Genomic DNA, 112,948 nt, shown 5'->3' with positions numbered 1-112,948 from the left:
CGCACCCTCAACAACGCCTTCATCATCCTCGACGAGAGCCAGAACACCACCCGCGAGCAGATGAAGATGTTTTTGACCCGCATCGGCTTCGGCTCCACGGCAGTGATCACCGGCGACGTCACCCAGGTCGACCTGCCGCGCGGGCAGACCTCGGGGCTGATCCAGGTGCTCGAGGTGCTCAAGGGAACCCCGGGTATCGGCGTCACCCACTTCGCCGCCAAAGACGTGGTGCGCCATCCACTGGTGCAGCGCATCATCGAGGCCTATGACCACTTCGAGGCCAAAGAGGAGGCCTCCGAGCGCGCCCACCGCGAGGAGCGCGAGGCCCTGCGTCAGGAACGCCTGGAGCGCGTCCGCCAGGACAAGCAGCGCCATGACGCCCCGGGGCACGTCGACTCATGAACCTGCCGCTCATCGACCGTCAGGTGACCATTGTGGCCGACGGCCTGCCTTCCCAGGCCGAGCTCGAGGCGTGGGTGGCCGCGGTCTTGGGGCGCCAGGCCGACGAGCCTCGCCACGAGCTCACCATTCGTTTCGTCGACGCGGCCGAGAGCCAGGCCCTCAATCACCGCTATCGCCACCGCAATGCATCCACCAACGTGCTCTCCTTCCCTTTCGAGAGCCCGCCTGGGGTCAGCCTGCCACTACTGGGCGATCTGGTGATCTGCCACCCGGTGGTGGTCCGCGAGGCGGCGGAGCAGGACAAGTCGCGGCATGCTCACTACGCTCACATGGTGGTCCATGGCACCCTGCACCTGCTGGGGCATGATCATCTCGAGGACGACGAAGCCGAGGCCATGGAGACCCTCGAGCGTGAGATACTCGCGTCGCTGGGATTTGCCGATCCCTATGCGCCGTCGAATCGCGATTCCGACACCGAGGACGAGAGAGCTGACGCATGAGCGAAGACCGATCGAGCAGCCAGGGTAGCAAGTCCTGGCTCGACAAGCTGTTCAGTGCCCTGTCCAGCGACAACGACGAGCCCAGCTCCCGCGACGAACTGCTGGAGTTCCTGCGCCAGGCAGGCGCCCGCCTCAAGCTCGATCAGGACGCCATGATGATCATCGAGGGCGCCCTGAACATCAGCGACCAGCAGGTGCGCGAGATCCTCATCCCACGCTCCCAGATCACCGCCATCGCCCTCGACCAGCCCTTCGAGGAGTACCTGCCGGTGATACTCGAGACCGGCCATTCCCGCTATCCGGTGATCGGTGAGAACCTCGATGAGGTCAAGGGAATCCTGCTGGCCAAGGACCTGCTGCCGCTGCTGCAAGGCGGCCAGCAGAATGGCGTACCCTTTCAGCTCGACGAGGTGCTGCGACCGGCCATGTTCGTACCCGAATCCAAGCGTCTCAACAGCCTACTCAAGGAGTTCCAGGATACCCGCAACCATATGGCGGTGGTGGTAGACGAGTATGGCGGCACGGCGGGCATCGTCACCATCGAGGACATCCTCGAGGAGATCGTCGGCGAAATAGAGGATGAACACGACATCGACGAGGAGATCGATATCCGCGAACTGGCAAAGGATCGCTATGCGATCCGTGCCCTGACCACCATCGAGGATTTCAACGATCGCTTCGGTACCCGCTTTTCGGACGACGAGTTCGATACCCTGGGCGGCCTGGTGATGCAGCGTTTCGGCCACCTGCCAGGGCGCGGTGAACACACCGAGATCGGCGGCTGGCGCTTCACCGTTCTCAATGCCGACAACCGCCGCATTCGCCTGCTCGAGGCCGAGCCCTGCGAGCAAGACGCCGAGGAGTGACGCCACCACCTGATGACCACGGATGGACTGCATGGCTGACGCTCGACTGAAGATGGTAGCGGGCTGCCTGGCGGCGCTGGTCGCCGGCTGCCTCACTACCCTGAGTACTGCGCCCTTCTCGCTCTGGTGGCTGGGCCCGGTGGCTGCCGGCCTGGTCTACCTCGGCTTGCCGTCCCTGAGACCCGGCCAGGCGGCCCTACGCGGCGGGTGCTACGGGCTGGGTCTGTTTGGTTCCGGGGCCTCCTGGGTCTATGTCTCGATCCATGACTACGGCTACACCGGGGTGCCCCTGGCGCTGTTGCTAACGGGCTTGTTCGTTGCCGGCCTGGCGCTGTTCTTCGCCCTCACCTTCTGGCTCTACCGGTGGCTGTGTGGGCCGCGCCTGGCAGCGCTGAGCTTCGCGGGCGCTTGGGTGCTGGGGGAGTGGCTGCGCACCTGGCTATTCACCGGTTTCCCCTGGCTGCTGCTGGGCACTGCCCAGGTGGATGCGCCGCTCGCCCCCTGGGCGCCGGTGGGCGGGGTCTACCTGCTGACGCTGATCACCGCCCTCACCGGCAGCCTCGGCGTCGAGCTCCTTCGACGCCGCGCCTGGGCCGCCGCGCCGCTCGCCGCACTGTGGCTGGTGCCACTGGCCCTGCCTGCCCAGTGGACGACACCCGCCGGCGAGCCGGTGCGGGTTGCCCTGCTCCAGGGCAACCTCCCCCAGCTGATCAAGTGGACTCCCGAAGGGCAGCGTCGCGCCATCGACACCTACCTTGAGCTGACCCGCGAGCTCGATGATAACGTCGACCTGGTGATCTGGCCTGAGGCCGCCCTGCCCATGTTCGAGGACCAGGCCGCCCCCTACCTCGAGCGTGCCCGAGCCAGCCTTCCAGCGCATACCACCCTGCTCACCGGCATCCTGCAGCGTGACGACGGACGCTACTACAACAGCGTCATCGGCCGTGGCGACGTGGAAGGCGAGTATCGCAAGGCCCACCTGGTCCCGTTCGGCGAGTATCTGCCCCTGGAGAGCCTGCTGCGCGGCGCCATCGCCTTCTTCGACCTGCCGGCACCGACCATGGTCCCGGGCCCCGCCGACCAGGCGCCAATCCGCGTCGGAGGGCTAACCATCGGCAATGCCATCTGCTATGAGATCATCTATGCCGACCTGGTGGCAGCGCGGGCCCGCGACGCCGAGCTGCTGCTCACGCTCTCTAACGACACCTGGTTCGGCGCTTCCCTCGGCCCGCTGCAGCACTTGCAGATGGCCCGCCTGCGGGCGCTGGAGAACGGCCGCCCGGTGGTGCGCGCCACCAGCAACGGTGTCACCGCGCTGATCGACGCACGAGGCAAGGTCATCGCCAGGACAGCGCAGTTCGAGACCGCAGTCCTCGTCGGCGAGGTTACCCCCATGCAAGGCCTCACCCCCTTCACCCGCACCGGCAGTTGGCCAACCTGGCTGCTCGCCGCCCTAATGGTGCTGGCGGGACTCCAGCTGCGCCGGAAGCCGTAAGCTCGAAGCCAGGGCTTCCGCTGGAACATAAAAAACCCCCGCAGCCAGGCTACGAGGGGTTCTCTTCAAGCTTCTAGGCGCGGAGCGCCGCACTTTCAGCTTCAGGTTTCCGACGAAGTCGAGGCTTCTCCCAGCACCTCGGGAATGGTCATGCGCACATAGCGCCCCGGAGCCGGCTCGAGGATCTCCAGCTCACCATCACCGGGTTGGCGTGCCGGCACCAGCTTCTCGGTGTCCACATAGCCATTCTCGGTCATCCACGCCTGCCAGTGCGGCCACCAGGAGCCCTCATGCTGCTCGGCACCCTCGAGCCACTCCTCATGAGTCTCCGGGAGCGCATCATTGGTCCAGTAGCCGTACTTGTTTTTGCTGGGCGGATTGACAATCCCGGCGATATGGCCGGAGCCGCCCAGTACGAACTTGACCGGCCCCTTGGGCAACAAGGCGCCGTAATAGGTGCTGTTCCACTTGGCGATGTGATCCTCCTTGGTGGAGATGAAATAGCTCGGCGTGGATATCTTGCGCAGATCGATCTTGACCCCGTCGAGCTCGATGCCACCCGGCTGGACCAGGCGGTTCTCCATGTACATGTGCCGCAAGTACCAGGCATGCGTACCCGCCGGCAGGTTGGTGCCATCGGTATTCCAATAGAGCAGGTCGAAGGGTGCTGGTGCATCGCCTTTCAGGTAGTTGTTAATGTAGAAGGACCAGAAAAGGTCGTTTTCGCGCAGCAGGTTGAAGGAGTAAGCCATGACCCGACCGTCGAGATAGCCATCGCGCTCTAGCTGAGCCTCGATGCCCTCGAGCACCCGCTCGGAGAGGAAGACACCGATATCGCCTGGGTCGCGGAAATCCTGGAGGGTGGCCATGTAGGTGACCGACTTGACCTTGCGGCCACGCCGGGTGCTGGTCAGGTAAGCCACGGTCGAGGCGGCCAGAGTTCCGCCAATGCAATAACTCAATAGGTTGACCGACTTCTCGCCGGTGGCCTGCTCGATGGCCTCCATAGCGGCGATGGGCCCCATCTGCATGTAATCGGCCCAGGTCAGGTCACGCTGCTCGGGGCCAGGGTTGCGCCAGGAGATCAGAAAGACGGTGTGTCCCTGCTCCACCAGCCAGCGCACCAGGGAGTTATCCTGACGAAGGTCAAGGATGTAGTACTTGTTGATCCAGGGCGGCACCACCAGCAGCGGGGTCTTGTAGACCTGCTCGGTACTGGGCGTGTACTGGATCAGCTGGATCAGCTCATTCTGATAGATCACCGCTCCCGGGGTGACGGCGATGTTTTCACCGATCGCGAAGGCGCTGCGATCGGTCATGGTGACATTGAGTCCCTCGGCGGAGTTGGCCAGATCCTTGCGCAGCCGGGCCAGGCCCTCGACCAAGTTCTGGCCGCGGGTCTCAATAGTCTTGCGCAGCACCTCGGGATTGGTGGCGACGAAATTGGTTGGCGCCATGGCGTTGACCAGCTGGCGCGCGTAGAAGCTGAGATTGCGCTTCTGGTCTTCCGAGAGGCCATCCAGGCGCTCGATCAGCTCTTCCACCATGCGCGAGAACAGCAGGTACTGCTGCATGATCGCCCGATAATAAGGATCGTCGCGCCAGGCATCGTCCTTGAAGCGGCGATCGCCCTTGTCTGGTGTGATCAGCGGCTCGACCTCTTCACCAGCGAGGCCACGCAGCGACTGCAACCACAGCTGGTATTGATCCTGTAGCAGCCGGGACTGGGCCTGCCATAGCAGGGGCGGATTCTGCATCAGCGACTGGGCACCGGCCTGGAAGCTCTGATGCATGTCTTCATAGACCGATTCCGCAGCATCGCTGGGTACCATGCGCTCCAGCAGATCCTGCATCAGGGCCTTGTACTCCTCGCCGATCACAACGAGCCGGCCATGCCACGCCTCGAGCTCGTTCGGTGTCGGTGCTTGCACCGCTGACTGCATTGACCTCTCCTGTTAATCATGAAGGCCTTCATCATGAAGGTCGGTATGCCTGACAGCCAGGCACCGGCCCTCGGCCATCTACGGCTAGCATCGCATCAACTTGCGCCAGGCAAGACATGGCCCACAAAGACACTATCGCCTCGCGCCCACAACGACACTATGGCCCACAACGACACTGCCCGGCACTCGTCATCGGGTACCGGACAGCACGCCACCAGAGTAATGCGATATCAACGCTTGCGTGACGTCGACTGGCTGTTGGCCTTAGCGGGCTCATCGGAGTTCTCGCCGGACTTCGTTGTCTCGCCCTTGGCGGCCTGACCGGCCTTTTCAGCCTGCTCGGCGAGCTGCTTGCCGGATTCGGCATAGAGCTTCTCGAGTTCAGCCTTGAACTCCAGGCTCATCTCGCTCATCGCCTTGGCGTCCTCGAGCATCTGCTTGGAGAGCTCATTCATCATCTCCGCCTGACGCGTACCGAAGTCGCGCATGCTCTCGGCATCACTGACTTCGCTGGCGTCCCGCATGCGCTCGGTGCCCATCTGGCTGTAGCGCTTCATGGACTCCATCTGGTAATGGGCCATCTTCTCCATGTTGCTCAGCATCAGCGAATTGAGCTTGCGCATCGGCTCGAAGAATTGACGAGTCTGCTCGTTGAATGTCTCGATCATCTTGTCCTGCATGAAGAATCCCCCTTGAGGAATGGAATCGAATGGTTTGCTGCATTGCACAAAGTCTAGTCCGTCGCTTCCGCTGTTGCAACGGCATGGACGTCGCCCACGATGAAGCCATCAACTCTCGCGTTTGCTGCGGGAGCGAGCGCTGGCCGTGGATTTGCGAGAACTGCTGCCCGCCGTGGACGTTCCCGCCGAGCTATCAGATGACGCTTGTGTATCCTCCGACTTCCCTGCCTGCGCCTTCTGATCCTTGCTCGCTGTTCCGCTAGCGCTTCCCGCGGAACTGGCGGCCTTGGTCAGCATGTCGAGCATCATCTGCTGGTAGTTGCCGAAGTTGGATAACCCTTGGGAGAGTCCCTGGGAAAGGTTCTGTGACAAGCCAGGCTGCTGCAGGAAGGGCTGCATCAGGCTCATCGGGTCGTAACCTTCCGTTCCCGACTCCATTTGCTTGTAGATACGGTTCAGCAGATCCTTCTGGAAGGCCTCCACGTCGGGCAGGCCCAGGGCTCGGCGAAACTCCTCGGGGGTCAGGTCGAACTCGACGTTGATCTTCATGGCGTCACTCTTGTTAGTGGTTCATGCAGTGTAGCAGCCATGCTGGAAGGCGCAGCTCAGCGAAGTTGTGGAGTCGCTACCTGGACCTCGGCATTCTGGCCACGATGTCGCAACCAGTGATCCATCAGCGTCAGCGCCATCATCGCCTCGGCGATGGGCGTGGCCCGGATGCCCACGCAGGGGTCGTGGCGCCCCTTGGTGATGACGTCGACGGCATGGCCATGGACATCGATACTGCGCCCCGGAATGGTAATGCTGGAGGTGGGCTTGAGGGCCAGATGAGCGATGATCGTCTGCCCGCTGGAGATGCCACCCAGAATGCCGCCGGCATGGTTGGAGAGAAAACCCTCGGGGGTCATCTCGTCGCGATGCTCGCTGCCGCGGCTGGCCACGGCGGCGAAGCCATCGCCGATCTCCACGCCCTTGACCGCATTGATGCTCATCAGGCCATGGGCCAGCTCGGCGTCCAGGCGGTCGAACACCGGCTCGCCGAGCCCCGGCGGCACACCCTCTGCCACCACGCTGATCCTGGCCCCCACCGAGTCCTGGTCGCGGCGCAGCTGGTCCATGTAGGCCTCGAGCTCGGGCACGCGCTGAGGGTCGGGACAGAAGAAGGGGTTGTCATCCACCGCCTGCCACTGCTTGAAATCGATGGTGATCGGGCCGAGCTGGCTCATGTAGCCGCGCACGACGATGCCATGGGCGGCCAGATACTTCTTGGCGATGGCGCCGGCCGCGACCCGCATCGCGGTCTCCCGGGCGCTGGAGCGCCCGCCGCCGCGATAGTCGCGGATGCCGTACTTATGGTGGTAGCTGTAGTCGGCGTGGGCCGGACGGAACTGGTCCTTGATCTTCGAGTAGTCCTTGGAGCGCTGGTCGGTATTGTCGATCAACAGGCCGATGGAGGTGCCGGTGGTCACTCCCTCGAAGACCCCGGAGAGGATGCGTACCCGGTCGGGTTCGCGCCGCTGGGTAGTGTGGCGCGAACTGCCAGGGCGGCGGCGATCCAGGTCATGCTGCAGGTCCTCTTCGCTGAGCGGCAGCCCCGGCGGGCAGCCATCGACGATGGCTCCCAGCGCAGGCCCATGGCTCTCGCCGAAGGTGGTGACGGTGAACAGCTTGCCGAAGGTGTTGCCAGACATGGGCGCGTCTCCTGGATGGGGAGCGGGGAATCAGGCGAAGGACGCCGCATGGGCGTCTAGCTCGTCAGCGGTCAGGGCGAAGACTCCCTGGCCGCCGCGCTCGAATTCGAGCCACAGGAAGGGCACCTCAGGGAAGGCCGCCTCCAGGTGGTGATCGGAGTTGCCGACCTCGACGATCAACACGCCTGCCGAGGTGAGATAGTCACGAGCCTCGCGCAGGATGCGCCGCACGATGTCCAGCCCGTCGGTCCCGGCGCCCAGCGCCAATGCCGGCTCATGGCGAAACTCGGCGGGCATAGTGGTCAGATCGCGGGTATCCACGTAGGGCGGATTGCAGACGATCAGGTCATAGCGCTGCCCGGCCAGCCCCGCGAAGAGGTCGGACTCCACCGCACGCACCCGCTCGCCCACCTCGTGGCGGGTGATGTTGAGGCGGGCCACGGCCAGGGCATCGGGGCTGATGTCGGCCAGGTCGACCTCGCAGCCGGGCAGGTGCAGCGCCGTGGCGATGCCGATGCAGCCTGAGCCGGTGCAGAGGTCGAGCACCCGCGCCGGCGGTTCGACGGGAAACCAGGCGGCGAAGCCATGCTCGATCAACTCGGCGATGGGTGAGCGGGGGATCAGCACCCGCTCGTCGACTCTAAAAGGGAAGCCGGCGAAGAAGGCCTCACCCAGCAGGTAGGGCAGCGGGCGGCGGGTCTCGATACGCATGCGAACCAGCGCCACGATGCGGGCGCGCTCCATGGGCAGCAGCCGCGCCTCGAGCACCGCCGGGTCGACGTTCCAGGGCAGGTGCAGGGCGCCCAGCGTCAGCGCCACGGCCTCGTCCCAGGCGGAATCGGTGCCGTGGCCATAGAAGAGACCCGTCAGATGAAACTCGCTGGCGGCCCAGCGCAGGCAGTCGCGCAGGGTGATCAGCCCCTCGGCGAGAGCCTGGTCACTCAGCACGAGCGTGGAGGAAGACACATCGGGGAGAGATTCAGCCACGGGGCATCCTGGAGTTGAAGGGTTCGGGTGGGGCGAGAGCCGATTGTAACCGGGCCCGCGGTTCACAGCCACGGCAAGGGCGGTATACTGACGCTTTGCGTTACAAGCCGAATACCGATGACCCGCAATCGCCATTACCCGGATGACGACGACATCAGCGCCTTTCGCCAGGCGCTGCGTGATGCCGGCGTGCGGCCCCTCGCCAGCAATCGCGCCGATCCCGGTCGGCGGCGCCGCGCCGATATCGCCGCAGCCGAGCGCCGGGCCGCGGCGATATCGGCCAGGGACGATACGGCGGCAGTCGGTCGTACCTCGGATGGCCGTGTGGAAGCGGTAAGGCCCTCGGAGTTTCTCGATTTCGCGCTGCCCGACCTTCCCCGGCGCATCCGTCAGCAGCTCAAGCGCGGACGCATCGGCTGGGAGGCGGGGCTCGACCTGCATGGCCATACCCTCGAGGAGGCCCGTGCGGAACTGGAGGCCTTCCTGCACGACGCTGAAAACTACCGCCGACGCTGCGTGCTGGTGGTGCATGGCAAAGCCTGGGGCACCACCCGCGACTACCCGGTGATCAAGAGCCATGTGAATGCCTGGCTAAGGGAATGGCCGAGCGTACTGGCCTTCTGCTCGGCCACGGCGATCGATGGCGGCACCGGGGCGGCCTATGTGTTGCTCAGGGGGCGCAGTGGCCAGCGCTGATGGTGCTCAAGACACTGCCTTATTCCTCTCGCTATCCCTCTTATCCCTGCCTCCCCCGGCGTCTTTAGTGGATGAAGACTCCACGCCGACAGACGAACTCCCTCAACCGGGATGAGTACGCCCTTCGAAGCGGTCCAGCGCTTCTACGGTCAGGTGTCGGCCAAGGCAGATCAGCGCCTCGGCACGGTGGAACTCGTAGGCACCGCAGACCGTCTTGGGCACCTCAATGAGCACATCCGGCGGGTAGCCTGCCACCTTGTACTTGGCCAAGGCCGCCTGGGTGATATCGAAAGAGGCCAGCACCATATCCAGGCGCCCCCACTCGCGTCGACCGCGCTCCAGGGCTTCGTCCACCACCTTGCGCCTGGCACCCGTGTCAGCGGCGGGATCGCTACTGCCCAGGCCATCGAAGAGCCGTCGAGTGGCCCCGCGAACACCGCCGATCCAGCTGGCGACACTGCTGCCAGCAGCCTCCCGGGATTGCTCTCGGGCCTGCTCCTGGGCGGCCTCATCCGGGGGCAGCAGCTCTTCCAGAGTGACCGGGAGAGGGCTATGCGCGGTGACATTCACCGCCAGCACGAAGTCCGCCTGGGCCGACACCGTGGGAGTGATCGGCAGCGGGTTGAGCAGTCCGCCGTCCACCAGCACCTGGTCACCGCGATGCACCGGCGTGATCACCCCGGGGATGGCGATGGAAGCACGGATCGCCTCAAGCAACGAGCCGCTCTGGAACCATACCTCACGCTGGCGGGTCAGGTCGGTCGCCAGCGTGGTCACGGCAATCGCCAGGTCCTCGATGCGAGTATCACCGATCAGGCTCTCGAGCTTGTCCATCACCTTGTTGGCTCTCATGGCGCCCATCGGGCTCCAGGTCACGTCGATCAGCTTGAGCACATCGACATAATCCAGTCGGCAGACCCAGTCCCGATAGGCAGCCAGCTGCCCGGCAGCGAAGACACCGCCTATCACGGCACCCATGGAGCACCCCGAGATCGCCACCACACGATAGCCGCGTGCCTCGAGTTCCTCGATCACCCCGATATGCGCATAGCCGCGGGCTCCCCCGCTGCCGAGCACCAGCGCCACCGTCTGGTCACGGGGAGTGTCGGCCTTGTGATGTTCGGTCATGGTCCAGGCTCCTTATCGGCGCCGCGCTCGGCGCTGTGCCAGGCGGCGATGACCTTAGCTACCTGCGTCACGGTCAAGGGTTCGAGATGCAGATGATGCCCTCCTGGCAACACGCGGCGGGTCAGCCTCGCCACTGCCGCCCGAGCCTGCTGTGCCCGAGCCCGCTCGCCCAGGATGCCGGTCTCTCCCTCTACCAGCAGCACCGGGCAGCACATCGCGCTCAGCGTGGCCGCCACCTGCTCGGGGGTGAACCGAACCAGCGACGGACGCAGCAGGCGGGCGTCGGTACGCAACTGCACATGGCTATCGGGTAGCGTTTCCAGGTTGCGGGCAACCAGCGGGCGTGCCGTCTCGACATCGATGGGCGTCGCTCCGCCGACGACCCGTGCCATCACGGCGGTCTCACTATCAGCATAGCGCGGCGCCGGCGAGAGCGGACGCCGGTCGGCGAGCAGTCCCTTGCGCAGCTGGGCAGGCGCGTCTACGGCCTCGGTGGTCAGCGCCCCCAGGCCATCGAGCAGTACCAGTGTCGCGACGCGCTCCGGCAGGGCAGCGGCCGCCAGGCAGGCTACCCCGGCCCCCATGGAATGGGCCAGCAGGGGCACTCGGGAAAGCTCTAGATGGTCGCAGGCATCGAGAAGGTCGTGGCAGTAGTCCCAGAGCGCATAGTCCCCGGGCCGATGGCGGGACAGGCCGTGGCCGGCGAAGTCGATGGCCACCACACGGATGCCCAGGGCGGCAACCAGCCGCGGCGCAAGACGGGAGAAGCTGGCGGCATTGTCCAGCCAGCCGTGCAGCGCCAGCCAGGTGGGGGCCTGGTCATCGCCCCAGGCCAGCGCCGCCAGGCGGCCGCCGGCCAGCCTCAGGGAACGCGGCTCGCTCATGCCCTTGGCATGGGTAGGGAACAGCGTGGGTCTCGGGGTCTCAGCGGGGGGCATGACAACGTCCTGTTGGGGGGTAACGAAGGCCCGTCTTGGCGCTAGCAGGCTAACGAGATTACCATATCTTGCCAAATGATCTCCGGCCATGACCCACTTCTGGAGCCCCAGCACGCCGATGTCCCCACGCCATACCCACCTGCGCAACCGAATCTTCTTCGCTACCGTACTGGCTGCCATTGTGGTCGGCCTGTGGCTGACGCGCTGATGGCGATGTACGAGCTCTTTCGCTCGACACTTGAGATCACCCTACCGGTCTTCGCCATGGTCTTCATCGGCCTGGGGCTCAAGCGGGCACGCTGGATCGACCCCGCCTTCGTCGCCACCGCATCGCAGCTGGTGTTCAAGGCGACCCTGCCGACGCTGATCTTCCTCAGTATCGTCCGCGCCGACCTGAGCGCCGCCCTCGATCCGAGCCTGCTCGGCTTTTTCGCCGTGGCCACCCTCGGCAGCGTGCTGTTCTGCTGGGGGTGGGCGAGCCTGCGGGTGCCCTATCGGGAGCGCGGCGTCTACATCCAGGGAGCCTTCCGCGGCAACTGCGGCATCGTCGGCCTGGCGCTTGCCGCGGGCATGTATGGCCACTTCGGCCTCTCCACCGGCAGCCTGCTGCTGGGCGTGGTGATTCTCACCTACAACGCCTTCTCGGTGATCGCCCTGGTCACCTACCAGGAGGGACAAAGGGCCGACTGGCGCAGCATGCTGCGCCATATCGCCACCAACCCGCTGATCCTGGCGGTCGTCGTCGCCGTGCCGGTGGCGACGACGGGCTGGCCGCTGCCCGGCTGGCTTGCGACCTCCGGCGACTACTTCGCCTCGCTGACCCTGCCGCTCGCGCTGATCTGCATCGGCGCCACGCTCTCGTTCAGCGAGATCCGCCACTCGGGCCGGCTGGCCCTCAGCGCCAGCCTGATGAAGATGGTCACCCTGCCGATGCTGGCCACGGGCGCTGCCTGGCTCGCCGGTTTCGAAGGTCCGGCGCTTGGGGTGATGTTTTTGTTCTTCGCCAGTCCCACTGCCGCCGCCGCCTTCGTGATGGCCAAGGCGATGGGCGCCAATGCCGGGCTCACCGCCAATATCATTGCCCTGACCACGCTGATGGCCAGCCTGACCATTACCCTCGGCGCCTTTGGCCTGCAGCTGGCCGGGCTGATCTAGCCCCGCTCGGCGGGAGTCGTGAAGCCCACCAGTCTCGCGCAGCCCGGCGCCCATACCTCGGCTTCGAACTCCGCCAGGCCGGCCGGCAGAAAGCCGGGGCCGCGATCGCCCCGCCCTTCCACCAGCAGCCCGGTCAGCGAGGCGACCAGCGGCATGTGACTGACGAGCATTAGAGGCCGGTCATGGGGCTCGACGAGCAGCCATTCGATCACCGCCTCGGCGGGATCATCAGGGGTCATGAGCCCCAGCGGCTCGACCACCAGCCCGAGGGGCTCGGCGATTCGCGCCGCCGTCTGCCGGGCCCGCACGTAGGGGCTGGTCAGCAGGCGCAAGCGCGCGAGGTCCAGATCCTGGCGGGCGGCGAGCCCGCGAGCCATGCGCCGGGCCTGCTCCTGTCCCGCAGTGGTCAACTCGCGCTCGTTGTCAGGCCGGCCCGGGGCGGCCTCCGCGTGGCGCATGATCAGCAGGCGTTCAGCCATGATGCTTACTCCCCTGGCGCCGATCCTGCTGCACGACCTTGCGTGGTAGCACGAACTCCACGTCGCTGCTCTGCTCGCCGAGCATCAGCAATCGCGCCATATCGCGAGCCGGCACGCCGTCGAAGAGTACCTGGTAGAGGCCCTCGGCCAGCGGCATGTAGACCCCTTCCTCATGCGCCTTGTTGCGCACCAAACGCACGGTATTGACGCCCTCGGCGACCTGGCCCAGGGCGTCGACGGCCTCGTCCAGGGTCTTGCCCTCGCCCAGCGCCTGGCCCACACGATAGTTGCGCGACAGCGCCGAGGAGCAGGTGACGATCAGGTCACCCACGCCAGCCAGCCCTAGGAAGGTCATGGGATTGGCCCCCTGATCCACCGCGAAGCGGCTCATCTCGGCCAGTGCTCGGGTCATCAGCATGCTGCGGGTGTTCTCGCCCATGCCCAGTGCCGCCGCCATGCCGGCGGCGATCGCATAGATGTTCTTCAGCGCCCCGCCCAGTTCCACCCCATAGCGATCATTGCTGGCGTAGACCCGGAAGTAATCGCAGCCCAGGGCCGTCTGCACGCAGGTACGGGTGTTTGGATCATCGCTGGCGATCACCGTGGCGGTGAGCTGCTTGTCGGCAATCTCCGCGGCGAGGTTGGGCCCCGAGATCACGCCGATGTGCGGAAAGCCGGTTTCCTCCTCGAGGATCTGGCTCATCAGCTTGAAGCCCTCCTCCTGGATGCCCTTGGTGGTGCTGACCAGTATCTGCGTGTCATGAAGGCAGGGCCGTGCCTGGCGCACCACCTCGCGGAAGGCCGTGGAGGGAATGGCCACCAGCACCAGATCGGCGTCCTTGAGAACCTCGGCCATGTCGCTTGAAGCCACCACCGCAGGATTGATGACGAAGTCCGGCAGGTAGCGGCTGTTACGGTGCTCTTGGGTGATCTGCGCCGCCAGGCCGGGGTCGCGCAACCATTGGCGCACCTCGGCGGCGTTATCGGCGGCGATGCTGGCCAGGGCAGTGCCGAAGCTGCCGCCACCGAGCACCGCCACACGCATGGGTTGATCTGACATGCTCGCCCCGCGACGTTGGATGGATGGATGGATGTGGGAAGTGTAACGAAAAAACGCCCCACGAAGGGGCGTATCGAGATAACAAGGCCGGGCCGGCGATGCGGCCCGGGTGCGCCGGATCAGTCGATCAGCGGCAGCAGCGAGTCGATGCTCGACCTAGCATCGCCATAGAACATCCGCGTGTTCTCCTTGAAGAACAGCGGGTTCTCGATGCCGGAGTAGCCGGTCCCCTGGCCACGCTTGCAGACGAAGACCTGCTTGGCCTCCCACACCTTGAGCACCGGCATGCCGGCGATCGGGCTGTTGGGATCCTCCTGAGCCGCCGGATTGACGATGTCGTTGGAGCCGATGACGATCACCACGTCAGTATCGGGGAAGTCGTCGTTGATCTCGTCCATCTCCAGCACGATGTCGTAGGGCACCTTGGCCTCGGCGAGCAGCACGTTCATGTGCCCCGGCAGGCGACCCGCCACCGGGTGAATGCCGAAACGCACATTCTTGCCGGCGGCGCGCAATTTGCGGGTCAACTCGCTGACTGCGTTCTGCGCCTGGGCGACCGCCATGCCGTAACCCGGCACGATAATCACGCTGTCGGCATCGTTGAGGGCGCTGGCCACGCCGCCGGCATCGATGGACACCTGCTCGCCCTCGATCTCCGCCGCCGGCCCCTGGCTGCCACCGAAGCCGCCGAGGATGACGTTGATGAAGTTGCGGTTCATCGCCTTGCACATGATGTACGACAGGATGGCACCGGAGGAGCCGACCAGCGCGCCGGTGACGATCAGCAGGTCGTTGGACAGCGTGAAACCGATGGCCGCCGCGGCCCAGCCGGAATAGCTGTTGAGCATCGATACCACCACCGGCATGTCGGCGCCACCGATGCCCATGATCAGGTGGTAGCCAATAAAGAAGGCCAGCGCCGCCAGTACCAGCAGCGTCCAGAAACCGGCGCCGTTCAGGTAAAGAATGGCCAGCAGCAGCGACAGCACCGCCGCACCGGCATTGAGCAGATGCCCGCCGGGCAGCTGCTTGGGCTTGCCGTCAACCTTGCCGGCCAGCTTGCCGAAGGCGATCACCGAACCGGTGAAGGTCACCGCACCGATGAAGATGCCGAGCACCACCTCCACCTGCAGGAAAGTCAGCTCGGCAGGCGTCTTCTCGGCCACCAGGGCGGCGAATGCCGAGAACTCCTGCATCGAGGCATCCGCAAGCCGCGCCGCCATCACACGACGCCGCTCGAGATCGGCGTTCCAGGCCACGAACACCGCCGCCAGGCCGACGAAGCTGTGCAACGCCGCGACCAGTTGGGGCATCTCGGTCATGTCGACCTTCTTGGCCACATAAGCGCCCACCGCTGCGCCGATGATCATCATCGGAACCATCCACCAGTAGCCGCCGATGCCCGGCCCGAAGGCGGTGAAGAACACCGCCACCGCCATGCCGACGATGCCGTACCAGACGGCGCGCTTGGCCTTCTCCTGGTTACTCAGCCCCCCCAGCGAGAGGATGAACAGAACACTTGCCGCGATCGCCGCGGCAGATACGAATTCTTGACCCAACATGTCGTCTCTCCGCCGCTCAGGATTTCTGGAACATGGCCAGCATCCGGCGTGTCACCAGGAAGCCACCCACGATATTGATGGAAGCGATCAGCACCGAGATCGCCGCGAGCACGCCGACCACGACGCTGCCAGAGCCGATCTGCAGCACCGACCCGAGAATGATGATGCCGGAGATCGCATTGGTCACCGCCATCAGCGGCGTATGCAGCGAATGGCTGACGCCCCAGATCACCTGGAAGCCGACGAAGCAGGCCAGCACGAAGACGATGAAGTGCTGCATGAAGGAGGCGGGAGCCACCTGGCCAAGCAACAACATCAACGCGCCACCCACGCCGAGCAGGGTCACCTGTCGCTTGGTCTGCGCCTTGAAGGCGGCATGCTCGGCGGCCTTCTTCTCCTCAGGCGTCGGCTCCTTCTCCTTGGGCTTGGGTTTGGAGGCGCCGATCGCCTTGACCTTGGGCGGCGGCGGCGGGAAGGTGATCTCGCCTTGGTGGGTCACCGTGGCGCCACGGATCACATCGTCCTCCATGTCGTGCTTGATCACGCCATCCTTCTCTGGCGTCAGGTCGGTCAACATGTGGCGGATGTTGGTGGCATACAGCAGCGAGCTCTGGGTGGCCATGCGTGAGGGGAAGTCGGTATAACCGATAACCGTCACGCCGTTGTCGGTGACCACCTTCTCATCGGGCTTGGTCAGGTCGCAGTTGCCGCCCTTCTCGGCCGCTAGGTCGACGATCACCGAGCCGGGCTTCATGGCCTCGACCATGTCCTCCAGCCACAGCTTGGGTGCCGGGTTGCCGGGGATCAGCGCCGTGGTGATGACGATGTCAACCTCCGGGGCCTGCTCGCAGAAGCACTCCAGCTGCTTCTCACGAAACTCGGGGCTGGATGGGGCCGCATAGCCGCCGGTCTCGGAACCGTCCTGGCTCTCGTCGAAGTCGAGGAACAGAAACTTGGCGCCCATCGACTCGATCTGCTCGGCCACTTCCGGGCGCACGTCGAAGGCGCGTACTACGGCCCCCAGGCTGGTGGCGGTGCCGATGGCGGACAGACCTGCCACCCCGGCGCCGATCACCAGCACCTTGGCAGGCGGCACCTTGCCTGCGGCGGTCACCTGGCCGGTGAAGAAGCGCCCGAAGTTGTTACCCGCCTCGATCACCGCCCGGTAGCCGGCGATATTGGCCATCGACGAGAGCGCATCCATCTTCTGCGCCCGCGAGATGCGCGGCACCATGTCCATGGCGATCACGGTGGCGCCCTGGGCTTTGCACAACTCGAGCAGCGATTCGTTCTGAGCCGGCCAGAAGAAGGCGATCAGGGTCTGACCCTCGCGCAAGCGGCGAGCCTCCTCCTCGGAGGGTTCGCGGACTTTGATGACCACCTCAGCCTGGTTCCAGAGGGCATCAGTCCCGTCGACGACGCTGACCCCCGCCTCACGGTAGGCCTCATCGTGGAAGCCCGCGGCCACCCCGGCCCCGGCCTCTATCAGGCATTCGTGGCCCAGCTTCTGGATCTGCTTTGCGCTCTCGGGGGTAAGCGCGACGCGCGCTTCTCCCCGGGCACTCTCCTTTGGTGCGCCTATCTTCACAATGGATCCCCCATGTGGCCAATGTTGGTCAGGATGACGTGTCAGAGTGTAGTTATTGCTGATTTACCAGTGTTACCTTTTGCAGGCCCCTGGCACAAGGCCTTGTCGCGGGTTTTTTGCTGCGTCGCAGCACGAAACACGCTCCTGATATCACCGAAAAGAATACTCACGCAGCATACCAACCTGCTGGCGGAATCATGCCCGTTACCGCCTGGCCGGTACAGCACTCGACATAAAGACGCCACCCGAAGGTGGCGTCGTGGGTACTGTGGCGTACGGTGTCAGCCGCTCAGCAGGGCGTTGAGACGCTTGACGTAAGCGGCAGGGTCGTCAAGGTGGCCACCCTCGGCGATGACCGCCTGATCGAGCAGGATCCGCGCTAGATCATCGAAGCCCTCACCCTCGGCCGCCTCGAGGCGAGCCACCAGCGGATGCTCGGGGTTGAGCTCGAGGATCGGCTTGACCTCCGGCAGCTTCTGGCCGGCCGCTTCCATGATCCGGCGCATCTGGAAGCCCATCTCGTGCTCGGGCAGCACCACGCAGGCCGGCGAGTCGGTCAGACGGTGGGTCACCTTGACGTCCTGAACCTCGGCGCCGAGGGCGGCCTTGACGCGCTTGACCAGCGCCTCCTTGGCCTTGGCGGTCTCCTCCTGCGCCTTCTTCTCTTCCTCGCCCTCGATCTCGCCGAGGTCGAGCTCGCCCTTGGCCACGTCGACGAAGGCCATGCCCTCGAACTCGGTGAGATGGCTCATCAGCCATTCGTCGATGCGGTCATGGAGCAACAGCACCTCGATGCCCTTCTTGCGGAAGATCTCCAGATGAGGGCTCGATTTGGCCGCATTGAAGCTGTCGGCGACGATGTAATAGATCTTCTCCTGTCCTTCCTTCATGCGGCTTACGTAGTCGGCGAGCGACTGATCCTGAATGCCGGTGTCGGTGTGGGTGGTGGAGAAGCGCAGCAGGCCGGCGATATTCTCGCGGTTGGCGTAATCTTCGGCGGGGCCTTCCTTGAGCACGCTGCCGAAGGTGTTCCAGAAGGTCTGGTAGGCCTCTTTGTCCTTGGCCAGCTTCTTGAGCATGTCCAGCACGCGCTTGGTCAGCGCGGACTTGATCTTCTCGACCTTGGGATCCTGTTGCAGCAGCTCGCGGGAGACGTTGAGCGAGAGGTCACGGGTATCCAGCACGCCCTTGATGAAGCGCAGGTAAAGGGGTAGGAACTGCTCGGCATCGTCCATGATGAACACGCGCTGCACGTAGAGCTTCACACCCCGGGCGCCGTCGCGCTCATAGAGATCGAACGGCGCGCGGCTCGGCACGTAGAGCAGGCTGGTATACTCCAGCTTGCCCTCGACCTTGTTGTGGCTCCAGGTCAGCGGGTCACTGAAGTCATGGGCCACATGCTTGTAGAAGGCCTTGTACTCGTCGTCGGAGATCTCACTCTTGGGGCGCACCCACAGCGCAGTGGCTTCGTTGACGGTCTCCCAGGTGGTGGTTTCGCTGCCCTCGATCTCGTTGCCGTCCGCGTCGCGTGCCTTCTCGACCTTGGGCATGCGCACCGGCACCTCGATGTGATCGGAGTACTTGCGCACCAGGCTCTTCAAGCGGAAGTCGTCGGCGAATTCACGGGCGTCCGCCTTGAGATGCAGCACGATCTCGGTGCCGTGCTTCTCGCGCTCGATATCGGCGACAGTGAACTCGCCTTCGCCCCTGGAGTGCCACTCGACACCCTCGGCTTTGTCGCTGCCCGCCTTGCGGGTGCGCACGATAATTTCGTCGGCGACGATGAAGCCGGAATAGAAGCCGACCCCGAACTGGCCGATCAGCCGGGCATCCTTCTGCTGTTCGCCGGAGAGCTGCTTGAGGAACTCGGCGGTGCCGCTGCGCGCGATGGTGCCCAGGTTCTCGATCACCTCCTCGCGGTTCATGCCAATGCCGTTGTCGCGCACGGTCACGGTGCCCGCCTCGGGGTCGTGGTCGATCTCGATGCGCAGCTCGCTATCGCCTTCATAGAGCGCGTCGTTATCCAGCGCCTGATAGCGCAGCTTGTCGCAGGCGTCGGCAGCGTTGGAAATCAGCTCACGCAGGAAGATCTCCCGGTTGGAGTAAAGGGAGTGGATCATCAGGTGCAGCAGCTGCTTGACCTCGGTCTGGAAGCCGAGGGTTTCTTCATGTGTGGCGGTGGTCATGTGGCTGAACCCTCTTTCGACATGACAGTGGTGGCAACGCCACCGGCGTTGGAACTGTCACCGATATGGGGTCCGAGAGCGGCTTTTCAAGCCGTTCAAGTCGCGTCCTCGCCGGTGGTGGGCCCGCTCTCGGTGGCGCGCTCCCGCCAGGCACGATAGCCCGCCAGGTGCCGATCGACCCGGGTCAATAGCCAACCGACGATCACCACATCATCCACCAGCCCCAGCAACACGAGCATGTCGGGAATCAGATCAAGCGGCGAGATCAGATACGCCAGCGCCGCCAACATCCACAAAAAGGCGCCCCAGGGCACCGGGCGGTAGCGTCGCCATATCACGTCACGGGTCATGGGCAGGAACAGCCGCAGGGCACGCCCGACCTGGCCCAGCAGGTGGGCGCGACGCCGCAGTCGCGCCATCAGGAAGCCGCCACCGAATCTGGCCATCTCGTTCTCCTTGCCGACAGGCGCAAATACCGCTACACGATAGGCTATCCTTCGTCTGACGGACAGTCGTTGACGAACAGTCGTTGACGGCCAGGCGCGGCGACACTACTCAACTGCCCCACCATCGGCGACCATGTCGGCTTGACGACAGCGAATCGCAAGAGGTTATCCCATGTCCCTGTCATTCGGCCGCTGCACGGCCATACTCGCCATTGCCCTGTGCTGCCTGCCCCTGGCCACCCAGGCCGACGACCGCGCCATGCGCGAGGCCCTGGCCGCCGCCCGCAACGCCCAGTGGGAGAGGATCGACCAGGGTGCTATCGAGGGGCATGTGCTTGCCGGCTACGTCGACTACCATCGACTGCGCCGGCGCCTGCCGGATGTGGCGCCCGAGCAGGTGCTGACCTTCATCGAGCGCCACGAGGACTCCCCGCTCAGCGACTGGATGCGCGGCCAGGCCATCGACGAGTATGGCCTTGCCGGTCGCCTGCAGAGACTGCTGGCGGTCGCCGACGGCGTGCCCGAGGGGACCGTCCGCCAGTGCTACTACTATACGGCGCTGCTCGACCGCGCGCCGCAGAAGGCCGCCCAGGGCGGGCGCGAGCTGTGGCTGGTCGGCCGCTCGCAACCGGATGCTTGCGATACCCTCTTCGACACCCTGCGCGCCCGCGGCGAGATCGGGCTGGCCGATATCTGGGAGCGCATGATGCTCGCCTGGCAGGCCGGCGAGACCGGGCTGATGAACTACCTGGGCCGACAGCTGAACAGTGACTGGCAATCCGCCAGGGCAAGCCTCGAGCGGCTGCGCAAGGATTATTCGGCCGTGACCCAGGTACCGGCCTGCATCGGCCCCGGCTGCCGGGGCAGTGGACCGCTGTTCGCCGCAGCCATGTACGGTTTCACCCGCGCCGATACCGAGGCGGCGATGGAGGCCTGGCGCAAGCTCTCCCCCCACCTCTCGCTGGCACCCCGCCACCGCGACACCATCGAGCGCGACCTGGCCTTCTACGCAATGGTGCGCGACATCGACCAGCACGGTGGATGGCGCGACGCGGTCGTGGCTCGGCTCGGCGATAGCGATCTGCTGGAGCTGCGCGTGCGCTCGGCCTTGGCCGAGCGGAACTGGCAGGACGTCATTGACTGGGTGCAGCGCATGCCTGACGCGACCCGCCGGGAAGCCCGCTGGCAGTACTGGCTGGGGCGCGCCCTGGAGCAACAAGGCGACACCGCCACCGCGGAACAGGCCTATACCGCGGCGGCCGGCGATCGCAGCTTCTTTGGCTTTGCCGCCGCCGACCGACTGGATCGCCCCTATGCCCTCAATATGCAGCGCCACAGCGTCGATGCGACCACCCGCCGGCGCGTCGCCGACTGGCCTGCGGTACGGCGCACCGAGGCACTGCGGCGGATTGGTGAACCCGGCCTGGCCAACAGCGAATGGTACCGCGCCGTGGCCCGCGCCACCCCCGAGCAGGCCCGGGCCTTGGCCGACTACGCCGCGCAGCGGGGCTGGCTCGCCGAGCTGGTGCAGACCACCATCGTCGGCCAGCTGTGGGACGCCCTGGCGTGGCGCTTCCCCGAGGCCTATCGCGATGACTTCCTACACTGGGGCAAGGTCGCCGGGGTCGACCCTTACCTGCTGATGGGCATCGCCCGGCGCGAGAGTGCCTACAACCCCGTGGCACTCTCCCCCGCGGGCGCCCGGGGGCTGATGCAGCTGATGCCGGCCACCGCGGCGCAGCTCGGCCAACGCTTGGGGATCGGCGACCCCGGCCCCTACGGCGTCCTTGAGCCCGCAGTGAACATCCGCCTGGGCAGCAGCTACCTGAGCGAGCTGATCGAGCGCTACAGCGGCAACCGTCTCGCCGCCGCGGCCGCTTACAATGCCGGTCCCGGCCGGGTCGACCGCTGGCTGCACGACGCGCCGGAAGCGTTCGACCTCTTCGTCGAGAGCATCCCCTTTCGCGAGACCCGCAATTACGTGCAGGCCGTGCTCGCCTATCGGGTGATCTTCGAGAGCCTGGCCAGGGGCGGCGAGACCCAGGGCGTCTCGATGCTGAGCCCGAGGGAGAAGACAGTGCGCTACGACCGCTCGTTGCTAGCCCGAAACTGAGCTGCAAGCTGCGGTGTTGCTGATGGCAATGGTTTGCTCTTATAGCGTCAAGTGCCTGGCTTGCGTGCCGGACGAAGTCCGGTTTAGCCGGGTTGGCGCGTCAGTGCCAGCCTGAGCAGACCGAAGACTTAGGCCGATTGCAGCAGGATCAGCGAGATCCCCAGCGCAGAGACCGCCGCATGAACGAAGAACCCGCAGCAGATGGCCAGGCTGGTCACCACGCCGTCGCGCCAGCCGCCCCGCGCGGTATTGCGGATCACCAGCAGGGTGTCGATTCCCGGGCTCATGCTCAGCAGGGTGATGGCCACCAGGAAAGGCCAGAAGGGTGTATCGACATCCACGGCACCACCTACCCGTCACGCCGGGCGTGACGCATGGAGATCTGGTCGTTGAGGGTCCAGAAGTCGTAGAGCACGCCGAGACCAAAGAGCCCGAAGGTCAGCAGGTAGAGAAGACCGGTCAGCCACTTGCCGAGATAGAAACGATGAACTCCAAATACCCCCAGGAAAGTGAGCGCAAGCCAGGCCAGGGAGTAGTTGATGGGGCCGGCCTGAAAGCGCAGATCCGCCTCGCGGTCCATGGAGGGGATCAACAAGAGGTCGATCAGCCAGCCGATACCCAGCAGGCCCAGGGTGAAGAACCAGATCGTGCCGGTAACCGGCTTGCCATAGTAGAAGCGGTGGGCACCGAGGAAGCCGAACAGCCACAGCAGATAGCCGATCAGCTTGCTGTGGGTATCCGTGGGAACGAGTCGAGTTGGGCTCATGAGGGAGATTTCCATGGGTGAAAAGGGCGGGATGTAGGCTGGACGCTCACAGGCTTTGCATCTACAGTGAGCTTGCGGGCGCAGCGCCAGTTTCCTTGCACGACCGTGTTGACGCAACCCTGGCGCTGTTGCACTATCCGTAGCGTTGGTCAGCAAGTGGAAACGTCGTCAGTTGTACTTCGATTTTGTCGATGCATCCGGTGCGCACTTCTTTCTTGCCTTGCCCACGCATGACGGGTCTGCGGCAAAGCGTATCAACCCCGGACCCAGCACCATTATTTAGCTAGTTAAGGAAATCGACGATGGCAACTGGCACTGTCAAGTGGTTCAACGACACCAAGGGCTATGGCTTCATCTCTCCGGACGACGGTGGTGATGACCTCTTTGCTCACTTCTCCGAAATTCAGGCTGAAGGTTTCAAGTCCCTGCAGGACGGCCAGAAGGTCACCTTCGAGGTGACCCAAGGCAAGAAAGGCCTTCAGGCCTCCAACATCCGGCCCGCCGACTGATCCTCGGTTGATCCGGAGGTGACCGGACGATCACGTTTGCCGGTCGCCACAAAAAAGGCCCACCATCATGATGGTGGGCCTTTTTTGTCACGGGCTTGGCCGCGCGCCAGGCTCCGCCGCCTCGAACTGCTCATTGATCTTGCGACTCGCCTCCTCGAAGCGCTTCTCGGTTTTTTTGATAATCGCCTGGACATCCGAACGGCTGTGCTCTCCGGGCAAGGCCTGCTGTTCGTCAAGCTCGCCACCCCCGGACGAGCCGGTCGGGGTCTCCGATTCGAGCGCCGGAGACGAGTCCATGGGCTCAAGCTCGACCGATGGCTCGTCGATAGCCGTTTCGAACTGCTCATCGATGCGGCGACTGGCTTCCTCGAAGCGCCGCTCCGTCTCCTTGATGATGGCGTCAACATCAGAGCGGGTCGTCTCACCGGGCAGAGCCGCGCTATCGTCAAGGGTGTCGGCCGGCGACTCACCCAGCGTCTCGGCCTGGACATCCAGTGCTCCTTCGCCCTCCACGTCCACCCCTGTTGCCGCATCCCCCTCGCTGGGGGCCGCGTTCGTCGAGTCAGGGGCGACGGGCTGTTGCCCCTGCGCGGACGACTCCACCGCACCCGACGTCTGCACCATCTCGGCGGCAGGCGGATCGGTAGCTTGCCCCCCCTGCTCGTCCTGGGCGGGAGCCGGCTCGTCGTCACCGTTGCCGCAACCGGCCAATCCCATGGCCATCACCATGGCCGCCACCAACGGCATCCAGGGTTTCATTGCCATTCTCTTGCTCCTGACGAAAAAGAAGCCATTGCACCAGAGGGATGCCCGTTCCTGCAAGGCGGCGTGCTCTCAGGTGGCGAACAACTGGCCGTTGATGTCGCCAAACGCTTTGAATTCGATGGCATTGCCGCTGGGGTCACGGAAGAACATGGTGGCCTGCTCGCCGGGTTCGCCGCGAAAGCGGATATAGGGCTCGATCTCGAAGCGCACGCCCGCCGCTCTGAGGCGGTCGACCAGTGTCTGCCAGTCGGGCATCTCAAGCACCACACCGAAGTGGGGCACCGGCACGCCATGGCCATCCACCGGGTTGCGGTGATCATCGATCCCCTTCTCCCCCAGCGCCGGGTTCAGGTGGCAGACGAACTGATGGCCATAGAGGTTGAAATCGACCCAGGTGTCGCTGGAGCGGCCTTCCGGGCAGCCCAGCAGTTCACCATAGAAGCGGCGCGCCTCGATCAGGTCATGGACCTGCACGGCCAGATGGAAGGGAGTGAGCATCGCGGAGTCCTCCGAAAAGGTAGTGTGATCCTTCATCATGCCGCCTCGGTCTCTGCCTGGCCAACCTCGGCGGCATTGCGTGCCTTCTCGATCACCGATCTTGCAGGCGTGGCTCATTCAGGCGCTGGACACTGCCTCATGAAGGCCGCGAAAAAAGTGCACACTCAGGCGGGGCCGCCAGTGCCAGCGCTCCGGGACTGACCGTTACCTGGAAACGGCGGCGCTGCAGGGGCTCTCCATCCAGGGTCAACGGAAGCGCCTGCTCTGCCTCGAAGGCAAGCCCATCGGTGCGAAAGGCATCGACGTAGCGGCTCCGGGAGGGACGCTCGGCGAGCTCGCGGCGCATGGCACGCAATTCCGCGAGGGAAGTGACGTTATGCAGCAGCAGCACGTCAAGCAGGCCATCGTTAAGCATGGCATCGGGCGCCAATACCTGGCCACCGCCCGACTGACGGCCGTTGCCGATGGCCAGCAGGAAGAGCTTGGCACGGCGTTCGCCACCCTCCCAGCGCAACACGCCGGGATAGAGCCGGTAGTCCCAGGCCTTCACTGCCGCGATCAGCGAATAGGCACCGCCACCAAGCAAGCGCTTGAGGGCCTCGGGGGTGGAGGAGGTGATCTCGGCACCAAAACCACAGGTGGCCATGTTAAGGAAGTAACGGTCGTCCAGGCGTGGCACGTCAATGCGCCGCAGCGGGAATTGCAGGGCCGAGCGTAGCGCGGCCTCAGCCTTCAGCGATAGACCCAGTGAGGTGGCCAGGTCGTTAGCGCTGCCCAGCGGCAGGATTCCCAGGCCGGGGCGCTGCTCGGGCGACAGCCGCATCAGGCCGTTGACCACCTCGTTAACCGTACCGTCGCCTCCGCCGGCGATCACCCGCTCGACGCCGTCGCGCCCGGCCTGCTGGGCCATGCACTCGGCATCGCCCCGCTCCCAGGTAACCCTAACGTCGATATCTTCCCCCGCCTCGCGGCAGGCAAAGACTGCCTGCCTGACCGCCGGCAGCTGCGCCGACTTGCCGTTGAGGATCAACCTGGCCATCTGCGCTCCTCTCGCGTCTCGTTGCGTGCCGATCATGACAGCGTCATCGTATGACGGCATATTATGCCCATGAATGCCCATCACCTTATGACTTCCTTACACTACCTGTCTTGCCATCGCAGGCAGAACAAGGAGCATGCATGATCGAACCGGCCTTTCTTCTTGCCGCCTTCGTGGGCGGCATCGCCGCCGTGGGGCTGCGCCTGCCGCCCATGGTCGGGTTTCTCGCCGGGGGCTTCGTGCTCAATGCGCTGGGCTACGACAAGACTCCGCTGCTCGAGCTCCTTGCCCACATCGGCGTCACGCTGCTGCTGTTCACCATCGGCCTGAAGCTCGACGTGCGCACCCTGCTGCGCCGTGATGTCTGGGGAGGCGCCTCCCTGCACATGCTGGTTTCGACGCTGCTGATGATGGTGGTGCTTTCAATGTTCAAGTGGCTGGGACTCGGCCTACTAGACGCCACCGGGTGGCCTACCCTGGGCCTGCTCGGCTTCGCCCTCTCCTTCTCTAGCACGGTATTTGTGGTCAAGGTGCTGGAAAAGCGCAGCGAGACTCAGACCGCTTACGGCCGCCTGGCCATTGGCGTGCTGATCATGCAGGACATCTTTGCAGTGATCTTCATCACCGCTTCCACCGGAACCCCGCCAAGCCCCTGGGCACTGGGACTGCTGTTGCTGATGCCCCTGGCGCCGGCGCTGCGGGTTCTGCTCGACTGGCTCGGCCATGGCGAGATGCAGATGCTGTTCGGCATGCTGCTGGCCCTGGTGCTGGGCTATGCGCTCTTTGAGTCGGTGGGCGTGAAGGGCGACCTGGGGGCGCTGGTCATCGGGCTGCTGCTGGCTCCCCACCCGGCGGCGCAGAGCCTGGCCCGCTCGATGTTCAGCCTCAAGGAGCTGCTGCTGGTGGGCTTCTTCCTGAGCATCGGGCTGACGGCCATGCCCAACACCGAGATGCTCGGCGTCGCCCTGCTGCTGGTGCTGATCCTGCCGCTGAAGAGCCTGGCCTATCAACTCGTCTTCATGCGCTTCAAGATGCGACACCGCACCTCGCTGCTGGCCACCCTCAGCCTGACCAACTATTCGGAATTCGGCCTGATCGTCGGCGCCATCGCAGTATCCAGCGGCTGGCTGCCGGAAGCGTGGCTGGTGGTGATTTCCCTGGCGGTGGCCATCAGCTTCGCGGCCTCGTCGATCCTCAACGGCTACAGCGAGCGACTCTATCGCTGGCTGGAGCCGCGCCTGCCGCCCGTCCCGGTGTCCGAGCTGGCCCCGAGCGACCGACCCATCGAGGTCGGCGATGCCGAGGCCGTGGTGCTGGGCATGGGCCGCATCGGGCGTAGCGTCTACCGTCGCCTGCAGAAGGAATACGGGCTGCGCGTGCTGGGCATCGACAGCAACCCTCATAGCGTCGAGACCCTCAGCAAACGTGGCTTCAATGTTCTCGAAGGTGATGCCGTCGACTCGGACTTCTGGGACAAGCTGTTGATGTCCCAGGGTGTCAGGATGGTAGTGCTGGCTATGCCCCACCATGCCGGCAACCTCTTTGCCCTCAAGCAACTTCGTTCCCGGCAGTTTCCAGGCAAGATCACCGCCGTGGTGGAGTACCCCGAGGAGATCGAACCGATCCGCGAGCTGGGCGCCAACGCGGTCTTCCACGTCTATGACGAGGCTGGCCGGGCATTGGCCGACAGCGCCGCCGAAGAGGCGGGCATCGTCTCCCGTGCCAACCAACTAGGGTGAGCGGCTTGCCCTTCAGGCCAGAGCCTTCTCGACAAGCTCGTAGACATTCGGCGAGAGCTTCTCGGCACGGATACGCTCGAGCTCACCCTTCATCAATGCCTGGCGATCCTCATCGAAGCGCGCCCAGTGCGTCAGTGGCGTAACCAGACGAGCGGCGATCTCCGGATTGAGGCGATTGAGCTCGATCACGGTATCGGCCAGCAGCCGATAGCCCGCCCCGTCGGCGCGATGGAAGTTCACCGGATTCTGGTTGGCGAAGGTACCGATCAGTGCCCGCACCTTGTTGGGATTTTTCAGCGAGAAGGCCGGGTGCGCCATCAGGAACCTGACACGGTCGAGCACATCCGGCTGCGGACGGGTCACCTGGATGGCGAACCACTGGTCCATGACCAGCGGGTCGTGGGCCCAGGTCTCGCCGAAGGTCTTGAGGGCGGGGTCGGCGATATCGCTGCGCGAGCTGTGTACCAGCAGGGTCAGCGCATGGCGCACATCGGTCATGTTGTGGTCCGCCTCGAACTGCTCGCGGGCGAGTTGCACGGCGTCCTCATCCTCGATGGCCATGAGATAGGCGAGCGCCACATTCTTGAGGCTGCGCCGGGCGATCTGCTCGGGTTCCGGCGCATAGGGGGCGTCGTCCTGGTTCTCGCGGTAGATGCGCAGAAAGTCGTCACGCAGCGCCAGGGCCAGGCCCTGCCTGACGAAGGTGCGTGCGGCATGGATGGCATCCACGTCGACCAGCGGCTGCTGCTCGGCAATGTAGGCCTCGGAGGGCAGGGTCAGCATCTGGGCCAGTATCGCCTTGTCGTCGGGCTGTGCCTCCAGCAGCACGCGAAAGGCCTCGACCACCCGCGGGTCCATGACCTTCTCGACGCCATTACGATGAGCCGCGATCAGATCGTCCAGGGCCAGCAAGGAGAGACGCTGCCCGGCATCCCAGCGGTTGAAGCCGTCGGTGTCGTGGGCCTGCAGGAAGGCCAGATCCTCGCGACTGTAGGGAAAGTGCAGCTTGACCGGGGCCGAGAAGCCGCGCAGCAGCGAGGGCACTGGCGCCTCGCTGACCTCGGTGAACAGGAACTCCTGCTCCTCCTCGCGCAGGTGGATCACTGTATCGGTGCCAAGCGTTTCACCCTCCAGGGTGAGCGGTAGGTCACGTCCAGACTTGGTGCCTACCAGGCCCAGGCGGACCGGGATATGCAGCGCCTGCTTTTCCGGCTGGCCCGGGGTCGCCGGGGTACGCTGGCGCAGGATAAGGCGGTACTCGGCGTTGGCATAGTCGTACTCGCCGTGGGCGTCGATCTGCGGGGTTCCGGCCTGGGAGTACCAACGCATGAACTGCTCGAAGTCCTGGCCGGAGGCCTCGGCCATGCAGCCCACGAAATCCTCGATGGTCACCGCCTGGCCGTCGAAGCGTTCGAAATAGAGATCGCTGCCACGGCGGAAAGCCTCCTTCCCCACCAGGTTCGAGAGCATGCGCACGATCTCCGCGCCCTTCTCGTAGATGGTTAAGGTGTAGAAGTTGCCAATCTCGATATAGTGGTCGGGGCGTACCGGGTGGGCGGTGGGACCGGCGTCCTCGGCGAACTGGGCCGTGCGGAAGAAGGCGACGTCCTCGATGCGCTTGACCGGTGCCGAGTTGATGTCAGCCGAGAAACACTGGTCGCGAAATACCGTGAAGCCCTCCTTGAGGGAGAGCTGGAACCAGTCGCGACAGGTAACCCGGTTGCCCGACCAGTTGTGGAAGTACTCGTGGGCGACGATCCCCTCGACGCGCTGGAAGGCGGCATCGGTGGCGGTGCGGGGATGAGTCAGTACCGCCGCCGAGTTGAAGATATTAAGCCCCTTGTTCTCCATGGCGCCCATGTTGAAATCGTTGACTGCCACGATCATAAACAGGTCCAGGTCGTACTCGCGGCCATAGGTCTGCTCGTCCCAGCGCATGGCGCGCTTCAGTGAGGCCATGGCGTGCTCGGTCTTGTCGAGGTTCTCCTCCTCGACCCAGATCTGCAGGGTCACGTCACGCCCGCTCATGGTAGTGAAGGCATCCTCGACCTTGCGCAGATCGCCGGCCACCAGGGCGAACAGGTAGCTGGGTTTGGGGTGCGGGTCCTCCCAAGTGACGAAGTGGCGTTCGCCGGGCAGCTCGCCACGCTCCACCGGATTGCCGTTGGAGAGCAGCACCGGCTCGCGCTCGGCGTCACCGATCACCGTGGTGGAGAAGCTCGCCATGACATCGGGGCGATCCGGGTAGAAGGTGATGCGGCGAAAACCCTCGGCCTCGCACTGGGTGCAGAACATGCCGCTCGAGCGATAGAGCCCCGACAGCGCCGTGTTGCCGTCGGGGGCGATCTCGACCTCGGTGTCGAGCAGGAAGGCCTTCGGTACCCGATGCACGACCAGCCCCGCCTCGCCGACCTGGTACTCGTCCGGCTCCAACGGCTGGCCATCGATGGCAATGCGCTTGAGAACCAGCCGCTCGCCGTCGAGCTCCAGCGGCGTACCGGCCTCGTGCTCCGGGTGGCGCTCGATATGCAGGCGCGCCTTGACCCGGGTGGCGTGGGGGTCGAGGTCGAACGTCAGCTCGGTGCGGGTCACTCGGTAGGCGGGCGGGCGGTAGTCACTCAGAAAGATCGGCTGCGGTTCGGACATCGAGGATGGCTCCTGTCGGTGATGGCTATCCATTGTACGGTGCCTCACGCCTGGAGCTCAAAGCCATGCGATAGCAGTCATGATCAGCGCAGGCCAAGCGGCTCGGGCGCAAGAGGATCCAAGCGCCCACCATCAAGGCGCCAACACGGCCATCAGTCGCGGAAGTTGTCGAACTGCAGCGGCAAGTCGGGGCCCTCCTCGCCGCGCAGCAGCGCCATCACAGCCTGGAGATCATCGCGCTTCTTGCCGGTGACCCGGACCTTCTCGCCCTGAATCTGCGCCTGCACCTTGAGCTTGCTCTCCTTGATGCGCTTGACGATGTCCTTGGCCTGCTTCTGGTCGAGCCCCTGCTTGAGGATCACCTCCTGGCGGGCGCGAACCCCCGAAAGCACCGGCTCCTGGACGTCCATACAGCGGGCATCGACGCCGCGGGCGATGAGCTTGTTGCGCAACACGTCGAGCATCTGTTTGAGCTGGAAGTCGACCTCGGCCTCCAAAGAGACGGTTTCGCCGTTGAGCGTGAAACTCGCGGTTACACCCTTGAAATCGAAGCGGGTCTGGATCTCCCGGTTAGCCTGATCCACGGCATTGCTGGCTTCGTGCTTGTCGAACTCGGAAACGATATCGAAGGAGGGCATGGACATCTCCTGATGGCGGGAAGATGGCTGGTCGAGGAAGACGAAAGCGGGATTCTATCAGCCCTCGCGGGATTGTGCGGCCAGCGGTTCGCTCAGCAGCGGCTTGGCCATCTGCCAGCCCGCGCAGCCATCCTCGTAGTAGTCGGCCAACCAACGCTCGGGACAGAAGCCCATCCGCTGGTAGAGTCCCAGTGCCGCCTGGTTATCGACCCGCACCTCGAGGCCGAGCACCTCGGCTTCACGCGCCAGCGCCTTATCCTCCAGGGCTTCCAGCAGGCGCCGGCCCAGCCCACCACCGCGTGCGTCAGGATGCACGCAGAAGGAATACAGCCTGGCACGACGGGTACCACGACGAAACAGCAGGGTGCCATAGCCCAACAAGTTCGACGGTCCATCGTCGTGTGAGCGCTGCTCGGCGAGCAGGGTCAGGGCATTGGCCCGGTTGAGCAGATGCCAAAGCTGGCGGCGACTGAAGCGATCGCCGCTGAAGGCCACCTGTTCCAGGCGATAGAGGGCATCCAGGTCATGGCTCAGGGCCTGGCGCAGAGTGACGGTCATCTCGTATCTCCAACATCGCAGAGACGATTGTGATCATGGCCAATATCGCTGTCATCAGCATCGTCCATGAAATCTTTTCACATGAACGCCATCTTGTCGGAGAGCCGGCTCAAGGGCATGCTGGCCACATTCCGGCGGCATCTCGCCGCCTTGCCTGGAAGCCCTGCCATGTGTCCGCTGCGCATCGTCGTCGATCGACTGGAAGACTGGCGGCCCTATTATCCCACCGAAGACCTGATCACCGCCGACGACTTTCTCGCCCAGGACCGGCTACAGCGCCTCAATGATGATCAGGATCGCACCACCCATGTGATCAACCTGTGCAGCGAACTCGACTACCTGGGCACGGGCTACTATGTCTCGCTGCTGGCCCAGGCCCGCGGGCAGCGGGTACTGCCCGCGGTCGAGACCCTCAACGCCCTGGGCCGCAAGGCGCTGGTCGACCTCCAGCTCGATGGCCTCGACCCGCTGCTCGGCGAGCTGGCACGCCAGGGGTCGCTGCCCGGCGACCAGCTGACCTTGCGAGTACTGTTCGGCGAATGTCGTGAGCCCGGCCTGGCGCGGCTGGCACGCCGGCTCTTCGAGCGCCTGCCCTGCCCCTTGCTGGAGGCCCGCCTGGTGCGTCGCCACGCCGTGTGGCGACTGTCGCGCCTCAAGCCGCTGAGGCTGCGCGAGCTGGCGCCCGAAGAGCAGGACCTGTTCGCCAGCGCCCTCAACCGCCACTCCCGCAAGGTGTGGCGCACCCCCAAGGCACGACGCCGCTACCGCTTCGACCTGGCGATCCTGGTCGATCCACAGGAGGCCCTGCCGCCCAGCAATCGCGCGGCGCTGAAGGCCTTCATTCGCGCAGGACGCCGCCTGGGCATCGATGTCTCGCTGGTCACCCGCAAGGATGCCGGCCGGCTTGCCGAGTTCGATGGCCTGTTCATCCGCGAGACCACCGCGCTGGACCACCACACCTATCGCATGGCCCGGCGGGCGGAACATGAAGGGCTGGTGGTGATCGATTCCCCCCGCGACATCCTGCGCTGTACCAACAAGGTCTATCTGCACGCCCTGTTGCGGGCACGGGGCGTGCCGGCACCACAGGGGGTTCTGCTCAAGCGCGGCGATCGCCGAGCGTTGGAAGACCGCCTCGCCGGCCTCGACTTCCCCCTGGTGCTCAAGATTCCCGACGGCGCCTTCTCGCGGGGCATCGTCAAGGTCGAATCGGTGGAGCAGCTCGAACGCGAGGCCAGCCGACTGTTCACGACCTCGGCACTTTTGCTGCTGCAGGAATGGCTGCCCACCGACTACGATTGGCGAATCGGCGTGCTCGATGGCCAGGTGCTGTTCGCCAGCCGCTACTACATGGCCCGCGGCCACTGGCAGATCTATGACCACTCTGGCACACGGGTGAAGAGTGGTGGCTTCACCACCCATGACCCAGCCGAGGTGCCCGCGGCGGTGATCAAGGCGGCGCTCAAGGCCACTCGGCTGATCGGTGACGGCTTCTACGGCGTGGATCTCAAGCAGGCCGGTGACCGGGTGGTGGTGATCGAGGTCAACGACAACCCCAACGTGGACGCCGGCATCGAGGATGCCGTGCTCGGTCGCGCGCTCTACGAGCGCATCATGGCGGTCTTCCTGGCCCGCATGGAGGCCCAGGTGCGCGAACGGGCATGAGCTGGGATAGCTGACGCCGGGCTGCTGGGGGCGTATGCTGTCGACTTACTGGACAAGCCTTGTACAACCTACGGAGCCCCGATGAGCGATCGCGACACCCGCCACCAGCAGGCCATGCAGAAACTCAAGTCCCGCGTCGACGAAAAGATCACCCAAGCCACCGAGCAGCGCGGGCTGCTGCTGGTCTTCACCGGCAACGGCAAGGGCAAGACTACCGCGGCCTGGGGCACGGTGACCCGTGCCCTGGGCTACGGCTATCGGGTCGGTGTGGTGCAGTTCATCAAGGGGCTCTGGGAGTGCGGCGAGCGCGAGCGGCTGGCAAAGGACTCCAACCTCGAGGTGGCTATCATGGCCACCGGCTTCACCTGGGACACTCAGGACCGCGAGGCCGACACCCGGGCCTGCCAAGCGGTGTGGGCCGATGCCCAGCGGATGCTTGGCGACCCGGGCGTCTATCTGGTGGTGCTCGACGAGATCACCTACATGCTCAAGTTCGGCTACCTGAACATTCAGGTCGTGAAGAAGGCTCTGGAAGAGCGCCCCGCCGAGCAGACAGTGATCATCACCGGGCGCAATGCCCATCGCGAGCTCATCGCCATGGCCGATACGGTCACCGAGATGCAGGAGGTGCGCCACGCCTTCAACAGCGGCCTGCAGGCCCGTCGCGGCATCGATTTCTGAGCGAGCCGCCGCATCGTCAGTCAGTCCGCGAAGGGATTGCGCAGCACGATGGTCTCGTTGCGATCCGGGCCGGTGGAGATGATGTCGATGGAGGTGCCCACCCGCTCTTCCAGAAAGCTGATATAGGAGCGCGCATTGGCCGGCAGGTCCTCGACACGACGCGCCCCAAGCGTCGACTCGCTCCAGCCCGGCAGATCCTGGTAGAGCGGCTCGATGGCTTCATAACCTTCGGAGTCCACGGGGGTGTCGAGCACCTCGCCATCCTTGCTGCGATAGCCCACGCAGACGCGGATGTTCTCCAGGCCATCGAGTACGTCGAGTTTGGTCAGGCACAGGCCCGAGACGGAGTTGATCTGCACGGCGTGACGCAGGGCCACGGCATCGAACCAGCCACAGCGGCGTGCGCGTCCGGTGGTGGCACCGAACTCGTGACCCTTCTTGGCCAGGTGACGGCCGTGGTCGTCGAATAGCTCGGTGGGAAAGGGGCCTGAGCCGACCCGCGTGGTATAGGCCTTGGTGATGCCCAGCACGTAGTCCAGATAGAGCGGCCCCACACCAGAACCGGTGGCGGTGCCGCCGGCAGTGGTGTTGGAGCTGGTCACGAAGGGGTAGGTGCCGTGGTCGATGTCTAGCAGCGAGCCCTGGGCCCCCTCGAAAAGAATGTTCTCGCCGGCGCGGCGCATCTCGTGGACCAGGCCCACGGTGTCGCAGACCATGGGGCGCAGCTCCTCGGCCATGGCCATCGCCTGATCGAGCACCTTCTGGAAGTCCACCGGCTCCACGCCATGGTACTGGGTCAGCACGAAGTTGTGATAACTAAGCACTTCGCCGAGCTTGGAGGCGAAGCGCTCACGGTGGAGCATGTCGCCGAGGCGCAGACCGCGACGCGCCACCTTGTCCTCATAGGCCGGGCCGATGCCGCGACCGGTGGTGCCGATCTTGGCTACGCCCCGGTCCTTTTCGCGGGCCTGGTCCAGGCTCACGTGGTAGGGCAGGATCAGCGGACAAGCCGGCGACAGGCGCAGGCGCTCGCGCACCGGTACGCCCTTGCCTTCCAGCTCGCGAATCTCCTCCATCAACGCCTCGGGCGACAGCACCACACCGTTACCGATCACACAGATCTTGTCGTTGCGCAGGATACCCGAGGGAATCAGGTGCAGGACGGTCTTCTCGCCATCGATAACCAGGGTGTGGCCGGCATTGTGCCCGCCCTGGAAGCGCACCACGGCGGAAGCGGATTCGGTGAGCAGGTCGACCACCTTGCCCTTGCCTTCGTCACCCCACTGGGTGCCCAGTACGACTACGTTCTTACCCATTGTGCTCTCGTCTCTCGTTGCGGCACCGTGCCCGTGGAAAGGCCCAGGGCCAAGGTCATTGACCGCCGGCCCTCAGGCCCGGTCATGTAAGCTCTCGAGCAAGCGCGGCTCCCAGCGCCCGTCGATACGTTCCAGCCGGCGGTTGCAGCGATGCTCCGCCGGCCCGGTGCGCTGCCCGGGGAGCGCCTGGACAACCCGCTCTCCCTGCCGACGAAGCGCCTGAAGGGCTTCGGCAAGCCCCTCCCCTTCGGCCGGGGCCCAGATGCCATCCGGCCGAGGGTCCGCGCTGTCCAGGGTGGCCAGCAACTTGAGGTCCATGGAGAAGCCGGTGGCCGGCCGGGCGCGGCCAAAGGCGCGACCGGTGTCATCATAGCGTCCGCCCTTGGCCAACGCCTGACCATAGTGCGGCACATAGGCGGCGAACATCATGCCGGTGTGATACTGGTAGCCGCGCAGTTCGGCCAGGTCGAAGTAGGGGGCTATCTCGGGATGCTCGGCGAGCACCCCGTCGACCAGGTCACGTAGCTGATCGAGTGCCGCGCCCACCGCCTGGGGCGCCTCCTCGAAGGCCTCACGGGCGGCCTCCAGCACCTCCAGCCCGCCGTGTAGATCGCCCAGGGCACGGAACATCGCCGCCAGGCCTGGGTCACGCACGCTCTGCGCCACGCGTGCCGTCAACTCGCCCGGCGACTTAAGGGCCAGGGCCTCGAACAGCGCACGCTCCTGGTCGGCATCCAGCCCCGCTGCCTGCACCAGGCTACGGTAGATACCGATATGGCCCAACGCCAGATGGATCTCCATTGCCCCGGCGGTCTCGAGGCTGGCCAGCGCCAGGCGCAGGATCTCCAGGTCGGCTTCCAGGCCGGCGTGGCCGAACAGCTCCACGCCGACCTGTACCGGGCTGCGACCGCCCTGGTGCTGGTCGGCCTTGGCGCGCAGCACGTTGCTGCAGTAGCAGAGCCGCACCGGCCCCTGGCGACGCAGCGAGTGGGCATCCATACGCGCCACCTGGGGCGTGACATCGGCGCTCACGCCCATCAGGCGGCCGGTCATCTGGTCGGTGAGCTTAAAGGTTTGTAGATCGAGGTCGGTGCCGGTGCCGGTGAGCAGGGAGTCCAGAAATTCCACCGGCGGCGGCATCACCTGATCGTAACCCCAGCGGTGATAGAGGTCGAGCAACGCACGGCGCAGCTCCTCCATGCGGCTGGCCTGAGGGGGCAGCACCTCGTCCATGCCGTCGGGGAGCAGCCAGCGGTCAGCGATGGTCATGTCGTTCACCCTGCAAAACGATGGTTGGCCTGCGACGATGCCCGAGCCACGCCTGGCGTGCTGACGAACGGGAGCGCCGGGAGTGGAGAGGCCACAAAAAAACCGGGCCACGCCCGGTTGAAGGATTCTACCACGTTTGCCGGTCGGTTGAACCCCGGCCGGCGGGCGGCGCACCGCCCGCCGGGACAGTCACTGCTCCGTGCTCTGCGGACTCTTGAAGTACTGGAAGAACTCGCTGGAAGGGTCGAGGATCAGCATGTTGTCGTCTCCCACAAAGCTATCACGGTAGGCGTTGAGGCTGCGCCAGAAGCTGAAGAACTCCGCGTCCTTGCCATAGGCATCGGAGAAGATCGCCGCGGCTTCAGCATCGCCCTCACCTCTCAGGGTCTCGGAACGGGCCCGAGCCTGGGCCAGCAGTACCTGGCGACGGCGGTCGGCGTTGGCGCGAATGCGCTCGGCCTCCTCTTTCCCTTGGGCGCGCCACTCGCGTGCCTGACGTTCACGCTCGGAGCGCATGCGCTCATAGACCGCCGAAGAGACCTGCTCCGGCAGGTCGATACGCTTGACGCGAATGTCGCGGACCGCCACCCCTAGCTCGTCGCGCAACAGGGCGTCGAGTTGCTCGGTGGGCCCTGTCATCAGGTCATCGCGGCGCTCGGCGATGATCTGCTGCAGGTTTAGGCGACCGAACTCGTTACGCAGACTCTCGTCGACCCGTGGCTGGATCAGTCGCCGGGCCATCATCTCGTCACCGGCGGTGGCCTCGTAGTACTGGGTGGGGTTGATCACCTGCCATTGCACGTAGGAATCGACGATCACCGCCTTCTGCTCGCGCGTCAGGTAGCGGCTGGGATCGGTATCCAGGGTCAGCAACCGAGTGTCGAAGGTGCGCACCGTCTGGGTGATCGGGATCTTGAAATGCAATCCCGGCTGGATGTTCTCCTCGACGATCTCGCCGAAGCGCAGCTTCACCGCCCGTTCGGTTTCGTTGACCACATAGAGGCTATTGCTGGCCAGCCAGGCGAGAGCGGCCAGGCCACCGACGACGAGCAGGGAACGATTATTGATCATCATTAGCGGCCCTCCCTGCGGATACCACTGTTGCTGCTGTTACTATTGCTGCTCGACGACTGGCTTGAGCGCATGCGCTCAAGCACCCGCGGATCCAATTCATCCTGCTGGCCCTGCTGGCTGGCATCACTGCCGGCGCTGCCACCGCTGAAACGCTGGCCGAGCGGCAGGACCATCAGCGGGCTGTCGTCGGCGGCGTCGACCATCACCTTGGAGGTATTAGCGAACACTTCGCTAAGGGCATCCAGATAGAGGCGCTCGCGCATGATCGAGGGTGCCAACTCGTACTGGACGAGCAGCGCGTTGAAGCGGTTCGCCTGGCCTTTAGCCTCGGCGACCACCGATTCGCGATAGCCCTGGCCCTGCTCGACCAGGCGCTGTGCCTGGCCCTGCGCCTCGGGAATGATGGCGTTGGCGTAGGCGGTGGCCTGGTTGATGGTGCGCTGGCGGTCCTCGCGGGCACGGATGACATCATCGAAGGCGTCCTGGACTGCATCCGGCGGCGAGGTAGACTCGACGTTGATGGTCTGCAGCAGGATACCGGTGCCGTAGCTGTCCAGGTAGGACTGCAGGCGGCTGGCTACCGAGCTGCCGAGGATTTCGCGCCCGGAGGTCAAAATATCGATCATGTCGGTACCGCCGACCACGTGGCGCAGCGCGCTGTCCAGGGCGTTCTCGAGGCTGAGCTCGGGGTTGCGCACATTGAGCACGAAGTTGCGCGGGTCGGCGACCTGGTACTGGGCCGATATCTCGACCTCGACGATGTTCTCGTCCTGGGTCAGCATCGATTGGGTCTGGGTCAGCGAGCGCACCCGGGTGACGTTGACCATGCGCACATCGTCGATCAGCGGGGGGTTCCAGTGCAGCCCGGGGGTGACCACCTGCTGGAACTTGCCGAAGCGCAGTACCACCCCGCGCTCGGACTGGTCGACGAGGTAGAAGCCGCTCGCCGCCCAGATGGCCAGGGCCACCACGATCAGCAGGCCCGGCAGGGTGAAGGCATTGCGTGGCTTGCCACCGCCGCCCTTGCCGCCAGGACCACCGCGCTTGCCGCCGCGCCCCCCCAGCATGCTGTTGAGCTTGTTCTGAAACTTCTTCAAGGCCTCGTCGAGGTCGGGCGGCCCTTGATTGCCACCCCCCTTACCTCCGCCGCCACTGCCACCGCGGCCACCCCCACTCCAGGGGTCATGCTGGTTGCCACCACCAGGCTCATTCCAAGCCATACGTCGTCTCCACTATGCGTTGCATTCCGCGGCCAGCGTACCGGCAACGGGTATCGGTTGCGATCCTGCGGGTATCGCCCGGCGCGGCCCGGCGTCCCTGTCTTCGTAGCGTGGCAGCCAGCGTGTCGTGGCGGCTGGCCTTCCCGTCCAAGGGAGGGGCTTGTCGCATCACGCCTCCCACACCGGCGGCGCCTGCAGTGCCGCCGGCAGGTAATCGTCGGCGTGCTCGCCCAGTCGCGCCATCAGCTGCAGGAAGTCGCGCCGCGGCAGGCGCACCTCCAGCAGGGTGTGACCCGCGTCATCGAAGCGCTCCCCGCGCACCGCACCGAGGTCGTGCAGCCCGGCCCGCAGCCTGCCCTGTTCGGGGGCCAGGCAGAGCTCGAAGTCGATGATGTCATCGGCCAGGCACTCCGAGAGCGCCTGCTCCAGCAGTTCGAGCCCCTTGCCCTCGCGGGACGAGAGCCAGACCACCTCGGGGCGGCCCTCGCCGTCGCGTTCGATGCGTGGTGCGCTGTCGAGCAGGTCGATCTTGTTCATCACCTTGAGGGTCGGCACTTCGAGGGCGCCGATCTCGTCGAGCACCGCCTCGACCTGAGCGACATTGCGCTCGCGATCAGGGTCGGCGGCATCGATCACATGCACCAGCAGCGAGGCCTCGGCAGCCTCCTGCAGGGTGGCGCGGAAGGCCTCGACCAGCTTGTGGGGCAGGTGACGGATAAAGCCCACGGTATCGGCCAGCACCACCGGCCCTACGTCCTCGATCTCCAGGCGACGCAGCGTCGGGTCGAGGGTAGCGAAGAGCTGGTCGGCCGCATAGACCCGGGCGGACGTCAGGGCGTTGAATAGCGTGGACTTGCCGGCATTGGTGTAGCCCACCAGCGAGACGCTGGGGATCTCCGCCCGGGAGCGGGCCCGGCGGTTCTGGCTGCGCTGGCTGCGTACCTTGTCGAGCCGCTTGTGGATCGCCTTGATGCGCGCCCGCAGCAGGCGGCGGTCGGTTTCGAGCTGGGTCTCGCCCGGCCCGCGCAAGCCGATGCCGCCCTTCTGGCGCTCGAGGTGGGTCCAGCCGCGCACCAGGCGCGTCGACAGGTACTCAAGCTGGGCGAGCTCCACCTGCAGCTTGCCTTCGTGGGTGCGGGCACGCTGGGCGAAGATATCGAGGATCAGGCCGGTGCGGTCGATCACCCGGCACTTGAGCTCGCGCTCCAGGTTGCGTTCCTGGGAGGGGCTCAGGCCATGATTGAAGATCACCAGCTCGGCATGATGCACGTCCTTCGCCTCACGCAACTCCTCGAGCTTGCCCGACCCCACGAAGGTGCGAGAATCTGGGCGCTTGCGACTGCCGGTGATCAGGGTGGCCGGCTTTGCGCCGGCCGAGCGCACGAGTTCGAGGAACTCCCCCACATCCTCGCGCTCCTGCTCGTCCTGGAACTCCACATGGACAAGGATCGCCGTTTCGCCGGCGTCGGGGCGTTCAAAAAACAATCAATACCTCACGCATCAGGGTCCGGCTGCGCATCCGGGGCCGGCAGGCGCACGTTGCGCGACGGCACCACGGTGGAGATGGCGTGCTTGTAGACCATCTGGCTGACGGTGTTGCGCAGCAGGATGACGAATTGGTCGAAGGATTCGATCTGACCCTGCAGCTTGATGCCATTGACCAGGAAAATCGATACCGGAATGCGCTCCTTGCGCAGGATGTTCAGGTACGGGTCTTGAAGGGACTGCCCTTTGGACATGTTGCTCTCCCTGAAGTGTCTCTGGGGTTGATGTTGTGTCGGTCGTCGTTGCTGCCACGACAGGGGCAGCGCTGGATAACCCGAGGGGGACTGTTCACCCCGCCACCGAAAGGGCCATCTTACGCTAAGTGCTGAATTCGCGCACGAGTTTCAGTACCTCGCCCAAGGGGTCGGGGCCCAGGCTGTCGACCCAGTGCAAACCCGGCCAGCGGCGCATCCAGGTCAGCTGGCGCTTGGCCAGCTGACGGGTGGCGATGATCCCGCGCTGCTCGAGCTCGTCACGCCCGAACTCACCCTCCAGGCAGGCCCAGGCCTGACGATAGCCTACGCTTTTCATGGCGGGCAGCGAGGCCGCGAGATCGCCGCGGGCCTTCAGGGCCGCCACCTCATCGAGGAACCCGGCATCGAGCATCGCCGTGAAGCGCCGGGCGATGCGCGCATGGAGCAGACCACGATCCGCCGGCGCAAGGCCAATCGACAGTGTGCGAAAGGGAAAGGTTTCACGGCGCTGCTCGGCCCACAGCGCGCTCAGTGGGCGACCACTGACGCGCTGGACCTCCAGGGCCCGCATCAGCCGCTGGGGATCATTGGGATGGATGCGCGCCGCCGAGAGCGGATCGACGCGAGCCAGCTCCGAGTGCAGCGCCGCCAGGCCATGACGCGCCACTTTTTCCTCCAGTTCGGCGCGCACCGCCGGGGCCGCGGCGGGCAGATTGGCCACCCCCTCGAGCAGGCGCTTGAAGTACATCATGGTACCACCGACCAGCAGCGGCACCTGGCCTGCGTCGCTGATCGCATGCATCTCGCGAAGGGCATCCTCGCAGAAGTCAGCGGCGCAGTAGGGCTCGGCCGGGTCGCGGATATCGATCAGCCGGTGCGGCGCTCGCGCCAGCTCATCGGGCGAGGGCTTGGCGCTGCCGATGTCCATGCCGCGATAGACCATGGCGGAGTCGACGCTGATCAGCTCGCCGCCCAGCCGCTCATGGAGTTCAATAGCCAGGTCGGTCTTGCCGGCGGCGGTGGGCCCCATCAGCAGAATGGCGGGAGGGCGGTCGTCAGGCATTCAGGCTCCAGAAGAGATGAACCCGGCGACAGGTCTGCGAGGAGGCGCTGTGAATCCCTCCTTGGACGCTACCGTTTCCATCCCTGGAATCGGACCTCCTCTATGACCTGTCCCCGGTGTCTCCCATAAAACAGTCCGGTTCAGCACATCGAGTTCACTGACCACGCAGGAAAAGGCGGTCCAGCTCCTTCAAGCTCATCTCGGTCCAGGTAGGGCGACCGTGGTTGCACTGGCCGCTGCGCTCGGTGCGTTCCATGTCGCGCAGCAGGGCATTCATCTCCTCGAGCCCCAGCTGGCGATTGGCGCGCACGCTGCCGTGGCAGGCCATAGTCGACAGCAACTGATTGATGCGTGCCTCGAGCCGGTCGGAGCGCCCATAGCGCTCCAGATCGGCGAGCATGTCACGCACCAGCGGTTCCACGTCGGCCTCGGCGAGCAGTACCGGCACCTGTCGCACCAGCAGGGTCTCGGGGCCGGCCACGTCGAGCTCTACGCCCAGGCGCGCGAAGGAGTCATGCTCGGCCTCGGCGGTAGCCACCTCGGCGGGGCTCGCCGCCAGCGACACCGGCACCAGCAGCGGCTGGGCCTGTAATCCACCGTCATTCCCGGCGGCGCCATGCACCTGGGCCTTCATGCGCTCGTAGACGATGCGCTCGTGAGCGGCATGCATGTCCACCACCACCAGGCCGCGCTCGGTCTGCGACAGGATGTAGACCCCGTGCAGCTGGGCCACGGCATAGCCCAGCGGCGGCGCGCGGGTCGTGTCCTCCTCGGGCATCGCCGGGCGCGGAGCAGGCGCCGCCTGACCGGCGCGACACTCATCGAGGGCCACCTCCGTGGCGCCGCCACCGATGGCCGAGGCCGCCGGTTGAGGGGTCAGCAGGCTCTCCTCGTGATCGGGATGCAGTGCGCGGTAACCCTCCATAAAGGCCCGTACCCGGTCAGGCGTCACTCTATCGCGACCGCTATCACCAGGCCCATCGCCCGATGCCTCGTGGCCGGGCAGCGCCATGGGCTGCTGCTGCCAGGCCGGCGGCGCTTCACGCACATCGCCCGCCCCCTTTTCCTGCTCGGCTTCCTCGGCTTTCCAGGCCTCGTCACGTTCGCCGGGCCGGGCCTTGCCCAGTGCGCGGTGCAGGCTCGAAAACAAGAAGTCGTGGACCATGCGTCCGTCGCGAAAGCGCACCTCATGTTTGGTGGGATGGACGTTGACATCCACCGCCCGGGGGTCGACCTCGAGGTAGAGCACGAACACCGGATGGCGGCCGTGGAAAAGCACGTCGCGATAGGCTTGGCGGATGGCGTGCGCAACCAGGCGGTCGCGCACCACGCGGCCGTTGACGAAGAAGTACTGCTGGTCGGCCTGGGCACGGGAGTGGGTCGGCAGCCCGACCCAGCCCCACAGCCGCAAGTCGCCCACCTCCAGATCCAGGTACAGGGCGTTCTCCAGGAAGGCCTTGCCGAGCAGGGACTGGAGACGACGCTCCCGGGCCACCGGGTCATCGCCCGCCGGCAGCTGGTGGAGGGTCTTGTGGTTGTGGCGCAGCACCCAGCCGATGTCGAAGCGTGACAGCGCCTGGCGCCGGAAAGCCTCCTCGACGTGGCCGAACTCGGTCTTCTCGGTGCGCAGGAACTTGCGCCGCGCCGGGGTGTTGAAGAACAGATCGCGAACCGTCACCGAGGTGCCGCGCGGATGCGGCGCCGGGCTCACCCGCGGCTCCATGCGCCGCCCCTCGGCCACCACACGCCAGCCGCCGCTTGGCTCCTCGTCGGTATTGGAGGTCAACTCCAGGCGTGCCACCGAGCTGACCGAGGCCAGCGCCTCGCCACGAAAGCCCAGGCTTGCCACGCCCTCAAGCTCTTCCAGGGAGACGATCTTGCTGGTGGCGTGGCGCAACAGCGCCAACGGCAGGTCGGCCTCGCCGATGCCGCTGCCGTCGTCGCGCACGCGGATCAGTCGAGCCCCGCCCTTCTCCAGTTCGATCTCGATGCGCCGGCTGCCGGCATCGATGGCATTCTCCACCAGCTCCTTGACCACCGACGCGGGCCGCTCGACCACCTCGCCGGCCGAGATCTGGTTGGCCAGGCGGGGATCGAGGATTTGGATGTGTCGCCTCTCTGACATGTTACTCCGTATAAGCCGTAAGCCGTAAGCCGTAAGCCGTAAGCCGTAAGCCAAAATGCTGCCAGTAACCTAGTTCAAGCAAGGCACCTTCTTACCTTACAGCTTCACGCTTATCGCTTCCGAAGGGGCTTATGAGCGGGGGATGCGCAGCACCTGTCCGACCCGGATCACATCGCCGTTGAGCTCGTTGGCCTGCTTGAGCTGAGCCACCGGCACGCCGTGACGGGCCGCGATCTCGGAGAGGGTGTCGCCGGGCTGGATGCGATACTCGTTGCCTTCAGGGCGGCGATGACGGTCACGCTGCCAGGCCAGCAGGCTGGCCGGTGGCGGATTGCGCTGGAAGTGGCCGCGGATGCCGCCGAACAGCGCCTCGACCATCTTCTGCTGATAGCCGCCGTCGCGCAGCCGGCGCTCCTCGTCGGGATTGGAGATGAAGCCGGTCTCGACCAGCAGTGAGGGGATGTCCGGCGACTTGAGCACCATGAAGCCGGCCTGCTCAACCCGCGACTTGTGCAGCCGGTTGATGCGCCCCAGCTGGTCGAGCACCTGACCGCCGATGGTCAGGGAGTCATTGAGGGTCGCGGTCATCGTCAGGTCGAGCAGCACGCCGCGGAGCACCTCATCCTTGTCGTCCAGCGACAGGCTGCCATCGACCCCGCCGATCAGGTCAGCCTGGTTCTCGCTGGCGGCCAGCCACTGGGCGGTCTCCGAGGTGGCTCCCCGCTGGGACAGCGCATAGACGGAACTACCGTTGGGCCGCGGGCTGTTGAAGGCATCGGCATGGATCGACACGAAGAAGTCGGCCTTCTGCTCGCGGGCGATGCGGGTGCGCTGGCGCAGCCCCACGTAGTAATCGCCGTCGCGGATCATCACCGCCCGGAACCCCTCCGTGGCATTGACCCGCCGCGCCAGACGCTGGGCCATCTCCAGCACGACATCCTTCTCGCGAGTGCCCGAGGGACCGATCGCCCCCGGGTCCTCGCCGCCGTGGCCGGCATCGATGGCGATGATGATGTCACGCTTGGGATGCGGCTTGGCCTGCGCCAGGGCACGAGTGGCGGCGATGTCGGCCGGGCTGCGACCCTGTGCCACCGCCTCGCTGCGAGCCCGCTCGGCGGCGATCTCCTGCTCGCGGATCATCGCCTCGATGGGGTCGATGGGATCCTCCACGGCACTCTCGCCGGGGTACTCCAGGTCCACGACCAGCCGGTGGCCATACTGGTCGTTGGGCGCCAGGCTGAAGTGGCGGGGCTCGACCTTACGGGCGAGTTCCAGCACCACGCGCAGGCCATTGCCGTCGCGCACGCCGGTGCGCAGGGTACTGATGGCGCTCCCTTCCAGGTCCAGACGGTCGACGCTGGTGTTGAGCTGGCTATCGTCCAGGTCGATCACCAGGCGACGCGGATTGTCGAGGCTGAAAACATTGGCCCGCGCCGGCGAGGAGAGATCGAAGACCAGCCGCACGTGATCGGGAGCCGCCCACAGGCGCAGGTTATCGACGCTGGCGGCACCGGCCAGGCCACTGGCGAGCCACAGCGTCAAGCCTGCCAACCCGGTCAGCAGGCGCCCTCGCGGTATCAAGCGTGTCATCGCGCTACGCCACCCTCACGGTTGATGTTCCAGTCGGCCACTGCCGGCATCGCTGCCAGACGCTCGAGCACCGCCCGGCCATGGTCGCTTCTCGCCACGAGTGTCGCCTCGCGCCCGCTGCCGGCCAATCGCAGCAGCACCTCCAGGTCCGGCGCGGGCAGCCAGCCCTGGCCCCGCTCCGGCCATTCGATCATGCATAGCGCATCTTCGCCGAGCAGGTCGCGACCGCCGATGAACTCCAGCTCCTCGGGATCTCCCAGACGGTAGAGGTCGAAGTGATGCACCCGGACGCCATCCAGCTCATAGGGCTCCAGCAAGGTATAGGTGGGGCTCTTGACTGCCCCTCGGTGACCGTAGGCACGCAGGATGCCGCGGCTCAGCGTGGTCTTGCCGGCGCCCAGCTCGCCAGTCAGATGAACGTGCCCCTGCCCCGCCAGGGCGCGTCCCAGACATTCGCCGAAGGCGACCTGGCTTTGCTCGTCATCGAGTCGCAGTTGCATGGCCGATCGGCGTCACGGGATTGATCAACAGTTGCGCGTAGGATGCCAGATCGCCGGCCAGCAGGCCACGCTCGCCGCCATCCTCGGCGGCCATGTCGGCGGCCAGCGCATGCACCAGCACCGCCAGTCGAGCGCTCGTCTCCAGGGGCAGCCCCTGGGCCAGCAGGCCGCCGAGCATGCCCGAGAGCGCATCGCCCATGCCACCGCTGGCCATGCCCGGATTACCGTGGGGGCAGACGGCAAGCTGCTCGGGCCCGGCCACCAGCGTACCCGCTCCCTTGAGCACTACCACGCCACCGAAACGCCGCTGCAGCTCCCGAGCCGCCGCGGGACGGTCGGCCTCGACCTCGCCGGCGGACAGCCCCAGCAGGCGGGCGGCCTCCCCCGGATGGGGGGTGAGGATCCAGTCGTCTCGCCGGTGACCACTGAACCGCGACGCCAGCAGGTTGAGAGCGTCGGCGTCCACCACCAGCGGCGTGGCGCTCGCCAGGGCCGCCTGTAGCATGCCCTGCCCCCAGCTGCCCTGGCCGAGTCCCGGTCCTACCACCAGGATATCGGCCTTTTCGAGCAGCTCGCCCAGGTCACCGGCACCGCGCACGCCATGCACCATGACCTCGGGGCGTCGCACCAGGCTGGCGGTCACGTGCTCGGGGGCCGTGGCCAGGCTGATCCGGCCGGCCCCCAGTCGGGCGCAGGCCTCCGCGGCGATCAGCGCGGCCCCGCCAAATCCTGGAGCTCCCCCCAGCACCAGTGCATGGCCAAACTCGCCCTTGTGGGCACAGCGCTGGCGAGGCGGCAGCCAGGCCGAGATCATGCCGGCATCGAGCAGGCGGGCCGCCGGGACGATGTCGGTCTGCGCTTCGGCACTCACCGCGAGCGGGCGGAAATCCAGCTCGCCTACGTGGTCCCTTGCCGCGCCGGTATGCAACCCCAGCTTGTCGCCGATAAAGGTTACCGTTCGCGTGGCCTTAACGGCGACACCCAGCACCGCACCGGTGTCGGCATGCAAGCCAGAGGGGATGTCGATGGCCATTACCGGTAGGCCACTGGCATTGACCGCGGCAATGGCATCGCGAATCGTGCCGCGTACCTCACCGGAAAGCCCGGTGCCCAGCAGCGCATCGACGATCACCTCGCCCTCGAAGGGCATGCCCTCGCGCCAGGCTTGGCTACCCACGCCAGCGGCACTGGCCATCTCGGCGGCACGGGCCGCATCGCCGGTGAGCTCCTCGATGGGCTTGAGCAGGAGCCGCTGGACCGTATAGCCTTCGGCCGCTGCCAGTGCCGCCAGCACATGGCCATCGCCGCCATTGTTGCCCCCGCCGCAGAGTACCGTGATCCTATGCACACCAGGCCAGACATGGGTCAGGGAGTGCCAGGCCGCCGCGGCCGCCCTCTGCATCAGGGCAAAGCCGTCGATGCCCGAGGCGATAGTGCGCCGGTCGAGCTCGCCTACCTGATCGGCACGGTAGAGCGGCCGGCTAACAGGAGCCATGCTCGAAGTGTCGTCGGACTCGCGCGCTGGAATGGCCATCGGTGTCTCCCGTCTAACGGTTGCTTTACCATGAAGTGTAAGTTTTTCTCGCCTCGCGCCAAGCCCTAACGGCAAATTGTCCGCCAAGGCCACTATTATTAGTATTAGGTGATGATTTCTCGATCATGAGCATGCCGGCAACAACCTGCGATACCTCGCCCGACCTCCATGCGCTTGCCGAGCGGATCAGGGCCTGGGGGCGCGAGCTGGGTTTCCAGCAGTTGGGCATCACCGATACTGACCTCACGGAAGACGAGCACCACCTGCAGCGTTGGCTGGAGGCGGGACACCATGGCGAGATGGAGTTCATGGCCAAGCATGGCACCCGGCGCACGCGGCCGGCGGAACTGGTGCCCGGCACGCTGCGGGTGATCAGCGTGCGCCTTGACTACCTGCCTGCCGAGGTGGACACGGCGAAGGTTCTCGGCCAGCCGACAACCGCCTATGTCTCCCGCTATGCCACCGGCCGCGACTACCACAAACTGATGCGCAAGCGGCTGGCGACGCTGGCGAAATGGATCGAGGCCGAGGTGGGGCCAATCGGCTATCGCGCCTTCGTCGACTCGGCCCCGGTGATGGAACGCGCCCTGGCCCGCAAGGCGGGGCTTGGCTGGTTCGGCAAGAACGCCATGCTGCTCAACCCCAGGGCCGGCTCGCTGTTCTTCCTGGGCGAACTCTACACCGACCTGCCGCTGCCGGTGGACGAACCCTTCGCGGGCGACCACTGCGGCAGCTGCAGCGCCTGCCGCACCGCCTGCCCCACCGGCGCCATCGTCGAGGATCGGGTGGTGGATGCCCGGGCCTGCATCTCCTACCTGACCATCGAGCTCCACGGGGCCATTCCTGAACGCTACCGGGCGGCCATGGGCAACCGGGTATTCGGCTGTGACGACTGCCAGCTGGTCTGCCCCTTCACTCGCTTTACCCGCCTCTCCCGCGAGGCCGACTTCGCGCCGCGCCACGAGCTGGATCGCGCCAGCCTGCTTTCGCTGTTCGCCTGGGGCGAGGAGGAGTTTCTGGACAAGACCGCCGGCAGTCCGATACGGCGCATCGGCTACGCGCGCTGGCTGCGCAACCTCGCCGTGGGGCTCGGCAACGCTCCCTGGAGCGAGGCCGTGGAGGCCGCCCTGTGGGCGCGCCTGCCCTACCCCTCCGAGCTGGTGCGCGAGCACGTGCGCTGGGCGCTGGCCCGCCAGCGGGAGAAGCGCCAGCGGCTTATCGCCGCAGGCTAAAAGCTGGAAGCTGGAAGGCAGTTTGTTGTCTGCACGACATGAATCACGCCTCTTCTTCCAGCTTCCAGGCGCGAAGCGCCGCGCTTCAAGCTTCCGGCTTTACTCTTCCTCGTCTCGCTCGTCCTCCGTCAGGCGCAGGAAGGTGCGGCGATAGTGCGCCAACTCGGCGATGGACTCCTTGATGTCGTCCATGGCCAGATGCACGTTGCGCTTTTGGAAGCCGGCCAGGGCCCCCGGGTTCCAGCGCTTGGCGAGTTCCTTGAGAGTCGAAACGTCCAGGTTGCGATAGTGGAAGAACGCCAGCAGCTCGGGCATCTCCCGCTCCAGGAAGCGGCGATCCTGGTGGACGCTGTTGCCACACATGGGCGAGGTGCCAGGCTCGACGTGCTCCTTGAGAAAGGCCAGCGTAAGCCGCTCGGCCGTGGCGGTGTCGACCGGACTCTGCTTGACCCGTTTCACCAGGCCGGAGGCGCCATGGGTCCGGGTATTCCACTTGTCCATCGCCTCCAGCAGGGCATCGGGCTGATGCACTGCGATCACTGGGCCTTCGGCGACGACGTTGAGCTCGCCGTCGGTGACCAGGGTCGCCACCTCGATGATTCGCTCGCGGTTGGGGTCGAGCCCGGTCATCTCCAGGTCGATCCACACCAGGCGGTTTTGGCGCGGGTCCTGGGTGTCAGGGGTCTCGGAGGAAGCATGCTCTGCCATGTGACGTTCCTTGCAGGGCGCCCGCTGGCGACAGCAGGCATCTTGGGTGAGTACAATGAAGCCCATTGTAGCGAGCTTCAGGCCCCCATGAGCAAACGCAAGTTGAGCCGCCAACAGCGCTGGCGCATCGAGAAGGTCCAGGCCGAACGCACCCAGCGTGCCGAACGGCGCGACACCCGCGACGGCGAGAAGCTGACCGCCGGGGAGTACGGGCCCGAGCAGGGCGGCCGAGTGGTCGCCCACTTCGGTCGCACCCTGGACGTGCGTGCCGACCAGGGCGGTGACGCAGTGCGTTGCCACCTGCGCGCCAACCTCGAGGGGCTGGTGACCGGCGACCGGGTAATCTGGCGCGCCGCCCATGACGCCAACGACGGCGTGGTGGTGGCCCGAGTCGAGCGCGACAACGTCCTGGAGCGCCCTGACGCACGCGGCCAGCTCAAGCCGGTGGCCGCCAACATCGACCAGCTCCTGATCGTCTTCGCGGTGGAGCCGGCGCCCCATGCCAACCTGATCGACCGCTACCTGGTGGCCGCCGAGGCCACCGGCATCGCGCCGGTGCTGGTGCTCAACAAGACCGACCTGCTGCCGGAACACGGTGGTGAACTGCGCGACCTGCTGGGGCGTTACGAGGGCCTGGGCTACCCGGTGGTCACCACCACCACCGCTCGCGAGGGCGGCCTGGCGGCCCTGCACGCCCGGCTGGCCGGGCGCACCTCGGTCTTGGTGGGCCAGAGTGGCGTGGGCAAGTCCTCGCTGATCGAGCGCCTACTGCCGGACGAGGAACTGCGCATCGGCGCGCTGTCAAAGGACACGCGCAAGGGCACCCATACCACCACCACCGCCCGCCTCTATGTCCTGCCAGGGCTGGCCTCGGGCGAGGGCGAGCTGATCGACTCGCCGGGAATCCGCGAGTTCGGCCTGGGCCATCTGGATGAACAGCAGGTCACCGCGGGCTTCATCGAGTTCCGCGAGTGGCTCGGCCACTGCCGCTTCCGCGACTGTCGCCACCGCCACGAGCCGGGATGCGCCCTGCTCGCCGCCGTGGAGCGCGGCGACATTCACCCCCAACGCTTCACCAGCTACCAACGCATCCTCGAAAGCCTCGGCGACGCCTGACGCCTGCATCAAGGAACCTGACTATGAAGGAGAGCGCCATGAGTTCCGAAGACAACCTGCTACCGCTGATCGTCGAGCCAGACCAGCTCGCCGACCACCTGGATGAACCCTCGCTGCTGATCATCGACGTGCCGCTCCGGGCCGAGAGCTACGGCGAGGGGCATGTTCCCGGCGCCGTCTTCCTGGATCACCGCCTGCTGATGCGCGGCGAGGACTCATCAGGCAACAGCGTGCCCAATGACGTGCCCACCGAGGAGGCGTTGTCCCGACTGTTCTCGTCGCTCGGTCTGACCCGGGATACTCATGTGGTTGCCTACGACGATGAGGGTGGCGGCTGGGCCGGACGTCTGTTGTGGACCCTGGCGCTGATCGGCCACACCCGCTACTCCTATCTCAACGGCGGCATCCACGCCTGGCGGCAGGCCGGCCAGCCGGTTTCCACCGAGCCACGCTCGCCCAGCCCCAGCGACTACCAAGCACAGATCCTGCACCCCGAGGTCGCCATCGACCGCCTCGAGATACAGGAGCGCCTGGGCGAGAAGGATTTTGCGATCTGGGATGCCCGCTCGCGCGCTGAATACGAGGGCAGGAAGGGCGACAACGCCCGCCTGGGTCACATTCCCGGCGCGGTGAACATGGAGTGGACCGACGCCATGGACCGCGAGCGCGGACTGCGAATCCGCGACTATGCGGAGCTCATCACCGAGCTCGAGGCGCTGGGCCTGACCCCGGACATGGAGGTGGTGACCCACTGCCAGAGCCACCACCGCAGCGGCTTCACCTGGCTGGTGGGCAAGGCGCTGGGCTTCGAGAAGATGCGCGGCTATCCCGGCTCATGGAAGGAGTGGGGCAACCGCGACGATACGCCGGTAGAAAAGCCGTAAGCTGGAAGCTGGAAGCTATCCATTGAGGGGGCAGACCTCAGCGGCGGTGCTTGCTCCCGCAACGGGCATGACCATAGCCCCACGTCCCTCAGCCAGGCTCTGACTCCAGAAGGGGCCGCCTCGGTGCTGTCCATCCGATTCACCCCAGAGACCTCTTGCCTTGTCACTCGCCAAGCTCTTCGCCCTCATCCAGTATCCCCTTCCCCACCACCTGCTTTCGCGGCTGGTGGGTTATCTCGCCGACTGCCGGTCGCTTTGGCTGAAGAACACACTCATCCGCACCTTCATACGCGTCTTCGGCGTTGACATGAAAGAGGCGGCAGAGCCCGATCCCGGAGCCTACGCCACCTTCAACGACTTCTTCACCCGGGCGCTGACGAACGACGCCCGCCCCCTCGGCGAGGGCCTGCTGTGCCCCGCCGACGGCACCCTCTCGCAGTACGGCCAGATCGACCGCGACCACCTGCTGCAGGCCAAGGGGAGACGCTTCTCGATGATGGAGCTGCTCGGTGGAGACGAGAAGCAGGCGAGGCGCTACCGGGGCGGCAGCTACGCCAACATCTACCTCTCGCCAAGCGACTACCATCGCGTACACATGCCCCTCGCCGGCACCCTGACCGAGATGGTCTACGTGCCGGGGCGACTGTTCTCGGTGAATGCCGCCACCACCAACCACGTGCCCAACCTCTTCGCCCGCAATGAGCGGCTGGTGTGCCACTTCGACACCGACCAGGGCCCCATGGTGATGGTGCTGGTGGGGGCGATGATCGTCGCCGCCATCGAGACAGTCTGGGCCGGCCAGATCACGCCCCTGCCCCGCGGCGACGTGCAGCGCATGCGCTTCGACGCCCTGGTGCGCCTCGAGAAGGGCCAGGAGATGGGCCGTTTCAAGCTCGGCTCCACGGTGGTGATGGCGTTCAGCGAGCCGGTCACCTTCACCGACGAGATTGAGCCCGGCGCCAAGATGCACATGGGGCAGTCGCTGGGAGCGCTTAAATACTCATAGCGAGGGAGCGCCGGGGACAGGCCGAAGAGGAGGTCCTATGCCAGGGATGGCATCGGTAGCGCCCAGGGAAGGGTTCACAGCGCCTCCTCGTCGGTCCGGCGCCCCGGGGCCTGTCGACGGATCAGCCCCGAGCGGTGAAGGCCACACAACCGCCTGGAACAATTGCTAGCAGTGCGGCGTGGCGAAGGCCATGACCTCCGCCACGCTCGACTTGCCCAGCGCCAGCTGGATCAGCCGGTCGAGGCCCAGCGCCACGCCGCTGCCCTCGGGCATGCCGTGCTCGAGGGCAGCCAGCAGGCGCACGTCCACGTCCACCTCGGGCAGGCCCATCGCCCGGCGAGCGGTATTGTCCTGCTCGAAGCGCGCCGCCTGCTCGGCGGCGTCGGTGAGCTCATCATAGCCGTTGGCCAGCTCTAGTCCTTCCAGATAAAGCTCGAAGCGCGAGGCGACCCATTCACCGTCCTCCGGGTCGCGATGGTGACGGGCCAAGGCAGCCTGGCTGGCCGGATAGTCCACGACCACCTCGAGCCCGTCGCGCCCGAGGCGGGGCTCGATGGCGAGGCTCATCAGCAGGTCGAGGCAGTCGTCGCGGTCGCTGTCGGCCATGCCCAGCCCGCCCACCTCGCCGGCCAGGCGCCGCAACTCGGCAAGCGGGGCGCTGAAGGGGTCGATGGCCAGGTGCTCGCGGAACAGCTCGCGGTAGCGGCGCCGGCGCAGCGGGCGCGTCTCATCCCCCGGCTCTCGGCCCAGCACGCTGCTCACCAGCGCCGCGCTCTCCTCGATCAACGCCTCGAGCCCCAGCCCGGGGCGATACCACTCCAGCAGGGTGAACTCAAGATTGTGGCGCCGCCCTACCTCGCCGTCACGAAAGCTTCTGGCCAGCTGGAAGATCGGCCCTGAGCCCGCGGCCAGCAGCCGCTTCATGGCGAACTCCGGGGAGGTCTGCAGCCAGAGCCGCTCGCGCCCGGCCGGGGTAGTGGCCTCAGCGGAGAGCGAGGCTAGATGCACCTCGGTGCTGCCGCCGTGGCCGAGCACCGGGGTCTCCACCTCCAGCACGCCACGCGCGGCGAAGAAGGCGCGCACCCCGGCGAGCAGGCGCGCCCGCTCGCGCAGCGTCTCGAGGGTCGCCGTGGGGCGCCAGTCGTCTGTCATGTTCCGGCCTCCAGAACCGCCAAGGCCATGCCGAAGCGTGGCCTTGAGAGCTTCATCAACCCAGTTTTCGCCCTCTCCGAGCGATGCTCAGACGAGGCGAATCCCGAGTAAGGCGGCGGAGTTTAGCAGCGCTAAATGAGCAAGCCGTCTCGGGATTCAACGACGTATGAGCGAGCGCAGGAAGGGCCGCACCTCAGGCGCGGGAGACGTACTCGCCGCTGCGCGTATCCACCTTCAGCACCTCGCCCTCGTTGATGAACAGCGGCACCCGTACCACGGCGCCCGAGGAGAGGGTCGCCGGCTTGGTGCCCCCCTGGGCGGTGTCACCCTTGAGCCCCGGGTCGGTCTCGACCACTTCCAGCTCGATGAAGTTCGGCGGGGTAACATTGATGACATTGTCGTTCCACAGGGTCACGGTGTAGGGCACCTGCTCCTTGAGCCACTTTTCGGTGTCGCCCAGGGCCTTCTTGTCCACGGCGTACTGCTCGAAGGAGCCATCGGTCTTCATGAAATACCACATGTCGCCGTCGGTGTAGAGATACTCCATCTCGAGTTCGACCACATCGGCGGCTTCCAGGGAGTCCCCCGACTTGAAGGTGTGCTCCAGTACCCGGCCAGTCATCAGGTTGCGCAGCTTGACGCGGTTGAAGGCCTGCCCCTTGCCGGGCTTGACCAGCTCGTTCTCGACGATGCTGCACGGATCGCCGTCCAGCATCACCTTCAGACCGCCCTTGAATTCATTGGTAGAATAGTTGGCCATGATCTCTAACCCATATTCGAGCGCGCCACCGGCACTGCCGGGGCGCGCGCAAGCAGATGAAATTCGACGGGAACTCGCTCCCGTTCGCCTTGACTGGTGTGGCGCATGATAACCCGAAGCAACGCCCTTTTGCAGCGCCCCGACCCGGAGACCAAGCCCTTGCCCGTGCAGGCTCGCTGGCAGACGCAGCTGGCCCGGGCGATCCGCGATCCGCGCGAGCTGTGCCGCCGACTGGGGCTCGACGAGGCCTTCTGGCCCGGTGCCGAGCGTGGCCATGCGCTGTTCGAGGTACGCGTGCCCGAGACCTACCTGTCGCGCATCCGCCCCGGCGACCCGTCCGACCCCCTGCTGCGCCAGGTGTTGCCGCTGGGCGAGGAGGCCGTGTCGACGGCCGGCTATGTGGCCGACCCGCTGGCCGAGGCCGAGCATGCACCGGCGCCGGGGCTGATCCACAAGTACGCCGGCCGGGTGCTGCTGATCGCGAGCCCCGCCTGCGCGGTGAACTGCCGCTACTGTTTTCGCCGCCACTTCCCCTATGCGGAGAATGCCCCCTCGCGGGCTCAGTGGGACGAAAGCCTCGAGCACGTTCGCCGCGATGCCACGCTCCATGAGGCCATCCTGTCCGGTGGCGACCCGCTGGCCGCCAGCGACCGCCAGCTGGCCTGGCTGGTCGAGCGGCTCGAGGCGATCCCGCACCTCAAGCGGCTGCGCATCCACACGCGCCTGCCGGTGGTGATCCCCGAGCGCATCGACGAGGCCCTGCTCGGCTGGCTTACCGCCACCCGCCTGCAGAAGGTGGTGGTGCTGCACATCAACCATGCCCACGAGATCGACGCCGCAGTCATCGCGGCATGCCGCAAGCTGAGCGCCGCCGGCGTCACCCTGCTCAACCAGAGCGTGCTGCTGCGGGGGGTGAACGACTCGGTGACGGCCCTGGCCGCGCTCTCCGAGCGCCTGTTCGAGGCCGGCATTCTGCCCTACTACCTCCACGTGCTTGATCCGGTGGCCGGGGCGGCGCACTTCGACGTGGCCGACGCCGAGGCCCGCGAACTGGTCGCGGGCCTGCGGGAGGTATTACCGGGCTTTCTGATACCGCGGCTGGTGCGGGAGATCCCCGGCGAGGGGAGCAAGACACCCTTATAAGCTGTAAGCCGGAAGCTTCAAGCTAAAGTGTCGGCGGTGACATTGGGCGCCGGGGCACGGGTGGAGAAATGGCGGTTGAGGGCGCTTATTACCGCCTTCATGGAGGCACTAGTGATGCTCTCGTCGGTGCCGACTCCGAACACCGCCTCGTCGCCCACACGCACTTCCACATAGGCGATCGCCTCGGCGTCGGCCCCCTGGCCGCGGGAGTGCTCATGGTAATCGATGATCTCCACGTCATGCCCGGCCGCAGCCAACGCCTTGATGAAGGCGGCCAGCGGACCGTTGCCTTCCCCCTGGATGGTGCGATGGTCGCCATTTTCCTCGATGGTCGCCTCCAGGCTCACTCGGGGGCTGTCGGGTTCGGATGAGAGGCGGTGGCCGACCAGCTTGAAGGGCGAGTCCTTGGCCAGGTACTCGTCGACGAAGGCTTGGTAGATCATCTGCGAGGTAATCTCGTGTCCCAGTCGGTCGGCCACTTCCTGCACCACCTGGCTGAACTCTATGGAGAGCCGGCGCGGCAGCTCGATGCCGTGCTCCTGCTCGAGCAAGTAGGAGACACCACCCTTGCCGGACTGGCTGTTGACGCGGATCACCGCCTCGTAGCTGCGTCCGACATCCAGCGGGTCAATGGGCAGATAGGGGACCGCCCAGACGGCTTCGGGGTGATCACGGCGCTCGGCCATGCCCTTCTTGATAGCGTCCTGGTGGGAACCCGAGAAGGCCGTGAACACCAGGTCACCGACATAGGGATGCCGGGGATGCACCGGCAGCTGGTTGCAGTGCTCCACCTCACGCATGATCGGCGTGATGTTGGAAAAGTCGAGCCCTGGATGCACACCCTGGGTGTACATATTCATGGCCAGCGTCACGATGTCGACGTTGCCGGTGCGCTCGCCGTTGCCGAACAGGGTGCCTTCGACACGGTCGGCACCGGCCATCAGGGTCATCTCGGCGGCAGCCACGCCGGTACCACGATCGTTGTGGGGGTGAACGCTGACGATCAGCGCGTCGCGATCCTTGATGTGGCGGCAGAACCACTCGATCTGGTCGGCATAGTTGTTGGGGGTGGCGACCTCCACCGTGGCCGGCAGGTTGACGATCATCCGGTTGTCGGCCCTGGCGCCGAAGGCGGTCATCACCGCCTCGACGATCTCCTTGGCGAAGTCCATCTCGGTGGTGGTGAACAGCTCCGGCGAGTACTGGAAGGTCCAGTTCGTCTCGGGCGCCTCGGCCATGCGCTGGCGAATGCGGGTGGTGGCGTCCACGGCGATCTGGATGCACTCGGGCTTGTCGACCCCGAACACCACGCGGCGGAACATCGGATCGGTGGCGTTGTAGACGTGGACGATAGCGTTCGTCGCTCCCTTCAGCGCCTCGAAGGTGCGATCGATCAGAGGGTCGCGGGCCTGGGTGAGCACCTGGATGGTGACGTCATCCGGTATGCGACCTCCCTCAATCAGCGAACGCACGAAGTCATAGTCGGTCTGGGAGGCGGAAGGGAAGCCCACCTCGATCTGCTTGAAGCCGATCTTGACCAGCAGGTCGAAGAGGCGCTGCTTGCGCTCCTGGTCCATGGGGTCGATCAGCGACTGGTTGCCGTCGCGCAGGTCGACGCTGGCCCAGATGGGCGGCTGCTCGATGCGGCGATTGGGCCACTGGCGATCGGGCAGGTCGACGCCCACGAAGGGGCGGTACTTGGTAGCGGGGTTATCGAGCATCATGATGGCATTCTCCCTGGGACTGGCGATGCGGCAATCTTGCACAGGATTCAGACACGGCAACGCCCCGCAGGCCGGCGGCCAGTCGGGGCGTCACACGAGGTATCGAACACGCGCACACCGGCCACACGAACGGTGTGACGTTCGCGACGGCATGGCGTTCGAGAGGGGATCTACGGGTGGTGATTGACATGATACGACCTCGTTTCGACTGGGACCTTCTGGCGATGCAGCATGCATCGCCCGCACGCTCAGCAGCGGGCTAGTAGTCGTAGGTCGAGGTCGTATGCCGTCATGTTCATGACACTAGAGAATCAGCATTGGCAGGCCTTGTCAACTCCGGCGCTCGAGCAACGCCGCGACGACGCTGGTGACGATGCCGCGGTCTGGAACGGCGGGTGGACGCCCGGCCGCTCGAAGCGCTCGCTCAGGCCGCGAAGGTCGTGCTCACTGCCCCGGTTCCTCCAGGTCGCTCTGCCGGTAGCCGATCAGGTAGAGCACCGCATCGAGCCCCAGGGTGGAGATCGACTGGCGCGCCTGGGCCCGCACCAGCGGCTTGGCGCGAAAGGCGATGCCCAGCCCGGCGGCGGCGAGCATCTTGAGGTCGTTGGCGCCGTCGCCCACGGCGATGGTCTGCTCCATGGCCAGGCCTTCGCGGGCGGCGATCTCGCGCAGCAGCTCGGCCTTGCGCTCGGCGTCGAGGATCGGCTCGCGCACCTCGCCGGTGAGCTTGCCATTCTCGATGATCAGCTCGTTGGCATGCACCTCGTCGAAGCCGAGCCGCTCCTGCAGGTGACGAGCGAAGTAGGTGAAGCCGCCGGAGAGGATCGCCGTGCGATAGCCCAGTCGCTTGAGGTGGTACATCAGCCGCTCGAGGCCATCCATCAGCGGCAGTGACGCGGCGATCTCGGCGAGCACCGACTCGTCCAGCCCCTTGAGCCTGGCCATGCGCTCGCGGAAGCTCTGCCGGAAGTCGAGCTCGCCGCGCATGGACCGCTCGGTGACCGCCGCCACCTCGTCCCCCACGCCGTGGCGGCGCGCTAGCTCGTCGATCACCTCGGCCTGGATCAGGGTGGAATCCATGTCGAAGCAGACCAGGCGGCGGTGGCGGCGCCAGATGGAATCCTCCTGCAGGGCAATGTCCACGCCGTGCATGGCGCCCAGCGCCAGGGCCTTCTCGCGCAGGGCGTCGAGGTCGACCTCCTCGCCGCGTAGCCAGCACTCCACGCAGGCACCGTGCTCGGGCACGCCGCCATCCAGCGGCTCGCGACCGGAGAGGCGGTGGATCAGTTCCACGGTCAGGCCGTGCTCGGCGGTCAGCGCCCCCACCTCGGCGAGGATGCCAGCCGGCAGATGGGGGGCCAGCAGGGTCAGGATCAGCCGTGGCTGGCTCGCCTGCACGCTCCAGCGCTGGTAGTCCTCGGCGCTCACCTGGATCGCTTGGATATCCAGGCCCAGCGTCTCCCCTGTTGCCGCCAGGGCGCCTTCCAGGTCGCTCTCCTGGGCGAGCCCCACCAGGGCCTCCAGGGAGAGGATGCCAAAGGTCACGCTCTGGTTGATGTCCAGCAGCCGGGCGCCGCTGGTCGCCAGCGCCTTGCCCAGGCCGGCCAGCTGACCGGGGCGTGCCACCCCGGTAGCGCGGATCAGGATTCGTCGCGTCATGGTTGCCTCTGGAACTCAGTTGTTTCCGCGGCTTACCCGGCGACAGGCACTAGGAAAAGGCGCTGTGAACCCCTCCCTGGGCGTTACCGACGCCATTCCTGGCGTAGGACCGCCTCTTCGGCCTGTCCCTGGCGCCGCAATATCGCCTTATCAGGCGTTGGCGGGCAGTGTTTCCAACCGGTCGACCTTCTGCAGGCCGCGGGGCAGCTTGCTGCCGCGCCGGCCGCGCTCACCACGATAGTAGTCGAGATCGCCGGCCTTGAGGGTCAGGTGGCGCTTGCCGGCATGCACCACCAAGGCGGCGCCGGCAGGCAACACCACCAGGTCGCGCACGAACTCCTCGCGCCGTGCCGCCCGGTTGCCGGGAATCTCGATCATCTTGTTGCCCTTGCCCTTGGCCATCTCAGGCAGCTGTTCCAGCGGGAAGACCAGCAGCCGCCCCTCGTTGGAGACCACCGCCAGGCTGGCCCCCTCCTCGGTCGGTAGCGCCAGCGGCGGCAGCACGTTGCAGCCCTTGGGCACGCTCAAGATCGCCTTGCCCGACTTGTTCTTGCCGATCAGTGCCTCGAGGGGCGCGATGAAACCGTAGCCGCCATCGGAAGCCAACAGGAAGCGCCTGTCCGGCGGCGCCAGCATCAGGCCGGCCATGTGGGCCCCGGCCGTCACATTGACTCGCCCGGTAACCGGCTCGCCCTGGCCGCGGGCGCTGGGCAGGTTATGGGCCGACAGGGTGTAGGCCCGCCCGGTGTCGTCCAGCAGCACCAGCGGCTGGTTGGTCTTGCCTCGGGCGGCGAGGTGGAAGCGGTCACCAGCCTTGTAGGAGAGGCCAGCGGGGTCGATCTCGTGGCCGCGGGCCGCGCGGATCCAGCCCTTCTCGGAGAGCACGACGGTAACCGGGTCAGCGCCGACCAGCTCCACCTCGGAGAGCGCCCGGGCCTCCTCGCGCTCGACGATGGGCGAGCGGCGGGCATCGCCGTGCGCCTCGCCGGCCTCGCGCAGCTCCGCCTCGATCAGGTCGGTGAGCGCCGCCTCGCTGCCCAGCAGTTCCTGCAGGCGCTTGCGCTCGGCCTCGAGCTCGTCCTGTTCGCCGCGGATCTTCATCTCCTCGAGCCTGGCGAGGTGGCGCAGGCGCAGCTCGAGGATCGCCTCGGCCTGGCGGTCGGAGAGCCCGAAGGCCGCCATCAACGCGGGCTTGGGCTCGTCCTCCTCGCGGATGATGCGGATCACCTCGTCGATGTTGAGGTAGGCGACCAGCAGACCCTCGAGCAGGTGCAGGCGGTCCTCGACCTTGCCCAGGCGATGCTCCAGGCGCCGACGCACCGTGGCGCGGCGAAAGCGCAGCCACTCGCCGAGCAGATCGGGCAGCGCCATGACCCGCGGGCGGCCGTCCAGGCCGATCACGTTGATGTTGACGCGGATGTTCTTTTCGAGGTCGGTGGTGGCGAACAAGTGCGCCATCAGCGCCTCGATGTCGACACGATTGGAGCGCGGCTCGATCACCAGCCGCGTCGGCTCCTCGTGGGTCGACTCGTCGCGCAGGTCGGCGACCATCGGCAGCTTCTTGGCCTGCATCTGGGCGGCAATCTGCTCGAGCACCTTGGCTCCGCTCACCTGGTAGGGCAGCGCGGTGACCACTACCTTGTCCTCCTCGCGCACGTAGCAGCCACGCAACTTCACCGAGCCGCGCCCGCTCTCGTAGAGCTTTCGCAGCTCACTGCGCGGGGTGATGATCTCCGCCGCGGTGGGGAAGTCCGGCGCCGGCAGGTGCGCGAGCAAGTCCAGCGTGGTGGCCTCGGGGTGGCGCAGCAGGTGGCAGGTGGCCTCGACCACCTCGCCCACGTTGTGGGGCGGGATGTCGGTGGCCATGCCCACGGCGATGCCGGTGCCGCCATTGAGCAGCACATGGGGCAGGCGCGCCGGCAATACCACCGGCTCGTTCATGGTGCCGTCGAAGTTGGGGGTCCAGTCCACGGTGCCCTGGCCGAGCTCGGCGAGCAGCACCTCGGCGAACTTCGACAGCCGCGCCTCGGTGTAGCGCATGGCGGCGAAGGACTTGGGATCGTCGGGGCTGCCCCAGTTGCCCTGGCCGTCGACCAGCGGGTAGCGGTAGCTGAAGGGCTGAGCCATCAGCACCATCGCCTCGTAGCAGGCGCTGTCGCCGTGGGGGTGGAACTTGCCCAGCACGTCGCCGACGGTGCGCGCCGACTTCTTGTACTTGGCGTTGGCACCCAGCGCCAGCTCGCGCATGGCGTAGACGATGCGCCGCTGCACCGGCTTCATGCCATCGCCGATATGCGGCAGCGCCCGGTCGAGGATGACGTACATCGAGTAGTCAAGGTACGCCTTCTCGGTGTACTCGCGCAGCGAGAGGCGCTCGACGTCGCCCTCCGCCACCTGGATATCCATGGTCATTGGGGGTTATACCTCTATATCCGCCAGGTTGCCGTAGTCCTCCAGCCAGTTCTTGCGGTCGCCGGCGCGCTTCTTGGCCAGCAGCATGTCCATCATCTCCATGGTGCCGTCGTCGACCTCGCGGGTGAGCTGCACCAGGCGTCGGGTCTCCACCGCCATGGTGGTTTCGCGCAGCTGCAGCGGGCTCATCTCGCCCAGGCCCTTGAAGCGTTGCACGTTCACGGTGCCGCGCTTGCCTTCCAGCTTGCGCAGGATGGCCGCCTTCTCGCTCTCGTCCAGGGCATAATGCACCTCCTTGCCCAGGTCGATGCGGTAGAGCGGCGGCATGGCCACGAAGACGTGGCCGGCATCCACCAGCGCCGGGAAATGGCGCACGAACAGCGCGCACAGCAGGGTGGCGATATGCAGGCCGTCGGAGTCGGCATCGGCGAGGATGCAGATCTTGTGGTAGCGCAGCTTGGAGAGATCATCGCTGCCCGGGTCCATGCCCACGGCCACGGCGATGTCGTGGACCTCCTGGGAGTCATAGATGTCATGGGACTCCACCTCCCAGGTATTCAATATCTTGCCACGCAGCGGCAGGATCGCCTGGGTCTCGCGGTTGCGTGCCTGCTTGGCGCTGCCGCCGGCGCTGTCGCCCTCCACCAGGAACAGCTCGCTGCCGGCCGGGTCCTGGCCCGAGCAGTCGGCGAGCTTGCCGGGCAGCGCGGGGCCCGAGGTGACCTTCTTGCGCGCCACCTTCCTGGAGCTCTTCTGGCGACGCTGGGCGGCATTGATCACCAGCTCGGCCAGGGCCTCGGCCTGGTCGACGTGGTGGTTGAGCCACAGCGAGAAGGCGTCCTTGACCACCCCGGAGACGAAGCCCGCCACGGTGCGCGAGGAGAGCCGCTCCTTGGTCTGGCCGGCGAACTGCGGGTCGAGCATCTTCACCGAGAGCACGTAGGAGACCCGCTCCCAGAGATCCTCGGCGGTGAGCTTGACGCCCCGGGGCAACAGGCTGCGGTACTCGCAGAACTCGCGCAGGGCGTCGAGCAGGCCGGTGCGAAAGCCGTTGACGTGGGTGCCGCCCTGGGGGGTGGGAATCAGGTTGACGTAGCTCTCGAGCAGCGGCTCGCCGCCTTCGGGGAGCCACTGGATCGCCCAGTCCACGCCGTGCTCATCATCGGCGAAGTGGCCGATGAAGGGCGAGGCCGGCAGCACCTCATAGCCGTCGGTGGCCTGGGCCAGGTAGTCGCGCAGGCCATCCGCGTACTGCCAGACGCTCTGGTTGCCGTCGGGCTCGACCAGGCTGACCTTGAGGCCCGGGCAGAGCACCGCCTTGGCGCGCATCAGGTGCTTGAGTCGCGGCAGCGAGAGCCCGGGGCTATCGAAGTAACTCTCCTCGGGCCAGAAACGCACCACGGTGCCGCGGGCGCGCTTGGGGGCGCTGCCGATCACCTGCAGGGGGGAGGCCTTGTCGCCGTGCTCGAAGGCCATGCCGTGGCGGCTGCCGTCGCGCAGCACCTCGATCTCCAGGCGCTTGGAGAGGGCGTTGACCACCGACACCCCCACCCCGTGCAGACCGCCGGAGAAGCGGTAGCTCGACTGGGAGAACTTACCCCCGGCGTGCAGCCGGGTCATGATCAGCTCGACCCCGGAGACGCCGTGCTCGGGATGGATGTCGATGGGCATGCCGCGGCCATCGTCGGCGACCTCGACACCGCCATCCTCGAACAGCCGCACGCTGATCTCGCCGGCATGCCCGGCCAGTGCCTCGTCCACGCTGTTGTCGATGACCTCCTGGACCAGGTGGTTGGGCCGCGAGGTGTCGGTATACATGCCGGGGCGCTTGCGCACCGGCTCGAGACCGGAGAGAACCTCGATGGAGCTGGCACTGTATTGCGTCATGCATCACCCAAAGTGGTTGCGATCGTTCGTATCACCCGGGAGGCCGGCGCCCTCATGTCTCGGGGGCCGTGCTGCCCGACCAGCCTGGCGGCAGATGGAGGCCGCCGTGGGCGAAAATCGCCGGCAGGTAGTCGGCCACTACTGCCGCGAGACCATGATCGCCCTGCGGATGCAGGATGGTTCTGGCGCCACGATACAGCGCGAAGGCATCCCCCGGGTCCAGCGTCTCGTCGGCGGTGCCCAGCAACAGCAGGTAGCGCTCGGCGGTGACTCGCGCCGGCGTCAGCGCCTCGAGCTCCTCGCGATGCGCCGCCTCGATGGCGAAGCGCTCGCCGGTATAGGGATTGTCGAAACGCTCGCCGATCCACTTGGCCACCAGGTTCGCCGGCGCCACCGCCGGGTTGATCAGCCCCCCTGCGAGGTCGTGGCGCTCGGCGAGCAGGGTCGCCAGGAAGCCGCCCATGGAGCTGCCCACCACTAGCGGGCGCGGCCCCAGCCTGGCCAGCCACGACTCGGCCAGCACCAACGCCGCCGCCGGACGGTGGGGCAGCTGCGGCGTCGCGCAGGGCAGGCCGAGCCAGGCGCAGGCCTCACGCACCAGCGCCGCCTTGGGCGAGGCGCTGCCGCTGTTGAACCCATGCAGATAGAGGACTCCGCTGGCGGCCGGCGGGTGCCAGGCGGCACTCAGCATACCGCATCTCCTGTACATGCAGCCAGTATCATCACGAGCCGCGCTCCGCCGACCAGACGGCCTCGATCAGGCCGCGGGTAGAATCGTCCATGTCGGCGATATCCGCCTGGTGCTCGAGGATGCGCTGGGTCTCGCCGGCGATCTGCTTGCCTAGCTCCACGCCCCATTGGTCGAAGGGGTTGATGTCCCAGATGGTCGCCTGGACGAATACCTTGTGCTCGTAGAGGGCAATCAGCGACCCCAGGGTCGCCGGCGTCAACCGGTCGAGCAGCAGGGTGCTGGAGGGCTGGTTGCCGCGGTAATGCTTGTACACCGGACGCGGGCCGTCCTCCTTGATGGCCTTGTCGCCGAGCATCAGCACCCGCGACTGGGCGAAGCAGTTGGCCAGCGTCAGGCGGTGCTGGCCCATCAGGTGATCGCGGGTGGCGGGGTCTGCCACATCATCGTAGCGCACCTTGGGGGCAATGAAGTCGCACTCCACGGACTGGGTACCCTGATGCAGCAGCTGGTAGAAGGCATGCTGGGCATTGGGCCCCAGCTGGCCCCACAGCACCGGGCAGGTGGAGTAGCCGACCTCGCGACCGTCATGGGTCACCGACTTGCCGTTGGACTCCATCTCCAGCTGCTCGAGGTAGGCGGCGAAGTACTCCAGGCGGCCGTCGTAGGGCAGGATCGAGTGGGCCCGGATGTCGAGGAAATTGACGTTCCAGATCCCCGCCAGGGCCAGCAGCACCGGCAGGTTGTCGGAAAGCGGCGCCTCGCTGAAGTGGCGATCCATGGCATGGGCCCCGGCGAGCAGCGCGCGGAAGTGATCCATGCCCACCACCAGGGCGATGGGCAGGCCGATGGCGCCCCACAGCGAGTAGCGCCCGCCGACCCACTCCCAGAACGCCAGCTGGTGCTCATCGGCGATGCCCCACTCGTGCATCTTCTCGGGGCTCGCCGAGAGGCCGATGAAGTGCTGGCGCATCACCAGCTCGGCGTCGACGCCCTCCTCGCGGTTCTCGCCCATCAGCCGGGCCATCAACCAATCCCGCGCGGTGCGGGCGTTGGAGAGGGTGTCGATGGTGGTGAAGGACTTCGACGAGAGCACGAACAGCGTGGTCTCGGGATTGAGCCGGGAGAGATAGTCGGCCAGCTGGGAGCCGTCCATGGTCGAGGCGAAGTGTACGCCGATGGTATGCACGCCCTCCGGGCGATAGTCGGCCAGGGCATGGGTGACCATCAGCGGGCCCAGATCGGAGCCGCCGACGCCGAGGTTGACCACGTCGCGGATCGCCCGGCCGGTGGCGCCCCGCCACTGGCCGGCGTGGAAGCGCTCGACCATGGTCGCCATGCGCGCCAGCGTGGCATGCACCGCAGGCACCAGGTCCTCGCCCTCCACCACCAGGCTTTCCTCCGGCGGCAGCCGTAGTGCAGTGTGCAGGGCCGGGCGGTCCTCGCTGCGGTTGACCCGCTCCCCGGCCAGCAGCGCGCGGATCGCCTCGGGCACCTCGGCCTCCCGGGCCAGGGCGAGCAGCCGCTCGAGGGTCTCGTCGCGCCAGCGCTGCTTGGAGAGATCCAGCGTCAACCCCGCCGCGCGGCGGGTGAAGGCCGCGTGGCGCCCCGGGGCGTTGCTGAACAGCTCCCCCAGGTGCGTGGTGCGCATCTTGCGGGCGTGGGCGGCCAGGGCCTGCCAGGCATCCTGCTGGTCGATCATGGGGTGGGGCATGGCTTGCTCCTTGACCTCCTGTCGTGCAGCCGGCGCGAGCGGGACGTAGAATGACGCCCCTTTCTCACGACATCCGGTCAGTTCCATGAGTGACGCATCTTACCGTGACGCGATCTTTTCGACACCCCTGGACCGGGTGGCACGCTTCTCGTTCGACGAGAAGGTGGTCGCCTGCTTTCCCGACATGATCCGCCGCTCGGTACCTGGCTATGGCCAGATACTGGGCATGCTGGGGCTGATCGCCGCCCGCCACCTGCGCCACGGCGCTCACGTCTACGACCTGGGCTGCTCGCTGGGGGCTGCCGGCCTGGCCCTGGCCGGCACGCTACCGACGGAGGCCTTCCGCTACACCGGGGTGGATCTTTCCCCGGCCATGGTGGCCCGCGCCCGGGAGACCCTCGCCGCGGAGTGCCCCAACCACGCCATGACGGTGCTCGAGGGCGACATCCGCCATCTGGAGTATGCCCCCGCCGGCATGATCGTGCTCAACTTCACCCTGCAGTTCCTGGCCCCCGAGGACCGCGATGCGTTGATCGGGCGGCTCTACCAGGCGCTGGAACCCGGCGGCGTGCTGCTGCTCTCCGAGAAGATTCGTGCCGCCGACGAGCAGGAGAACGCCTGGCTGGTGGAGCGCTACCACGACTTCAAGCGCGCCAACGGCTACAGCGAGATGGAGATCAGCCAGAAGCGCACCGCACTTGAAAACGTGCTGGTGCCGGATACCCTGGCGGGGCACCACGCGCGCCTGGCCGGGGCCGGTTTTTCCCGCGCCCACGCCTGGTTCCAGTTTCTCAACTTCGCCTCGCTGATCGCCTTCAAGGACGCCAGCGCCGCGACGTCCCGGGAGGAGTAAGGTGCCGATCGCACCAGCACACCGCGCCCTCTACCAGGCCTTTCTCGACCAGGGGCTCGAGACCTGGCTAGCCCGCCTGCCCGACCAGCTCGCCCGCGGCCTGGACCGCCAGCGCTTCGGCGACCTGCCGGCCTGGGAGAAGGCGGTGGCCAAGCTGCCCCCCCTGCCCGACGAGAGGTGGGTGCGCCTGGACGCCGACACCGTCAGCGTCGAGGTCGACCTCACCGATGGCCAGCGACGCCAGTGCGAGAACCTGCTGGGCAAGCTCGCGCCCTGGCGCAAGGGCCCCTACCGGCTCGGCGGCACCTTCATCGACAGCGAATGGCGCTCGGACTGGAAGTGGCAGCGCCTCGCCCCGCACCTGGCGCCGCTGGCCGGGCGGCGCGTGCTGGATGTGGGCGGCGGTAACGGCTATCACGCCTGGCGCATGGCCGGTGCCGGGGCGGAATTCGTGCTGGTGATCGACCCCTCGCCGCGCTTCTTCTGGCAGTTCCGGGCGGTGCGCCACTTCGTCGGCGACGCCGACGGCGGGCGCACCCACTTCCTGCCGGTGGGCATCGAGGAGGTGCCCGGAGGGCTTGCCTTCTTCGACACGGTGTTCTCAATGGGCGTGCTCTATCACCGCCCCTCACCCCTGGAGCATATCCAACAGCTCAAGGAGGCCCTGCGCCCCGGCGGCGAGCTGGTGCTGGAGACCCTGGTGGTCGAGGGTGATGAAACCACGGTGCTGCTGCCGGGCGAGCGCTATGCCGCCATGCCCAACGTCTACTTCCTGCCCTCCTCCGCCGCGCTCTGCCGGTGGCTCGAACGCGGCGGGCTCACCAACGTGCGGGTGGTGGACGAAGCGGTGACCACCGTGGACGAGCAGCGCGCCACCGACTGGATGACCTTCCAGTCGCTGGCCGACTTCCTCGACCCCGACGACCCGAGCCGCACCCGCGAGGGCTACCCCGCCCCGCGCCGCGCGGTGGTCATCGCCAACCGGCCCAGATGAGACGAGCATCGACATCCAGGGTGCGACAGCCTGCATAAACGGCTCGAGTCGCCGGTACTGCGGCCCGACATTGCAGCAACGGATCAGGGCGACTCCCCGTGGGGCGCCATCGCGTCACGGCGAACGGCGTCCAGGCCATGGCGAGAAATGTAGCCCTGGGCGTGAGCATGCTCGGCCATCAGCACGCTGTCGGCGGCCAGCACCAGATCGCAGCGGGTGTGGCGTATCTGGTCGCATAGCACCTGGATGGCGCGCTGACGGTCCACCCGCCGGTCCACGCGACGGATATAGATGGCCTCGACACGATCGGGATGGGCCTTGACGATGCGGGTGTAGACCTCGGGATCATGCTGCCCGCTGTCGCCGATCAGGATGCAGGGCACGCCCTCGAACATCGCCAGCATGCGGTCGATCAGCTGCTGCTTGTGGTCCTCGGCGCGACGCGGCCAGGGATGCCGCAGGGAAATACCCCACTCGCGCAGGAACAGGATCGGCCCCACCGGAATGCGGTTGAGCTGGAAGAAGGTCTCCAGCATCTCGTAGATCGCCCAGGGCCCGCGTGATACATAGAGGATCGGGCGCTTGCCCCGGTCGTCGGCACCGCGATGCAAGGCCTGGTAGAGCGCCGCTACCCCGGGGAAGGCCTTGCGCTGATCCGGGCGCTCCATGAACAGCCGATAGAGCATCCGCAGCTTGTCGGCCACGCCGGTGTACATCACCGTATCGTCGATGTCGCTGATCACCAGCAGGTCGGTCTCGGCGGACGCGATGAAGACCTCCACGCTGGCACGCATCGGTCCCTCCTCGCCCGCCGTCACCCACAGTTCGGCGCGGTGCCAGGCGCTGTCACCCGGCAATGGCGAGACCAGCGGCAACTGGGCATCGAAATAGCCATCGCGGTCGGTGGCCACGCAGACGTGGTTGTCGCCCAGCCGGATATCGACACAGGCATCGGCCACGCCATGCCGGGCAATGCGCCGCACCACATCGACCAGGTCGCGCAGGAAGCCTTGCCGTGGCACTCGCTTGCTCAGCGGCGCCTGGCGAAACACGCGACCCGTGAGGAAGGCCTCTTGCGGTGAGCCATAGCCGCGGTAAGGAGTGACCGTCAGGCCGCCATGGCCATTGTCACGCTTCATCGGCCTGGCTGCGATCCCCACCAGTCGCTTCACGAACAGGGTGGCGCGTCGCAGCGCGGGCATCACTCCTGCCACCCTGGCCAGGGATCATATCGAGACGTGCCGTTCATGGTCGCAGGCTCCGTAGAATATCGCTGCCTCCCAGCCTAACCCCGAGCCAGCGCAGCCGCACCTGCTGTGCTCATTGACACGAGCCACCGCCACCAGCCGCGAGCGGGTCAGCAGCAGGGCGATTACCAGGACGATCATCGGGGGGCAGGCTCAGCTATTGGAACATCTCCAGCAGGGTGGCGTGCCAGATTGAAGGCGAAATGTCTCCCATCTTGTCCAGAACCCGACGCTTGTCGATGGAGCGAAGCTGATCAAGCAGTATTCGTACCGGCTTGCCCTGAAAGCTCAGGGTGGGTCGGCAGCCGAGTGGCTGCCCCTTGCTGGTGACCGGTGCCACGATGATTCTGGGGAGTGCAGCGTTCATATCGTCGGGTGAGAGGATCAGCGCGGGGCGGGTCTTGCGTATCTCTGTGCCCACCGTCGGATCGAGATTGACCCAATAGACCTCACCGCGGCGGATATCACGACCTACCACTGCCACTCATCCTCATCCTCATCCACCTCGACGTCGACCATATCCTCCCAGGCCGCCTCGTCGTAACTGGCGTCATAACCATCGAACCAGTGACTGCGTGGCTTCTTGACGGGCTCCACCACCAGCCGCTGCCCCTCCAGATGAATGTCAACCTCATCACGGATACCCAACTCAGCCAGCATAGCCGCCGGAATCAGCACGCCTTTCGAATTCCCGATCTTTCTGAGATGTGTCCGCATTTCACGCCTCCAGTAGCGCAGCAGGAGTAATAACTTAGTTATTACTCCCAGCCTGCCAGGATGTCAACGCCGCAGGATCACCAGCCAGCGCCCCAGATTAAGGATGCTGGAAAGCGACGCCGCCACATAGGTGAAGGCGCAGGCGGTGAGCACATGGCGGGTGCCGGCCATGTCATGGGCAGGGATGTACTCCTTGAGCAGCGGCAGAGCGCGCTGGAAGCTGGCGTCGAACTCCACCGGCAGGGTGACCAGGTGCACCAGGGCGGCGGTGCCGAAGCTGATCACCGCGGCGGCCACCACGATGGCCAGGCCGCCCGGCAGGCGGGTCAACACGAACAGGAAGGGGGCGGCCATCATCAGCAACACGCCGATCTTCTCGGCCTTCTGAGCCACCGCCACCAGCCGGGAACGCGCCAGCAGCGGCGCATAGCCCTGCTGGTGCTGGATGGCATGGCCCACCTCATGGGCCGCCACCGTCACCGCGGTGAGCGAGCGGCCCTCGTAGTGCTCCCGGGAGAGACGCACGCGTCGCGCCTCGGGGTCGTAGTGGTCGCCCTGGTCGGTCATCTCGACCCTGACCCCCTCGAGCCCGAGGCGCCGGATCAGGTGGTTCGCCAGTTCGCCGCCGGTCCCGGGATACTCTTCGCGACCCCGGGCGTGGCGCGCCAGCACCCACTTGGCCCAGAGGTTGGGCAGCAGCAAGAGGGCCAGCAGCAGGGCGATTGCCAGGACGATCATCGGGGGCGGGCTCCGGGGACAGTGTCGATTTGGACACAGCCTACCAGAGCAGGTTCTTTCGGGACCGAGTCAGATGGGGCTTACCCGGGGACAAGTGCTCAGCACAAGGGCGCCTGTCGGCGCCATTCGTCGAAGCGTCGAACCGGCAATAAATTGCGCTCCCACAAGGGGTACTTCGCCACCTTCACGCAAAAAGGCGATGTTCAGACATTATTGCAGCAGCTCGCGGATATCCTTCGCCTCCCAGTGGGGGAAGTACTTGCGCACCAGGGCGTTGAGCTCCAGCTCGAAGCCGGCCCAGTCCACCTCACCCGACGAGTGAGCGGCTGACTGCGCAACTCCGCGGATCATCCCCGCGCCCACCGTGACGTTGGTGAGCCGGTCGATGACGATGAAACTGCCGGTGCCAGGGCTCGTGCCGTAATCGTCGAGCGGCACCGCGACGGTCAGCTCGACCCGGCAGCGGGCGATGGCGTTGAGCTCCAGGCGCTCTGCCGGGTGGCGTTCCAGGCTGTTGACGTCCACCTGGTAGAGTATCTCGCCGACCTGCCCCGGGACGGAGCGCCCGGCCAGGCGGATGTCGACCTGGCGGCCAGGGAGGAGCGGCTCGTCATGCATCCAGACGATGTCGGCCTCGAAGGCATCGGCGATGGCCACCTCGGCGTCCGCGGCGACGATCCAGTCGCCCCGCGAGATATCGATCTCATCACCCAGGGTCACGGTGATTGCCTGTCCTGGCCAGGCGGCTTCCAGGTCGCCATCGAAGGTGACGATACGCTCGACCCTCGAGACCCGCCCGGAGGGCAGCACCTTGATCGCCTGGCCCGGCCGCAGGATGCCCGCCTCCAGGGTGCCGGCATAGCCGCGGAAGTCCCGATTCGGACGATTAACGTATTGCACCGGAAAGCGCAGGTCGGTGAGATTGCGATCGCGGCTGACCTCGATGCTCTCCAGCAGCTCCAGCAGCGCCGGGCCTGGTTGGCCACCGACGGAGTACCAGGGCATGCGCTCACTGCGATTGACCACGTTGTCGCCCTCGAGCGCGGAGAGCGGCACGAAGTGGATGTCCGGCGCGGACAACTGGCCGGCGAAGTCGCGATAGTCGGCGACGATCTCCTCGAAGCGCGCCTGGTCGAAGCCCACCAGGTCCATCTTGTTGACCGCCACTACCAGGTGCTGGATGCCCAGCAGGTCGGCGATGAAGCTGTGCCGCCGAGTCTGGGTCTGCACGCCGTAGCGGGCATCGATCAGGATGATCGCCAGGCTCGCCGTGGAGGCGCCGGTGGCCATGTTGCGGGTGTACTGCTCGTGGCCCGGGGTGTCGGCGATGATGAACTTACGCTTGTCGGTGGAGAAGAAGCGGTAGGCCACATCGATGGTGATGCCCTGCTCACGTTCGGACTGCAGGCCATCGACCAGCAGCGCCAGGTCCACCGCCTCGCCGGTGGTGCCACTCTTCTTCGAGGCCTGGGTGATCGCCGCGAGCTGGTCGTCGAAGATCATCTTGGAGTCGTGCAGCAGCCGGCCGATCAGCGTCGACTTGCCGTCGTCAACACTGCCGCAGGTGATGAAGCGCAGCAGATCCTTGTTCTCGTGCTCGTGCAGGTACTGCTCGATGTTGTCGGCAATCAGGGTCGATTGGTGTGACATCAGAAATAGCCCTCGCGCTTCTTCTTCTCCATGGAGCCGGCCTGGTCGTGGTCGATGGCGCGGCCGCTGCGCTCGCTGGTGCGGGTCAGCAGCATCTCCTGGATGATCTCGGGCAGGGTGGTGGCCTTCGACTCCACGGCGCCGGTCAGCGGGTAGCAGCCCAGGGTGCGGAAGCGTACCCACTTCATCTCGGGCACCTCGCCTGGCTTGAGGGGCATACGCTCGTCGTCGACCATGATCAGCATGCCGTCGCGCTCCACCACCGGCCGTGGCGCGGCGTAGTAGAGCGGCACAATGGGAATAGCCTCGAGATAGATGTACTGCCAGATGTCCAGCTCGGTCCAATTGGATAGCGGAAAGGCGCGAATCGACTCGCCCTTATTGACCCGGGTGTTGTAGAGGTTCCACAGCTCCGGGCGCTGGTTCTTGGGGTCCCAGCGGTGGTGCCGGTCACGGAAGGAGAAAACCCGCTCCTTGGCGCGGCTAGCCTCCTCGTCGCGACGCGCTCCGCCGAAGGCGGCATCGAAGCCGTACTTATCCAGCGCCTGCTTCAGGGCAGCGGTCTTCATCACGTCGGTATAGACGCTAGAGCCATGGTCGAAGGGATTGATGCCGGCGGCACGTCCCTCCTCATTGATGTGCTCGATCAGCTCCATACCGGAGTCCGCGGCCATGCGATCGCGGAACTCGATCATCTCGCGGAACTTCCATGTGGTGTTGACGTGCAACAGCGGAAAGGGCGGTGGGCCGGGATAGAAGGCCTTGCGCGCCAGGTGCAGCATCACCGAGGAGTCCTTGCCGATAGAGTACATCATCACCGGGTTGGCGAATTCCGCCACCACCTCGCGGATGATGTGGATCGACTCGGCCTCGAGCTGCTGAAGGTGGGTCTGGCGCTGGCGCGATGGGGCCAGGCCGGCGGCATCGACGGCGCTCTCGCGTGATGGTGCATGAAGACTGCTCATGGCCCGGCTACCTCGCATGACGTTGGGCGGGTGAGATCATGCGGGACAGGGTAACGCCGGGCTAATAATAACCCAAAAGAATTAATAACTATCTTTTTATAGCCGCTTCTCTTTTCATAGTCACTATGGCTATTTGCCCCTCACGCCTCGATGCGTTCCACCCAGGTCTTGAACGCACCATCGCGAAGCTCGATGAGGCGATAGCCCGGACACGAGGCCTCGTCGAGGGCGAAGCTCGAGGCGCCGGGCAGGAACTGATCGCTGGTGGCGGGGCAGCCATACGCCGGCACCTCGCCGTCGCCCAAGGCATGGGCGCCATGAAAGGCCTGGTGGACATGGCCGAACAACACCGCACGCACCTGGCGATGGGGGGCGACGACCCGCCAGAAGGCCTCGCCGTCGGCCAGGCCGATCGCGTCGAGCCAGGCCGAGCCGACGGGCAGCGGCGGATGATGCATCGCCAGCAGCGTCGGCCGCCTGTCGGCCGCGAGACGCTCGTCCAGGGCGCTCAGGGCCGCTTCGCCCAGCGCGCCGCCGAGCCGGCCGCTGACATGGGTATCCAGCAGCAGCGCCCGCCAGTGGCCCAAGTCCAGCTCCTTATGCAGCGCGCGACACTCGGCCATCAGTGTCGGCTGGTCGTGGTTGCCGGGGAGCCAGTACCAGGGCGCCTCGAGCCGTGACAGCGCCTGTTCCGCCAGCCGGTAGGAGGCCGCCGTCTCGTCATCGCTGACATCACCGGTAACCAGCACCAGCGCCGGTCGCTCGCGGTTCACCGCCGCGATCACGGCCTCCAGCTGGCGCAGTGGGGTGCCTGTCCGGGCGCGGGCCGCGGGGTCGGCCTGCAGGTGACAGTCGGTGAGCTGGACCAGTCGCATCAGTACCGCATCCTCCTCAGGGCAGCTGGGGCAGGTCGAGGGAGTGGCCATGATCCAGCCACTCGCCCAGGAAGCGATTGAGCTGCAGCTTCTCGTCGGGCTGGTGCATGCGCGAGTTGGGATAGCGGTAGCGGCCATCGAAGTGACGCTGGCGCTGGAAGTCGGTGACCTCGGCCATGCGCACGTCGTGGTAGAGGTGAACACGCATGCGTGGGGTGTCGATCACCGTATCGAGCACTCCGCGCTGGGAGACACGCACGATGCTGGTGTAGGGCGCACGCTCCTGCAGCTTGAGGCACAGAACCCCCAGCCGGCGGCCATGGTTGACCAGTTCGACCTCGCGGGTCTCGCCAACTTCCAGGTCGCCGAGCAGCCGGGTCAGCCGAATGAAGTTGGCGGTACACTCGCCCTGCAGGGTTTTCAGGTCGGTGATATAGGCGTTTCTCGGCACGCTACCTCCTTGCTCGCAACGATGCGCGTTCGCCGGCCAGCCAGTGGAAGGTGATCAAGCACATCGCATTGTCGAGTCGCCCCGCCTGCAGGAGTTCCCAGGCGCGGGTAAACGGCAGCACATGCACGCGGATGTCCTCGTGCTCCTCGTCAAGGCCATGCACCCCACCGAGGCCACGGCTGTCGACCAGCCCGCAGAACAGCGTAACCCGCTCGTCGCAGGCCCCCGGGCTCGGGTAGTAGGTGTGCAACTCGATCAGCTCGTCCACCTCGCAGCCGGCCTCCTCCATGGTCTCGCGGCGGGCCACCTCGTCGGCGCTCTCGCCACGCTCCACCAACCCGGCCACCACCTCGATCTTCCAGGGCGACCGGGGATCGTCGAGGGCACCGGGGCGGAACTGCTCGACCAGCACCACGCAGTCACGCTCGGGATCATAGAGCAGCACTCCCACGGCGTCGTGGCGACGATGGACCTCGCGCACCATCCTGTCACTCCAGCCGCCCTCGAAGAGACGGTGGCGCAGGTGCAGCTCCTCCAGGCGGAAGAAGCCCTGGTGGAGGCAGCGACGCTCGGCCAGCTCCACGTCGGCGGCCGTGAAAGGCACCGAGCGGGTCAGGTCCTCATCGTCTTCGGGCGGGCGGGTCTCGCTCATGCCGGTCTCCAAATTGCGCAAAGGCCCGAATGGCACTTACTTAAGCCTGAATCCGTGAGCCTCTCATAGGAAATCTCCTATTATCAATAGCTTACCTGCAAAATGGGAGGCATTTTGGGTGAAGCAAAAAATAGCCTATCTTGCTGATTATAAATGGTTTTTACGAAAGGGCTCACGGATCCAGGTTAAGGCCTAGGGATGATGTAAGTCTTTGATATTAATTAAAACGGACGATGGATTGTGGTATTGTGTAAGTCGCTAAACCACACACAAGCCACCGATCCAACGTCCGCTCTCATGACATATCCTACTGCCCCACTTCATCAGTGCCAACAGAGCCGTGTCGCGCATCATGCCAGCCGTCCGCACCATACCGAGCTGTGCGCTCAACTCCATGCGGCCTTCACCGCTTCCGATCTTGATGAGACGCTGCCGGCTTGTCGCCACCGGCTCTTTCCTCCTGTTGCCACCCTGGAGACGTTTATCGCGCAAGCTCTGGATGCCGACGCCTCCTGTCAATAAGCCGTCAATCGCCTCATGCTGAACCGGGAGCTTCACCAGCAGTCTTCGGGGAGTATCCGCACCGGCGCCTATTGTCGCGCTCGCCAGCGACTGCCGGGGACCATGGTGGCCGACCTGGCGCGCTATCTTGGCCGCACCCTGGCGGAGGAGGTGCCGCCTGCCTGGAACTGGCAGGGCCGGCCGATCAAGCTGATCGACGGTACCACGGTGTCGATGCCGGACACGCCCGAGAACCAGCAGCGCTTTCCTCAGCAAACCAGCCAGAAACCCGGTCTCGGGTTCCCGATCGCTCGGCTGGTCGCCATCATGGACTTGAGCAGCGGGGCGATTCTCAATGCGGCGATGGGGCCCGTGAAAGGCAAGGGCACGGGAGAACATGCCTTGCTGCGAGAGATGCTCGACACCTTTGAATCGGGCGACATCGTCATCGCCGATCGCTACTACCCTTCTTATGCGCTCATCGCCGACTTGAAGGCCCGCGGTGTCGATGTGGTAATGCGCCAACACTTCGCCCGCCAGACCGACTTTCAGATCGGGAAGCGGCTGGGTGGTAAGGACCACATTGCCACCTGGCAGAAACCCAAGAAACAGCACGAGTGGATGAGCCAGGAAGCCTTCGACACCTTGCCGGTGCGGGAGCTGGCCGCAGGGAACCTGATCATCGTCACGACCCTGTGCTCCTCCAAGCAGGCGCCACGCCAGCAGATCCAGGCGCTCTACAAGGCGCGCTGGCAGATAGAGCTGAGCTTTCGGGATATCAAGACAACCTTGGGCATGGAAGTGCTACGCTGCAAGACGCCCGCCATGGTGGAAAAGGAGGCCTGGGTGTATCTGCTGACCTACAACTTGATTCGCCAGGTGATGGTGCATTCCAGCGAGTGGACGGACTGCCTGCCCCAGCAGGTCAGTTTTAAACATAGCGTTCAGGTTTTCCGGCAGGTCACCGCACGTTCACCGCTGACGGAAGAAGAACGCCAGAGCCTCATGGGGCAAATAACAACGATCCGGGTGGGGCAGCGGCCAGATCGGCTGGGGCCGCGAGCCATCCAACGACGGCCACGACCCCACCGATTACTGAAAATGCACCGACATCAAGCGCGTGAAGAAATTCACCAACAAGGACACCCGAAAAAGCTTAAGCAAGTGCCATTCGGTTCTGAACCTCGCCTATCGGGAATGGGAGTGGCTGGACCGCCCCCTGGGCGACAAGATCCGCAAGAAGATGCCGAAGAACGAGCGGCATGTGTACCTGACCATCGAGCAGATGAGTCAACTGCTACAAGCCATCCCCGATCACTCGATTGTCGAGAAACGGGTGATCGCTCTGGCAGCGCTCACCGGGCTGCGCCAGGGCGAGCTGCTGGCTCTGGATCCGCAGAACGTCCACGGTGGTCGCATCCTGTTGAGACCAGACCAGACGACAGACGAAGAGCGGCAAGGCCCGAGTGGTGCCGGTACCGAAGGACGCTCGGGCATGGTTGGAGGATCTTCCGTTTGCTACGACCTACTCTCGCCTCCGAACGGTGTGGGAGCATGCCCGCCAGGTTGTAGGGCGGCCCGACCTGCGCTTCCACGACCTGCGCCACAGCTATGCCAGCACGCTGGCCCAGGCTGGCGAGAGCATGACCACGGTGCGCGACCTGCTGGGGTATTCCAGCCTGATCGTCACCAGCCGCTACTCGCACATGTTCGATGCGGGCCTGGACGATATTGGCTCACGTCTGCCGAGCTTGAGTTCGGCCTTCTGCGACCAAACTGCGACCAAACACTAAAAACAGGGAGGGACGAAACGCAAACAGCCGCCCGTAAGCGACTGTTTTATTGATGGTACCGGCGGTCGGACTCGAACCGACAAGGGCTTGCACCCGGCGGATTTTGAATCCGCTGCGTCTACCAATTCCGCCACGCCGGCAACGCGCATGCATTATACGTGGGCGCCGGAGCAGGTCAATCGACCAGCTGACTTCCCTGCCGCGAGACGGTATCCTGTCGCGCTTTGCGCGGCTCGCCTAGCCGCCCGATACGCCCTTAAGCCGGACCGAAACGCCCCATGCAGCGCGCCGACTTTCACTATGAGCTCCCCGAGGAGCTGATTGCCCGTTATCCCTCCGAGCAGCGCAGCGACTGCCGTCTGCTGTGCGTCGATGGCGCAAACGGCCAGCTTGCCCACCGCCGCTTCCCCGACCTGGTCGAGCTACTCGCCCCCGGGGACCTGCTGGTGTTCAACGACACACGGGTGACTCCCGCCCGCCTGCACGGTCACAAGGCCAGCGGCGGCAAGGTGGAGATGCTGCTGGAGCGCCCCCTGGACGCCCATCGTGGCCTCGCCCACCTGCGCTCTAGCAAGTCGCCCAGACCCGGCACCGAGCTGGTCTTCGAGGGGGGCATCCGTGTCGTGGTGGAGGGGCGCCGCGAGGCGCTGTTCGAGCTGCGCTTCCTGGGCGAGACGCCGCTGATCACCCTGCTGGAGCAGCACGGCCACATGCCGCTGCCGCCCTATATCACCCGCGAGGACGAGCTGGCCGACCGCGAGCGCTACCAGACCATCTATGCGCGGCGCGACGGGGCCGTGGCCGCCCCCACCGCCGGGCTGCACTTCGACGCGCCGCTGTTCGAGGCACTGGCTGCCAAGGGCGTGGAGAGCGCCTACGTCACTCTGCATGTGGGCGCCGGTACCTTCCAGTCGGTGCGCGCCGACGACATCCGCGAGCACCACATGCACAGCGAGTGGATCGAGGTGGACGAGACCGCCTGCGAGCAGGTGCGCGCAGCCCAGGCTCGAGGCAACCGGGTGGTGGCCGTGGGCACCACCAGCGTGCGCTGCCTGGAAAGCGCCACCGACGAGGACGGCCATATCGCCCCCTACAGCGGCGAAACCGATATCTTCATCTATCCGGGCTACGCGTGGCGCTGCGTGGATGCCCTAATTACCAACTTCCACCTGCCGGAGTCAACCCTACTGATGCTGGCGACCTCCTTTGCCGGGTTCGAGACGACCCTGGCGGCCTATCGAGCGGCGGTGGCCGAGCGCTACGCCTTCTTCAGCTATGGCGATGCCATGTTCCTGACGCGCAAGCCCTGACTCATTATCCCTGTCACCCGATTCCCCGCCCCTATGCGTAAAGAGAGTCCCTATGCGTAAAGAGAGTCCCCATGCGTAAAGAGAGCTTCATGACATTCGAGCGCCTGGCCAGCGATGGCCGGGCGCGCCGCGGCCGCTTGACCTTTCCGCGGGGAACGGTGGAAACCCCTGCCTTCATGCCGGTGGGCACCTACGGCACCGTCAAGGGCATGACGCCCGTATCGGTTACGGAGATCGGCGCCGAGATCATCCTCGGCAACACCTTCCACCTCTGGCTGCGCCCCGGCATCCAGGTCGTCGAGGCCCACGGCGACCTGCACGATTTCGCCCAGTGGGACAGGCCGATCCTCACCGATTCCGGCGGCTTCCAGGTGTTCTCGCTGGGCGCCATGCGCAAGATCACTGAGCAGGGCGTGCATTTCCGTTCGCCGGTGGATGGCGCCAAGGTATTCATGGGCCCCGAGGAGTCCATGGCGGTACAGCGTTCGCTGGGCTCCGACGTGGTGATGATCTTCGACGAATGCCCCCCCTACCCGGCCACCGAGGCGGAGGCCGAGCTCTCCATGCAGCGCTCGCTGCGCTGGGCAAGCCGCTCGCGTGACGCCCATGGCGACTCGCCCTCGGCGCTGTTCGGCATCATCCAGGGCGGCATGTACCCGCAGTTGCGCGAGGCGTCGCTGAAGGGCCTGCTCGAGATCGGCTTCGACGGCCTGGCCATCGGCGGTCTCTCGGTGGGCGAGCCCAAGGAGGAGATGATGCGGGTCCTCGAGTACCTGCCGAGCTGGATGCCCGACAACACCCCCCGCTACCTGATGGGCGTAGGCAAGCCCGAGGATCTGGTGGAGAGCGTGCGTCGCGGCATCGACATGTTCGACTGCGTGATGCCCACCCGCAATGGACGCAACGGCCACCTCTTCGCTGCCGAGGGCACGGTCAAGATCCGCAATGCCAGGCACCGCTTCGATACCCGGCCGCTTGAGGAAAGCTGCGACTGCTATACCTGCCGGCACTTCTCCCGCGCCTACCTTCACCACCTCGATCGCTGCGGTGAGATGCTCGGCTCGATGCTCAACACCATCCACAACCTGCGCCACTATCAGCGCCTGATGGCTGGTTTGCGCGGTGCCATCGAAGCGGGTACATTGGCGAACTTCGTGGAAGGCTTCTATGCGCAGCGCGGCCTGCCGGTTCCTCCCGCACCGAATTGACCCACGGCCGGCCCGACAGGCCGGCCGATGAATATCCCGCTTTCATTACCCAGGAGATCGTCATACATGCTGGACTTCTTCATTTCCCCGGCCATGGCCCAGGATGCCGGCGCTGCCGGTGGCGGCATCGCCCAGATCGTCATGCTGGTCGGCTTTGTCGCCATCTTCTACTTCCTGCTGTGGCGCCCCCAGGCTAAGCGTGCCAAGCAGCACAAGCAGCTGATCAGCAACCTCTCCAAGGGTGACGAGATCGTCATTGGCGGAGGCATGCTGGGCCGCATCACCAAGGTCAGCGACGACAGCGAGTTCTTGAGCATGGAGATTGCCGAAGGCACCGAGGTCAACGTGCAGAAGAGTGCCGTGGCCGCCGTGCTGCCCAAGGGCACGCTCAAGTCCATCTGACCCGGGCCGCTTCCCGCCCCGCCGCAACCTCCCGAGAGGCGCGGCGGGGGGCCGTCCTGCGGCCGGTGCGGCAGGAGCCGCGCGACCGGCTCCCGCCCTCACCGGTCGCCACGTCAGCCTCCAACGTCCGCAACCTGAGGGCAGGGCCCCATGCTCAACCGTTACCCCCTGTGGAAGTATCTGCTGATACTCGTCGTGCTCCTCGCCGGCCTAGTCTATTCCCTCCCCAATCTCTTCCCCCCGGACCCGGCGGTGCAGATCAGCAGCGACCGCGGCGATTTCACCATCGATGAGCGCCAGCTAGAGCGCATCCGTACCTCTCTGAGCGAGGCCGGCATCGACATCAAGGCCGTGGAGAGCCAACCCAACAGCGTACTGATTCGCCTCTCCGACACCGACGACCAGATCAGGGCTCGCGATCGCATCAGCGAGATGCTGGGCGGCGACTACGTGGTAGCGCTAAACTTGGCGGAGTCCACGCCGGCCTGGCTGCAGTCGCTCTCCGCCTCGCCCATGACCCTGGGGCTCGACCTACGTGGCGGCGTACATTTCCTGCTGGAAGTCGACATGGACGCCGCTCTGCAGCAGCGTCTCGAGGTCAACGCCAGCGCCATGCGCGAGTTGCTGCGCGACGAACGGATCCGCTACCGCGATACCCAGATCGAAGGGCACACCATCTCCTTGACCTTCGCCAATGCCGAAGACCGCGACCAGGCGCGCCGCCTGATCGCCCGCGAGTTCCCTGACTTCAACTACGCCAGCGAGGACGCTGCGCGTGGCGCTCGGCTAGTGATGACCATCACCGACCAGGCGGTGAACGAGCTACAGGACTACGCCATCAACCAGAACCTGACCACCCTGCGCAACCGGGTCAACGAGTTGGGCGTGGCCGAGCCGCTGGTACAGCGCCAGGGGCCGGATCGCATCGTGGTGGAACTGCCCGGCGTCCAGGACACCGCGGCCGCTAAGCGCATCGTCGGGGCCACCGCCAACCTCGAGTTTCGCCTCGAGGCACGTCCCGACACCCCGGAGAACGAGACCGAAACCTTCCCGTTTCGCAACAATCCTTCGCGTAGCGCCGAGCTGATGCGCGATGTGATCATCACCGGCGACAGCGTCGCGAATGCCAACCACAGCTTCGACCAGAACGGCCGCCCCCAGGTCAACATTAATCTGGATGGCACCGGCGGCACCCTGATGAACCGGGCCACCCGCACCAACATCGGCCGCAACATGGCGGTGCTCTACATCGAGCACAAGACACGCGAAGTCACACGGATGGTGGATGGCGAAGCCGTTATCGAGCGCGAACCCTACACGGAGCGCGGCATCATCAGCCTGGCGACCATCCAGAGCGCCCTGGGCAACAGCTTTCGCATTACCGGGCTCGACTCGCCCACCGAAGCGGCGGAGCTCGCCTTGCTGCTGCGTTCCGGCGCGCTGGCCGCGCCGATCTACTTCGCCCAAGAACGCACCATCGGGCCAAGCCTCGGCGCCGAGAACATCCAGCGCGGCATCATGTCGGTACAGGTCGGTCTGTTGCTGGTGGTGCTGTTCATGCTGCTGCGCTACAAGGTGTTCGGCATCTTCGCCAACGTCGCCCTGGCGCTCAATCTGACCCTGCTGGTGGCGGCCATGTCGCTGCTCGGCGCCACTCTAACGCTGCCCGGCATCGCCGGTATCGTGCTGACGCTGGGCATGGCGGTAGATGCCAACGTGCTGATCTTCGAGCGCATCCGCGAGGAACTGCGCACCGGGCTCTCGGTACAACAGGCCCTCCATGCGGGCTACGAGCGCGCCTTCACCTCGATCATCGATGCCAACATCACCACGCTGCTGGTGGCGCTGATCCTGTTCTCCATCGGTACCGGGCCGGTCAAGGGCTTCGCGGTGACGCTGTCACTGGGCATCCTGACCTCGTTGTTCACCGCTCTGATGGTGACCCGCGCCATGGTCAACCTGTGCTATGGCGGCAAGCCCATCAAGAAGCTCTGGATATAAGAGGTGCCTATGAAATCCCTGAAACAAAGACAGTTCGACTTCATGGGCCACCGCCGGGTCGCCTTCGCGATTTCAGCGGCGATGCTGCTAGTCTCTGTGGTCGCGCTGCTGCTGCTGGGGCTCAACCTGGGGCTGGACTTCACCGGCGGCACCCTGGTGGAGGTCCGTTTCGCCACCGCGCCTGTCCTCGCCTCGGTGCGACAGGCGCTAGAGACGGCCGGCTTCCAGGATGTCGCGGTGCAGACCTTTGGCGCCTCCAACGAGGTGCTGATCCGCCTGCAACAGGCCTTCGAGGCTGGGGTCGGTGATCAGGTGGTAGCCTTGCTGCAGCAGGCCGGCAACGATGTCTCCCTGGTGCGCGCTGAGTTCGTCGGCGCTCAGGTCGGCGGCCAGTTGCGCGACCAGAGCGGCATGGGCCTGCTGGTGGCGCTGGGTATCGTGATGCTATATGTCGCGGCACGCTTCCAGTACAAGTTTGCCATCGGCGCCCTACTGGCCCTGCTGCACGACGTGATCATCGTCGTCGGCCTCTTCTCGCTGTTCCAGTTCGCGTTCGACCTCACGGTGCTGGCCGCCCTGCTAGCGGTGATCGGCTACTCGCTGAATGACACCATCGTGGTCTACGACCGCATCCGCGAGACCATCCGCAAGTCACGCATCGACGACATGCCGACCATCTTCAACGAAGCGATCAATCAGACCCTGTCGCGCACCCTGGCGACCTCCGGCACCACTCTGCTGGTATTGCTGGCGCTATTCCTGCTCGGCGGCGACATGATCCACTACTTCGCCCTGGCGCTGATCCTGGGCGTGGTGGTCGGTACCTTCTCGTCGATCTACGTGGCCTCCGCCTTGCTGCTGCCGCTCAAGCTCGATCGCGAAGACCTGATCCCGCCGAAGAAGGAAGATCCCGAGGTCGAGGAGCTCCCCTGACAGCTGGAAGCTGGGAGGCAGCCTGATGCTTCTCCTCCCTCCAGAAACACAACACCCCCGCGGCCCTGGTCGCGGGGGTGTTGTTCTTCAGTTTAAAAGTGCGGCTTGAGCTGCTGCACCAGGGCCTTGTAGAGGCGCGGTCCGGCGGCCATCAGCTGGCCCTCGGGCACCACGCCGGGCTGGCCATCGGGAGTGCCCATCAAGGCGCCACTCTCCTTGAGCAGCAGCGAGCCGACGTGCAGGTCCTGCTCCTCCAGGCCCAGCACGAAGGCCGCATCCACTCGCCCCGCCGCCAGCTCGGCAATGTCGAGCAGGCCACTGCCCGAGGCGCGCTGCAGTTCGATCTGCGGGCCAAGTTGCTGCATCAGCGTCAGGTAGCTGGGCAGAAAGCGCGAGCGCAACCAGGTCTCGGGCAGGCTCATGGCGATACGGGTGCCGGCCACGGCGGTATTCTTCGTCACGCGCAGGCGCTTGCCGTTGAGCTGGGCACCACGGCCGCGGCTGACCAGGTATTCGTCATCGCTGAAGGGACAGATCATCACCGCATGCTCCGGGCGGCCCTTGACGAGACAGACCACCGACAGCGCAAAACCGGGCGAGGCGACGCAGAGGTTGGAGTAGCCGTGGAAAGGTTCAATACGCCAGAGGGTGTCGACCCCTTCGCCTTCGCCGGCACGGTGAGGCGTGAAGCGCCCCTGGACGCCATGCTGGGGATAGCCGCGGGCCAGCTGACGCACGATCAGCGTTTCAGCATTGCGGGCGGCATCCTCGAGCAGGCGGTCGAGGTTGTGCTCCTGGTGGGAGTTCTCGATGCGCTCACGGATGCGCAGGAACTGTTCGCCGGCGCTGCGCGCCGCACGCAGCGCGAATTGGACCATCGGATGCATGATCGGGCCTTGGGGAGTCAGGGGTGTTAAAGAACGGGTCGGCGCGCATCCTAGCAGAAGCGCGCGGGGCGTGCCATTCGACGCCCCGGAGCGACGTGATAGAATCGCCCGCCTCCCCCCGCATCCACAGGCCCTCCATGCTCGAGCGCATCCGCATCGTCCTGATTGGCACCAGCCACCCCGGCAACATCGGCGCCACCGCCCGCGCCATGCACAACATGGGCCTGTCCGATCTGGCCCTGGTGGCGCCGCGCTGCGCGCCGCTCACCGCCGAGACCGTCTCCCGCGCCTCAGGGGCCGACCACATCGTGCATAGCGCCCGCCGGGTGGAGAGACTGGAGCAGGCGGTGGGCGACGCCACCCTGGTCGTCGGGGCCAGCGCCCGCTCGCGCACTCTGCCCTGGCCGATGATCACGCCCCGCGCGCTCGGCGAGCGGCTGCCAGAAGAGCTGGCCAGCCCCGAGGCGCGCGTCGCCCTGGTCTTGGGCCGCGAGGACAGCGGACTGACCAACAGCGAACTGCAGCGCTGCCACGCCCATGTGCATATCCCCGCCAACCCCGACTTCAGCTCCCTAAACCTGGCCGCCGCGGTGCAGGTGCTGGCCTACGAATGCCGCCAGGCCTGGCTGGGCCAGCAGGAAACGGCGGCCCAGGTCGAGGCGCCACCGTCCCAGCCGCTGGCCAGCCATGAGGAACTTGAGCACTATTTCGCGCACCTGGAGCGCACCCTGGTCGCCATCGGTTTCCACGACCCAGCCACGCCGCGACAGCTGATGGCTCGACTGCGCCGCTTCACCCTACGCGCACGCCCCGAGCGGATGGAGCTCAATATCCTGCGCGGCATCCTCACCGCCACCGAGCAGCAGGTCGAGCACCATGAGTAATGGAGGCCTGTCGCTTGAAGCCGGACCATCGCGCCCTCACTATGAAGCCACCGCCCACCGCCCCGTCACCTAAGGACCGCTGCATGCTTGAACGTCTGCGCGAGGACATCAACAGCGTATTCGCCCGCGATCCGGCGGCACGCAACTTCCTGGAAGTGCTGACCAACTACCCCGGATTGCATGCGCTACTCGCCCATCGCCTGGGTAGCTGGCTATGGCGCCATAACCTCAAGTGGCTGGCGCGCACCCTGTCCACCTTCTCGCGCTGGCTGACCGGCATCGAGATCCATCCCGGCGCGCAAATCGGCCGGCGTTTTTTCATTGACCATGGCATGGGCGTGGTGATCGGCGAGACCGCCGAGGTCGGCGACGACGTCACCCTCTATCAAGGCGTGACACTGGGCGGCACCAGCTGGAACAAGGGCAAGCGCCATCCAACCCTGGAAGACGGCGTGATCGTCGGCGCCGGCGCCAAGATCCTCGGTCCGTTCACGGTCGGCGCTGGGGCCAAGATCGGCTCCAACGCCGTGATCACCAAGGCGGTGCCCGCCGGGGCCACGGTGGTCGGCATCCCCGGTAAGGTCGTGAAGCGTGCCGAGCCCGACCAGGCCGAGGAGCCGGAAGTGGACCCCGCGCGCCGCGAGGCGATGCGCCGCAAGTTCGGTTTCGACGCCTACGGTGTCAGCCAGGACATGCCCGATCCGGTGGCCCGCTCCATCCAGGCCATGCTCGACCATATGCACGCCGTGGACGAGCGCATCGAGCGCATGTGCATGACCCTGCGCAAGGTCGACGCCAGCTACCGCGACGGCCGCCTGCCGAAACTGCGCGATGAGGACTTCGCCAACATCCTCGCCGACGTCGATAGCTGTTGCCCCCCGCCCCCGGAAGAGCAGCACAGCGAGGACGCGGCACAGGGCCAGCGGGCGGTCGATGCCGCCCCACGACGGCGCAATGGTTGACCAGGATACTCGGTCTTTACCATAATGCCGGATCACGTTCATAGACCGCCGACCCATGGGTCGGTGCCGAGGTGAATTCGTCATGCGCCTGACCACCAAGGGACGCTACGCCGTCACCGCCATGCTCGACCTGGCCATGAATGCCGACACCGGCCCCATCTGCCTCGCCGACATTTCCAAACGCCAGGAGATTTCGCTCTCCTATCTGGAGCAGCTGTTCGCGCGGCTACGCCGTGCCCGCCTGGTGGACAGCGTGCGTGGCCCGGGCGGCGGCTACCTGCTGGCCCAAGCAGCGGAGGGCATCACCGTGGCTCAGGTCATCGAGGCGGTGAACGAGTCCGTGGACACCACCCGCTGCGGCGGACTCTCGGACTGCCAGCAAGGCGACACCTGCCTGACCCACCATTTGTGGTGCGAGCTCTCAGAGCACATCCACGGCTTCCTCAAGGAGGTCACCCTGGCCCAGCTGGCCGAGCGCGGGGAGATCCAGGCCATCGCCAGCCGCCAGCGCGGCCGCTGGAACGAGGGCATCCTGGCTTCCACCAGCTGAGCCGGCGGCTCCGATACCTGAGCCCACCATCCCGATTTGACGATCAGAACAGCGAACCCATGAGCGCACCCGTCTACCTCGATTACGCCGCCACCACCCCCGTCGACCCGCGGGTGGCGGAGGTCATGAGCCACCACCTGACCCTCGACGGCATCTTTGCCAACCCCGCCTCGCGCAGCCACATGCTCGGCTGGCAGGCAGAACAGGTCGTGGAGAGCGCCCGCCGCCAAGTCGCCGACCTGATCGCCGCAGACCCCCGTGAGATCGTCTGGACCAGCGGCGCCACCGAGGCCGACAACCTGGCGCTGACTGGCTTCATGCGCGCCAACCGGGCACGTGGGCGCCATCTGGTAACCTCCATCATCGAGCACAAGGCGGTGGTCGACACCGCCGCGGCACTCGAGGACGAGGGCTTCGAGGTGACCTGGCTGACGCCGGACCGCGACGGGCGGATCAGCCCGGCACAGCTGCGTGAGGCGATGCGCGAGGACACCGTGCTGGTGTCGCTGATGGCCGTGCATAACGAGCTTGGGGTCATCCACGACCTAGCGGCGCTGGCAGAGGTCACCCATGCCGGTGGAGCGGTCTTCCACGTGGATGCCGCCCAGGCGGTGGGGCGTATCCCGCTGGACGTCGGCCGGCTGGGCATCGACCTGATGTCGCTCTCCGGTCACAAGGTGTATGGCCCCAAGGGCATCGGCGCTCTCTACGTGCGGCGCAGCCCCGACATCCGCCTGCAGGCGCTGATCCACGGCGGCGGCCATGAGCGCGGCATGCGCTCGGGCACCCTGGCCACCCACCAGATCGCCGGCATGGGCCAGGCCTTCACCATCGCCGCTGCCGAGGGCGAAGCCGATCAGGCGCGCATCACCGCGCTGCGCGACCGCCTGCTCGAGGGCATTGCCGATATCCACGGCATTCACCGCAACACCGCGGTCGAGGTGGCGGTGCCCAACATCCTCAACCTGGCCTTCGCAGGCGTGGAGGGCGAATCGCTGCTGATGGCGCTGCGCGATATCGCGCTCTCCACCGGCTCGGCCTGCAACTCGGCAAGCGTCGAGCCCTCCTATGTGCTGAAGGGCATCGGCCTGTCACGCTCGCTGGCCCTGGCCTCGCTGCGCTTCAGCTTCGGCCGCTTCACCACCCAGGATGACATCAACCGCACACTGGATAGCCTGCGACACGCCCTCAACGGGCTGCCTCGCCGGGCGGTCTAATCCCACCACGTTAGGAGAGAGACCATGGCACACCTTTCGATCACCACTGCCGCCGCCGAGCAGATCCACCGGGTGCTCGACGAGCGGGGCCACGGGCTTGGCCTGCGCGTCTCAGTCAAGCCCAGCGGCTGTTCCGGCTACAGCTACGTGCTTAACTTCGCCGACGAGGCGGCCAACGACGACGTGACCTTCGAGGAGCACGGCGTCACGGTCTACGTCGCCCCCGAGGCCCTGGAGATGCTCGATGGCAGCGAGGTCGACTATGTCTCGGAAGGCCTCAACCGCTTCTTCCGCTTCAACAACCCCAACGTCAAGGACCAGTGCGGTTGCGGCGAGAGCTTCAGCGTCTGACGAATGAGCTTCAGCGTCTGAACGATTGTTCAACGCCAGCACGCAGCGTTATACTCCTCGCCCCGACGGCGCTCGCTGCAAGACCGCCGGCCATATCATCCGATCCGCCGCGCCGCCCTCTCCCCTGCGGAGCCAGAGGCGACGCGGCGCTATCCATCGCCACTGCATCCATCCATCACCACATCATTGACCAACCAAGCGGAGACACGCCCTCATGGCCAACCAGCGCACCCTGTCCATCATCAAGCCCGATGCCGTCGCCAAGAACGTGATCGGCGAGATCGAAAGCCGCTTCGAGAAGGAAGGCCTGAAGATCGTGGCGGCCAGGATGCTCCAGCTCTCCGAGGAGAAGGCCGGTGGCTTCTATGCCGAGCACAAGGAGCGCCCCTTCTTCAAGGATCTGGTTGGCTTCATGACTTCCGGCCCAGTGGTCGTGCAGGTGCTCGAGGGCGAGGACGCCATCGCCAAGAACCGTGACCTGATGGGCGCCACCAACCCCAAGGAAGCGGTGCCGGGCACCATCCGTGCCGATTTCGCCGAGAGCATCGATGCCAACGCGGTGCATGGCTCCGACTCCCCGGAGTCCGCCGAGCGTGAGATCGCTTATTTCTTCGAAGCGAACGAGATATTCCCGCGCTGACCGCCATGACCGCCACCACTGCTCCCCGTCTCACCAACCTGCTCGGCATGAAGCGCGAGGAGATGGAAGCCTTCTTCCTCTCCATCGGCGAGAAGAAGTTTCGCGCCGCCCAGGTGATGAAGTGGATCCACATCGAGGGCTGCGATGACTTCGCCGCCATGACCAACCTCTCCAAGGCGCTGCGCTCGCGCCTGGCCGAGGTTGCCGAAATCCGCGGCCCGGGCGTGGTCTACGAGGGCACCTCCAGCGACGGCACCCGCAAGTGGGTGCTCGAGGTGGAGGATGGCAGCTATGTCGAGACGGTGTTGATCCCCGCCGACAACGGCAGGCGTCGTACCCTGTGCGTCTCCTCCCAGGTCGGTTGCTCGCTGGATTGCAGCTTCTGCTCCACCGGCAAGCAGGGCTTTCAGCGCAATCTCACCGCCGCCGAGATCATCGGCCAGGTGTGGGTGGCCCAGCGCAGCGTGGGCCCGCGCCGCGACACCGCCCATCGCCCCGTCACCAACGTGGTGATGATGGGCATGGGCGAGCCGCTACTCAACTATGACAACGTCGTCCCAGCGATGAAGCTGATGCTCGACGATGACGGCTATGGCCTCTCCAAGCGTCGTGTCACGCTCTCCACCTCCGGTGTGGTGCCGATGATCGACCGGCTTGGCGACGAGCTCGACGTGAGCCTGGCCATCTCGCTGCATGCCGCCAACGATGCACTGCGCAACGAGCTGGTACCGCTCAACCGCAAGTACAACATCCGTAGCCTGCTCGATGCCTGCCACCGCTACCTGGCCAAGTGCCAGGACACGCGGATGGTGACCATCGAGTACACGGTGATCAAGGACATCAACGACCAGCAGGAGCATGCCGAGCAACTCGCCGTCCTGCTCGAGGAGCTGCCGTGCAAGATCAACCTGATCCCATTCAATCCCTTCCCGCACTCGGGTTACGAGAAGCCCTCGCGCAATCAGGTGGTGCGCTTCCAGCAGTGGCTCTATGAGCTGGGCTACACAGCACCAATCCGCACCACCCGTGGCGATGACATCGATGCCGCCTGCGGCCAACTGGTGGGCCGGGTCAAGGACCGCACCAAGCGCCACGAGCGCTATATCCAGTCCATCCAGATCGACGCCGACTGAGCCGGGGTTACCTTGACTTCAAGCGGGCTCGGCGCTTTGATGGACAGGCCTTTTTTACCGTCGGCCGCGTGGTGAAAGCCACCCGCGGCCAGCGGTTCCTTGTCCCCTTGGAGAGGATGCCATGACCCGTCGCCCACGCATGACCGGCATGAGGCTGATACCTGCCGCCACCATGCTGTTGGGCTCGCTGTGGCTGTCCGGTTGCGCCACCCAGACCAGCCTCTCCGGGGGAAGTGACAAGGAGGCCGCCGAGGCTTATACCCGACTCGGCATCGCCTATCTCGAGCGCGACAACCTATCGCGCGCCATGAATGCCCTGGGCCGCGCCCTGGAAATGAACCCGCGTGATGCCCAGGCGCTGCAGGCCATGGCCATGGTCCATCAGCGCCAGGGGGGGGCCAGGCTTGCCGACGCGACTTTCCGTCGTGCCATCGAGGCCGACCCCTCGCTCACCCGGGCACGCAACAACTATGCCGCGTTCCTGTATGATCAAGGCCGCCTAGAAGAGGCCTGCGAACAGCTCGAGCAGGCCTCCCGCGATACCCAGTACGACAGCCGAGCCCAGCTGTTCGCCAATCTCGGCCAGTGCCGGCTCGAGATGGGCAATGTCAAGGCCGCTCGCAAGAGCCTGGCCCGCGCTCAAGCTATCGATCCGCGGCGCCCGCGCAGTTACCTGCTGCTGGCCCAGCTCGAGTACACCCAAGGCAACCTGGTGCGCGCCGAACAGCAGCTCGAAACCTACATGCGCCTGGCCGGTCCACGAGCCGAGGCCCTGCGCCTGGCCCGCGACATTGCCCAACGCCGCGGTGATGCCGCCAGCGCCAGCTTCTATGCCGACCTGCTGGAGTGATGCCGTGCCAGGCCCTGACCACCGTTTACTGATGAAGGATGCTCAGCCATGAGCGACACTCACACCGATGATGCCGTCGAGAGCGTATCTCGCCAGGCGTCTCCTGGCGAGATGCTACGTCGCGAACGCGAGGCCCAGGGCCTCGACCGCGAAGAGGTTGCCGCCGCCCTCAACCTGCGCGTGGCGGTGATTGAGGGGCTGGAGGCCGACAGCTACGAAGAAGTGCCCGTGGCGGCCTATCGCCGTGGTTACCTGCGCAGCTACGCCCACCTGCTGGGCATCGACGAGCGCCCCGTGCTGGAATCCTACAAGGCGCGCTTCGCCAGCCAGGAGAGCGAACACCGCATCACCCCGGTGCAGATCACCCGCCCACCCTCGCGCCTGGGCGCCTGGCTGTTCCGCCTGGTCACCCTGCTGGTGATCGCCGGTCTGATCGGGCTGACGCTGATGTGGTGGCAGAGCCGCGGCGGCAGCCAGCCGCCCGCTCCCGGCGACACCGGGCCGGTGTCGGTGGATAGCCTGGATGGCAGCACCGCCGTCACCGAGGACACCCGCGGCGAGACCGACCTGCCGCCGCTGCCCGAGCCAGACAGCGACCTTGGCCTGGTCGAAAACACTTCGCCCAGCGATGCCCCTGCCGGGGCACCGGGTGCTGCCGAGCCGGCGATGTCGACCGACGCGGCGGCTTCGTCGGCAGAGGCGCCGGCACCCGACGATAGCGTCGCCGACAACAATGGCATCGCCAACAATGCCAACAATGGCGGAGCAGCCGGGGAGGCCGAGCCCGAAACGACAGCCGAGCCCGCAGCCGAGGCTACGGCTGCCGATAGGCGAGTGCTGGAGCTGACCTTCAACGAACAGTCCTGGACCGAGATCTTCGATGCCAGCAACCAGCGGGTCTTCGTCGGCCTTCAGGAGCCCGGCACCACGGCGCGTGTCGAGGGCGAACCGCCGTTCCGCCTGACCGTGGGCAATGCCACCGGCGTCGAGCTGGTGTGGGGCGGCAAGCCGGTAGACCTGCAAGCCCGCGCCGGGGCCAATAACGTCGCCCGCTTCACTCTGGGAGAATGAGTCCGTCGCCATGCACGCACAATCCCCCATCATTCGTCGCACGTCACGCCAGATCCATGTCGGCAACGTACCGGTCGGGGGCGATGCTCCCATCTCCGTGCAGAGTATGACCAATACCGACACCCTGGACGTAACCGCCACCGTGGCACAGATCCGCCAGCTCGAGGCCGCCGGCGCCGACATCGTGCGCGTTTCGGTGCCCGACATGGACGCCGCGGAGGCGTTCGGACGCATCAAGCGCGAGGTCGAGGTCGCGCTGGTGGCCGATATTCACTTCGACTACAAGATTGCCCTGCGCGTCGCCGAACTGGGCGTCGACTGCCTGCGCATCAATCCCGGCAACATCGGCAAGGAAGATCGCGTGCGCGCCGTGGTCTCAGCCGCCCGCGACAACGGCATCCCGATCCGCATCGGCGTCAACGCCGGCTCCCTGGAGAAGGACCTGCAAAAGAAGTACGGCGAGCCGACTCCCGCGGCCCTGGTCGAGTCGGCGATGCGCCACATCGATCACCTCGACCGCCTCGACTTCCCCGACTTCAAGGTCAGCGTCAAGGCCTCCGATGTGTTCATGGCCGTGGCTGCCTACCGCGACCTGGCCACGCGCATCGAGCAGCCATTGCACCTGGGCATCACCGAGGCCGGCGGGCTGCGCTCGGGGACCGTCAAGTCCTCCATCGGGTTGGGCATGCTGCTGATGGACGGCATCGGCGACACCATCCGCGTGTCCCTGGCCGCCGACCCGGTCGAGGAGATCAAGGTCGGCTACGACATGCTCAAGAGCCTGCGCCTGCGCAGCAAGGGCATCAATTTCATTGCCTGCCCGAGCTGCTCGCGCCAGAACTTCGACGTCATCGCCACCATGAACGCGCTCGAGGAGCGCCTGGAGGACGTCATGACGCCGCTGGATGTCTCGGTTATCGGCTGCGTGGTCAACGGCCCGGGCGAAGCAAAGGAGAGCGATATCGGCCTCACCGGCGGCAGCCCTGCCAACCTCGTCTACATCGACGGCAAACCGGCAAGCAAGCTGCGCAACGACCACCTGGTGGATGATCTGGAACGACTGATCCGCGGCAAGGTGCGCCAGAAGCAGCAGGCCGAACAGGATGTCATCGCCCGGGGCGCCTGACCCCGGGTGGCGTCCGGCGAATAGACCGGCGAGCAGACAAGGAGCCAGCATTGAGCACGTCCCAAGCGAGTCAGAAAGAGCCAAGCAAGAAGAAGATCCAGGCCATCCGCGGCATGAACGACCTGCTACCGAACCAGTCGGCGCTGTGGCAGTACGTTGAGGGCCAGGTCCAGGCATTGATGCGCCGCTATGGCTACGCCGAGATCCGCACGCCCATCATCGAGCAGACAGCGCTGTTCAAGCGCTCCATCGGCGAGGTCACCGATATCGTCGAAAAGGAGATGTATACCTTCGATGACCGCAACGGCGACAGCCTGACCCTGCGCCCGGAAGGCACGGCCAGCTGCGTGCGCGCCGCCATGGAGCACGGCCTGCTGCACAACCAGACCCAACGCCTCTGGTACCAGGGACCGATGTTTCGCCACGAGCGCCCCCAGAAGGGCCGTTACCGCCAGTTCCATCAGGTCGGCGTGGAGGCTTTCGGCCTCGCGGGGCCAGACATCGACGCCGAGACGATCCTGCTCTCGGCCCGCCTGTGGAAGGCGCTGGGCCTGTACCAGCACGTCTCCCTGGAGCTCAACTCGCTGGGCTCCGCCGAGGCCCGTGCCGCCTACCGCGACACCCTAGTGGCCTACTTCGAGGCCCACTACGAAACGCTCGACGAAGACTCCCGTCGGCGCCTGACCAGCAATCCGATGCGCATCCTCGACTCCAAGAATCCCGCCATGTCGGAGATACTCGACGCCGCGCCGCGGCTGATGGACCACCTGGATGACGCCTCCCGCACCCACTTCGAGCAGCTCTGCGCGCTGCTCGACGCTGCCGGCATCGACTACGTGATCAATCCGCGGCTGGTGCGCGGCCTGGACTACTACGGGCGTACCGTCTTCGAGTGGACCACCACGGCACTCGGCAGCCAGGGCACGGTGTGCGCCGGCGGCCGCTACGATGGCCTGGTGGAGCAGCTCGGCGGCAAGCCGACCCCGGCAGTGGGCTTCGCGCTGGGTCTCGAGCGGCTGGTGCTGCTGCTCGAGACCCTGGCGCTGGTGCCCGACAGCGCCCGTGACGAGCTGGACGTCTACCTGCTGCCCATGGACGAATCGGCCACCACCCCCGCCCTGCTGCTCGGCGAGCGCCTGCGCGAGGCACTGCCGGCGCTACGCGTGCAGTTGCACTGCGGCGGTGGCAGCTTCAAGAGCCGCATCAAGAAGGCCGATCGCAGCGGCGCCCGTCTGGCTCTGCTGCTCGGCGAGGACGAGCTCGCAGAGGGCAACGTGACCCTGAAGTTCCTGCGCGAGGCGCGCGAGCAGCAGCGCCTCCCCCAGGCCGGGCTCGTCGAGCACCTGACCCCCCTGCTGAAAGGCGAACCCTTCGCCTGACGGACACCTGCATCAGAGGAGACCGCCCGTGGCGGAGCTGAGAACCGAGGAAGAACAGCTTGAGGCCATCAAGCGCTGGTGGAAGCAGAACGGCACCTCGCTGATCGCCGGCGTAGTCATCGCCGCGGCCGGCGTGTTCGGCTGGAACACCTGGCAGGACTACCAGGCGAGCAAGGCCGAGGCCGCCTCCCTGCGCTACCAGCAGCTGCTCGACCTCGCCGGCCGGAATGGCCTGGATGAGCCGGCCCGACAGCGGGCCAACGAACTGGTCGGCGAGATCACCGACGAACACGCCAAGACCCTCTACGCCGATCTGGCACGCCTGCTCGACGCCCGCCTGGCCATCGACGCAGGCGACCGTGAGCGGGCGCGGGCCGCCCTCGAGACGGTGGTGGAGGAGAGCAAGCGTGGCTATCTCAAAGGGCTGGCGCGCCTGCGGCTGGCCCGCCTGCAGCTCGCTGCCGGCAATGCCGAGACGGCCCTGGCCACCCTGGAGGGCGTGCCCGAGAGCCTAGCGGTTCTGCGCGCCGACGTCCGCGGCGATGCCCAGCATGCCCTGGGGCACGTTGAGCTGGCGCGCGAGGCGTGGCACCACGCGTTGACGCTTGCCGAGCAACGTGACCAGCCATTGTACGGCGTCCAGCTCAAGCTGGACGATCTGGGCACCGAGGAGGCCATGCTATGAGACCCACCCTGCTGATTGCCGCCACTACTACCGCGCTGGCTCTGCTGGCCGGCTGCGCCAGCAAGCCCCAGCCCGAATACGCCCCGCGGGAACTGCAATCCCTGAATGCCACCACCGAGCTTAAGACTCTGTGGCGCGAGCGCATCGGCAAGGGGCTGGGCGAGGCCGGCTACCCCGTGGAACCGGCCCAGGATGGCGACACCCTATTCGCCGCCGACGGCCGCGGCCTGGTGGAAGCGCTGGATGCGGACAGCGGCGAAACCCGCTGGGCGGTCGAGCTCGACACGCCGGTCTCCAGCGGCCTGACCGCCGTTGCTGGCAGCCTCTACCTGGCTACCCGCAACGGCGAGGTGCTGTCCCTGGACCAGACCGATGGCGAGATCCAGTGGCGCACACAGGTTACCAGCGAGGTGCTGGCGGCGCCCCAGGCCAACCAGCAGCTGCTGGTCGTCCAGGCCGTGGATGGACGCATCACCGCCCTGGATCGCCAAAGCGGCGACGAGCGTTGGGTCTACAGCGGTCCGCGCCCCTCGCTGACCCTACGCGGCACCGGCACGCCCACGGTGATCGACCCGGTCACCTTCGCCGGTTTCGCCAACGGCCGGCTGGTGACGCTGGACAACCGCAGCGGCCAGCCGCTCTGGGAGCGCCGCATCGCCATTCCCCAGGGGCGCAGCGAGATCGACCGCCTGGTCGACCTGGCCGGCCAGCCGGTGCTTACCCAGGACGGCCGGCTCTTTGTGACCAGCTACAACGGCCGCCTGGCCGCCCTCGACGCGCCCTCCGGCGAAATACAGTGGGCCCGCGAGCTCTCCAGCTACCATACCCCGATCCTGGTGGGAAATGTCCTGTTCGTGGTCGACGAGGCCAGCCACGTCATCGCCGTGGATGCCGGGTCCGGCAACGAGCTCTGGCGCAACGAGACGCTGGAGGGCCGCTCGCTCACCGCGCCGGCCTACGCCACCGACCATCTGGTGGTGGGCGACGCCGAGGGCTATCTGCACCTGATCGACGCCCGTGAGGGTAATGTTGTCGGACGCACCCACGTCGACGGCTCGGGGATCGGCGTGCGCCCGCTCACCGACCGCCGGCGCATCTATGCGCTGGCTAACGATGGCACCCTGGAAGCCCTGGAGCTGCGTCCATGACGCCGGTGATCGCCCTGGTCGGCCGCCCCAACGTCGGCAAGTCGACGCTCTTCAATCGGCTAACCCGCTCACGGGACGCTCTGGTGGCCGACTTCCCCGGGCTGACCCGCGACCGCAAGTACGGCAACGGCATGCTCGGCGACAAGGCCTATACGGTGATCGATACCGGTGGCATCAGCGGTGACGAGGAGGGCATCGACGCCGCCATGGCCGAGCAGTCACTGGTGGCCATCGACGAGGCCGACATCGTGCTGTTCCTGGTCGACGCCCGCGCCGGCCTCAACGTCGCCGACGAGGCCATCGCCAACCACCTGCGGGTCAACCAGAAAAAGACCTGGCTTGTGGTCAACAAGGTCGATGGCCTGGAGGAGCACAGCGCCATGGCCGAATTCTGGCAGCTGGGGCTTGGCGACCCGCATCCCATCGCCGCGGCCCATGGGCGCAACGTCACCACCTTGATCGAAGCGGTGCTCGAGCCGTTTGCCGCACGCGACGAGAGCATCCCCGCGGACACCGGCACCAGGGGCATCCGTATCGGCGTGATCGGCCGCCCCAACGTGGGCAAGTCGACCCTGGTCAACCGCATGCTCGGCGAGCAGCGGGTGGTGGTCTTCGACGAAGCCGGCACCACCCGCGACGCCATCGAGATCCCCTTCGAGCGGCGCGGCAAACCCTATGTGCTGGTGGATACCGCCGGGGTCAGGCGGCGCAAGAATGTCAGCGAGATCGCCGAGAAGTTCTCGATCATCAAGACCCTGGAGGCGATCAAGGAGTGCCACGTGGCCATCGTGGTGCTCGACGCCCGCAGCGGCCTGGTGGAACAGGATCTGCACCTGCTCGACTATGTGCTGACCAGCGGCCGCGCCCTGGTGCTGGCGGTCAACAAGTGGGACGGCCTGGAACACGAGGCCAAGGAGAGCATGCGCGCCGAGATCAGGCGACGCCTGGGCTTTGCCGACTATGCGGACCTGCACTTTATCTCAGCGCTGCATGGCACCGGGGTGGGGGATCTCTATCCCTCGCTGGAGCGCGCCTTCGCCTCGGCCAATGCCCACTGGTCCACCCACCGCCTGACCAGCATTCTTCAGGATGCCGTGGAAGCCCACCAGCCACCGCTGGTACACGGACGACGCATCAAGCTGCGCATGGCCCACCAGGGCGGCAGCAACCCGCCGATCATCGTCGTCCATGGCAACCAGACCGACGCGCTGCCGGAGGCCTACAAGCGCTATCTGACCAATACCTTCCGCAAGGTGCTCAAGGTGCGCGGAACGCCCATGCGCTTCGAATTCCGCTCGGGCAAGAACCCCTACGACAACATGGCCGATGCCAGCGACAGGGAGAAGGCCAAGAAGCGGGAACTGGGACGCACCAAGGAGGCACGCAAGAGCCGCCGCTAGGCGACTGACTTGATCAACCCTTGGGGCTATCCCGACGACAGGCTTTTGCCTACTTCCCCTGTAGGCGGCGCTTGCCGACCCACTGGGTAGCGAACTGCCAGGCACCGCGGCCGCTGCGCCCACCGCGCAGGGTGGCGAAACGGATCGCCTCGGCCCGCGCCTCGGCGTTCCAGTCTTCGCGACGGCCCAGCTGGGTGACCCAGTGGCAGCAGGCCTCTAGGTAAACGTCCTGGCTGAAGGGGTGAAAGCCCAGCCACAGGCCGAAGCGATCGGAGAGCGAGATCTTCTCTTCCACGGCATCGCCGTGGTGAAGCTCATCGCCCACCAGCCGCGAGCCCTCGTTGTCGTTCATCGACTCGGGCAACAGATGGCGGCGGTTGGAGGTGGCGTAGAGCAGCACGTTGGGCGGCGGACCGGTCAGGGCGCCATCCAGCACGCTCTTCAGCGCCTTATAGGCATCATCATGGCCCTCGAAGGAGAGATCGTCGCAGTAGACCACGAAACGCTGCGGCTGGTGGCGCAACTGCTCTACCAGCATCGGCAGCGCTGCAAGATCGTGGCGGTCCACCTGCACCAGGCGCAGGCCCTCGGCGGACAGGCTGTTGAGCAAAGCACGAATCAGCGACGACTTGCCGCTGCCCCGCGAGCCCCACAGCAGGGCATGGTTGGCGGGATGGCCCTGCAGGAAGGCGCGGGTGTTGTCGACCAGCGCCAGCTTCTGGCGTTCGATGCCCAGCAGGTCATCGAGTGCCAGGGCGTCACGGGGCGGCACTGGCAGCAGCCGCCCCCCCAGGGCATGGCGCTGCCAGAGGGCGGCCACATCCCGCGACCAATCCACCTCCACCGAGGGTGGCGGCAGCCAGTGCTCGAGGTGATCCAGCAACGTGAGCAAACGACGCGATAGCTCGGCGTCCATGGGGTTTCCTCCCTGTGTGCAGGTTTGCCGGTTGACCTCACCGACGTTCGGGGTATCTTGTGGCGAACCTCGACGCCCCGTCCAGAGTCTCGCTGATCTGGCATCGATAGGAGCTCACCATGCGTTTGACCCGTTACCTTGCCGCTGGCGCCCTAAGCGTCAGCCTCGCCGCCTGCTCCACCTCGCCTACCGGGCGCCCGCAACTCATGTTGATGTCCGACGCCCAGCTCGACCAGATGGGTGCCCAGGCTTTCGCCCAGTACCAGCAGGAGCTGCCCACTGTGGGTGGCGCCCCGCTGCGCTACGTGCAGTGCGTGACCCAGGCCGTGGTTCGCGTCCTGCCCGAGCGGGAGCGCAACCAGAACTGGCAGGTCGAGGTGTTCGCCTCCGAGCAGGCCAACGCCTTCGCCCTGCCCGGCGGCTACGTGGGCATCAACACCGGCCTGCTCAGGGTGGCGCAGAACCAGGACCAGCTCGCCGCGGTGATCGGCCACGAGATCGCCCATGTGCTGGCCCGCCATGCCAACGAGCGCGCCTCCACCCAGACCGCCACCGAGTTCGGCCTGTCGGCGATCTCGTCGGCTGCCGGCATGCAGGGCCCTGCGGGCGATACCATGATGGCGGCGCTGGGCATGGGGGCCCAGTATGGCATCCTGTTGCCTTTCTCGCGCAGCCACGAAAGCGAGGCCGACATCCTGGGCCTGAACCTGATGGCCGACGCCGGCTTCGACCCGCGCGCCAGCATCGCGCTGTGGAACAACATGAGTGCCGCCGGCGGCGCCCAGCCCCCCGTCTGGATGTCCACCCACCCCAGCCACGGCCAGCGCATCGACGGCCTGGAAGCGGCCATGGACGAGGCCATGGCTCGCTATGAGCGGGCCCACCGCGCTGGACGCACCCCCCACTGCCCGCGCCCCTGAAGGAATGCTCGACGCCATGCTGAAGATCGGATTGCTGCTGCTGGTTGCCCCCATCCTAGTGCTGATGGGAGCCTACTTCATGGAACTGGGTGACGTGCGCGACTGCTTGCTCGTCCAGGAGGGGCACTGGGACTACCGGGCCGGCATCTGCCGCGACACCGTTCAGCCGTTCGTGCCCTGGAGCGAACGCCATCCCTGGATGGTCAACGGCGGCATGCTGACCTCGCTGGCCGGCGTGGCGCTATGCATGGTGGGGCTTTACGTCAAGAGACGCTGAGGGCTCTATGTGAAACGCCGCTAAGGGCTCTACGTCAAGAGATGCTGACAGCGACGCCAAAGTCACAGCGTCCGCCTGAGTGCCTCGCGTACCGGGCCGGTATCGGGGCGCCTGCCGCGCCACTGGAAGAACGATTCCGCCGCTTGCTCGACCAGCATGCCCAGCCCGTCGATGGTGGCCGCGCCGCGCTCGGCGGCCCAGCGCAGGAAGAGCGTGGGCTCGCTGGCGTACATCATGTCGTAGGCGATGCCGCCGTCGTTGAACAGCGCCTCGGGAAGCGGCGGCAGGTCACCGGCAAGGCTCGCGCTGGTGCCGTTGATTATCAGCTCATAGGGCCCTTCCACCGCCTCGAAGCCACCGCCGGCGATCGTACCCAGTTCGCAAAAGTCAGCGGCCAGCGCCTCGGCCTTGGCCGCGGTGCGATTGGCCACGAAGAGGCTCACCGGCTCCTCGGACAGTAGCGGTTCTAGCACGCCGCGCACCGCCCCCCCGGCGCCCAGCACCAGGATGCGGGCCCCGGTCAATTCCACGCCATGGCGCTTCAGATCGCGCACTAGACCGACCCCGTCAGTGGTATCGCCGTATGTCAGGGCGTTACCGCCGAGAATCAGGGTGTTCACCGCCCCGGCTCGACGCGCGCGTTCGCTGAGCGTGTCGCAGAGCTCGAAGGCCGCCTCCTTGAAGGGGACGGTGACGTTGGCCCCGCGGCCGCCCTCAGCCACGAAGCGCCGCCAGGCACCCGCAAAGTCATCCAGCGGCGCCTCGATGGCGGTGTACTCGATGTTATCGCCGGTCTGCGCGGCGAAGGCGGCGTGGATGGCCGGCGACTTCGAATGGCCAACCGGGTGGCCGAAGACGCAGTAGCGATCGGTCATGCTTCGTTCTCCTCGTGCGGCTCGCCGAGCCAGTCGCGGGGCCGCAGATAATCCCGGTAGAGGGCCTCCTCGAGGCTACCCGGCTCGGGGTGCCAGTCATACTCCCAGCGCGCCAGCGGCGGCAGCGACATCAGGATCGACTCGGTACGCCCGCCGCTCTGCAGTCCGAACAAGGTGCCGCGGTCCCAGACCAGGTTGAACTCCACGTAGCGCCCGCGGCGGTAGAGCTGGAAGTTGCGCTCGCGCTCACCGAAGGGTGTATCACGACGGCGGCGCACAATGGGCAGGTACGCCTCAAGAAAGGCGTCGCCCACCGCGCGCTGGAAGGCAAAGCACTCAGCGAAGCTGCCCGCGTTGAGGTCGTCGAAGAACAGCCCGCCGACGCCACGGGTCTCGTCGCGATGCTTGAGATAGAAGTAATCGTCGCACCAGGCCTTGTAGCGGGGATAGACCTCGTCGCCGAAAGGCGCACAGGCGTCGCGCGCCACCCGGTGCCAGTGCACTACATCCTCGAGCACGGGGTAGTAGGGCGTCAGGTCGAAGCCGCCACCGAACCACCACACCGGCGCCTCACCGGTCTTCTCGGCGATCAGGAAGCGCACGTTGCCATGGCTGGTGGGCACATGGGGGTTCTTCGGATGCAGCACCCAGGAGACGCCTAGCGCATGGAAGCTGCGTCCGGCGAGCTCCGGCCGCGCCTGGGTAGATGAGGGCGGTAGGCGGGCACCGAACACATGCGAGAAGTTGACGCCACCCTTCTCGAAGAGCTGGCCATCCTCGATCACCCGCGAGCGGCCACCGCCCCCCTCCGGCCGCTGCCAGGCATCCTCACGGAAGTCCTTGCCGTCCTCACCGGCCAGCGAGGCGCAGAGGCGCTCCTGGAGATCGAGCAGGTAGCACTTGACGTCATCGAGATGGGCGTGGGCCAACGGAGCCTCCTGAGCGGGATAGAGAATGGACTGGAAAAGGATGGATGAGAAAGGTGTTGGGTCACGAACGCAGCACCCGGCCACTGACCAGGTCACGGATGCTGCTGGGGCGTTCGAGGCCACCCAGCGGGCCGTCCAACACCGCGTCGAGCGCGTCGCCGAAGACGGCCCTGACCTCGCCGGCACTCATCGCCGGCGGCTCGCCGGCGCGGTTGGCTGAGGTCGAGACCAGCGGCCCGCCGAAGGCCTCGCACAGCGCCACGACCAATGGGTGGGCACTGACCCGCATCGCCACCCGGTCATGGTTGCCACGCACCAGGGCGCGGGAGCGGCCATTGTCGGGCACCAGCCAGGTGGTCGGCCCCGGCCAGCTCGCCACCAGCGGAGCCTGACGCTCGAGGGGCAGCCCCTCCAACCAGGGCGCGAACTGCGCGATACTGGCCGCCACCAGGATCACGCCCTTGGCCGGATCGCGCGCCTTGAGGCGCAGCAGGCGGCTAAGGGCCGCCTCGTCGTCGGGGTCGCACCCCAGCCCCCAGACGGCCTCGGTAGGGTAGGCGATCACGCCACCGGCACGCAGGGCCGTGATGGCCTCATCGAGAGCGTTGGCCTCGGTCATGGGTCTCCTTGCCGGGTGTCGACTGGCCGGATGGCGACATCAGAGGGCATATCCTATCACGCCCCTGATCGAGTCGGCAGGCGCACCCAGCCCCCAGCGGCTTGGGTCACCGCCCCCTCCAGCTCCAGTTCGAGCAGGCCGCGCTGGCAGTCGGCAACGCCGCGGCCGGTGAGCGTCACCAGGGCATCCACCGGCGTGGGCGTGTCGCTCAGCCAGCGCAGCAGCGAATTCTCCGCGGCCTCGGTCGGCTCGGGCGCTGAAGAAACCGCAGCGGGGGCGCTGACCACCGCCCACTGGCTGAGCTCGGCGAGGATGTCGTCCAGCTCGCGAACCAGCACCGCGCCGTCACGAATCAGCTGCAGGCAGCCTCGCGCCATGGGGTTGTGGATCGAGCCGGGCAGGGCGAAGACCTCGCGGTTCTGCTCGAGGGCCAGCCGGGCGCTGACCAGCGAACCGCTCTTCTCGGCGGCTTCCACCACTAGCACGCCCAACGAGAGGCCGGTGACGATGCGATTGCGGCGCGGAAAGAAGCCGGCCCGGGCCCGAGTGCCCGGGGGATGTTCGGAGAGCAGCAATCCGCCGCTCTCCTGCAGGCGCCGATAAAGGCGGTGATGACGCGGCGGATAGATGACATCCACCCCGCAGCCGAGTACTGCCACGCTCGTCCCACCGGCATCGAGTGCCGCCTGCTGGGCGGCGGCATCAATGCCCAGAGCCATGCCGCTGACCACGCACCAGCCGCGCGCAGCCAGCTCCCGGGCGAAGCCGGCGGCATTGGTGAGCCCCTCGCGGGTCGGCCGCCGAGAGCCGACCATCGCCAGCCGGGGCGGACCGAGGGCCTCGAGATCGCCGAGTGCCCAGAGCACCGGCGGAGGATCGGCTATCTGCCCGAGCAGCCTCGGCCAAGCGGGATGGTCGGGATGGATCAGGTGACGGCCGGGCTCGGCGGCGAGCCAGGCCTCGTCGGCGTCCAGCTCGGCGCTGAGGGGGCTGCGGTCGGGATGGTCGAGCCACAGCCGCAGGGCCATGGCCGCCTCGCGCGGCAGCACGGCCAGCCAGCCGTCAGGCCAGTCCGGCCGCTCCGCCACCCATTTGGCCAGACGCGCAGCGCCCATACCGGGCAATCGGGCCAGTGCCAGCCATTCCCGCGTCTGCATGTTAACGCCGGCTATCACAGTGCCGTATCCAGCAGGCGTTGCGGGCTGTGGATGCGATCGCCCACCGAGAGCATGCGGCTAGCCTCCATCACCAGGGCGTAGCTCACCTTCGCGTAGGGGCGGAAGACCATCACCAGGCCGGCCTCCTCGCCAGGCAGGCGCAACGCCTCGCTGGTGCGCGGGTCACTGACCCGCTCGCCACGCTGCTCGACCATCAGCACATGGCCCGCCTCGAGGCCATCGCGCCGACCACGGTCCAGCGCCACCACCTGCAGGCGGCCGATAAAGCGCACCCCCCCAGGCACCGCCAGGATTCGCCCGTCGATTTCCCGCTCGGGAGCGCGGGGCAGGAACTCGGTGACCAGCTGGCGCTCCTCGAGGGGTAGCACGATGTCGTCGTTGCGCACTTCCTGGCGAGAGGAGGTCACCTCCATCACCGCGATGTCATCCTCCTGGCGCAGGCGGCGTGCCTGGCCGACGCTCTCCAGTTCGAGCGCCAGCGCTTCGCCGCTGGCGCTGTCGACATAGCGCTCCCCCACCCGATAGAGGCCGAAGCGGCCATCGCCTTCGACCCGCCCGCGGGCATAGAAGCGATCGCCGCTGCCACTGATCAGGCGGCCGTCATCACCGGCCACCACATAGGCCAGCTCGTCGAGTGTCTCGGCATCGTCGACGACGCGGTGGTCGCGCAGGAATTGGCGTGCGCCATCCAGCGGTATCGGCTCGATGGCCTCGCGGCGGGGTATGCTCCGCATCTCCGGCGAGAGCCGCACGATGCCCTGGCCACGCTCAAGGCCGAGACAGGGGCGCCCGTTGCACTCATCGAGGTAGACGACGTCGCCGGGATAGATCAGGTGTGGATTGTCGATCTGCGCATTGACCTGCCACACGTCGGGCCACTGCCAGGGATGGCGCAGGAAACGCCCGGAGATGTCCCACAGGGTGTCACCTCTGACCACCGTATAGCGATCCGGCGCATCGCCTCTCAGGCCATTCTCCCAGGAAAGGCCCTGAGCCTGGGTCAAGAGGGTGACGAGGCCAAGCACTCCGCCCACCAGCAGCCTACCCAATCCCCTTCTCAGCCATCGGCGCCCCTCCGCTGCACCTCCTGTGTGTCTCATCCCTGCTCTCCCCGCGTTGCTAGCCTCAAGCCTGATGACGCCATGGAACGGCGACGACATGGTATAGTCAGATGCTATCGATGCAATGCACACTTGGCGGTACTCCCACCAAGCGTGGACTTCTAGAATAGTGTCATCTTGTAAATGACAGCATAACGGTGATTGCAACGCCATGGCCAAATTACCCATCCTCGAATTTCCCGACGAGCGGCTGCGCACCATCGCCACGCCGGTTGAGACGGTAGACGACGAGGTGCGCCGGCTGGTCGAGGACATGCTCGAGACCATGTACGACGCACGCGGCATCGGACTGGCCGCTACCCAGGTGGATGTCCACCGCCGGGTCATCGTCATGGACGTCAGCGACGACCACGCGCACCCGCTGGTGCTGATCAACCCGACCGTCACGCCCATCGGCGACGAACGGGAGCCAATGCAGGAGGGCTGCCTGTCGATCCCCGACTATTACGCCGAGGTTCCCCGCGCCCTGAAGGTGCATCTCAAGGCACTCGACCGTGACGGGCAGCCCTACGAGATGGAGGCCGAGGGCCTGCTCGCCCACTGCATCCAGCACGAGCACGATCACCTGGAGGGGGTGCTGTTCGTCGACCACCTCTCCGCGCTCAAGCGCGACCGGGTGTTGAAGAAGATGAATAAGCGCCACCGGCAGATGCAGCCCGCCTGACCGCCGGCCCTGTTACCCGGGGAAGGTCGACGCCAAGGCGTCGGCCTTCGTCGTTTCCGGCCACCTCCGTTATCATGAGGGGCATCGCCCACTGGCAAGGCCCTGACCATGTCCCGACCCCTGCGTGTGATCTTCGCCGGCACCCCCGACTTCGCCGCCAAAAGCCTGACGGCGCTGCTGGCGAGCCACCATGACGTCGTTGCCGTCTATACCCAGCCTGACCGCCCGGCCGGTCGCGGCCGCACACTGACCCCCAGTCCGGTGAAAACCCTCGCCCTCGAACACGGCCTGGCGGTCTTCCAGCCGGCCAGCCTGAAAGCACCCGAGGCTCAGGCAGAGCTGGCACGCCATGGCGCCGACATCATGGTAGTGGTGGCCTACGGATTGATCCTGCCGCGTGCCGTGCTCGAGATCCCCCCGCTGGGCTGTCTCAATGTGCATGCCTCGCTGCTGCCACGCTGGCGCGGGGCGGCCCCTATCCAGCGGGCCATCGAGGCCGGCGACGCGGAAAGCGGCGTGACCATCATGCAGATGGATGCGGGGCTGGACACCGGCGACATGCTGCTGGTCAAGCGCACGCCGATCACCCCCACCACCACCGGTGGCGAGCTCCACGACCGCCTGGCGAGCCTGGGCGGCGAGGCCATCGTCGAGGCGCTGGATGCGCTGGCCGGCGAAGGGCTCGACGCCACTCCCCAGCCCGAGGCAGGAGTTACCTATGCCGCCAAGCTCTCCAAGGCCGAGGCGGAGCTCGACTTCCGCCGCCCCGCCGTGGAACTCGCCGCCCGGGTGCGCGCCTTCAATCCCTGGCCGGTGGCCTGGTGTGCGCTGGGGGATGACCGCCTGCGCCTGCTGATGGCGCGGGCCGCCTCGCCCACCGCGGACGAGGCCTCGTGCTCCCCCGGCAGCCTGCTCGCCCATGGTCCCCAGGCGCTGCGCATCGCCTGCGGCCCGACCGGCGACCAGGTGCTTGAGGTAACCCGCGCCCAGCTGCCCGGCGGCAAGCCCCTGGCGGTGAGCGAGCTGCTCAAGGCCCGCGCCGAGCGCCTCGCACCCGGCACCCGGCTGGGACGCACCGATGAGGAGGCCACCCCATGAATCAGGCGCGCAACGCTCCCCCTTCTCGCCAAGGCCGTCGCGACAACGGCCAGGCCGTGCGGGCCGCCGCCGCCCGCGCCCTGGCGCCGGTGATTCTCGGCAAGGGCTCGCTCACCGGCCTCGACGACCATCAGGTCGTGGCCCGGGACCGCGCCCTGTTCAAGGCGCTCTGCTACGGCACCTGCCGCACCCTGCCACGCCTCGAGGCCTTGGCCGGCAAGCTGCTGGACAAGCCGTTCAAAGCCCGCGACGCCGACGTCCAGGCGCTATTGCTGCTCGGCATCCACCAGCTGCTCTACCTGCGCATCCCGGCCCACGCCACGGTGGGCGAGACCGCCGGTGCCGCCCGCCTGCTCGGCAAGGAGTGGGCCACCCGGGTGCTCAACGGCTGCCTGCGCCGCCTGCAGCGCGAGAACACCGAGCTCCAGGCCGAGGTCGACCGCGACCCGGCCGTGGCGCTGCTGCACCCTCGCTGGTGGCTCACGGCTCTGCGTCAGGCCTGGCCCGACGACTGGCGCGCCATCTGCGCGGCCAACAACATACCGGGCCCCATGACACTGCGGATCAACCGCCGCCATGGCGACCGCGAGATGTACCTGGACCGCCTCGCCGCCGCGGGCATCCCGGCCCGGTTATGCACGCACGCCCCGGACGGCGTGACCCTCGAGGCACCTCGCGACGTCGAGACACTGCCCGGCTTCGCCGAGGGCCATGTCAGCGTCCAGGACGAGTCGGCCCAGCTTGCCGCCGTGCTGCTAGGTCCGGTGATCGCCCCGCGTCCCGGCGCCCGCGTGCTGGACGCCTGCTGTGCCCCAGGCGGCAAGACCGCCCATCTCCTGGAGTTGTTCGATATCGATCTTCAGGCCGTCGACAGCGATGCCGCGCGCCTGGCTCGGGTCGAGGATACCCTGGCGCGCCTGGGGCTCATCGCGACCCTGGCTGAGGGCGACGCCACCACTCGTGAATGGTGGGATGGCACGCCATTCGATGCCATCCTGCTCGATGCCCCTTGCTCCGGCAGCGGCGTGATCCGTCGCCATCCCGATATCAAGCGGCTACGCCGCCCCTCTGACATCCCCCGCCTCGCCGAGCTGCAGGCACGACTGCTCGACAACCTCTGGCCGCTGCTGCGCCCCGGTGGCACCCTGCTCTACGCCACCTGCTCGGTACTGCCCGAGGAGAATGCCGAGCAGATCGCGCGTTTCCTCGCGCACACCCCGGGGGCAGTGGCCACGTCGCTGGCCGACATGGCCTGGGGACGCCCCTCAGGTGCCGGACGGCAATTGCTGCCGGAACCCGAAAGCCATGATGGCTTCTTCTATGCCAGACTGGAAAAGCACCCCGCCTGAGAGCGGACGCTCCATTGCACCAACACGGGAGGTTACGTGAGCCACCACACCTACAAGCACATCGAGTTGACGGGTTCCTCGGAGAAAAGCATCGAGGACGCCGTTCAGAGCGCCCTGACCAAGGCCGCCGAGAGCCTGCATGGCATGCGCTGGTTCGAGGTCGTGGATACCCGCGGCCATATTGACAACGGGCAGGTCGCCCACTGGCAGGTCACCATCAAGGTTGGCTTCACCCTAGACTGATCCTGGGCGCGACCTGTTCTTCTCATGACGGCTGGTTTAGGCTAGCTCTTATGTTGCGGCGCACAGCAGTGCGCCGCTCTCTATCCCCGGCGTTCTGACCGGAGCGGACAGCGACGACCATGAAGATCATCATCCTCGGCGCCGGCCAGGTCGGCGGCACCCTGGCCGAGCACCTGGCCCGGGAGGAGAACGACATCACGGTGGTGGACACCGACAACGGGCGCCTGCGCGAACTGCATACGCGCCTGGACATCCGCACGGTGTCAGGGGCCGCCTCCTATCCCATGGTGCTGCGCCAGGCCGGCTGCGAGGACGCTGATATGTTGATCGCGGTGACCAATTCCGATGAGGTCAACATGATCGCCTGCCAGGTGGCCCATACCCTGTTTCGCACCCCGACCAAGATCGCCCGCGTACGCTCCACCGCCTACCTGACGCGCAAGGGGCTGTTCGCCCACGATGCGGTACCCGTCGATGTGCTGATTAGCCCTGAGCAGGTGGTCACCGACCACATCCGCCGGCTGATCGAGCACCCCGGCGCCCTGCAGGTGCTGGAGTTCGCCGGTGGCCTGGTGCAGCTGGTGGCCGTGAAGGCCTTCTACGGCGGCCCGCTGGTCGGTCAGGAGCTGGCCTTCCTGCGCCGCCACATGCCCAGCGTGGACACCCGGGTGGCGGCGATCTACCGCAAGAATCGGCCGATCATTCCCCATGGCAACACCGTCATCGAGGCTGACGACGAGGTCTTCTTCATCGCCGCCCGCCGCGACATCCGCGCGGTGATGAGTGAGCTGCGCCGCCTCGAGCGTGACTTTCGCCGGGTGATGATCGCCGGCGGCGGCAACATCGGCGAGCGCCTGGCCGAGCACCTGGAACACAGCCACCAGGTCAAGATCATCGAGCACAGCATCGAGCGTTGCAGCCAGCTCTCCGAACGCCTCGACCGTACCGTGGTGCTGAACGGCAGCGCCACCGACAAGCGGCTGCTGGAGGAGGAAAACATCGAGGAGTGCGACATCTTCTGCTCGCTGACCAACGATGACGAGGTCAACATCATGTCGTCACTGCTGGCCAAGCGCATGGGCGCCAAGAAGGTGCTGACGCTGATCAACAACGCCGCCTACGTCGACCTGGTGCAGGGCGGCGAGATCGATATCGCCATCTCGCCCCAGCAGGCCACCATCGGCAGCCTGCTGACCCACGTGCGGCGCGGCGATATCGTCAATGTCCACTCGCTGCGCCGCGGCGCGGCCGAGGCCATCGAGGCCATCGCCCACGGCGACACCCAGTCGTCCAAGGTGGTGGGTCGCGCCATCGGCAAGATCGACCTGCCCCAGGGCACCACCATCGGCGCGGTGGTGCGCGGCAAGGAGGTGCTGATCGCCCATGACGACGTGGTAGTAAGGTCGGGCGACCATGTCATCCTGTTTGTGATCGACAAGCGCCGCCTGCGTGACGTGGAGCGGCTGTTCCAGGTGGGTTTAACCTTTTTCTGACCGTCGCAACCCCAGCGTCTCCGGTGGCAAGGTAACCATCGCCACGCCGCCCGCGAGACGTCTGCGGGTCAAGGGACTCACAGTGAACCTAGCGGGGATCGTCATGCGTTTATCGATGACACGACGTCCGACCCAAGGCCAGCGCAGGCGGCATCCATGACCGGCATGGTCAACAGGACGATCAGTGCGCGCGTGCGCCCCTGGGCGCCGATCTTCAAGGTATTGTCGTTGCTGTGGCTGGTACTGGCCGTTTTCATGGCCGTGCCCTGGCTCATCCTGCTCATCGAGAAAGACCCCGATGCCAGGGCCTTTGGCCTTTCGATCCTTATCTTGCTGGGCGCGGCAGCCTTCACCTGGCTAACCACCCAACAGGCGGAGATCGCCCTGAAACCCTGGCAGATGTTTGTCATCACCACCCTGAGCTGGGTCACCATCTGCGGCTTCGCCAGCCTCCCCTTGGCCCTGGGTGCGCCTCAACTGTCGGTGACCAATGCCGTCTTCGAGTCAGTCTCCGCCATCACCACGACCGGGTCGACCATCCTCATCGGCATCGAAAACCTCTCCGATGGCTTGAAGCTATGGCGTGGCATCATGCAGTGGCTGGGCGGCATCGGCATCATCGTCATGGGCATCGCCATCCTGCCGTTTCTCAAGGTGGGCGGGATGCGCCTGTTCCATACCGAGTCGTCGGACTGGTCCGACAAGGTGATGCCGCGCACCGGGGGCATCGCCAAGGCGACCCTGAGCATCTACTGCAGCTTCACCCTGATCGCCATGGTCAGCTACTGGCTGGGCGGCATGGCGCCCCTGGATGCGGTCGTGCATGGCATGACCTCGCTTGCCACTGGTGGGTTCGCCAACACCGATGCGTCCTTCGGCGCCTACGCCGACACGCTTCATCTACTGTGGTTCGCCTCCCTGTTCATGCTCATGGGCGCCCTGCCGTTCGTGCTCTACATCCGGGTCTTGCGGGGCGTTCACGGGGCCCTCTGGCGAGACCAGCAAGTCCAGGGATTGTTGCTGATGTTGCTGGTGGTGATTCTCGGGCTCACCCTGTGGCGGATCTGGCAGGGCACGCCCGCCTTCGAGGCACTGACCCAGGTGACTTTCAACGTCATTTCCGTGGTCACCACCACCGGCTACGCCTCGGACGACTACACCAGCTGGGGCAGCGTGGCGATCGTGGCGTTTTTCTACCTGACCTTCGTCGGCGGTTGCTCCGGCTCAACCAGTGGAGGCATGAAGGTCTTCCGCTTCCAGGTCGCGGCCATCATGCTGCGCAACCAGTTGCGCTTCCTGGTGCATGCCAATGGGGTCTTTGCCTCTCGCTACAACGGTCAACCGCTGACCGATGACGTCACGCGCGGTGTGGTGGCCTTTTCCTTCTTCTTCTTCCTGACCATCGCGGGTGTCGCGCTGGGCCTCTCGCTGATGGGCCTGGACATTGTTACGGCGCTCTCCGGTGCCGCCACCGCCGTCGCCAATGTCGGCCCCGGCCTGGGGGACACCATCGGCCCCGCCGGCAATTTCTCCAGTCTGCCGGATGCTGCCAAGTGGCTGTTGAGCCTTGCCATGCTGATGGGGCGCCTGGAAATCCTCACGGTGCTGGTGCTGTTCACGCCGATGTTCTGGCGCAAATGATGGCGGCGGCACACCACCGCAATGAATGATACTCCCCTCCCTTCGACCCGAGCCGACATGACCGATATTCAGGCCCCCGATACCTCATCCCCCCCGAACAACGACATGGTTGGCGGCCCGCGCCGGGTCGTTCAAATTGGCGAGACCCGCTATACGCTGCTGGGCACCGCCCATGTCTCCGCCGAGAGCGCCGCCGACGTGCGTGCGCTGATCCGTTCCGGCGAGTTCGACGCCGTGGCGATCGAGCTGTGCGACTCGCGCCACCATAGCCTCACCCATCCCGACGCCCTGGGTGAACAGGACCTGTTTCAGATCTTCCGTCAGGGCAAGGCAGGGATGGTGGCCGCCAGCTTGGCGCTGGGGGCCTTCCAGCAGCGCGTCGCCGAGCAGTCGGGCATCGAGCCCGGTGCCGAGATGCGTGCCGCCCTGGAGGAGAGCCGCAACGCCGGATTGCCGCTGCTGCTGATAGACCGCGACGTGGGCATCACCCTCAAGCGCATCTACCACAACGTGCCCTGGTGGCAGCGCTTCTCGCTGTTTTCGGGGCTGCTTGGCAGCGTACTGTCGCGCCAGCAGGTCACCGCCGAGGAGATCGAACGGCTCAAGGAGGGCGACGTTCTGGAGTCCACCTTCAGCGAGTTCGCCGCCGAGTCACAATCCCTGTTCGTACCATTGATCAGCGAGCGGGACCGCTACATGGTGCTGCGCCTGGCGGAAGACGCCGGTCCCGGCCGTTATCGCCACGTGCTGGTGGTGATCGGCGCCGGCCACATGAAGGGCATGGCCGAGCAACTGGAGCAGCCGCTGCCCGCCGACCCCACCCCGGAGCGCCGGCGCCTCGAGGCCACCCCGCCGCCGTCGAAGGTATGGAAAGCCCTGCCCTGGGCGATCACCGCGCTGGTACTAACCGGCTTCGCCATCGGCTTCTCGCGCAACACCGAACTGGGCTGGCAGCTGGTGGCGGAGTGGTTCCTGATCAACGGCGTACTCTCCGCGGCCGCCACTCTGGCGGCCCTTGCCCACCCGCTCACGGTAGTAGCCACCTTCTTCGCCGCCCCGCTGACCTCGCTCAACCCCACCATCGGTGCCGGCTTCGTCGCCGCCGGGGTGGAGCTGTGGCTGCGCAAGCCCAAGGTGCGGGACTTCTCGACCCTGCGCCATGACGTGACCGAGCTCAAGGGCTGGTGGCGCAACCGGGTCTCGCGCATCCTGCTCGTCTTCCTCACCGCTACCCTCGGCTCCGCCGCCGGTACCTGGATTGCCGGCTTTCGCATCGCCGGAGCACTGTTCGGCGGTTGATCAGGCGTCAGGGTTGCGGCGCACCAGTAGCCGCCGCATCGCCGCCGTCGGTGCCTCGAGCCTGTGGTGGCGCCGGCTGGCGGCGTAGCTGTCATTGAAGGCATCGAAATAGTCATCGAGCACCTCGGCCGCGGTCGCGTCTCCAGCCTGGCGCAGCAGTTCGATGGCCACCTCGGCAGTACACAGATGAGCGGCGGAGGCCGGCTTGCGCAGCCGATAGCGGGTCAGTCGCTGGGTGGCCAGCGGCAGCACCGGCAGCCGGTCGAGGTAGGGGCTCTTGCGAAATATTCGACGCGCCTGCCGCCAGGTGCCGTCGAGGATGATGAAGACCGGTATCCGGCCACCTTGCTGACGCTCGGTCACGCTCTCCATGCCGACCACCCGATCGGCATAGTCCGGCTGGTCGTCGGGAAAGATCACGAAGGGCGCGTAGCGCGAATCCTCAAGCAGCGCCAACAGCCGCTCGTCCGGTACCGTGCGATACCAGGTGAAGACCTCGGTGTCGGGCAAGACGTCACTGATCAGCCGTCCGGTATTGGTAGGCTTAAAGTGTTCCACGGGGTGGGTCAGCAGCCACACCCTGGCCTCGCTCGTGGCGCTGACCCGGTAGGGGCAGAGGCAGTTGAGCTGCGGCAGATGGCAACCCCCGCAGCGGGTGACGAAACTGCCCCGCGCCTTGAACTCGCGGCGCGGTGGCCGCGGATGACCGGTGGCGGGGTCACTGGAAAGACCGGTGGCGGGGTCACTGGAGAGAGCGGTCGCGGGGTCACTGGAAGGAGCGGTCACGGGATTGCGTTCGGTGACGGCGTCGTGGAAGGTGTCGTCCTGCATGCTGGCTTGCTCCCGGCCGGAGGGGCGGCATTCTAGCATGGGTCTCGGGGTCGACCAGCACGCAGGGCGCGTCCAGCGGGGTATGGTCGAGCAAGGAGGCGGCCGGCATGACGGCAAGCGACGTACCGACCACCAGCAGCAGGTCCGCCTCGGCGGCGATCTCGCAGGCATCCGCAAAATGTGGCACGGCCTCGCCGAACCACACCACGTCGGGGCGCAGCTGACTGCCCTTGTCGCAGAGGTCCCCCAGGCGGATTCCCACGCGGGGCTATAGTGGACCCTGAAATCCAGACACTGGTTTAAGCTATCGCCTGGCCGATTTCGAAGGGATCGATGATGTCCAATCAGAAACGCAACACCCACTCCCCGGAGCTCAAGGCCAAGGTGGCCCTGGAGGCGGTCCGAGGGCTGAAGACGGCCAACGAGATCGGGCGGGACTACGGCGTTCATCCGGTGCAGGTCAGTCAGTGGAAGAAGGCCCTGCTCGAGGATTCCTCGACGCTGTTCGACAAACAGTTGGATCGATCCTTCGGACGAGGTGCCACTGGCCCGGCAGTGCCTGCTGGCAGGTGTTGTCAGATCAACGGTGTATGCTCGGCAGAAACCCAAGCCACCGGCCTCCCTGGACCTCGAGCTATGCCATGCGCTCGACGAGATCTACACGCGCCGTCCGTTCTATGGCAGTCGACGAATGGTGGTCGAGCTGGGCTACCGTGGTTATCAGATCAACCGAAAGCGCGTGCAGCGGCTGATGCGCGGCATGGGGCTCGCCGGCATGGCGCCTGGGCCGATGACCAGCCGGCCGCACCCCGATCACAAGGTCTATCCGTACCTGCTGCGTGGTGTGTCGATCACGCGACCGAACCAGGTGTGGAGCACGGATGTGACCTACATCCGTCTGCCACGCGGGTTCGTCTACCTGGTCGCCATTATCGACTGGTACAGCCGCAAGGTGCTGAGCTGGCGACTCAGCAATACCATGGACGCC

General features: G+C 66.1%; 105 protein-coding genes, 1 tRNA gene and 3 pseudogenes (1 of these 109 cut by a window edge). 49 read left to right on the top strand and 60 right to left on the bottom strand.

Features of this window, described 5'->3' with window-relative positions; all coding sequences use genetic code 11:
- The 4 genes in view from DFO68_RS07765 to lnt are tightly spaced (at most 31 nt apart) and all read left to right on the top strand, a layout consistent with a single transcriptional unit that may run on beyond the window.
- A protein-coding gene (locus DFO68_RS07765) for a PhoH family protein (protein ID WP_133483085.1) crosses the window boundary here: on the top strand, positions 1–402 show its 3' portion. It extends 696 nt beyond the left edge of the window; 402 of the gene's 1,098 nt are visible here — the last part of the coding sequence; the start codon falls outside the window, past its left edge; it ends in the stop codon at positions 400–402.
- A complete protein-coding gene (gene ybeY, locus DFO68_RS07760) occupies positions 399–902 on the top strand; it encodes an rRNA maturation RNase YbeY (RefSeq protein ID WP_133483084.1) in 504 nt (167 codons plus the stop codon). The genes DFO68_RS07765 and ybeY overlap by 4 nt, the downstream gene beginning before the upstream one ends.
- Positions 899–1,768, top strand: coding sequence for an HlyC/CorC family transporter (locus DFO68_RS07755; RefSeq protein WP_133483083.1), 870 nt, complete (start codon positions 899–901; stop codon positions 1,766–1,768). Before ybeY ends, DFO68_RS07755 begins: the two co-directional genes overlap by 4 nt.
- A gap of 31 nt (positions 1,769–1,799) precedes the next feature.
- On the top strand, positions 1,800–3,263 hold the full coding sequence (lnt, locus tag DFO68_RS07750; RefSeq protein WP_133483082.1) for an apolipoprotein N-acyltransferase: 1,464 nt from the start codon (positions 1,800–1,802) through the stop codon (positions 3,261–3,263).
- A 101-nt stretch (positions 3,264–3,364) separates the two neighbouring features.
- Here the strand turns inward: lnt and phaC are convergent, their stop codons facing one another.
- The 5 genes from phaC to prmB form a co-directional block, all read right to left on the bottom strand.
- Positions 3,365–5,206 (bottom strand): class I poly(R)-hydroxyalkanoic acid synthase, encoded by a 1,842-nt coding sequence (gene phaC, locus DFO68_RS07745; RefSeq protein WP_133483081.1) that lies wholly within the window; start codon positions 5,204–5,206, stop codon positions 3,365–3,367.
- A gap of 230 nt (positions 5,207–5,436) precedes the next feature.
- Positions 5,437–5,886 (bottom strand): phasin family protein, encoded by a 450-nt coding sequence (locus DFO68_RS07740; RefSeq protein ID WP_133483080.1) that lies wholly within the window; start codon positions 5,884–5,886, stop codon positions 5,437–5,439.
- A gap of 108 nt (positions 5,887–5,994) precedes the next feature.
- Positions 5,995–6,435: a DUF6489 family protein gene (locus DFO68_RS07735; protein WP_133483079.1), complete on the bottom strand. Its 441-nt coding sequence runs from the start codon at positions 6,433–6,435 to the stop codon at positions 5,995–5,997.
- A gap of 56 nt (positions 6,436–6,491) precedes the next feature.
- Complete coding sequence (aroC, locus tag DFO68_RS07730) at positions 6,492–7,577, bottom strand: chorismate synthase (RefSeq protein ID WP_133483078.1); 1,086 nt, start codon at positions 7,575–7,577, stop codon at positions 6,492–6,494.
- A 30-nt stretch (positions 7,578–7,607) separates the two neighbouring features.
- The gene (prmB, locus tag DFO68_RS07725) at positions 7,608–8,564 is read right to left on the bottom strand and encodes a 50S ribosomal protein L3 N(5)-glutamine methyltransferase (protein WP_243726464.1); all 957 of its coding nucleotides are present in this window, start codon (positions 8,562–8,564) and stop codon (positions 7,608–7,610) included.
- Positions 8,565–8,681: 117 nt separating this feature from the next.
- Between prmB and DFO68_RS07720 the strand changes: the two genes are divergently transcribed.
- A complete protein-coding gene (locus tag DFO68_RS07720) occupies positions 8,682–9,260 on the top strand; it encodes a Smr/MutS family protein (protein WP_133483076.1) in 579 nt (192 codons plus the stop codon).
- Positions 9,261–9,362: 102 nt separating this feature from the next.
- Here the strand turns inward: DFO68_RS07720 and DFO68_RS07715 are convergent, their stop codons facing one another.
- Both DFO68_RS07715 and DFO68_RS07710 read right to left on the bottom strand, forming a co-directional pair.
- Positions 9,363–10,388 carry a patatin-like phospholipase family protein gene (locus tag DFO68_RS07715; protein ID WP_133483075.1) on the bottom strand — a complete coding sequence of 342 codons (1,026 nt, stop codon included), beginning with the start codon at positions 10,386–10,388 and terminating at the stop codon, positions 9,363–9,365.
- Positions 10,385–11,272, bottom strand: a complete 888-nt coding sequence (locus DFO68_RS07710) for an alpha/beta fold hydrolase (RefSeq protein WP_133483125.1) — start codon at positions 11,270–11,272, stop codon at positions 10,385–10,387. The genes DFO68_RS07715 and DFO68_RS07710 overlap by 4 nt, the downstream gene beginning before the upstream one ends.
- Before the next feature lie 261 nt (positions 11,273–11,533).
- Here DFO68_RS07710 and DFO68_RS07705 point away from each other — a divergent pair, with 261 nt between their 5' ends.
- On the top strand, positions 11,534–12,481 hold the full coding sequence (locus DFO68_RS07705; protein WP_133483074.1) for an AEC family transporter: 948 nt from the start codon (positions 11,534–11,536) through the stop codon (positions 12,479–12,481).
- Here the strand turns inward: DFO68_RS07705 and DFO68_RS07700 are convergent.
- The 6 genes from DFO68_RS07700 to DFO68_RS07675 form a co-directional block, all read right to left on the bottom strand.
- Complete coding sequence (locus DFO68_RS07700; protein ID WP_133483073.1) at positions 12,478–12,960, bottom strand: SixA phosphatase family protein; 483 nt, start codon at positions 12,958–12,960, stop codon at positions 12,478–12,480. The genes DFO68_RS07705 and DFO68_RS07700 overlap by 4 nt on opposite strands.
- Positions 12,953–14,020 carry an NAD(P)H-dependent glycerol-3-phosphate dehydrogenase gene (locus DFO68_RS07695; RefSeq protein WP_133483072.1) on the bottom strand — a complete coding sequence of 356 codons (1,068 nt, stop codon included), beginning with the start codon at positions 14,018–14,020 and terminating at the stop codon, positions 12,953–12,955. The genes DFO68_RS07700 and DFO68_RS07695 overlap by 8 nt, the downstream gene beginning before the upstream one ends.
- A gap of 119 nt (positions 14,021–14,139) precedes the next feature.
- Positions 14,140–15,582, bottom strand: a complete 1,443-nt coding sequence (locus tag DFO68_RS07690) for an NAD(P)(+) transhydrogenase (Re/Si-specific) subunit beta (protein WP_133483071.1) — start codon at positions 15,580–15,582, stop codon at positions 14,140–14,142.
- A 16-nt stretch (positions 15,583–15,598) separates the two neighbouring features.
- Positions 15,599–17,170 (bottom strand): Re/Si-specific NAD(P)(+) transhydrogenase subunit alpha, encoded by a 1,572-nt coding sequence (locus DFO68_RS07685; RefSeq protein ID WP_133483070.1) that lies wholly within the window; start codon positions 17,168–17,170, stop codon positions 15,599–15,601.
- Between the two features lie 281 nt (positions 17,171–17,451).
- Positions 17,452–19,356, bottom strand: a complete 1,905-nt coding sequence (htpG, locus tag DFO68_RS07680; protein WP_133483069.1) for a molecular chaperone HtpG — start codon at positions 19,354–19,356, stop codon at positions 17,452–17,454.
- 95 nt (positions 19,357–19,451) lie between these two features.
- A complete protein-coding gene (locus DFO68_RS07675; protein WP_133483068.1) occupies positions 19,452–19,802 on the bottom strand; it encodes a YkvA family protein in 351 nt (116 codons plus the stop codon).
- Positions 19,803–19,974: 172 nt separating this feature from the next.
- On the opposite strand from DFO68_RS07675, the gene DFO68_RS07670 reads away from it, so the two are divergent.
- A complete protein-coding gene (locus DFO68_RS07670; protein ID WP_133483067.1) occupies positions 19,975–21,915 on the top strand; it encodes a transglycosylase SLT domain-containing protein in 1,941 nt (646 codons plus the stop codon).
- A gap of 131 nt (positions 21,916–22,046) precedes the next feature.
- Here DFO68_RS07670 and DFO68_RS07665 read toward each other — a convergent pair.
- Together DFO68_RS07665 and DFO68_RS07660 are read right to left on the bottom strand one after the other, a co-directional pair.
- Positions 22,047–22,202 (bottom strand): annotated as a pseudogene (locus DFO68_RS07665) (LysE family transporter); the annotation flags it as partial.
- A gap of 62 nt (positions 22,203–22,264) precedes the next feature.
- Positions 22,265–22,681, bottom strand: a complete 417-nt coding sequence (locus tag DFO68_RS07660; RefSeq protein WP_133483066.1) for an NINE protein — start codon at positions 22,679–22,681, stop codon at positions 22,265–22,267.
- Positions 22,682–22,983: 302 nt separating this feature from the next.
- On the opposite strand from DFO68_RS07660, the gene DFO68_RS07655 reads away from it, so the two are divergent.
- Entirely contained in the window at positions 22,984–23,190 is a 207-nt protein-coding gene (locus DFO68_RS07655; protein ID WP_023005630.1) for a cold-shock protein, read from the top strand.
- Positions 23,191–23,277: 87 nt separating this feature from the next.
- Here the strand turns inward: DFO68_RS07655 and DFO68_RS07650 are convergent, their stop codons facing one another.
- From DFO68_RS07650 to yegS, 3 genes are all read right to left on the bottom strand, one after another.
- Complete coding sequence (locus DFO68_RS07650; protein WP_133483065.1) at positions 23,278–23,955, bottom strand: hypothetical protein; 678 nt, start codon at positions 23,953–23,955, stop codon at positions 23,278–23,280.
- Between the two features lie 69 nt (positions 23,956–24,024).
- Positions 24,025–24,453, bottom strand: coding sequence for a VOC family protein (locus DFO68_RS07645; protein WP_133483064.1), 429 nt, complete (start codon positions 24,451–24,453; stop codon positions 24,025–24,027).
- Between the two features lie 136 nt (positions 24,454–24,589).
- Positions 24,590–25,492 (bottom strand): lipid kinase YegS, encoded by a 903-nt coding sequence (gene yegS / locus DFO68_RS07640; protein ID WP_243726463.1) that lies wholly within the window; start codon positions 25,490–25,492, stop codon positions 24,590–24,592.
- 140 nt (positions 25,493–25,632) lie between these two features.
- Between yegS and DFO68_RS07635 the strand changes: the two genes are divergently transcribed.
- The gene (locus DFO68_RS07635) at positions 25,633–27,231 is read left to right on the top strand and encodes a cation:proton antiporter family protein (RefSeq protein ID WP_208107382.1); all 1,599 of its coding nucleotides are present in this window, start codon (positions 25,633–25,635) and stop codon (positions 27,229–27,231) included.
- 12 nt (positions 27,232–27,243) lie between these two features.
- Here the strand turns inward: DFO68_RS07635 and pepN are convergent, their stop codons facing one another.
- The 3 genes from pepN to DFO68_RS07620 all read right to left on the bottom strand — a co-directional run bounded on the left by pepN (position 27,244) and on the right by DFO68_RS07620 (position 31,073).
- A complete protein-coding gene (gene pepN / locus DFO68_RS07630) occupies positions 27,244–29,877 on the bottom strand; it encodes an aminopeptidase N (protein ID WP_133483062.1) in 2,634 nt (877 codons plus the stop codon).
- 152 nt (positions 29,878–30,029) lie between these two features.
- Positions 30,030–30,515, bottom strand: coding sequence for a YajQ family cyclic di-GMP-binding protein (locus DFO68_RS07625; protein WP_133483061.1), 486 nt, complete (start codon positions 30,513–30,515; stop codon positions 30,030–30,032).
- Positions 30,516–30,572: 57 nt separating this feature from the next.
- Positions 30,573–31,073, bottom strand: coding sequence for a GNAT family N-acetyltransferase (locus DFO68_RS07620; protein WP_133483060.1), 501 nt, complete (start codon positions 31,071–31,073; stop codon positions 30,573–30,575).
- Between the two features lie 168 nt (positions 31,074–31,241).
- Here DFO68_RS07620 and DFO68_RS07615 point away from each other — a divergent pair, with 168 nt between their 5' ends.
- Both DFO68_RS07615 and cobO read left to right on the top strand, forming a co-directional pair.
- Positions 31,242–32,738 (top strand): RimK family protein, encoded by a 1,497-nt coding sequence (locus DFO68_RS07615; protein ID WP_133483123.1) that lies wholly within the window; start codon positions 31,242–31,244, stop codon positions 32,736–32,738.
- A gap of 81 nt (positions 32,739–32,819) precedes the next feature.
- Positions 32,820–33,419, top strand: a complete 600-nt coding sequence (gene cobO / locus DFO68_RS07610) for a cob(I)yrinic acid a,c-diamide adenosyltransferase (RefSeq protein ID WP_133483059.1) — start codon at positions 32,820–32,822, stop codon at positions 33,417–33,419.
- A gap of 20 nt (positions 33,420–33,439) precedes the next feature.
- Here the strand turns inward: cobO and DFO68_RS07605 are convergent, their stop codons facing one another.
- The 11 genes from DFO68_RS07605 to DFO68_RS07555 all read right to left on the bottom strand — a co-directional run bounded on the left by DFO68_RS07605 (position 33,440) and on the right by DFO68_RS07555 (position 46,849).
- Positions 33,440–34,735 carry an adenylosuccinate synthase gene (locus DFO68_RS07605; RefSeq protein WP_133483058.1) on the bottom strand — a complete coding sequence of 432 codons (1,296 nt, stop codon included), beginning with the start codon at positions 34,733–34,735 and terminating at the stop codon, positions 33,440–33,442.
- A 72-nt stretch (positions 34,736–34,807) separates the two neighbouring features.
- Entirely contained in the window at positions 34,808–36,004 is a 1,197-nt protein-coding gene (locus tag DFO68_RS07600; RefSeq protein WP_133483057.1) for an ATP phosphoribosyltransferase regulatory subunit, read from the bottom strand.
- A 189-nt stretch (positions 36,005–36,193) separates the two neighbouring features.
- Entirely contained in the window at positions 36,194–37,075 is an 882-nt protein-coding gene (gene hflC, locus DFO68_RS07595) for a protease modulator HflC (RefSeq protein ID WP_133483122.1), read from the bottom strand.
- A 2-nt stretch (positions 37,076–37,077) separates the two neighbouring features.
- Positions 37,078–38,298 (bottom strand): FtsH protease activity modulator HflK, encoded by a 1,221-nt coding sequence (hflK, locus tag DFO68_RS07590; RefSeq protein WP_133483056.1) that lies wholly within the window; start codon positions 38,296–38,298, stop codon positions 37,078–37,080.
- Positions 38,299–38,466: 168 nt separating this feature from the next.
- Complete coding sequence (hflX, locus tag DFO68_RS07585) at positions 38,467–39,783, bottom strand: ribosome rescue GTPase HflX (protein WP_133483055.1); 1,317 nt, start codon at positions 39,781–39,783, stop codon at positions 38,467–38,469.
- Positions 39,784–39,791: 8 nt separating this feature from the next.
- Entirely contained in the window at positions 39,792–40,037 is a 246-nt protein-coding gene (gene hfq, locus DFO68_RS07580; protein ID WP_106229908.1) for an RNA chaperone Hfq, read from the bottom strand.
- A 124-nt stretch (positions 40,038–40,161) separates the two neighbouring features.
- Positions 40,162–41,100, bottom strand: a complete 939-nt coding sequence (gene miaA / locus DFO68_RS07575) for a tRNA (adenosine(37)-N6)-dimethylallyltransferase MiaA (protein ID WP_133483054.1) — start codon at positions 41,098–41,100, stop codon at positions 40,162–40,164.
- Positions 41,101–41,254: 154 nt separating this feature from the next.
- The gene (gene mutL, locus DFO68_RS07570; RefSeq protein WP_133483053.1) at positions 41,255–43,225 is read right to left on the bottom strand and encodes a DNA mismatch repair endonuclease MutL; all 1,971 of its coding nucleotides are present in this window, start codon (positions 43,223–43,225) and stop codon (positions 41,255–41,257) included.
- 129 nt (positions 43,226–43,354) lie between these two features.
- Positions 43,355–44,815, bottom strand: coding sequence for an N-acetylmuramoyl-L-alanine amidase (locus DFO68_RS07565; RefSeq protein ID WP_133483052.1), 1,461 nt, complete (start codon positions 44,813–44,815; stop codon positions 43,355–43,357).
- Positions 44,812–45,315 (bottom strand): tRNA (adenosine(37)-N6)-threonylcarbamoyltransferase complex ATPase subunit type 1 TsaE, encoded by a 504-nt coding sequence (tsaE, locus tag DFO68_RS07560; RefSeq protein ID WP_133483051.1) that lies wholly within the window; start codon positions 45,313–45,315, stop codon positions 44,812–44,814. Before tsaE ends, DFO68_RS07565 begins: the two co-directional genes overlap by 4 nt.
- On the bottom strand, positions 45,296–46,849 hold the full coding sequence (locus DFO68_RS07555; RefSeq protein ID WP_243726462.1) for an NAD(P)H-hydrate dehydratase: 1,554 nt from the start codon (positions 46,847–46,849) through the stop codon (positions 45,296–45,298). The genes tsaE and DFO68_RS07555 overlap by 20 nt, the downstream gene beginning before the upstream one ends.
- Positions 46,850–46,974: 125 nt before the next feature.
- Here DFO68_RS07555 and queG point away from each other — a divergent pair, with 125 nt between their 5' ends.
- Positions 46,975–48,081 carry a tRNA epoxyqueuosine(34) reductase QueG gene (gene queG / locus DFO68_RS07550; protein WP_133483050.1) on the top strand — a complete coding sequence of 369 codons (1,107 nt, stop codon included), beginning with the start codon at positions 46,975–46,977 and terminating at the stop codon, positions 48,079–48,081.
- Between the two features lie 99 nt (positions 48,082–48,180).
- Here queG and orn read toward each other — a convergent pair whose 3' ends face one another.
- Entirely contained in the window at positions 48,181–48,789 is a 609-nt protein-coding gene (orn, locus tag DFO68_RS07545; protein WP_133483049.1) for an oligoribonuclease, read from the bottom strand.
- An 87-nt stretch (positions 48,790–48,876) separates the two neighbouring features.
- Here orn and rsgA point away from each other — a divergent pair, with 87 nt between their 5' ends.
- From rsgA to asd, 3 genes are all read left to right on the top strand, one after another.
- Positions 48,877–49,905: a small ribosomal subunit biogenesis GTPase RsgA gene (rsgA, locus tag DFO68_RS07540; protein ID WP_133483048.1), complete on the top strand. Its 1,029-nt coding sequence runs from the start codon at positions 48,877–48,879 to the stop codon at positions 49,903–49,905.
- 38 nt (positions 49,906–49,943) lie between these two features.
- A complete protein-coding gene (locus DFO68_RS07535; RefSeq protein WP_133483047.1) occupies positions 49,944–50,789 on the top strand; it encodes a sulfurtransferase in 846 nt (281 codons plus the stop codon).
- Positions 50,790–50,949: 160 nt separating this feature from the next.
- Positions 50,950–51,795 (top strand): archaetidylserine decarboxylase, encoded by an 846-nt coding sequence (gene asd / locus DFO68_RS07530; RefSeq protein WP_133483046.1) that lies wholly within the window; start codon positions 50,950–50,952, stop codon positions 51,793–51,795.
- A 165-nt stretch (positions 51,796–51,960) separates the two neighbouring features.
- Here asd and epmA read toward each other — a convergent pair whose 3' ends face one another.
- Both epmA and efp read right to left on the bottom strand, forming a co-directional pair.
- Positions 51,961–52,947: an EF-P lysine aminoacylase EpmA gene (gene epmA, locus DFO68_RS07525; protein ID WP_133483045.1), complete on the bottom strand. Its 987-nt coding sequence runs from the start codon at positions 52,945–52,947 to the stop codon at positions 51,961–51,963.
- Positions 52,948–53,140: 193 nt separating this feature from the next.
- The gene (efp, locus tag DFO68_RS07520; protein ID WP_133483044.1) at positions 53,141–53,707 is read right to left on the bottom strand and encodes an elongation factor P; all 567 of its coding nucleotides are present in this window, start codon (positions 53,705–53,707) and stop codon (positions 53,141–53,143) included.
- Between the two features lie 105 nt (positions 53,708–53,812).
- Between efp and epmB the strand changes: the two genes are divergently transcribed.
- Positions 53,813–54,850, top strand: coding sequence for an EF-P beta-lysylation protein EpmB (gene epmB / locus DFO68_RS07515; protein WP_133483043.1), 1,038 nt, complete (start codon positions 53,813–53,815; stop codon positions 54,848–54,850).
- Positions 54,851–54,867: 17 nt separating this feature from the next.
- Here epmB and leuA read toward each other — a convergent pair whose 3' ends face one another.
- The 6 genes from leuA to pgi form a co-directional block, all read right to left on the bottom strand.
- On the bottom strand, positions 54,868–56,574 hold the full coding sequence (leuA, locus tag DFO68_RS07510; protein WP_133483042.1) for a 2-isopropylmalate synthase: 1,707 nt from the start codon (positions 56,572–56,574) through the stop codon (positions 54,868–54,870).
- Between the two features lie 444 nt (positions 56,575–57,018).
- On the bottom strand, positions 57,019–58,233 hold the full coding sequence (gene serB, locus DFO68_RS07505; RefSeq protein ID WP_133483041.1) for a phosphoserine phosphatase SerB: 1,215 nt from the start codon (positions 58,231–58,233) through the stop codon (positions 57,019–57,021).
- 150 nt (positions 58,234–58,383) lie between these two features.
- A complete protein-coding gene (gene parC, locus DFO68_RS07500; protein WP_133483040.1) occupies positions 58,384–60,645 on the bottom strand; it encodes a DNA topoisomerase IV subunit A in 2,262 nt (753 codons plus the stop codon).
- A gap of 6 nt (positions 60,646–60,651) precedes the next feature.
- Positions 60,652–62,532 carry a DNA topoisomerase IV subunit B gene (parE, locus tag DFO68_RS07495; protein WP_133483039.1) on the bottom strand — a complete coding sequence of 627 codons (1,881 nt, stop codon included), beginning with the start codon at positions 62,530–62,532 and terminating at the stop codon, positions 60,652–60,654.
- 52 nt (positions 62,533–62,584) lie between these two features.
- Positions 62,585–63,223, bottom strand: coding sequence for a YqiA/YcfP family alpha/beta fold hydrolase (locus DFO68_RS07490; protein WP_133483038.1), 639 nt, complete (start codon positions 63,221–63,223; stop codon positions 62,585–62,587).
- A gap of 31 nt (positions 63,224–63,254) precedes the next feature.
- A complete protein-coding gene (pgi, locus tag DFO68_RS07485; RefSeq protein ID WP_133483037.1) occupies positions 63,255–64,934 on the bottom strand; it encodes a glucose-6-phosphate isomerase in 1,680 nt (559 codons plus the stop codon).
- Positions 64,935–65,019: 85 nt separating this feature from the next.
- On the opposite strand from pgi, the gene cmoA reads away from it, so the two are divergent.
- A complete protein-coding gene (gene cmoA / locus DFO68_RS07480) occupies positions 65,020–65,787 on the top strand; it encodes a carboxy-S-adenosyl-L-methionine synthase CmoA (protein ID WP_133483036.1) in 768 nt (255 codons plus the stop codon).
- Between the two features lies 1 nt (position 65,788).
- Positions 65,789–66,781 (top strand): tRNA 5-methoxyuridine(34)/uridine 5-oxyacetic acid(34) synthase CmoB, encoded by a 993-nt coding sequence (cmoB, locus tag DFO68_RS07475; RefSeq protein ID WP_133483035.1) that lies wholly within the window; start codon positions 65,789–65,791, stop codon positions 66,779–66,781.
- Positions 66,782–66,864: 83 nt separating this feature from the next.
- On the opposite strand, the gene DFO68_RS07470 is transcribed toward cmoB, so the two are convergent.
- From DFO68_RS07470 to DFO68_RS07430, 9 genes are all read right to left on the bottom strand, one after another.
- On the bottom strand, positions 66,865–67,983 hold the full coding sequence (locus tag DFO68_RS07470; RefSeq protein WP_243726461.1) for an App1 family protein: 1,119 nt from the start codon (positions 67,981–67,983) through the stop codon (positions 66,865–66,867).
- Positions 67,984–68,185: 202 nt separating this feature from the next.
- A complete protein-coding gene (locus tag DFO68_RS07465; RefSeq protein WP_208107381.1) occupies positions 68,186–68,512 on the bottom strand; it encodes a type II toxin-antitoxin system PemK/MazF family toxin in 327 nt (108 codons plus the stop codon).
- Entirely contained in the window at positions 68,500–68,745 is a 246-nt protein-coding gene (locus tag DFO68_RS07460) for an AbrB/MazE/SpoVT family DNA-binding domain-containing protein (protein ID WP_133483034.1), read from the bottom strand. Before DFO68_RS07460 ends, DFO68_RS07465 begins: the two co-directional genes overlap by 13 nt.
- 63 nt (positions 68,746–68,808) lie before the next feature.
- Positions 68,809–69,483: a zinc metallopeptidase gene (locus DFO68_RS07455; protein WP_133483033.1), complete on the bottom strand. Its 675-nt coding sequence runs from the start codon at positions 69,481–69,483 to the stop codon at positions 68,809–68,811.
- 210 nt (positions 69,484–69,693) lie between these two features.
- Entirely contained in the window at positions 69,694–71,133 is a 1,440-nt protein-coding gene (gene cysN / locus DFO68_RS07450) for a sulfate adenylyltransferase subunit CysN (protein WP_133483032.1), read from the bottom strand.
- On the bottom strand, positions 71,133–72,098 hold the full coding sequence (gene cysD / locus DFO68_RS07445; RefSeq protein WP_243726460.1) for a sulfate adenylyltransferase subunit CysD: 966 nt from the start codon (positions 72,096–72,098) through the stop codon (positions 71,133–71,135). Before cysD ends, cysN begins: the two co-directional genes overlap by 1 nt.
- 140 nt (positions 72,099–72,238) lie before the next feature.
- Positions 72,239–72,973, bottom strand: coding sequence for a phosphodiesterase (locus DFO68_RS07440; RefSeq protein ID WP_133483117.1), 735 nt, complete (start codon positions 72,971–72,973; stop codon positions 72,239–72,241).
- 16 nt (positions 72,974–72,989) lie between these two features.
- The gene (locus DFO68_RS07435) at positions 72,990–73,424 is read right to left on the bottom strand and encodes a DUF1249 domain-containing protein (protein WP_133483031.1); all 435 of its coding nucleotides are present in this window, start codon (positions 73,422–73,424) and stop codon (positions 72,990–72,992) included.
- 1 nt (position 73,425) lies between these two features.
- Positions 73,426–74,076: an NUDIX domain-containing protein gene (locus tag DFO68_RS07430; protein WP_133483030.1), complete on the bottom strand. Its 651-nt coding sequence runs from the start codon at positions 74,074–74,076 to the stop codon at positions 73,426–73,428.
- Between the two features lie 537 nt (positions 74,077–74,613).
- Between DFO68_RS07430 and DFO68_RS07425 the strand changes: the two genes are divergently transcribed.
- Both DFO68_RS07425 and DFO68_RS07420 read left to right on the top strand, forming a co-directional pair.
- Entirely contained in the window at positions 74,614–76,149 is a 1,536-nt protein-coding gene (locus DFO68_RS07425; RefSeq protein ID WP_133483029.1) for an IS4 family transposase, read from the top strand.
- The gene (locus DFO68_RS07420) at positions 76,122–76,370 is read left to right on the top strand and encodes a tyrosine-type recombinase/integrase (protein WP_166637540.1); all 249 of its coding nucleotides are present in this window, start codon (positions 76,122–76,124) and stop codon (positions 76,368–76,370) included. Before DFO68_RS07425 ends, DFO68_RS07420 begins: the two co-directional genes overlap by 28 nt.
- A gap of 53 nt (positions 76,371–76,423) precedes the next feature.
- Here the strand turns inward: DFO68_RS07420 and DFO68_RS07415 are convergent.
- Positions 76,424–76,510: transfer RNA gene (locus DFO68_RS07415), tRNA-Leu, on the bottom strand.
- Between the two features lie 138 nt (positions 76,511–76,648).
- Here DFO68_RS07415 and queA point away from each other — a divergent pair.
- The 5 genes from queA to secF all read left to right on the top strand — a co-directional run bounded on the left by queA (position 76,649) and on the right by secF (position 82,224).
- Positions 76,649–77,680: a tRNA preQ1(34) S-adenosylmethionine ribosyltransferase-isomerase QueA gene (gene queA, locus DFO68_RS07410; RefSeq protein ID WP_133483027.1), complete on the top strand. Its 1,032-nt coding sequence runs from the start codon at positions 76,649–76,651 to the stop codon at positions 77,678–77,680.
- A gap of 89 nt (positions 77,681–77,769) precedes the next feature.
- A complete protein-coding gene (gene tgt / locus DFO68_RS07405; RefSeq protein ID WP_208107380.1) occupies positions 77,770–78,888 on the top strand; it encodes a tRNA guanosine(34) transglycosylase Tgt in 1,119 nt (372 codons plus the stop codon).
- A 66-nt stretch (positions 78,889–78,954) separates the two neighbouring features.
- Complete coding sequence (gene yajC, locus DFO68_RS07400; protein WP_133483025.1) at positions 78,955–79,290, top strand: preprotein translocase subunit YajC; 336 nt, start codon at positions 78,955–78,957, stop codon at positions 79,288–79,290.
- A gap of 150 nt (positions 79,291–79,440) precedes the next feature.
- Complete coding sequence (gene secD / locus DFO68_RS07395) at positions 79,441–81,291, top strand: protein translocase subunit SecD (protein ID WP_133483024.1); 1,851 nt, start codon at positions 79,441–79,443, stop codon at positions 81,289–81,291.
- A 9-nt stretch (positions 81,292–81,300) separates the two neighbouring features.
- Complete coding sequence (gene secF / locus DFO68_RS07390; RefSeq protein WP_133483023.1) at positions 81,301–82,224, top strand: protein translocase subunit SecF; 924 nt, start codon at positions 81,301–81,303, stop codon at positions 82,222–82,224.
- A gap of 92 nt (positions 82,225–82,316) precedes the next feature.
- On the opposite strand, the gene DFO68_RS07385 is transcribed toward secF, so the two are convergent.
- On the bottom strand, positions 82,317–83,111 hold the full coding sequence (locus DFO68_RS07385) for an inositol monophosphatase family protein (RefSeq protein ID WP_133483022.1): 795 nt from the start codon (positions 83,109–83,111) through the stop codon (positions 82,317–82,319).
- A gap of 137 nt (positions 83,112–83,248) precedes the next feature.
- Between DFO68_RS07385 and DFO68_RS07380 the strand changes: the two genes are divergently transcribed.
- The 14 genes from DFO68_RS07380 (at position 83,249) to der (ending at position 96,507) form a co-directional block, all read left to right on the top strand.
- A complete protein-coding gene (locus DFO68_RS07380; protein WP_133483116.1) occupies positions 83,249–83,995 on the top strand; it encodes an RNA methyltransferase in 747 nt (248 codons plus the stop codon).
- Between the two features lie 83 nt (positions 83,996–84,078).
- Positions 84,079–84,957, top strand: a complete 879-nt coding sequence (gene cysE / locus DFO68_RS07375; RefSeq protein WP_133483021.1) for a serine O-acetyltransferase — start codon at positions 84,079–84,081, stop codon at positions 84,955–84,957.
- 82 nt (positions 84,958–85,039) lie between these two features.
- Positions 85,040–85,507: a Fe-S cluster assembly transcriptional regulator IscR gene (gene iscR / locus DFO68_RS07370; RefSeq protein ID WP_133483020.1), complete on the top strand. Its 468-nt coding sequence runs from the start codon at positions 85,040–85,042 to the stop codon at positions 85,505–85,507.
- A 59-nt stretch (positions 85,508–85,566) separates the two neighbouring features.
- Positions 85,567–86,724: an aminotransferase class V-fold PLP-dependent enzyme gene (locus DFO68_RS07365; protein WP_133483019.1), complete on the top strand. Its 1,158-nt coding sequence runs from the start codon at positions 85,567–85,569 to the stop codon at positions 86,722–86,724.
- A 24-nt stretch (positions 86,725–86,748) separates the two neighbouring features.
- Positions 86,749–87,075, top strand: a complete 327-nt coding sequence (locus tag DFO68_RS07360; RefSeq protein WP_133483018.1) for a HesB/IscA family protein — start codon at positions 86,749–86,751, stop codon at positions 87,073–87,075.
- Between the two features lie 214 nt (positions 87,076–87,289).
- Positions 87,290–87,715 (top strand): nucleoside-diphosphate kinase, encoded by a 426-nt coding sequence (ndk, locus tag DFO68_RS07355; RefSeq protein ID WP_133483017.1) that lies wholly within the window; start codon positions 87,290–87,292, stop codon positions 87,713–87,715.
- Between the two features lie 5 nt (positions 87,716–87,720).
- Positions 87,721–88,848, top strand: a complete 1,128-nt coding sequence (gene rlmN, locus DFO68_RS07350; RefSeq protein WP_133483016.1) for a 23S rRNA (adenine(2503)-C(2))-methyltransferase RlmN — start codon at positions 87,721–87,723, stop codon at positions 88,846–88,848.
- A 121-nt stretch (positions 88,849–88,969) separates the two neighbouring features.
- Positions 88,970–89,698 carry a type IV pilus biogenesis/stability protein PilW gene (gene pilW, locus DFO68_RS07345; RefSeq protein WP_133483015.1) on the top strand — a complete coding sequence of 243 codons (729 nt, stop codon included), beginning with the start codon at positions 88,970–88,972 and terminating at the stop codon, positions 89,696–89,698.
- A 48-nt stretch (positions 89,699–89,746) separates the two neighbouring features.
- Positions 89,747–90,769 carry a RodZ domain-containing protein gene (locus DFO68_RS07340; protein ID WP_133483014.1) on the top strand — a complete coding sequence of 341 codons (1,023 nt, stop codon included), beginning with the start codon at positions 89,747–89,749 and terminating at the stop codon, positions 90,767–90,769.
- Positions 90,770–90,779: 10 nt separating this feature from the next.
- Positions 90,780–91,895: a flavodoxin-dependent (E)-4-hydroxy-3-methylbut-2-enyl-diphosphate synthase gene (ispG, locus tag DFO68_RS07335; protein ID WP_133483013.1), complete on the top strand. Its 1,116-nt coding sequence runs from the start codon at positions 90,780–90,782 to the stop codon at positions 91,893–91,895.
- Between the two features lie 50 nt (positions 91,896–91,945).
- Complete coding sequence (gene hisS / locus DFO68_RS07330) at positions 91,946–93,274, top strand: histidine--tRNA ligase (RefSeq protein WP_279512799.1); 1,329 nt, start codon at positions 91,946–91,948, stop codon at positions 93,272–93,274.
- A 28-nt stretch (positions 93,275–93,302) separates the two neighbouring features.
- On the top strand, positions 93,303–93,959 hold the full coding sequence (locus tag DFO68_RS07325) for a YfgM family protein (protein WP_133483012.1): 657 nt from the start codon (positions 93,303–93,305) through the stop codon (positions 93,957–93,959).
- A complete protein-coding gene (gene bamB / locus DFO68_RS07320) occupies positions 93,956–95,107 on the top strand; it encodes an outer membrane protein assembly factor BamB (protein WP_133483011.1) in 1,152 nt (383 codons plus the stop codon). The genes DFO68_RS07325 and bamB overlap by 4 nt, the downstream gene beginning before the upstream one ends.
- Positions 95,104–96,507: a ribosome biogenesis GTPase Der gene (der, locus tag DFO68_RS07315; RefSeq protein ID WP_133483010.1), complete on the top strand. Its 1,404-nt coding sequence runs from the start codon at positions 95,104–95,106 to the stop codon at positions 96,505–96,507. The genes bamB and der overlap by 4 nt, the downstream gene beginning before the upstream one ends.
- 49 nt (positions 96,508–96,556) lie before the next feature.
- Here der and DFO68_RS07310 read toward each other — a convergent pair whose 3' ends face one another.
- Positions 96,557–97,423, bottom strand: a complete 867-nt coding sequence (locus DFO68_RS07310) for an ATP-binding protein (protein WP_133483009.1) — start codon at positions 97,421–97,423, stop codon at positions 96,557–96,559.
- A 119-nt stretch (positions 97,424–97,542) separates the two neighbouring features.
- On the opposite strand from DFO68_RS07310, the gene DFO68_RS07305 reads away from it, so the two are divergent.
- Entirely contained in the window at positions 97,543–98,343 is an 801-nt protein-coding gene (locus tag DFO68_RS07305) for a M48 family metallopeptidase (protein WP_133483008.1), read from the top strand.
- Between the two features lie 16 nt (positions 98,344–98,359).
- Positions 98,360–98,620 (top strand): hypothetical protein, encoded by a 261-nt coding sequence (locus DFO68_RS07300; protein WP_133483007.1) that lies wholly within the window; start codon positions 98,360–98,362, stop codon positions 98,618–98,620.
- Between the two features lie 62 nt (positions 98,621–98,682).
- On the opposite strand, the gene aroE is transcribed toward DFO68_RS07300, so the two are convergent.
- The 5 genes from aroE to DFO68_RS07275 form a co-directional block, all read right to left on the bottom strand.
- On the bottom strand, positions 98,683–99,495 hold the full coding sequence (gene aroE / locus DFO68_RS07295) for a shikimate dehydrogenase (protein ID WP_133483006.1): 813 nt from the start codon (positions 99,493–99,495) through the stop codon (positions 98,683–98,685).
- Positions 99,492–100,424, bottom strand: coding sequence for an oxygen-dependent coproporphyrinogen oxidase (gene hemF, locus DFO68_RS07290; protein WP_133483005.1), 933 nt, complete (start codon positions 100,422–100,424; stop codon positions 99,492–99,494). The genes aroE and hemF overlap by 4 nt, the downstream gene beginning before the upstream one ends.
- A 61-nt stretch (positions 100,425–100,485) precedes the next feature.
- The gene (locus DFO68_RS07285) at positions 100,486–101,043 is read right to left on the bottom strand and encodes an L-threonylcarbamoyladenylate synthase (RefSeq protein WP_133483004.1); all 558 of its coding nucleotides are present in this window, start codon (positions 101,041–101,043) and stop codon (positions 100,486–100,488) included.
- 56 nt (positions 101,044–101,099) lie between these two features.
- A complete protein-coding gene (gene dprA / locus DFO68_RS07280; RefSeq protein ID WP_133483003.1) occupies positions 101,100–102,200 on the bottom strand; it encodes a DNA-processing protein DprA in 1,101 nt (366 codons plus the stop codon).
- A gap of 14 nt (positions 102,201–102,214) precedes the next feature.
- Entirely contained in the window at positions 102,215–103,321 is a 1,107-nt protein-coding gene (locus DFO68_RS07275; RefSeq protein ID WP_133483002.1) for a LysM peptidoglycan-binding domain-containing protein, read from the bottom strand.
- 172 nt (positions 103,322–103,493) lie between these two features.
- On the opposite strand from DFO68_RS07275, the gene def reads away from it, so the two are divergent.
- The 7 genes from def to DFO68_RS07240 all read left to right on the top strand — a co-directional run bounded on the left by def (position 103,494) and on the right by DFO68_RS07240 (position 111,129).
- A complete protein-coding gene (gene def, locus DFO68_RS07270) occupies positions 103,494–104,006 on the top strand; it encodes a peptide deformylase (protein WP_133483001.1) in 513 nt (170 codons plus the stop codon).
- 108 nt (positions 104,007–104,114) lie between these two features.
- Complete coding sequence (gene fmt, locus DFO68_RS07265; RefSeq protein ID WP_133483000.1) at positions 104,115–105,104, top strand: methionyl-tRNA formyltransferase; 990 nt, start codon at positions 104,115–104,117, stop codon at positions 105,102–105,104.
- Entirely contained in the window at positions 105,101–106,453 is a 1,353-nt protein-coding gene (gene rsmB, locus DFO68_RS07260; protein WP_133482999.1) for a 16S rRNA (cytosine(967)-C(5))-methyltransferase RsmB, read from the top strand. The genes fmt and rsmB overlap by 4 nt, the downstream gene beginning before the upstream one ends.
- Positions 106,454–106,489: 36 nt before the next feature.
- Positions 106,490–106,696 carry a dodecin gene (locus DFO68_RS07255; protein WP_133482998.1) on the top strand — a complete coding sequence of 69 codons (207 nt, stop codon included), beginning with the start codon at positions 106,490–106,492 and terminating at the stop codon, positions 106,694–106,696.
- A 119-nt stretch (positions 106,697–106,815) separates the two neighbouring features.
- Complete coding sequence (gene trkA / locus DFO68_RS07250; protein WP_133482997.1) at positions 106,816–108,189, top strand: Trk system potassium transporter TrkA; 1,374 nt, start codon at positions 106,816–106,818, stop codon at positions 108,187–108,189.
- A 165-nt stretch (positions 108,190–108,354) separates the two neighbouring features.
- Positions 108,355–109,830 carry a TrkH family potassium uptake protein gene (locus DFO68_RS07245; RefSeq protein ID WP_133483114.1) on the top strand — a complete coding sequence of 492 codons (1,476 nt, stop codon included), beginning with the start codon at positions 108,355–108,357 and terminating at the stop codon, positions 109,828–109,830.
- A 57-nt stretch (positions 109,831–109,887) separates the two neighbouring features.
- Positions 109,888–111,129, top strand: a complete 1,242-nt coding sequence (locus DFO68_RS07240) for a TraB/GumN family protein (protein ID WP_133482996.1) — start codon at positions 109,888–109,890, stop codon at positions 111,127–111,129.
- Here the strand turns inward: DFO68_RS07240 and DFO68_RS07235 are convergent, their stop codons facing one another.
- Positions 111,130–111,960, bottom strand: coding sequence for a tRNA-uridine aminocarboxypropyltransferase (locus DFO68_RS07235; RefSeq protein ID WP_133482995.1), 831 nt, complete (start codon positions 111,958–111,960; stop codon positions 111,130–111,132).
- Positions 111,896–112,228: pseudogene (locus DFO68_RS07230) on the bottom strand (Sir2 family NAD-dependent protein deacetylase); the annotation flags it as partial. The pseudogene DFO68_RS07230 and the gene DFO68_RS07235, both read right to left, overlap by 65 nt.
- Before the next feature lie 65 nt (positions 112,229–112,293).
- On the opposite strand from DFO68_RS07230, the pseudogene DFO68_RS15805 reads away from it, so the two are divergent.
- Positions 112,294–112,948: pseudogene (locus DFO68_RS15805) on the top strand (IS3 family transposase); the annotation flags it as partial.

Source organism: Halomonas ventosae, from assembly GCF_004361885.1.
Lineage (GTDB): Bacteria > Pseudomonadota > Gammaproteobacteria > Pseudomonadales > Halomonadaceae > Halomonas > Halomonas ventosae_C.
Note: the sequence above shows the minus strand (reverse complement) of the source record. Positions and strands in the feature narration are given on the sequence as shown.

What these genes read in the sequence shown, in the direction of transcription:
- DFO68_RS07385 (WP_133483022.1), bottom strand. Translation starts at nt 83,111, where the DNA reads ATGCATCCGATGGTCCAATTCGCGCTGCGTGCGGCGCGCAGCGCCGGC.
- epmA (WP_133483045.1), bottom strand. Translation starts at nt 52,947, where the DNA reads ATGACAGACGACTGGCGCCCCACGGCGACCCTCGAGACGCTGCGCGAG.
- pgi (WP_133483037.1), bottom strand. Translation starts at nt 64,934, where the DNA reads ATGCCCCACCCCATGATCGACCAGCAGGATGCCTGGCAGGCCCTGGCC.
- DFO68_RS07310 (WP_133483009.1), bottom strand. Translation starts at nt 97,423, where the DNA reads ATGGACGCCGAGCTATCGCGTCGTTTGCTCACGTTGCTGGATCACCTC.
- DFO68_RS07660 (WP_133483066.1), bottom strand. Translation starts at nt 22,681, where the DNA reads ATGAGCCCAACTCGACTCGTTCCCACGGATACCCACAGCAAGCTGATC.
- tsaE (WP_133483051.1), bottom strand. Translation starts at nt 45,315, where the DNA reads ATGCAACTGCGACTCGATGACGAGCAAAGCCAGGTCGCCTTCGGCGAA.
- DFO68_RS07635 (WP_208107382.1), top strand. Translation starts at nt 25,633, where the DNA reads ATGATCGAACCGGCCTTTCTTCTTGCCGCCTTCGTGGGCGGCATCGCC.
- cobO (WP_133483059.1), top strand. Translation starts at nt 32,820, where the DNA reads ATGAGCGATCGCGACACCCGCCACCAGCAGGCCATGCAGAAACTCAAG.
- epmB (WP_133483043.1), top strand. Translation starts at nt 53,813, where the DNA reads ATGATAACCCGAAGCAACGCCCTTTTGCAGCGCCCCGACCCGGAGACC.
- iscR (WP_133483020.1), top strand. Translation starts at nt 85,040, where the DNA reads ATGCGCCTGACCACCAAGGGACGCTACGCCGTCACCGCCATGCTCGAC.
- trkA (WP_133482997.1), top strand. Translation starts at nt 106,816, where the DNA reads ATGAAGATCATCATCCTCGGCGCCGGCCAGGTCGGCGGCACCCTGGCC.
- DFO68_RS07695 (WP_133483072.1), bottom strand. Translation starts at nt 14,020, where the DNA reads ATGTCAGATCAACCCATGCGTGTGGCGGTGCTCGGTGGCGGCAGCTTC.
- DFO68_RS07460 (WP_133483034.1), bottom strand. Translation starts at nt 68,745, where the DNA reads ATGCGGACACATCTCAGAAAGATCGGGAATTCGAAAGGCGTGCTGATT.
- DFO68_RS07285 (WP_133483004.1), bottom strand. Translation starts at nt 101,043, where the DNA reads ATGACCGAGGCCAACGCTCTCGATGAGGCCATCACGGCCCTGCGTGCC.
- DFO68_RS07605 (WP_133483058.1), bottom strand. Translation starts at nt 34,735, where the DNA reads ATGGGTAAGAACGTAGTCGTACTGGGCACCCAGTGGGGTGACGAAGGC.
- DFO68_RS07675 (WP_133483068.1), bottom strand. Translation starts at nt 19,802, where the DNA reads ATGGCCAGATTCGGTGGCGGCTTCCTGATGGCGCGACTGCGGCGTCGC.
- yajC (WP_133483025.1), top strand. Translation starts at nt 78,955, where the DNA reads ATGCTGGACTTCTTCATTTCCCCGGCCATGGCCCAGGATGCCGGCGCT.
- aroE (WP_133483006.1), bottom strand. Translation starts at nt 99,495, where the DNA reads ATGACCGATCGCTACTGCGTCTTCGGCCACCCGGTTGGCCATTCGAAG.
- aroC (WP_133483078.1), bottom strand. Translation starts at nt 7,577, where the DNA reads ATGTCTGGCAACACCTTCGGCAAGCTGTTCACCGTCACCACCTTCGGC.
- ispG (WP_133483013.1), top strand. Translation starts at nt 90,780, where the DNA reads ATGCACGCACAATCCCCCATCATTCGTCGCACGTCACGCCAGATCCAT.
- DFO68_RS07425 (WP_133483029.1), top strand. Translation starts at nt 74,614, where the DNA reads ATGCTGAACCGGGAGCTTCACCAGCAGTCTTCGGGGAGTATCCGCACC.
- secD (WP_133483024.1), top strand. Translation starts at nt 79,441, where the DNA reads ATGCTCAACCGTTACCCCCTGTGGAAGTATCTGCTGATACTCGTCGTG.
- DFO68_RS07365 (WP_133483019.1), top strand. Translation starts at nt 85,567, where the DNA reads ATGAGCGCACCCGTCTACCTCGATTACGCCGCCACCACCCCCGTCGAC.
- leuA (WP_133483042.1), bottom strand. Translation starts at nt 56,574, where the DNA reads ATGATGCTCGATAACCCCGCTACCAAGTACCGCCCCTTCGTGGGCGTC.
- DFO68_RS07535 (WP_133483047.1), top strand. Translation starts at nt 49,944, where the DNA reads ATGAGTTCCGAAGACAACCTGCTACCGCTGATCGTCGAGCCAGACCAG.
- DFO68_RS07690 (WP_133483071.1), bottom strand. Translation starts at nt 15,582, where the DNA reads ATGTTGGGTCAAGAATTCGTATCTGCCGCGGCGATCGCGGCAAGTGTT.
- cysE (WP_133483021.1), top strand. Translation starts at nt 84,079, where the DNA reads ATGCTTGAACGTCTGCGCGAGGACATCAACAGCGTATTCGCCCGCGAT.
- phaC (WP_133483081.1), bottom strand. Translation starts at nt 5,206, where the DNA reads ATGCAGTCAGCGGTGCAAGCACCGACACCGAACGAGCTCGAGGCGTGG.
- DFO68_RS07705 (WP_133483074.1), top strand. Translation starts at nt 11,534, where the DNA reads ATGGCGATGTACGAGCTCTTTCGCTCGACACTTGAGATCACCCTACCG.
- parE (WP_133483039.1), bottom strand. Translation starts at nt 62,532, where the DNA reads ATGACGCAATACAGTGCCAGCTCCATCGAGGTTCTCTCCGGTCTCGAG.
- queA (WP_133483027.1), top strand. Translation starts at nt 76,649, where the DNA reads ATGCAGCGCGCCGACTTTCACTATGAGCTCCCCGAGGAGCTGATTGCC.
- parC (WP_133483040.1), bottom strand. Translation starts at nt 60,645, where the DNA reads ATGACCATGGATATCCAGGTGGCGGAGGGCGACGTCGAGCGCCTCTCG.
- hflC (WP_133483122.1), bottom strand. Translation starts at nt 37,075, where the DNA reads ATGATCAATAATCGTTCCCTGCTCGTCGTCGGTGGCCTGGCCGCTCTC.
- cysN (WP_133483032.1), bottom strand. Translation starts at nt 71,133, where the DNA reads ATGTCACACCAATCGACCCTGATTGCCGACAACATCGAGCAGTACCTG.
- DFO68_RS07340 (WP_133483014.1), top strand. Translation starts at nt 89,747, where the DNA reads ATGAGCGACACTCACACCGATGATGCCGTCGAGAGCGTATCTCGCCAG.
- DFO68_RS07740 (WP_133483080.1), bottom strand. Translation starts at nt 5,886, where the DNA reads ATGCAGGACAAGATGATCGAGACATTCAACGAGCAGACTCGTCAATTC.
- DFO68_RS07710 (WP_133483125.1), bottom strand. Translation starts at nt 11,272, where the DNA reads ATGAGCGAGCCGCGTTCCCTGAGGCTGGCCGGCGGCCGCCTGGCGGCG.
- DFO68_RS07240 (WP_133482996.1), top strand. Translation starts at nt 109,888, where the DNA reads ATGACCGATATTCAGGCCCCCGATACCTCATCCCCCCCGAACAACGAC.
- DFO68_RS07715 (WP_133483075.1), bottom strand. Translation starts at nt 10,388, where the DNA reads ATGACCGAACATCACAAGGCCGACACTCCCCGTGACCAGACGGTGGCG.
- bamB (WP_133483011.1), top strand. Translation starts at nt 93,956, where the DNA reads ATGAGACCCACCCTGCTGATTGCCGCCACTACTACCGCGCTGGCTCTG.
- DFO68_RS07300 (WP_133483007.1), top strand. Translation starts at nt 98,360, where the DNA reads ATGCTGAAGATCGGATTGCTGCTGCTGGTTGCCCCCATCCTAGTGCTG.
- DFO68_RS07565 (WP_133483052.1), bottom strand. Translation starts at nt 44,815, where the DNA reads ATGACACGCTTGATACCGCGAGGGCGCCTGCTGACCGGGTTGGCAGGC.
- yegS (WP_243726463.1), bottom strand. Translation starts at nt 25,492, where the DNA reads ATGGCCAGGTTGATCCTCAACGGCAAGTCGGCGCAGCTGCCGGCGGTC.
- htpG (WP_133483069.1), bottom strand. Translation starts at nt 19,356, where the DNA reads ATGACCACCGCCACACATGAAGAAACCCTCGGCTTCCAGACCGAGGTC.
- lnt (WP_133483082.1), top strand. Translation starts at nt 1,800, where the DNA reads ATGGCTGACGCTCGACTGAAGATGGTAGCGGGCTGCCTGGCGGCGCTG.
- DFO68_RS07360 (WP_133483018.1), top strand. Translation starts at nt 86,749, where the DNA reads ATGGCACACCTTTCGATCACCACTGCCGCCGCCGAGCAGATCCACCGG.
- def (WP_133483001.1), top strand. Translation starts at nt 103,494, where the DNA reads ATGGCCAAATTACCCATCCTCGAATTTCCCGACGAGCGGCTGCGCACC.
- DFO68_RS07490 (WP_133483038.1), bottom strand. Translation starts at nt 63,223, where the DNA reads ATGCTGAGTGCCGCCTGGCACCCGCCGGCCGCCAGCGGAGTCCTCTAT.
- DFO68_RS07735 (WP_133483079.1), bottom strand. Translation starts at nt 6,435, where the DNA reads ATGAAGATCAACGTCGAGTTCGACCTGACCCCCGAGGAGTTTCGCCGA.
- queG (WP_133483050.1), top strand. Translation starts at nt 46,975, where the DNA reads ATGAGCATGCCGGCAACAACCTGCGATACCTCGCCCGACCTCCATGCG.
- DFO68_RS07235 (WP_133482995.1), bottom strand. Translation starts at nt 111,960, where the DNA reads ATGCAGGACGACACCTTCCACGACGCCGTCACCGAACGCAATCCCGTG.
- secF (WP_133483023.1), top strand. Translation starts at nt 81,301, where the DNA reads ATGAAATCCCTGAAACAAAGACAGTTCGACTTCATGGGCCACCGCCGG.
- ybeY (WP_133483084.1), top strand. Translation starts at nt 399, where the DNA reads ATGAACCTGCCGCTCATCGACCGTCAGGTGACCATTGTGGCCGACGGC.
- DFO68_RS07455 (WP_133483033.1), bottom strand. Translation starts at nt 69,483, where the DNA reads ATGATCGTCCTGGCAATCGCCCTGCTGCTGGCCCTCTTGCTGCTGCCC.
- DFO68_RS07625 (WP_133483061.1), bottom strand. Translation starts at nt 30,515, where the DNA reads ATGCCCTCCTTCGATATCGTTTCCGAGTTCGACAAGCACGAAGCCAGC.
- DFO68_RS07470 (WP_243726461.1), bottom strand. Translation starts at nt 67,983, where the DNA reads ATGCCCGCGCTGCGACGCGCCACCCTGTTCGTGAAGCGACTGGTGGGG.
- DFO68_RS07700 (WP_133483073.1), bottom strand. Translation starts at nt 12,960, where the DNA reads ATGGCTGAACGCCTGCTGATCATGCGCCACGCGGAGGCCGCCCCGGGC.
- efp (WP_133483044.1), bottom strand. Translation starts at nt 53,707, where the DNA reads ATGGCCAACTATTCTACCAATGAATTCAAGGGCGGTCTGAAGGTGATG.
- DFO68_RS07600 (WP_133483057.1), bottom strand. Translation starts at nt 36,004, where the DNA reads ATGACCATCGCTGACCGCTGGCTGCTCCCCGACGGCATGGACGAGGTG.
- DFO68_RS07380 (WP_133483116.1), top strand. Translation starts at nt 83,249, where the DNA reads ATGCTCGAGCGCATCCGCATCGTCCTGATTGGCACCAGCCACCCCGGC.
- rlmN (WP_133483016.1), top strand. Translation starts at nt 87,721, where the DNA reads ATGACCGCCACCACTGCTCCCCGTCTCACCAACCTGCTCGGCATGAAG.
- DFO68_RS07430 (WP_133483030.1), bottom strand. Translation starts at nt 74,076, where the DNA reads ATGAGCGAGACCCGCCCGCCCGAAGACGATGAGGACCTGACCCGCTCG.
- DFO68_RS07650 (WP_133483065.1), bottom strand. Translation starts at nt 23,955, where the DNA reads ATGGCAATGAAACCCTGGATGCCGTTGGTGGCGGCCATGGTGATGGCC.
- DFO68_RS07305 (WP_133483008.1), top strand. Translation starts at nt 97,543, where the DNA reads ATGCGTTTGACCCGTTACCTTGCCGCTGGCGCCCTAAGCGTCAGCCTC.
- DFO68_RS07720 (WP_133483076.1), top strand. Translation starts at nt 8,682, where the DNA reads ATGACCCGCAATCGCCATTACCCGGATGACGACGACATCAGCGCCTTT.
- cysD (WP_243726460.1), bottom strand. Translation starts at nt 72,098, where the DNA reads ATGAGCAGTCTTCATGCACCATCACGCGAGAGCGCCGTCGATGCCGCC.
- hflK (WP_133483056.1), bottom strand. Translation starts at nt 38,298, where the DNA reads ATGGCTTGGAATGAGCCTGGTGGTGGCAACCAGCATGACCCCTGGAGT.
- der (WP_133483010.1), top strand. Translation starts at nt 95,104, where the DNA reads ATGACGCCGGTGATCGCCCTGGTCGGCCGCCCCAACGTCGGCAAGTCG.
- DFO68_RS07620 (WP_133483060.1), bottom strand. Translation starts at nt 31,073, where the DNA reads ATGACCGTCACTCTGCGCCAGGCCCTGAGCCATGACCTGGATGCCCTC.
- ndk (WP_133483017.1), top strand. Translation starts at nt 87,290, where the DNA reads ATGGCCAACCAGCGCACCCTGTCCATCATCAAGCCCGATGCCGTCGCC.
- DFO68_RS07645 (WP_133483064.1), bottom strand. Translation starts at nt 24,453, where the DNA reads ATGCTCACTCCCTTCCATCTGGCCGTGCAGGTCCATGACCTGATCGAG.
- cmoA (WP_133483036.1), top strand. Translation starts at nt 65,020, where the DNA reads ATGAGTGACGCATCTTACCGTGACGCGATCTTTTCGACACCCCTGGAC.
- mutL (WP_133483053.1), bottom strand. Translation starts at nt 43,225, where the DNA reads ATGTCAGAGAGGCGACACATCCAAATCCTCGATCCCCGCCTGGCCAAC.
- miaA (WP_133483054.1), bottom strand. Translation starts at nt 41,100, where the DNA reads ATGCCTGACGACCGCCCTCCCGCCATTCTGCTGATGGGGCCCACCGCC.
- serB (WP_133483041.1), bottom strand. Translation starts at nt 58,233, where the DNA reads ATGACGCGACGAATCCTGATCCGCGCTACCGGGGTGGCACGCCCCGGT.
- dprA (WP_133483003.1), bottom strand. Translation starts at nt 102,200, where the DNA reads ATGCAGACGCGGGAATGGCTGGCACTGGCCCGATTGCCCGGTATGGGC.
- DFO68_RS07555 (WP_243726462.1), bottom strand. Translation starts at nt 46,849, where the DNA reads ATGGCCATTCCAGCGCGCGAGTCCGACGACACTTCGAGCATGGCTCCT.
- fmt (WP_133483000.1), top strand. Translation starts at nt 104,115, where the DNA reads ATGTCCCGACCCCTGCGTGTGATCTTCGCCGGCACCCCCGACTTCGCC.
- pilW (WP_133483015.1), top strand. Translation starts at nt 88,970, where the DNA reads ATGACCCGTCGCCCACGCATGACCGGCATGAGGCTGATACCTGCCGCC.
- DFO68_RS07755 (WP_133483083.1), top strand. Translation starts at nt 899, where the DNA reads ATGAGCGAAGACCGATCGAGCAGCCAGGGTAGCAAGTCCTGGCTCGAC.
- hfq (WP_106229908.1), bottom strand. Translation starts at nt 40,037, where the DNA reads ATGTCCAAAGGGCAGTCCCTTCAAGACCCGTACCTGAACATCCTGCGC.
- DFO68_RS07655 (WP_023005630.1), top strand. Translation starts at nt 22,984, where the DNA reads ATGGCAACTGGCACTGTCAAGTGGTTCAACGACACCAAGGGCTATGGC.
- DFO68_RS07670 (WP_133483067.1), top strand. Translation starts at nt 19,975, where the DNA reads ATGTCCCTGTCATTCGGCCGCTGCACGGCCATACTCGCCATTGCCCTG.
- DFO68_RS07615 (WP_133483123.1), top strand. Translation starts at nt 31,242, where the DNA reads ATGTGTCCGCTGCGCATCGTCGTCGATCGACTGGAAGACTGGCGGCCC.
- pepN (WP_133483062.1), bottom strand. Translation starts at nt 29,877, where the DNA reads ATGTCCGAACCGCAGCCGATCTTTCTGAGTGACTACCGCCCGCCCGCC.
- tgt (WP_208107380.1), top strand. Translation starts at nt 77,770, where the DNA reads ATGACATTCGAGCGCCTGGCCAGCGATGGCCGGGCGCGCCGCGGCCGC.
- rsmB (WP_133482999.1), top strand. Translation starts at nt 105,101, where the DNA reads ATGAATCAGGCGCGCAACGCTCCCCCTTCTCGCCAAGGCCGTCGCGAC.
- rsgA (WP_133483048.1), top strand. Translation starts at nt 48,877, where the DNA reads ATGAGCAAACGCAAGTTGAGCCGCCAACAGCGCTGGCGCATCGAGAAG.
- orn (WP_133483049.1), bottom strand. Translation starts at nt 48,789, where the DNA reads ATGGCAGAGCATGCTTCCTCCGAGACCCCTGACACCCAGGACCCGCGC.
- DFO68_RS07245 (WP_133483114.1), top strand. Translation starts at nt 108,355, where the DNA reads ATGGTCAACAGGACGATCAGTGCGCGCGTGCGCCCCTGGGCGCCGATC.
- DFO68_RS07440 (WP_133483117.1), bottom strand. Translation starts at nt 72,973, where the DNA reads ATGCGACTGGTCCAGCTCACCGACTGTCACCTGCAGGCCGACCCCGCG.
- DFO68_RS07275 (WP_133483002.1), bottom strand. Translation starts at nt 103,321, where the DNA reads ATGAGACACACAGGAGGTGCAGCGGAGGGGCGCCGATGGCTGAGAAGG.